The 115,343-nt window shown below is 48.8% G+C and carries 106 protein-coding genes, 1 tRNA gene and 1 CRISPR repeat array (1 of these 108 running past the window's edge); of the genes, 56 read left to right on the top strand and 51 right to left on the bottom strand.

Annotated elements, in window-relative coordinates:
- Nucleotides 1-409: 409 nt before the first annotated feature.
- The gene (locus H6G00_RS07525; RefSeq protein WP_190679903.1) at nucleotides 410-616 is read right to left on the bottom strand and encodes a hypothetical protein; all 207 of its coding nucleotides are present in this window, start codon (nucleotides 614-616) and stop codon (nucleotides 410-412) included.
- 199 nt (nucleotides 617-815) lie between these two features.
- On the opposite strand from H6G00_RS07525, the gene H6G00_RS07530 reads away from it, so the two are divergent.
- The gene (locus H6G00_RS07530) at nucleotides 816-1,202 is read left to right on the top strand and encodes a hypothetical protein (protein WP_190796279.1); all 387 of its coding nucleotides are present in this window, start codon (nucleotides 816-818) and stop codon (nucleotides 1,200-1,202) included.
- A 51-nt stretch (nucleotides 1,203-1,253) separates the two neighbouring features.
- On the top strand, nucleotides 1,254-1,433 hold the full coding sequence (locus tag H6G00_RS07535; protein WP_190644327.1) for a hypothetical protein: 180 nt from the start codon (nucleotides 1,254-1,256) through the stop codon (nucleotides 1,431-1,433).
- A 29-nt stretch (nucleotides 1,434-1,462) separates the two neighbouring features.
- On the opposite strand, the gene H6G00_RS07540 is transcribed toward H6G00_RS07535, so the two are convergent.
- The gene (locus H6G00_RS07540) at nucleotides 1,463-1,711 is read right to left on the bottom strand and encodes a DUF2584 family protein (protein WP_190644367.1); all 249 of its coding nucleotides are present in this window, start codon (nucleotides 1,709-1,711) and stop codon (nucleotides 1,463-1,465) included.
- Nucleotides 1,712-2,031: 320 nt separating this feature from the next.
- On the opposite strand from H6G00_RS07540, the gene H6G00_RS07545 reads away from it, so the two are divergent.
- The 3 genes from H6G00_RS07545 to cas12k all read left to right on the top strand — a co-directional run bounded on the left by H6G00_RS07545 (nucleotide 2,032) and on the right by cas12k (nucleotide 6,942).
- The gene (locus H6G00_RS07545; protein WP_190644328.1) at nucleotides 2,032-3,735 is read left to right on the top strand and encodes an NAD(P)H-quinone oxidoreductase subunit 4; all 1,704 of its coding nucleotides are present in this window, start codon (nucleotides 2,032-2,034) and stop codon (nucleotides 3,733-3,735) included.
- 460 nt (nucleotides 3,736-4,195) lie between these two features.
- Entirely contained in the window at nucleotides 4,196-4,732 is a 537-nt protein-coding gene (locus H6G00_RS36565) for a TniQ family protein (RefSeq protein ID WP_190796280.1), read from the top strand.
- A 98-nt stretch (nucleotides 4,733-4,830) separates the two neighbouring features.
- Nucleotides 4,831-6,942: a type V CRISPR-associated protein Cas12k gene (gene cas12k, locus H6G00_RS07555; protein ID WP_190796281.1), complete on the top strand. Its 2,112-nt coding sequence runs from the start codon at nucleotides 4,831-4,833 to the stop codon at nucleotides 6,940-6,942.
- Between the two features lie 469 nt (nucleotides 6,943-7,411).
- Nucleotides 7,412-7,744: direct repeats of the CRISPR family, unit length 37 nt; unit sequence GTCGCCACGGTTTTTTCCGCTTGAGAGGGTTTGAAAG.
- A 363-nt stretch (nucleotides 7,745-8,107) separates the two neighbouring features.
- On the opposite strand, the gene H6G00_RS07560 is transcribed toward cas12k, so the two are convergent.
- The 3 genes from H6G00_RS07560 to H6G00_RS07570 all read right to left on the bottom strand — a co-directional run bounded on the left by H6G00_RS07560 (nucleotide 8,108) and on the right by H6G00_RS07570 (nucleotide 11,238).
- Nucleotides 8,108-8,178, bottom strand: a tRNA-Gly gene (locus H6G00_RS07560).
- 99 nt (nucleotides 8,179-8,277) lie between these two features.
- Nucleotides 8,278-9,369: an energy transducer TonB gene (locus H6G00_RS07565; RefSeq protein WP_190796282.1), complete on the bottom strand. Its 1,092-nt coding sequence runs from the start codon at nucleotides 9,367-9,369 to the stop codon at nucleotides 8,278-8,280.
- A gap of 84 nt (nucleotides 9,370-9,453) precedes the next feature.
- Entirely contained in the window at nucleotides 9,454-11,238 is a 1,785-nt protein-coding gene (locus H6G00_RS07570) for a serine/threonine-protein kinase (protein ID WP_199318372.1), read from the bottom strand.
- A gap of 717 nt (nucleotides 11,239-11,955) precedes the next feature.
- Here H6G00_RS07570 and H6G00_RS07575 point away from each other — a divergent pair.
- The 3 genes from H6G00_RS07575 (at nucleotide 11,956) to H6G00_RS07585 (ending at nucleotide 14,299) form a co-directional block, all read left to right on the top strand.
- On the top strand, nucleotides 11,956-13,386 hold the full coding sequence (locus H6G00_RS07575) for a form I ribulose bisphosphate carboxylase large subunit (RefSeq protein WP_190644352.1): 1,431 nt from the start codon (nucleotides 11,956-11,958) through the stop codon (nucleotides 13,384-13,386).
- A gap of 97 nt (nucleotides 13,387-13,483) precedes the next feature.
- Nucleotides 13,484-13,900 (top strand): chaperonin family protein RbcX, encoded by a 417-nt coding sequence (locus tag H6G00_RS07580; RefSeq protein ID WP_190644353.1) that lies wholly within the window; start codon nucleotides 13,484-13,486, stop codon nucleotides 13,898-13,900.
- A gap of 54 nt (nucleotides 13,901-13,954) precedes the next feature.
- Nucleotides 13,955-14,299, top strand: coding sequence for a ribulose bisphosphate carboxylase small subunit (locus H6G00_RS07585; RefSeq protein ID WP_190644354.1), 345 nt, complete (start codon nucleotides 13,955-13,957; stop codon nucleotides 14,297-14,299).
- A 114-nt stretch (nucleotides 14,300-14,413) separates the two neighbouring features.
- Here the strand turns inward: H6G00_RS07585 and H6G00_RS07590 are convergent, their stop codons facing one another.
- Complete coding sequence (locus H6G00_RS07590; RefSeq protein ID WP_199318373.1) at nucleotides 14,414-15,811, bottom strand: serine/threonine-protein kinase; 1,398 nt, start codon at nucleotides 15,809-15,811, stop codon at nucleotides 14,414-14,416.
- A gap of 15 nt (nucleotides 15,812-15,826) precedes the next feature.
- Nucleotides 15,827-17,116 (bottom strand): serine/threonine-protein kinase, encoded by a 1,290-nt coding sequence (locus H6G00_RS07595; RefSeq protein ID WP_190796284.1) that lies wholly within the window; start codon nucleotides 17,114-17,116, stop codon nucleotides 15,827-15,829.
- A gap of 412 nt (nucleotides 17,117-17,528) precedes the next feature.
- Here H6G00_RS07595 and H6G00_RS07600 point away from each other — a divergent pair, with 412 nt between their 5' ends.
- From H6G00_RS07600 to H6G00_RS07615, 4 genes are all read left to right on the top strand, one after another.
- Nucleotides 17,529-18,938 (top strand): ribulose bisphosphate carboxylase small subunit, encoded by a 1,410-nt coding sequence (locus tag H6G00_RS07600; RefSeq protein WP_190796285.1) that lies wholly within the window; start codon nucleotides 17,529-17,531, stop codon nucleotides 18,936-18,938.
- A gap of 88 nt (nucleotides 18,939-19,026) precedes the next feature.
- Nucleotides 19,027-20,262, top strand: a complete 1,236-nt coding sequence (locus tag H6G00_RS07605; protein WP_347278159.1) for an MFS transporter — start codon at nucleotides 19,027-19,029, stop codon at nucleotides 20,260-20,262.
- Between the two features lie 57 nt (nucleotides 20,263-20,319).
- A complete protein-coding gene (locus tag H6G00_RS07610; RefSeq protein WP_190796287.1) occupies nucleotides 20,320-20,547 on the top strand; it encodes a hypothetical protein in 228 nt (75 codons plus the stop codon).
- On the top strand, nucleotides 20,537-20,926 hold the full coding sequence (locus H6G00_RS07615; RefSeq protein ID WP_190796288.1) for a PIN domain-containing protein: 390 nt from the start codon (nucleotides 20,537-20,539) through the stop codon (nucleotides 20,924-20,926). The genes H6G00_RS07610 and H6G00_RS07615 overlap by 11 nt, the downstream gene beginning before the upstream one ends.
- 17 nt (nucleotides 20,927-20,943) lie before the next feature.
- On the opposite strand, the gene H6G00_RS07620 is transcribed toward H6G00_RS07615, so the two are convergent.
- Nucleotides 20,944-21,870: a LysR family transcriptional regulator gene (locus tag H6G00_RS07620; RefSeq protein WP_190796289.1), complete on the bottom strand. Its 927-nt coding sequence runs from the start codon at nucleotides 21,868-21,870 to the stop codon at nucleotides 20,944-20,946.
- A gap of 89 nt (nucleotides 21,871-21,959) precedes the next feature.
- On the opposite strand from H6G00_RS07620, the gene H6G00_RS07625 reads away from it, so the two are divergent.
- From H6G00_RS07625 to H6G00_RS07640, 4 genes are all read left to right on the top strand, one after another.
- Nucleotides 21,960-22,703, top strand: coding sequence for an SDR family oxidoreductase (locus H6G00_RS07625; RefSeq protein ID WP_190796290.1), 744 nt, complete (start codon nucleotides 21,960-21,962; stop codon nucleotides 22,701-22,703).
- Nucleotides 22,704-22,752: 49 nt separating this feature from the next.
- The gene (locus H6G00_RS07630) at nucleotides 22,753-23,229 is read left to right on the top strand and encodes an ester cyclase (protein WP_190796291.1); all 477 of its coding nucleotides are present in this window, start codon (nucleotides 22,753-22,755) and stop codon (nucleotides 23,227-23,229) included.
- A 118-nt stretch (nucleotides 23,230-23,347) separates the two neighbouring features.
- Complete coding sequence (locus tag H6G00_RS07635) at nucleotides 23,348-24,244, top strand: hypothetical protein (protein WP_190796292.1); 897 nt, start codon at nucleotides 23,348-23,350, stop codon at nucleotides 24,242-24,244.
- A gap of 58 nt (nucleotides 24,245-24,302) precedes the next feature.
- Nucleotides 24,303-24,923 carry an NAD(P)-binding domain-containing protein gene (locus tag H6G00_RS07640; RefSeq protein WP_190796293.1) on the top strand — a complete coding sequence of 207 codons (621 nt, stop codon included), beginning with the start codon at nucleotides 24,303-24,305 and terminating at the stop codon, nucleotides 24,921-24,923.
- A 9-nt stretch (nucleotides 24,924-24,932) separates the two neighbouring features.
- Here H6G00_RS07640 and H6G00_RS07645 read toward each other — a convergent pair whose 3' ends face one another.
- From H6G00_RS07645 to pgl, 4 genes are all read right to left on the bottom strand, one after another.
- Nucleotides 24,933-25,640, bottom strand: a complete 708-nt coding sequence (locus H6G00_RS07645; RefSeq protein ID WP_190796294.1) for a lecithin retinol acyltransferase family protein — start codon at nucleotides 25,638-25,640, stop codon at nucleotides 24,933-24,935.
- Between the two features lie 98 nt (nucleotides 25,641-25,738).
- On the bottom strand, nucleotides 25,739-27,217 hold the full coding sequence (locus tag H6G00_RS36570) for an FHA domain-containing protein (protein WP_190796295.1): 1,479 nt from the start codon (nucleotides 27,215-27,217) through the stop codon (nucleotides 25,739-25,741).
- Nucleotides 27,218-27,397: 180 nt separating this feature from the next.
- The gene (locus H6G00_RS07655; protein WP_190796296.1) at nucleotides 27,398-28,168 is read right to left on the bottom strand and encodes an FHA domain-containing protein; all 771 of its coding nucleotides are present in this window, start codon (nucleotides 28,166-28,168) and stop codon (nucleotides 27,398-27,400) included.
- Nucleotides 28,169-28,365: 197 nt separating this feature from the next.
- Entirely contained in the window at nucleotides 28,366-29,106 is a 741-nt protein-coding gene (pgl, locus tag H6G00_RS07660; protein ID WP_190796297.1) for a 6-phosphogluconolactonase, read from the bottom strand.
- Nucleotides 29,107-29,450: 344 nt separating this feature from the next.
- Between pgl and H6G00_RS07665 the strand changes: the two genes are divergently transcribed.
- The 3 genes from H6G00_RS07665 (at nucleotide 29,451) to H6G00_RS07675 (ending at nucleotide 32,864) form a co-directional block, all read left to right on the top strand.
- Complete coding sequence (locus H6G00_RS07665; RefSeq protein WP_190796298.1) at nucleotides 29,451-30,527, top strand: adenylate/guanylate cyclase domain-containing protein; 1,077 nt, start codon at nucleotides 29,451-29,453, stop codon at nucleotides 30,525-30,527.
- Between the two features lie 522 nt (nucleotides 30,528-31,049).
- Entirely contained in the window at nucleotides 31,050-31,853 is an 804-nt protein-coding gene (locus H6G00_RS07670; RefSeq protein WP_190644646.1) for an HpsJ family protein, read from the top strand.
- Nucleotides 31,854-31,943: 90 nt separating this feature from the next.
- Nucleotides 31,944-32,864 carry a glycosyltransferase family 2 protein gene (locus H6G00_RS07675; protein WP_190644645.1) on the top strand — a complete coding sequence of 307 codons (921 nt, stop codon included), beginning with the start codon at nucleotides 31,944-31,946 and terminating at the stop codon, nucleotides 32,862-32,864.
- Between the two features lie 13 nt (nucleotides 32,865-32,877).
- On the opposite strand, the gene H6G00_RS07680 is transcribed toward H6G00_RS07675, so the two are convergent.
- From H6G00_RS07680 to H6G00_RS07690, 3 genes are all read right to left on the bottom strand, one after another.
- Entirely contained in the window at nucleotides 32,878-34,008 is a 1,131-nt protein-coding gene (locus H6G00_RS07680; protein ID WP_190796299.1) for a CO2 hydration protein, read from the bottom strand.
- Nucleotides 34,009-34,115: 107 nt separating this feature from the next.
- On the bottom strand, nucleotides 34,116-35,702 hold the full coding sequence (locus tag H6G00_RS07685) for an NADH-quinone oxidoreductase subunit M (protein ID WP_190796300.1): 1,587 nt from the start codon (nucleotides 35,700-35,702) through the stop codon (nucleotides 34,116-34,118).
- Between the two features lie 92 nt (nucleotides 35,703-35,794).
- Nucleotides 35,795-37,663, bottom strand: a complete 1,869-nt coding sequence (locus tag H6G00_RS07690) for an NAD(P)H-quinone oxidoreductase subunit F (protein WP_190796301.1) — start codon at nucleotides 37,661-37,663, stop codon at nucleotides 35,795-35,797.
- 746 nt (nucleotides 37,664-38,409) lie between these two features.
- Here H6G00_RS07690 and H6G00_RS07695 point away from each other — a divergent pair.
- The 6 genes from H6G00_RS07695 to H6G00_RS07720 all read left to right on the top strand — a co-directional run bounded on the left by H6G00_RS07695 (nucleotide 38,410) and on the right by H6G00_RS07720 (nucleotide 42,964).
- Complete coding sequence (locus H6G00_RS07695; RefSeq protein WP_190644641.1) at nucleotides 38,410-38,718, top strand: carbon dioxide-concentrating mechanism protein CcmK; 309 nt, start codon at nucleotides 38,410-38,412, stop codon at nucleotides 38,716-38,718.
- A gap of 133 nt (nucleotides 38,719-38,851) precedes the next feature.
- The gene (locus H6G00_RS07700) at nucleotides 38,852-39,193 is read left to right on the top strand and encodes a carbon dioxide-concentrating mechanism protein CcmK (protein WP_190644640.1); all 342 of its coding nucleotides are present in this window, start codon (nucleotides 38,852-38,854) and stop codon (nucleotides 39,191-39,193) included.
- Between the two features lie 7 nt (nucleotides 39,194-39,200).
- On the top strand, nucleotides 39,201-39,503 hold the full coding sequence (locus H6G00_RS07705) for a EutN/CcmL family microcompartment protein (RefSeq protein ID WP_190644639.1): 303 nt from the start codon (nucleotides 39,201-39,203) through the stop codon (nucleotides 39,501-39,503).
- Nucleotides 39,504-39,764: 261 nt separating this feature from the next.
- Nucleotides 39,765-41,501, top strand: a complete 1,737-nt coding sequence (locus H6G00_RS07710; protein ID WP_190796302.1) for a ribulose bisphosphate carboxylase small subunit — start codon at nucleotides 39,765-39,767, stop codon at nucleotides 41,499-41,501.
- A gap of 44 nt (nucleotides 41,502-41,545) precedes the next feature.
- Entirely contained in the window at nucleotides 41,546-42,154 is a 609-nt protein-coding gene (locus H6G00_RS07715) for a transferase (RefSeq protein ID WP_190796303.1), read from the top strand.
- A 33-nt stretch (nucleotides 42,155-42,187) separates the two neighbouring features.
- The gene (locus H6G00_RS07720; protein WP_190796304.1) at nucleotides 42,188-42,964 is read left to right on the top strand and encodes a BMC domain-containing protein; all 777 of its coding nucleotides are present in this window, start codon (nucleotides 42,188-42,190) and stop codon (nucleotides 42,962-42,964) included.
- 34 nt (nucleotides 42,965-42,998) lie between these two features.
- Here the strand turns inward: H6G00_RS07720 and H6G00_RS07725 are convergent, their stop codons facing one another.
- Nucleotides 42,999-44,966: a serine/threonine-protein kinase gene (locus tag H6G00_RS07725; RefSeq protein ID WP_190796305.1), complete on the bottom strand. Its 1,968-nt coding sequence runs from the start codon at nucleotides 44,964-44,966 to the stop codon at nucleotides 42,999-43,001.
- 597 nt (nucleotides 44,967-45,563) lie between these two features.
- Here H6G00_RS07725 and clpB point away from each other — a divergent pair.
- Nucleotides 45,564-48,239: an ATP-dependent chaperone ClpB gene (clpB, locus tag H6G00_RS07730; protein WP_190644634.1), complete on the top strand. Its 2,676-nt coding sequence runs from the start codon at nucleotides 45,564-45,566 to the stop codon at nucleotides 48,237-48,239.
- Nucleotides 48,240-48,333: 94 nt separating this feature from the next.
- Here the strand turns inward: clpB and H6G00_RS07735 are convergent, their stop codons facing one another.
- Complete coding sequence (locus H6G00_RS07735) at nucleotides 48,334-48,774, bottom strand: hypothetical protein (protein ID WP_190644633.1); 441 nt, start codon at nucleotides 48,772-48,774, stop codon at nucleotides 48,334-48,336.
- 316 nt (nucleotides 48,775-49,090) lie between these two features.
- On the opposite strand from H6G00_RS07735, the gene H6G00_RS07740 reads away from it, so the two are divergent.
- The 3 genes from H6G00_RS07740 to H6G00_RS07750 all read left to right on the top strand — a co-directional run bounded on the left by H6G00_RS07740 (nucleotide 49,091) and on the right by H6G00_RS07750 (nucleotide 52,537).
- Nucleotides 49,091-50,284 carry an FtsW/RodA/SpoVE family cell cycle protein gene (locus tag H6G00_RS07740; RefSeq protein ID WP_190644632.1) on the top strand — a complete coding sequence of 398 codons (1,194 nt, stop codon included), beginning with the start codon at nucleotides 49,091-49,093 and terminating at the stop codon, nucleotides 50,282-50,284.
- Between the two features lie 97 nt (nucleotides 50,285-50,381).
- On the top strand, nucleotides 50,382-51,122 hold the full coding sequence (locus tag H6G00_RS07745; RefSeq protein WP_190796306.1) for a cytochrome c biogenesis protein CcdA: 741 nt from the start codon (nucleotides 50,382-50,384) through the stop codon (nucleotides 51,120-51,122).
- Between the two features lie 11 nt (nucleotides 51,123-51,133).
- Entirely contained in the window at nucleotides 51,134-52,537 is a 1,404-nt protein-coding gene (locus H6G00_RS07750) for a cytochrome c biogenesis protein (RefSeq protein WP_190796307.1), read from the top strand.
- A gap of 138 nt (nucleotides 52,538-52,675) precedes the next feature.
- Here H6G00_RS07750 and H6G00_RS07755 read toward each other — a convergent pair whose 3' ends face one another.
- Nucleotides 52,676-54,634 carry a lipoxygenase family protein gene (locus H6G00_RS07755; protein WP_190796308.1) on the bottom strand — a complete coding sequence of 653 codons (1,959 nt, stop codon included), beginning with the start codon at nucleotides 54,632-54,634 and terminating at the stop codon, nucleotides 52,676-52,678.
- 246 nt (nucleotides 54,635-54,880) lie between these two features.
- On the opposite strand from H6G00_RS07755, the gene H6G00_RS07760 reads away from it, so the two are divergent.
- Nucleotides 54,881-55,849, top strand: a complete 969-nt coding sequence (locus tag H6G00_RS07760) for a putative 2-dehydropantoate 2-reductase (RefSeq protein ID WP_190796309.1) — start codon at nucleotides 54,881-54,883, stop codon at nucleotides 55,847-55,849.
- A 61-nt stretch (nucleotides 55,850-55,910) separates the two neighbouring features.
- On the opposite strand, the gene psb29 is transcribed toward H6G00_RS07760, so the two are convergent.
- The 4 genes from psb29 to H6G00_RS07780 all read right to left on the bottom strand — a co-directional run bounded on the left by psb29 (nucleotide 55,911) and on the right by H6G00_RS07780 (nucleotide 60,778).
- Entirely contained in the window at nucleotides 55,911-56,624 is a 714-nt protein-coding gene (psb29, locus tag H6G00_RS07765) for a photosystem II biogenesis protein Psp29 (protein WP_190796310.1), read from the bottom strand.
- A gap of 107 nt (nucleotides 56,625-56,731) precedes the next feature.
- On the bottom strand, nucleotides 56,732-57,100 hold the full coding sequence (locus tag H6G00_RS07770) for an anti-sigma factor antagonist (protein ID WP_190644663.1): 369 nt from the start codon (nucleotides 57,098-57,100) through the stop codon (nucleotides 56,732-56,734).
- 419 nt (nucleotides 57,101-57,519) lie between these two features.
- Nucleotides 57,520-58,557, bottom strand: coding sequence for an oxygen-dependent coproporphyrinogen oxidase (gene hemF, locus H6G00_RS07775; RefSeq protein WP_190796311.1), 1,038 nt, complete (start codon nucleotides 58,555-58,557; stop codon nucleotides 57,520-57,522).
- A 337-nt stretch (nucleotides 58,558-58,894) separates the two neighbouring features.
- The gene (locus tag H6G00_RS07780; RefSeq protein ID WP_199318376.1) at nucleotides 58,895-60,778 is read right to left on the bottom strand and encodes an ArsA family ATPase; all 1,884 of its coding nucleotides are present in this window, start codon (nucleotides 60,776-60,778) and stop codon (nucleotides 58,895-58,897) included.
- Between the two features lie 90 nt (nucleotides 60,779-60,868).
- Here H6G00_RS07780 and H6G00_RS07785 point away from each other — a divergent pair, with 90 nt between their 5' ends.
- On the top strand, nucleotides 60,869-62,695 hold the full coding sequence (locus tag H6G00_RS07785) for an AAA family ATPase (protein ID WP_190796312.1): 1,827 nt from the start codon (nucleotides 60,869-60,871) through the stop codon (nucleotides 62,693-62,695).
- A 17-nt stretch (nucleotides 62,696-62,712) separates the two neighbouring features.
- Here the strand turns inward: H6G00_RS07785 and H6G00_RS07790 are convergent, their stop codons facing one another.
- Both H6G00_RS07790 and H6G00_RS07795 read right to left on the bottom strand, forming a co-directional pair.
- Complete coding sequence (locus H6G00_RS07790) at nucleotides 62,713-64,017, bottom strand: MlaD family protein (RefSeq protein ID WP_190796313.1); 1,305 nt, start codon at nucleotides 64,015-64,017, stop codon at nucleotides 62,713-62,715.
- Between the two features lie 163 nt (nucleotides 64,018-64,180).
- Complete coding sequence (locus H6G00_RS07795; RefSeq protein ID WP_190644623.1) at nucleotides 64,181-64,963, bottom strand: ABC transporter ATP-binding protein; 783 nt, start codon at nucleotides 64,961-64,963, stop codon at nucleotides 64,181-64,183.
- A gap of 401 nt (nucleotides 64,964-65,364) precedes the next feature.
- Here H6G00_RS07795 and H6G00_RS07800 point away from each other — a divergent pair, with 401 nt between their 5' ends.
- Nucleotides 65,365-66,732, top strand: a complete 1,368-nt coding sequence (locus H6G00_RS07800) for a gluconeogenesis factor YvcK family protein (protein ID WP_190796314.1) — start codon at nucleotides 65,365-65,367, stop codon at nucleotides 66,730-66,732.
- 36 nt (nucleotides 66,733-66,768) lie between these two features.
- Here H6G00_RS07800 and H6G00_RS07805 read toward each other — a convergent pair whose 3' ends face one another.
- The 9 genes from H6G00_RS07805 to H6G00_RS07845 all read right to left on the bottom strand — a co-directional run bounded on the left by H6G00_RS07805 (nucleotide 66,769) and on the right by H6G00_RS07845 (nucleotide 74,910).
- A complete protein-coding gene (locus H6G00_RS07805) occupies nucleotides 66,769-67,869 on the bottom strand; it encodes a HAMP domain-containing protein (protein WP_190796315.1) in 1,101 nt (366 codons plus the stop codon).
- Between the two features lie 34 nt (nucleotides 67,870-67,903).
- Entirely contained in the window at nucleotides 67,904-69,214 is a 1,311-nt protein-coding gene (locus H6G00_RS07810; RefSeq protein ID WP_190796316.1) for a hypothetical protein, read from the bottom strand.
- Complete coding sequence (gene argF, locus H6G00_RS07815; RefSeq protein ID WP_190796317.1) at nucleotides 69,211-70,152, bottom strand: ornithine carbamoyltransferase; 942 nt, start codon at nucleotides 70,150-70,152, stop codon at nucleotides 69,211-69,213. The genes H6G00_RS07810 and argF overlap by 4 nt, the downstream gene beginning before the upstream one ends.
- A 152-nt stretch (nucleotides 70,153-70,304) precedes the next feature.
- Nucleotides 70,305-70,577 (bottom strand): helix-turn-helix domain-containing protein, encoded by a 273-nt coding sequence (locus H6G00_RS07820; protein ID WP_190796318.1) that lies wholly within the window; start codon nucleotides 70,575-70,577, stop codon nucleotides 70,305-70,307.
- Nucleotides 70,570-71,436: a MinD/ParA family protein gene (locus tag H6G00_RS07825; protein WP_190796319.1), complete on the bottom strand. Its 867-nt coding sequence runs from the start codon at nucleotides 71,434-71,436 to the stop codon at nucleotides 70,570-70,572. The genes H6G00_RS07820 and H6G00_RS07825 overlap by 8 nt, the downstream gene beginning before the upstream one ends.
- 149 nt (nucleotides 71,437-71,585) lie before the next feature.
- The gene (locus H6G00_RS07830; RefSeq protein WP_190796320.1) at nucleotides 71,586-72,770 is read right to left on the bottom strand and encodes a M23 family metallopeptidase; all 1,185 of its coding nucleotides are present in this window, start codon (nucleotides 72,768-72,770) and stop codon (nucleotides 71,586-71,588) included.
- A 17-nt stretch (nucleotides 72,771-72,787) separates the two neighbouring features.
- Complete coding sequence (locus tag H6G00_RS07835; protein WP_190796321.1) at nucleotides 72,788-73,402, bottom strand: LysE family transporter; 615 nt, start codon at nucleotides 73,400-73,402, stop codon at nucleotides 72,788-72,790.
- Between the two features lie 149 nt (nucleotides 73,403-73,551).
- A complete protein-coding gene (locus H6G00_RS36575; protein WP_347278160.1) occupies nucleotides 73,552-74,034 on the bottom strand; it encodes an Lrp/AsnC family transcriptional regulator in 483 nt (160 codons plus the stop codon).
- Between the two features lie 183 nt (nucleotides 74,035-74,217).
- Complete coding sequence (locus tag H6G00_RS07845) at nucleotides 74,218-74,910, bottom strand: hypothetical protein (protein WP_190796322.1); 693 nt, start codon at nucleotides 74,908-74,910, stop codon at nucleotides 74,218-74,220.
- 226 nt (nucleotides 74,911-75,136) lie between these two features.
- On the opposite strand from H6G00_RS07845, the gene H6G00_RS07850 reads away from it, so the two are divergent.
- The 3 genes from H6G00_RS07850 to H6G00_RS07860 all read left to right on the top strand — a co-directional run bounded on the left by H6G00_RS07850 (nucleotide 75,137) and on the right by H6G00_RS07860 (nucleotide 78,511).
- Nucleotides 75,137-76,309, top strand: a complete 1,173-nt coding sequence (locus tag H6G00_RS07850) for a BMP family ABC transporter substrate-binding protein (protein WP_190796323.1) — start codon at nucleotides 75,137-75,139, stop codon at nucleotides 76,307-76,309.
- Between the two features lie 120 nt (nucleotides 76,310-76,429).
- The gene (locus H6G00_RS07855; protein ID WP_190796372.1) at nucleotides 76,430-77,512 is read left to right on the top strand and encodes an ABC transporter permease; all 1,083 of its coding nucleotides are present in this window, start codon (nucleotides 76,430-76,432) and stop codon (nucleotides 77,510-77,512) included.
- A gap of 72 nt (nucleotides 77,513-77,584) precedes the next feature.
- Complete coding sequence (locus H6G00_RS07860; RefSeq protein ID WP_190796324.1) at nucleotides 77,585-78,511, top strand: ABC transporter permease; 927 nt, start codon at nucleotides 77,585-77,587, stop codon at nucleotides 78,509-78,511.
- A gap of 220 nt (nucleotides 78,512-78,731) precedes the next feature.
- Here the strand turns inward: H6G00_RS07860 and H6G00_RS07865 are convergent, their stop codons facing one another.
- Nucleotides 78,732-79,061 (bottom strand): hypothetical protein, encoded by a 330-nt coding sequence (locus H6G00_RS07865; RefSeq protein ID WP_190796325.1) that lies wholly within the window; start codon nucleotides 79,059-79,061, stop codon nucleotides 78,732-78,734.
- Nucleotides 79,062-79,145: 84 nt separating this feature from the next.
- Here H6G00_RS07865 and H6G00_RS07870 point away from each other — a divergent pair, with 84 nt between their 5' ends.
- The 5 genes from H6G00_RS07870 (at nucleotide 79,146) to H6G00_RS07890 (ending at nucleotide 83,774) form a co-directional block, all read left to right on the top strand.
- A complete protein-coding gene (locus H6G00_RS07870) occupies nucleotides 79,146-80,165 on the top strand; it encodes a formamidase (RefSeq protein ID WP_190796326.1) in 1,020 nt (339 codons plus the stop codon).
- Nucleotides 80,166-80,276: 111 nt separating this feature from the next.
- Entirely contained in the window at nucleotides 80,277-80,963 is a 687-nt protein-coding gene (locus H6G00_RS07875) for an isochorismatase family cysteine hydrolase (RefSeq protein WP_190796327.1), read from the top strand.
- Nucleotides 80,964-81,092: 129 nt separating this feature from the next.
- A complete protein-coding gene (locus tag H6G00_RS07880; protein WP_190796328.1) occupies nucleotides 81,093-82,640 on the top strand; it encodes an ABC transporter ATP-binding protein in 1,548 nt (515 codons plus the stop codon).
- A gap of 9 nt (nucleotides 82,641-82,649) precedes the next feature.
- Nucleotides 82,650-83,369 (top strand): isochorismatase family cysteine hydrolase, encoded by a 720-nt coding sequence (locus tag H6G00_RS07885; RefSeq protein WP_190796329.1) that lies wholly within the window; start codon nucleotides 82,650-82,652, stop codon nucleotides 83,367-83,369.
- Between the two features lie 6 nt (nucleotides 83,370-83,375).
- Nucleotides 83,376-83,774, top strand: coding sequence for a glutamyl-tRNA amidotransferase (locus H6G00_RS07890; RefSeq protein WP_190796330.1), 399 nt, complete (start codon nucleotides 83,376-83,378; stop codon nucleotides 83,772-83,774).
- A gap of 63 nt (nucleotides 83,775-83,837) precedes the next feature.
- On the opposite strand, the gene H6G00_RS07895 is transcribed toward H6G00_RS07890, so the two are convergent.
- Nucleotides 83,838-84,617, bottom strand: a complete 780-nt coding sequence (locus tag H6G00_RS07895; RefSeq protein ID WP_190796331.1) for an exosortase-dependent surface protein XDP2 — start codon at nucleotides 84,615-84,617, stop codon at nucleotides 83,838-83,840.
- A gap of 487 nt (nucleotides 84,618-85,104) precedes the next feature.
- Here H6G00_RS07895 and H6G00_RS07900 point away from each other — a divergent pair, with 487 nt between their 5' ends.
- Nucleotides 85,105-85,716 carry a glutathione S-transferase N-terminal domain-containing protein gene (locus tag H6G00_RS07900; RefSeq protein WP_190679968.1) on the top strand — a complete coding sequence of 204 codons (612 nt, stop codon included), beginning with the start codon at nucleotides 85,105-85,107 and terminating at the stop codon, nucleotides 85,714-85,716.
- A 9-nt stretch (nucleotides 85,717-85,725) separates the two neighbouring features.
- On the opposite strand, the gene H6G00_RS07905 is transcribed toward H6G00_RS07900, so the two are convergent.
- From H6G00_RS07905 to H6G00_RS07920, 4 genes are all read right to left on the bottom strand, one after another.
- On the bottom strand, nucleotides 85,726-86,700 hold the full coding sequence (locus H6G00_RS07905) for a J domain-containing protein (protein WP_190644602.1): 975 nt from the start codon (nucleotides 86,698-86,700) through the stop codon (nucleotides 85,726-85,728).
- A gap of 177 nt (nucleotides 86,701-86,877) precedes the next feature.
- A complete protein-coding gene (dnaK, locus tag H6G00_RS07910) occupies nucleotides 86,878-89,031 on the bottom strand; it encodes a molecular chaperone DnaK (RefSeq protein WP_190796332.1) in 2,154 nt (717 codons plus the stop codon).
- A 138-nt stretch (nucleotides 89,032-89,169) separates the two neighbouring features.
- Nucleotides 89,170-90,183 (bottom strand): homogentisate phytyltransferase, encoded by a 1,014-nt coding sequence (locus tag H6G00_RS07915; RefSeq protein WP_190796333.1) that lies wholly within the window; start codon nucleotides 90,181-90,183, stop codon nucleotides 89,170-89,172.
- A gap of 68 nt (nucleotides 90,184-90,251) precedes the next feature.
- Nucleotides 90,252-91,094 (bottom strand): methyltransferase domain-containing protein, encoded by an 843-nt coding sequence (locus H6G00_RS07920; RefSeq protein WP_190796334.1) that lies wholly within the window; start codon nucleotides 91,092-91,094, stop codon nucleotides 90,252-90,254.
- Nucleotides 91,095-91,180: 86 nt separating this feature from the next.
- On the opposite strand from H6G00_RS07920, the gene H6G00_RS07925 reads away from it, so the two are divergent.
- From H6G00_RS07925 to H6G00_RS07940, 4 genes are all read left to right on the top strand, one after another.
- Nucleotides 91,181-92,515 (top strand): TrkH family potassium uptake protein, encoded by a 1,335-nt coding sequence (locus H6G00_RS07925; protein WP_190796335.1) that lies wholly within the window; start codon nucleotides 91,181-91,183, stop codon nucleotides 92,513-92,515.
- 96 nt (nucleotides 92,516-92,611) lie between these two features.
- Nucleotides 92,612-93,307, top strand: a complete 696-nt coding sequence (locus H6G00_RS07930) for an NAD-binding protein (protein WP_190796336.1) — start codon at nucleotides 92,612-92,614, stop codon at nucleotides 93,305-93,307.
- Nucleotides 93,308-93,384: 77 nt separating this feature from the next.
- Nucleotides 93,385-94,545 carry an anhydro-N-acetylmuramic acid kinase gene (locus H6G00_RS07935; RefSeq protein ID WP_190796337.1) on the top strand — a complete coding sequence of 387 codons (1,161 nt, stop codon included), beginning with the start codon at nucleotides 93,385-93,387 and terminating at the stop codon, nucleotides 94,543-94,545.
- Between the two features lie 85 nt (nucleotides 94,546-94,630).
- A complete protein-coding gene (locus tag H6G00_RS07940) occupies nucleotides 94,631-95,080 on the top strand; it encodes a hypothetical protein (RefSeq protein WP_190796338.1) in 450 nt (149 codons plus the stop codon).
- 13 nt (nucleotides 95,081-95,093) lie between these two features.
- Here H6G00_RS07940 and H6G00_RS07945 read toward each other — a convergent pair whose 3' ends face one another.
- Nucleotides 95,094-95,675, bottom strand: a complete 582-nt coding sequence (locus H6G00_RS07945) for a hypothetical protein (protein ID WP_190796339.1) — start codon at nucleotides 95,673-95,675, stop codon at nucleotides 95,094-95,096.
- Between the two features lie 279 nt (nucleotides 95,676-95,954).
- On the opposite strand from H6G00_RS07945, the gene H6G00_RS07950 reads away from it, so the two are divergent.
- The 3 genes from H6G00_RS07950 to H6G00_RS07960 all read left to right on the top strand — a co-directional run bounded on the left by H6G00_RS07950 (nucleotide 95,955) and on the right by H6G00_RS07960 (nucleotide 98,313).
- Entirely contained in the window at nucleotides 95,955-96,155 is a 201-nt protein-coding gene (locus H6G00_RS07950) for a DUF4089 domain-containing protein (RefSeq protein WP_190796340.1), read from the top strand.
- Nucleotides 96,152-97,555, top strand: coding sequence for an AtzE family amidohydrolase (locus H6G00_RS07955; protein WP_190796341.1), 1,404 nt, complete (start codon nucleotides 96,152-96,154; stop codon nucleotides 97,553-97,555). Before H6G00_RS07950 ends, H6G00_RS07955 begins: the two co-directional genes overlap by 4 nt.
- 488 nt (nucleotides 97,556-98,043) lie before the next feature.
- Nucleotides 98,044-98,313 (top strand): GlsB/YeaQ/YmgE family stress response membrane protein, encoded by a 270-nt coding sequence (locus tag H6G00_RS07960; protein WP_190796342.1) that lies wholly within the window; start codon nucleotides 98,044-98,046, stop codon nucleotides 98,311-98,313.
- A gap of 182 nt (nucleotides 98,314-98,495) precedes the next feature.
- On the opposite strand, the gene H6G00_RS07965 is transcribed toward H6G00_RS07960, so the two are convergent.
- Nucleotides 98,496-98,738, bottom strand: a complete 243-nt coding sequence (locus H6G00_RS07965) for a hypothetical protein (RefSeq protein ID WP_190644591.1) — start codon at nucleotides 98,736-98,738, stop codon at nucleotides 98,496-98,498.
- Between the two features lie 172 nt (nucleotides 98,739-98,910).
- Here H6G00_RS07965 and H6G00_RS07970 point away from each other — a divergent pair, with 172 nt between their 5' ends.
- The gene (locus H6G00_RS07970) at nucleotides 98,911-99,306 is read left to right on the top strand and encodes a RidA family protein (protein WP_190796343.1); all 396 of its coding nucleotides are present in this window, start codon (nucleotides 98,911-98,913) and stop codon (nucleotides 99,304-99,306) included.
- A gap of 5 nt (nucleotides 99,307-99,311) precedes the next feature.
- Nucleotides 99,312-100,481, top strand: a complete 1,170-nt coding sequence (locus H6G00_RS07975) for an FAD-binding oxidoreductase (RefSeq protein WP_190796344.1) — start codon at nucleotides 99,312-99,314, stop codon at nucleotides 100,479-100,481.
- Here the strand turns inward: H6G00_RS07975 and H6G00_RS07980 are convergent.
- On the bottom strand, nucleotides 100,478-101,668 hold the full coding sequence (locus H6G00_RS07980; protein ID WP_190796345.1) for a glycosyltransferase family 4 protein: 1,191 nt from the start codon (nucleotides 101,666-101,668) through the stop codon (nucleotides 100,478-100,480). The two genes, H6G00_RS07975 and H6G00_RS07980, sit on opposite strands and share 4 nt — an antisense overlap.
- 348 nt (nucleotides 101,669-102,016) lie before the next feature.
- Here H6G00_RS07980 and H6G00_RS07985 point away from each other — a divergent pair, with 348 nt between their 5' ends.
- Nucleotides 102,017-103,210, top strand: coding sequence for a histidine kinase (locus H6G00_RS07985; protein WP_190644659.1), 1,194 nt, complete (start codon nucleotides 102,017-102,019; stop codon nucleotides 103,208-103,210).
- Between the two features lie 162 nt (nucleotides 103,211-103,372).
- Nucleotides 103,373-104,917, top strand: a complete 1,545-nt coding sequence (locus H6G00_RS07990; RefSeq protein ID WP_190796346.1) for a DEAD/DEAH box helicase family protein — start codon at nucleotides 103,373-103,375, stop codon at nucleotides 104,915-104,917.
- Here the strand turns inward: H6G00_RS07990 and H6G00_RS07995 are convergent.
- The 5 genes from H6G00_RS07995 to ebsA all read right to left on the bottom strand — a co-directional run bounded on the left by H6G00_RS07995 (nucleotide 104,876) and on the right by ebsA (nucleotide 108,746).
- Nucleotides 104,876-105,376 (bottom strand): CGLD27 family protein, encoded by a 501-nt coding sequence (locus tag H6G00_RS07995; RefSeq protein WP_190796373.1) that lies wholly within the window; start codon nucleotides 105,374-105,376, stop codon nucleotides 104,876-104,878. The genes H6G00_RS07990 and H6G00_RS07995 overlap by 42 nt on opposite strands.
- Nucleotides 105,377-105,479: 103 nt before the next feature.
- Nucleotides 105,480-105,935 carry a ribosome silencing factor gene (gene rsfS / locus H6G00_RS08000; protein WP_190796347.1) on the bottom strand — a complete coding sequence of 152 codons (456 nt, stop codon included), beginning with the start codon at nucleotides 105,933-105,935 and terminating at the stop codon, nucleotides 105,480-105,482.
- A gap of 276 nt (nucleotides 105,936-106,211) precedes the next feature.
- A complete protein-coding gene (yqeK, locus tag H6G00_RS08005; RefSeq protein ID WP_190796348.1) occupies nucleotides 106,212-106,859 on the bottom strand; it encodes a bis(5'-nucleosyl)-tetraphosphatase (symmetrical) YqeK in 648 nt (215 codons plus the stop codon).
- A 164-nt stretch (nucleotides 106,860-107,023) separates the two neighbouring features.
- Nucleotides 107,024-108,133 carry a DRTGG domain-containing protein gene (locus tag H6G00_RS08010; protein WP_190796349.1) on the bottom strand — a complete coding sequence of 370 codons (1,110 nt, stop codon included), beginning with the start codon at nucleotides 108,131-108,133 and terminating at the stop codon, nucleotides 107,024-107,026.
- 238 nt (nucleotides 108,134-108,371) lie between these two features.
- The gene (gene ebsA, locus H6G00_RS08015; protein ID WP_190644584.1) at nucleotides 108,372-108,746 is read right to left on the bottom strand and encodes a type IV pilus biogenesis protein EbsA; all 375 of its coding nucleotides are present in this window, start codon (nucleotides 108,744-108,746) and stop codon (nucleotides 108,372-108,374) included.
- 337 nt (nucleotides 108,747-109,083) lie between these two features.
- Here ebsA and mscL point away from each other — a divergent pair, with 337 nt between their 5' ends.
- From mscL to H6G00_RS08035, 4 genes are all read left to right on the top strand, one after another.
- A complete protein-coding gene (gene mscL / locus H6G00_RS08020) occupies nucleotides 109,084-109,545 on the top strand; it encodes a large conductance mechanosensitive channel protein MscL (protein ID WP_190796350.1) in 462 nt (153 codons plus the stop codon).
- 18 nt (nucleotides 109,546-109,563) lie between these two features.
- The gene (locus H6G00_RS08025; RefSeq protein ID WP_190796351.1) at nucleotides 109,564-110,808 is read left to right on the top strand and encodes an NAD(P)/FAD-dependent oxidoreductase; all 1,245 of its coding nucleotides are present in this window, start codon (nucleotides 109,564-109,566) and stop codon (nucleotides 110,806-110,808) included.
- 107 nt (nucleotides 110,809-110,915) lie between these two features.
- Complete coding sequence (locus H6G00_RS08030; protein ID WP_190644581.1) at nucleotides 110,916-111,134, top strand: hypothetical protein; 219 nt, start codon at nucleotides 110,916-110,918, stop codon at nucleotides 111,132-111,134.
- Between the two features lie 105 nt (nucleotides 111,135-111,239).
- Nucleotides 111,240-112,040, top strand: a complete 801-nt coding sequence (locus tag H6G00_RS08035; protein WP_190796352.1) for an RMD1 family protein — start codon at nucleotides 111,240-111,242, stop codon at nucleotides 112,038-112,040.
- Nucleotides 112,041-112,052: 12 nt separating this feature from the next.
- Here H6G00_RS08035 and H6G00_RS08040 read toward each other — a convergent pair whose 3' ends face one another.
- The 4 genes from H6G00_RS08040 to H6G00_RS08055 form a co-directional block, all read right to left on the bottom strand.
- Nucleotides 112,053-112,511: an MgtC/SapB family protein gene (locus H6G00_RS08040; protein WP_190796353.1), complete on the bottom strand. Its 459-nt coding sequence runs from the start codon at nucleotides 112,509-112,511 to the stop codon at nucleotides 112,053-112,055.
- 73 nt (nucleotides 112,512-112,584) lie between these two features.
- Complete coding sequence (locus H6G00_RS08045) at nucleotides 112,585-113,193, bottom strand: hypothetical protein (protein ID WP_190796354.1); 609 nt, start codon at nucleotides 113,191-113,193, stop codon at nucleotides 112,585-112,587.
- A gap of 71 nt (nucleotides 113,194-113,264) precedes the next feature.
- A complete protein-coding gene (locus tag H6G00_RS08050) occupies nucleotides 113,265-113,609 on the bottom strand; it encodes a DUF1815 family protein (protein WP_190644577.1) in 345 nt (114 codons plus the stop codon).
- A 557-nt stretch (nucleotides 113,610-114,166) separates the two neighbouring features.
- Nucleotides 114,167-115,343, bottom strand: partial view of a right-handed parallel beta-helix repeat-containing protein gene (locus H6G00_RS08055; RefSeq protein ID WP_190796355.1) — the end only. Its footprint extends 1,355 nt past the window's final position; only the last 1,177 of its 2,532 coding nucleotides appear in the window; its start codon lies beyond the right edge, outside the window; the stop codon is at nucleotides 114,167-114,169.

The raw sequence follows: 115,343 nt of genomic DNA on the forward strand, positions 1-115,343 counted from the left end.
TGAGCTCTTCCTCACTCTCTTTAATCTCTAGCTTGTAAACTCCTGCCATATTCTACCGTTGAACCCTCTACAAGCTTTATACCATCTGTCGCCTTACTTTGGAGAATTGGTATAAATGTCATTTTCTACTAATTCTGAATAAACAATCGGCAGCCTGTAGCTCCCCTAATCTGTCAAGTAACGGCAGGACTTTCAGAAATATTTAGAATCTATAGGGTCTACAGACTGCCTAGCTGGTCTTTAAACTGTTTGTTTTCTGCTTGCAGAGCTTATCACGCTGCTCCAGTTCTTTAATTCGATCGGTTTGCTGCTTCACGGTTTGCTCTAGCTCTGCTTGTGATAGATATAAAGAGGGATCGCTTGTTGACCATTGCGCCAAAACATCATGTAGATCAGCCCCTCATACTCGTCAGTGCCATTCTGGAAGTCGCGAAGAACTTTGTATGACTTCCTGAATGACGAGGGCTTCCATTTGCTGAGAACGACGCAGAATTAGCCGCTGGTTCTGACCAAATGGGGCTGTTTTCACAGCTTGTCCAGAGGTCTTAAATAAAGGAACCCCAGACTCTAAAATTAGATGATCGGAGCAAAACTCATCCCAGAGGGTAGTTCCCATACGTCTTCTTAATCTCTGCTCTTGCAAGATTAGAGTGCCCAAGCTTAGCTAGTGCTGTTTAATCTTTCAGCAAATCGAAATCTCAAAATTGCTGAAGGGCGATCGCTCTCACCTTGAAGATGACAGCATTGGAAGAAAGAGCAGCCATGCCGCAATTGCTAGAATCCTAAAGTAATTAATCATCATTGACGATCTCACTTTGAAGCAGAAACGCTCAAAATCTTTGCTGTTAGCCTTACTCAACTCGCTGTCTGATTTTGATGGGGAGCTATCTGAGGACGCTATAAAACTGTTGGATGAGCTGAAAACTCGATCGCACGCTCTCCCTCCCTTATATGCCGATGTGTTTGCCCTGCCTGATTCAGCGACCTGTGCAGATCTGGTCGATCGCATTACTTCCCTTTCTCAAGAGCGGATTGCGATCGCCAGTTATGCGTTTCAAATCTTTCGCTACTATGAGCAAATTTTGGGAGCAAATCTCGGTGATGGGTCGTTGCAACAGAAGGCAGCTTATGAGTCACAGGTGGAGCGGATTCGCCTTTCGGTGGCTCGAACCAAAGCAGCGTTGGCAGAATCTCATGGGTAATGGGTAGAAGAAACACTACAATGAACGGCTAGCAATCATCAGGAACTACCAATGACTATGTCTGCCCTTAACCGTCAGCAATCCGATCGCCTGATTCAACACGTTAGCGGAGTTGAGCAACTGTTAACCGAGCTGGATGAGGAAGGAGCGGAGGAAGTTCTGGATGAACTTTATATGCTGATTACCAAGCTCTTTGACCAGTTTCCGCAGCTTGATAAGGACGAGGATTAACAATACTACCCTCATTGCTGCTCCTTACCCTACTCTTTGACAGGAAATGGTGAATGATAAATTCTGTCAATCTTAAACTCTAGACTCGTTACGCCTTGTTCCCAGGTGAGTTTAGTAATGATGGCATCTGCGTAAGCAATCCATTGATCGTTTACTAGGGAAATTGGTACATCGATCGGGAAAATTCTGTAGCTTTCTTTTTGAGCTTGGTAGGTTTTACCCTTCTCTAATTGATCTGGATAGCCCTGAGTAGGCAAGAGTTTAACAACAGTTCTCATTATGGTCTTCAAATTAGAGGTTCCGCGCCCAGTGGTCGGGCTTTCTTTCAAAATTAGAATTGCTACATAGCAACAGTTCTAATTTTGGTTTTTAAGCCAGAGAGTCTTGCCAGGGGAAAGCCTGGCGTTGGCGAACTTTTCTCTAAAATTCTGGGTTGTGCTGGGTCTGCAATCTCAACAGCGCATGAAATCATTCAGATAGATTTATCCCTATGCATAGATCGATTTGCATAGACTCATAGCCAAAGTCCTATAACTAATCTGCCGCAAAGTCTAGTAGGATTCTCTCATCAGAGGTTAAGTATTTATTCCTACTTGCTATGGTGACCGTTCAATTCCCCTGGCTAACCACGCTCGTTCTGCTCCCGCTGGTTGCCGCTCTACTCATTCCATTGCTGCCCGATAAAAGCGGCAAGCTGGTGCGCAGCTATGCCCTCGGTGTCGGGATTATAGATTTTGTGCTAATGTGCTACGCCTTCTGGACACATTACGATGCCAGCAGCGCTGCGTTCCAGATGGTAGAAAAATTCACCTGGATTCCGCAGCTGGGGTTGAACTGGTCCGTTTCAGTAGATGGACTGTCTGCTCCTCTGGTGCTGCTGGCCGGATTGGTGACCACTCTCTCCATGTTTTCGGCTTGGCGAGTCGATCGCAGGCCCAAGCTGTTCTATAGCTTAATGCTGGTGCTGTATGCCGCTCAAGTGGGCGTCTTTGTTGCCCAAGATCTGCTGCTGTTCTTCGTCATGTGGGAGGTCGAGCTGGCTCCAGTCTATCTGCTGGTCTGTATTTGGGGTGGACAAAATCGTCGTTATGCCGCTACAAAATTTTTGATGTACACCGCTGCCGCCTCTATCTTCATCCTGGTTGCGGCTCTGGCGATGGCTTTCTACGGCGACACAATTACCTTTGACCTGGCAGACCTGCAGCTGAAAAGTTTCCCTCTGGCCCTGGAACTGCTGCTGTATGCCGGACTGCTAATCGCCTTCGGCGTCAAGCTGGCTATTTTCCCCTTCCACACCTGGTTGCCTGATGCACATGGCGAAGCTTCCTCTCCGGTATCAATGGTGCTGGCAGGCGTGCTGTTGAAGATGGGCGGATATGGGCTGATTCGTCTCAACCTCGAACTTTTGCCCCATGCTCACATCTACTTTGCGCCGGTTTTAGCCATTTTAGGAGTCGTTAACATCATCTACGGTGCTTTGAACTCCTTTGCTCAGGTCAACATGAAGCGCCGCTTGGCCTACTCGTCGATCTCACATATGGGATTCGTCCTGCTGGGCATTGCCTCCTTCAGCGATATCGGCATGAGCGGTGCCCTGCTGCAAATGGTCTCGCATGGCTTGATCGCCTCAGCGCTGTTCTTCCTGGCAGGTGTGACCTACGATCGGACTCACACGATGATGATGAATCAAATGGGCGGCATCGGTCAGGCTTTACCAAAGGTCTTTGCTTTGTTCACGGCTACTGCAATGGCTTCACTGGCGCTGCCGGGCATGAGCGGCTTTGTTAGCGAGATCGCCGTTTTCGTAGGGTTGGCCACCACTGACATCTACAGCTCAACCTTCCGCATCGTCACCGTTTTGCTCTCTGCAGTGGGATTAATCCTGACGCCAATCTATCTCCTCTCCATGCTGCGGCAGGTGTTCTACGGCTCCGGTGCAGAGCTGGCGTGCGACATTATGCCCTCTTGCGACTTAAGCGATGTTGACTTGAAGAACCAGGGGAATGAGGAAGCCGCCTGCTTTGGCACCAACTGCGAGCTGCCTGTGAACGCTAAATTTGAGGATGCCAGTCCCCGAGAACTATTTATCGCGATCTGCTTCTTAGCGTTGATTATCGCGATCGGGGTCTATCCTAAGTTGGCGACGCAGATGTATGACGTGAAGACTGTCGCGGTCAACGCTCAGATGCGTCAGTCCTATCAGCAGATTGCTCAGGAGCATCCTCAGATCTATGCCAAGAGCTTCTGGAATTCGACTCTCTCAGAATCCCAGACGGCTCCAGTATTAGGCATTGTCAAGTAGAGTGCTCCAGCCAGAAATTCTCATTTCAGGTTTTGCTAACAAAATCAAAGGGTTTCGCGCCCAACGAGCGCAGAAACCCTTGGTTCGATTCCAAAATTAGAATTGCTGAGAGTTTGAGGATGCTATTGACTTGACACGGCATTCCCATATTTTCAGGCTCTTGGTTCGTTAAACAGTTAGAACTTGCTTTGCTGCGACTTCCATCAGGGTAGCGCTGCTGTCTCGTGCAAACCAATGGCTTGATGAATTTCTGCAATGGCAGCAGGAATCAGACCTACTCTATGAGGACGTGTTGAAAAGGTTATATGACAAAACGTCTGGTCTGACTGGTCCACTGTATGAAGTGCTTCGACAGATTGCCATTTGCGCTTTGAAGAAGGGCTTGTCCACGCTTGATGAGCAAACAACGCTTGAGGTTTTGCAAGGGCAGTTCAAAGCATACGTGGGGTAGAGATGCCTTATGCATGATGGAACCTCATCAGAGACAGCATCCGAAGATTCTTGGGTTTGGATTGCACAGATTGAACCCTACGAGGGTGAAAGCATTAGCCATTATTTTGGTCGATTCCGACATCATGAACTAAACAGTGTTTCTGCTCCAACGCCTCTTAGTGATGCAGCAGGAATCGGATTTGCTCTATCCCGTTGGGAAAAGTTCCGCTTCAACCCATTTCCTAGTCGAAGGGAACTTGCAGCAATGGCAAAGCTGGTAGGGCTGGACGCTGAAAGGTTGCTTGCCATGTTCCCGCCGAAAGCTATACCAACCGTCAACCGTTCTACTCGCTTGTGTGGAGCCTGTTATGCCGAAGCGCCTTATCACCGGATGGAATGGCAGTTTGAAACAACTAAGGGATGCGATCGCCATCAACTTCGTCTCATTTCTAGATGCCCTGCTTGTTGTGAGAAAATCTCACTGCCCTCAGAGTGGGACAACGGGCAGTGCTCAAAATGCGGAATGAAGTTTAGAACAATGGCAAAGAAGCAGAAAAGGTACTGATTTTAAGGACGCTGTTCATTAAATCTTGAAACGGAAGATGTCTTGCACTTTTCTCGCTCAACTAGTACATTTGCACTATTAAATATTTGAGGTTTGTCGTGAGCATCAAAACTATCCGTTGCTCATTGTGTACTGATGAGGCAACCCGCAAATTCTTTTGGGAGGAAATGGTTGCATATACGCTTTTGGTCAATGCTCTCTTTAGAGCGGTTGCAGAGGATGACAAATTCAAAGAGTGGCAAACCAAAGGATTTGTTCCTGACGAATCGCTTAAGAAGATGATCGAATCTTTCAAGAAACACTCTAATTCTAAAAAGCTACCTGGTCGCTTCTATAATTCGGCAGCTCGGATGACTCAATATGTCTACAAATCCTGGTTTAGTTTGCAAAGACAACGCTACTTCCGAATGCTTGGCAAAAAGCGATGGTTAGACATCGTAAAACAAGATTATGACTTAGAGAAAACAACAGACTTCAGCTCAGAAAACATTTGTGCTAGAGCACAGGAGATTTTGGAGGAATCCGGCTCACAACCTGTGGAGTCAAACAATAGAAAGCCAAGGCGTAAATCAGCAAAATCAAGTAATTCTTTGCTGGGTGAGTTACTTACTCAATTCGAGTCTACAAGTGACACTCTCGTCCAACGGGCAATTATTCACCTACTCAAGAATAATCTACAAGTGAGTAATGAGCCTGAAGATCCAGAAAAGTTGAAATTACAGCTTGAGAGCAAACAAATAGAAATAGAACGGCTTGAGGAGCAGCTTAAAAGCTGTTTTCCAAAAGGAAGAGATCCAACAGGTGAAAGGTTTGCTGCAATCCTGTTGGATGCTGTCTCTCTTCCAAATGGTGATGATGCAGATTCTATTGCTGAAGCACTGAGTGAGTGGCGACAGCAGAAGCCTATTAATTTTTTTAATACTCTCCCCTATCCAGTTTTGTGGGGTAGTGCAGACGAATTTATCTGGTCAACCGAACCTAGAAGTAGTTCAACAAACCCAGAACCTTCTGTAGAAACTTCTTCAAAGAAGCGTAAATCCAAAAAGAAAAAGAAGTCTGTATCGGACAAAATTTGTTTTCGGTTTAGTCGGCTTAGAAGTTTTGTCTTTAAAGTTCAATGCGATCGCCGTCAACTTCCAGTATTTCGCCAGTTTCTAGCAGATTATCAAGCTAATGCTTCGGCTCCCAAAGAAGAACATTTTTCTTCTTCGTTGTTTACCTTGCGATCTGCTCAGCTTATTTGGCAGAAAGACACAAATAAACGTAAAGAGAAGAAATCGGATAAGTCTCAATCCCACACGCCTGATCAACCCTGGGCAACGCATCGTCTTTATCTGCACTGCACGATTGATACTCACTTCTTGACTGCCGAAGGAACAGAAGCTGTTAGAGAGCAGATCAAGCACAAAGTTGCTAACAGTTTAAAGGAACAAGATAAGGTATCTGACCAGGAGGTTGAACCGTTAGAGTTGACTGAAGGACAGAAGGGGCGTTTGAAAGCTAAGCAGACCCAACTAACTCGTCTGGAAAATCCTCACCCACCACGCCCCAGCAAACCTAACTATCAAGGTGATCCCCTGATTACCGTTGGAGTTAGTCTAAGCCGTCAGGTGCCTCTTACCGTTTGCGTAATCGATCTTAGAACTGGAAATGTCTTAGAGAACCAGACCACCAAACGGCTGCTGACCATTCATGGAATTAAGGCAAAAAGAGGTAAACGCAGCGCTCTACAACTGAGACTGGAGCATTGGCGGCTGGTAAACAAGCTAAACCTGCGAAGGCAGCGGAATTTACTTCAGCGCAAGGAGGAACAAAAGCATGACCAATATCGAGAGAACAACGATGAATCAAACTTAGGCATTTATATGGAAAGACTGCTGGCAAACAGGTTAGTGCGCCTCGCCATAAAGTCGAATGCTGGTAGCATTGCTGTACCCAACTTAAAGCATATTCGCGAAATTATCGAAAGTGATATTCGAGCCAAAGCGAAGCATAAATTCCCGCAAAAGAAGGAACTTCAAGATCAGTACGCTAAACAACTCCGAGCAAGCTTTCATCGCTGGAGCTATAGCCGATTGGTGCAGTTCATTCAAGAGTGTGCAACTAGTCAAGGTATCCCAGTAGTTAGTGGGCAACAACTTAAACAGGGATCGCTACAGCAGAAAGCAGTAGAGGTTGCAATGTCTGCTCACCGGCTCCCAGCGTTGTGAACTTGACAGAATCTTGAACCTTGACAATGTAATATTTTCCCAATAGCGCGCCGGTCTTTCGAGGACAGGTGTAAAGTATGGAGCAGTTTAATTGCTTTCCGCTCCAGGTAGTTGTCCGTTTCTTTTGTAGAGTTTCTCTACAAATAGGGTGCAGGGTCGCGCCTAGCATCAAGAAGCAATGTTTTCATAGCAGTGGTTGTGAGCCATTAGTTATGAGGATACAGTCATACGTGTCGTGGCAGCTACTAAATCGCCTCCGAGCAAGGAGGAATCCTCTAATATTTTTGGCAAACCGAAGTGAGGACAAAATCCCCAATACCTTTGCCAAAAGTGAAATCCCTGCTGTTGAAGACTTTTGAACCTTCAGGTCTAAAATTTGTATTTTCCTTGAAAAAAGGAATTTTAGATTGAAGACCTTTGCCAAAACAGCTTTGGAACAGTCGGCTGCGTAGGGGATTTAGCGGTTAGAGTCGCCACGGTTTTTTCCGCTTGAGAGGGTTTGGAAGAAAAATGGAAACCCTAGCCCTGATGCCTCATGGTTCGTCGCCACGGTTTTTTCCGCTTGAGAGGGTTTGAAAGCCTGAACTGTTAGTGGATGACGTGAAAGCTGATGTTGTCGCCACGGTTTTTCCGCTTGAGAGGGTTTGAAAGACTTCCCAAATGGCTTTTACTGATAGGTCTTTTTCATCGTCGCCACGGTTTTTTCCGCTTGAGAGGGTTTGAAAGGCGGCAGAGTTGGCACAAAACCAGCGGGAAGGGCTTGTGGTCGCCACGGTTTTTTCCGCTTGAGAGGGTTTGAAAGCATGGCGAACAAAACCCTGCTGAGCAACCACTATGGCTCTTTCAGCTTCAACTGGTTGATATGTGAAATGCTGACTTAAATCTCTTAATCCCTTACAGTAGTAGGCTTAATTTTTAGAGGATTGAAAGAAACCTTAGCCTTCCAAGGTTTTCACAATATTTTGTCACTCCAAACACGTAATTTGGACTGCCTGAATGTTTCCGTTGAAGGGATTTGGACATTAATTGTTTAAAACCGTTTGGAACGCACAGAATTAGTGACGATAAACGCCTTTGACCTTGAGAAGTACGCATCTTCGTTGGACTTGGACACTAATCTTTTAAAAGCGGACAAATAATCGTTTAAAGGACAAAAGGACATTTAAGCGGGTGGGGGGAATCGAACCCCCATCATTAGCTTGGAAGGCTAAGGTTTTACCACTAAACTACACCCGCGCGATTACTAACAGATTGAATGTGAGGAACGATCGCTCTATCTCATTCCGTCTTTGATTCTACGCCTAGACTAGGGTATCACACATTGATTCAAGTTTGCTATTGAATTGAACTGATAGTAATTGTGACTTGCTGGTTGTCACTTGCCCAGGGCTCTCCATCTCGTAAGGCAGGGTTAAACTCCAGCCAGTTTTGGACCAGGCACACTGCAAGCTGGTCGTAGGCATAGCTGCCGCTGCTCGCGTTGCCCACCTGGGCATCGGAAACCTGCCCGTTCGCCTCTACTGTGACATGAACCTCAACCGGAGTGCCTAAGTAGGGATTTGCTTCTGCTAGATACTGAGCGTACTGCTCCTGTGGGGTCAGGGCTGTTTCCATTCCCGGTTCAACTGGGCAGCCGAAGCTAGTTGGGTCAGGCAGGCGATCGCGCCCCGGCTTTACTGTAGCGATCTGAGTCGGGACATCAAAGGGTCTATCGGGTCTTTGGTTGACAATAGCACTTGTGACCCAGCCCGTAGGGTTAGCATTGGAATCTACCGTCACTCCGGGTAGTCCAGGATCACTCGTCGGTGAAGTGAGGTTTGCGTTTCCTCCCCCTTCAGCGACAGCAGAATCATCAACAGAAGCAGGATCAGTCGTCGCATTGTCAGGAGTGTCCGGATCTGGATCAGCCTCGGTTGAGCCAAGATTTTCTGGTGGAGTGGAATCTGCAGGTTGCTCTGGCTCGGTTAGAGGGGACGGCACCGGATCGGGAGAGGCTTCAACTCGCGGTTCAACGGGTGGCTCTGGGATGGGTTCTGGTGACGGTTCAGGAATGGGTTCCGGTGACGGCTCAGGGATGGGTTGCGGGTCAGGAGGTGGAGCTGAAAACGCTTCAATCGGCGGAGTAGTCGAGGAAGGTTGAGGCTCAGGCTGCTGAGCAATGGCATTAGATTGAGGAGCGTTGGGGGCGATCGCCACGGGATTTGTAGCTGCTGGGTCAATTTCGACTAGATCGATTGCCACGGGGTCAAGCTGAGGTTCTTCCCCAGCACGCCGACCTTGTAGAGGCAAAATAACTACTGCCAACAGCAAGTGAAACAGAACTGACCCAGTTGCCACCGCCAGCCACAAATTAGGCGGATCTGTGTGTCGCCGTCTTTTGTCCGTTATTAGCAATTTGGGTTTAGGGGCTTTAGTCAATCGTGCCATGCGGGGGGTGTAACCGTTGATGCTCCCAAAGTGATCATAGCGAAGGGATCTAAGCAGATAGAGCAGATAGAAACTTAAAACTCCTCATCGCCAACCAAGCCGACGCAGGCAGGGGACAAAAACATAGTGGCTAATCCCTAGACAGCTTCCCAAAGCAAGGCTAAGGAGACAAAAAAACAGCAGACATGCCCAAAAGCTCATGCCGTTTGAGTATGCAAAAGGCGGAAAGGCGACTGAGAAGACTTGCCACAGGTCGTTGATGAATGGAGGGTTGAGCCACACCAAACTAGTAATAAATGGAGTCAAGCTGACGGCTGTAATAAGGGCATAGAGCAGGTGATGGCTAGGCAAACCCAGCCCTAGAGTTAGCAATGTAGGAGCGATCGCCACAAATACTGCTAACCCCGTCCCCGTTCCTTGGGTGCTAGCAAACTGCAAACCCACCCAACCGAGTAAATAGCTCAAAATTCCAGTGAATCCTGAGACAATTCCTCGTCGCCGCTGTCTAAAGCCGCCAGCTGCGGTCAAGCCGAGGGCAGTTCCCAGTCCAGCTAAGCCAAACATGAGAAACCCCGGCTCAACCTCTAGTGCGAGATCAGGAATCCAGCGAACCAATTGTTTAGATAGCAGTTCAGCTAAATTAGTTCCAACAGGCGAACCATAAGCCAGAAAAAAACCAACTGCCGTGCCAATGCCAGCCCCAGCTGTCGCTAAAGTGGTGCTCCAGCACGTGTCAAGGACTGCCCTGAATGTCCAAACGGTGGCTTGAAGGATGGCAGTGGCGATCGCCACAATTCCCCGCTTTCCCGCTTTAATTCTCTTCTGCAAAGCTGCAACAACTGGATTTTTTGGGGTCGTCAACCCCATTGCTGCCCTTCCGTGAGCCGCAACAAACGGCGCAATTTTGTGTAACTGCAGTCGAACTTCCTCAGTTGACTCAGGACGACGCTGCGGATTTGCCCGCACCAACCGATCGAGCAAATCCGCGAAGTCAGGGTTTACCTGTACCAGATTGCGCCAGCGCAGTTCTCCCGTAATTGGGTCTTCCAGTTGCACCGGATAGCGTCCCGTCAGTAGGTGAATCAGGGTTCTACCCAGCGCATAGAAATCAGCTGACGGTTGAATGTCGCCTCCTTCAACTTGCTCTGGGGGACTGTAGCCCGGAGAAACCAGACGGGTAGAGCTAATTGAGCGATGGACTGGCTGCGTGTGCATTTGTTTTGCCCCACCAAAGTCGATCGCCACCAGTTGCCCTGTTTCTAACCGCACCATGAGGTTTGCAGGTTTTAAATCACGATGCACAATTTGATGCGCGTGCAGTTCTTGCAGTATGTCGAGGGCTTGATAGAACCAGTTCACTACCCAGGTTTCTGGGCAGCCATGCGGATGCTCCTCCAGAATGCTCTGCAAGGTTTGCCCGTTAATTTTTTCCATCACCAGGCAAGGAATCGTTGTGCTGATGGTACGCGGGGAGGCGTTTTGAGAAAAGCCTGAAGAGTTTGCCTCACCTTGGCTTGTAGCGATCGCCCGTCGCTCTACCGCCACTTCAAAATAGTTTCCTGGCTCCACCTTGGGTATGCCCGGATGGTTTAACCTCGCCAACACTGCCGCTTCCTGCTCAAACAATTCCCGTGCTTTGGGTGCCTGCTCAACTAAAACTTTGAGAACTTTCTCTGTGCGTGACTGCGAGTCGTAAACCGCATAAGTAACCGCGAACCCACCTGACCCCAAAATTTGCAGCGGCAAATAGCGCCCTCGCAATTGCAACATCGACCCGCAGCGCTGGCAGAACCGATTGCCCCAAACCTGACAAGGCTGGGAGCAATCTGGATTGATGCAATAAATCGACACCGGAGCAGGCTGGGACACGGGCGATCGCTAGGGAAAAGACACAAATATCAGCATCTAACTTCAAACTGTAGCGCTCAACCCCTGTCAACTGACAAATCTCCCACAATGCATCGAGGTATTCATGAGCAGCACTGTAGGGTGGGTGAAGCATCGCGGAATCTAATGAAATTCACGTCAGAGTTGAGTTTCACATCGTCCCACCCAACCCACGTTAGAAGATTTGGCAACTGAAGCCGCAGCTAGAAAAACGAAACCTGGTAACGACGGTATCCTTTTCTTCTCGTCTAATTTCTATTAAGAAATCTTTACCTTGCTAAAAGGGCATACACCAAGATATGCGCATAAAACATTGCGATTGGTAAACAAAAGCCTGGATATTCTTTATCAAGTTAATAATTTTTGATTATCTGTTAGAAACATAAATGGTCGTTATAGATAAGCAAAGAAGTTCGGAAGTTTACCTTATGAAATTCCTGATATATTTTTTAAGAACCCAATCGGTCGCGGTAGTCGGAAGAAGAGGAGTTGATTATCAGTTTTGATCTAAGCCCTGCATTACGGCCGACTTAAGACGACCGACCAAGATTGTTATTTGCATGTTATTTGCAAGGTTACTGTTTGCATTGCTGTCTGCTAGTGCTTCTTGACGTAGTTTGTGTCGCTTAACTGAGATGATGTTAAGCAGCAACGGGTTCTTAGTTGTCTAGAGCTAATTGATTCACAGGAAGGGAAACGATGTCTTATTCTCAAACACGAACTCAGACGAAATCTGGGTATAAGGCTGGGGTTCAAGATTACAAACTGACTTATTACACCCCAGACTACACACCTAAAGATACAGATATTTTGGCGGCTTTCCGGGTTACGCCTCAGCCTGGTGTTCCTCCCGAAGAAGCTGGCGCGGCGGTTGCTGCTGAGTCTTCTACAGGTACCTGGACAACTGTATGGACTGACCTGTTGACCGACCTCGATCGCTATAAAGGTCGTTGCTATGACATCGAGCCAGTTCGGGGCGAAGACAATCAGTTCATCGCTTACATCGCCTATCCACTAGATTTGTTTGAGGAAGGCTCTGTTACCAACATGTTGACCTCGATTGTAGGTAACGTGTTCGGTTTCAAAGCGTTGAAGGCACTGCGTTTGGAAGACCTGCGGATTCCCATTGCTTACCTCAAGACTTTCCAAGGACCTCCTCACGGTATTCAGGTTGAGCGCGACAAGATCAACAAATATGGTCGTCCCCTATTGGGCTGCACGATTAAGCCTAAGTTGGGTCTGTCTGCTAAGAACTACGGTCGGGCAGTTTATGAGTGCCTGCGTGGTGGTCTAGACTTCACCAAAGATGACGAGAACATTAACTCTCAGCCATTCCAGCGTTGGCGCGATCGCTTCCTCTTCGTTGCAGAAGCCATCCACAAAGCTCAAGCTGAAACCGGTGAAATCAAAGGTCACTACCTCAACGTCACCGCTGCAACCTGCGAAGACATGCTAGAGCGGGCAGAGTTCGCCAAAGAGCTGAAAATGCCCATCATCATGCATGACTTCTTGACCGCAGGCTTCACCGCCAACACCACCCTGGCTAAGTGGTGCCGTGCGAATGGCATTTTGCTCCACATCCACCGGGCAATGCACGCCGTAATTGACCGTCAAAAGAACCACGGAATTCACTTCCGGGTACTTGCTAAGACCCTGCGGATGTCTGGTGGTGACCACATTCACACCGGAACCGTCGTCGGTAAGCTAGAAGGCGAGCGCGGCATCACCATGGGCTTCGTTGACCTACTGCGTGAAAACTATGTTGAGAAAGATCCCTCTCGTGGTATCTACTTCACTCAAGACTGGGCTTCTATGCCTGGTGTAATGGCAGTAGCTTCCGGTGGTATTCACGTTTGGCACATGCCTGCACTGGTTGAAATCTTCGGTGATGACTCCGTACTTCAGTTCGGTGGTGGTACTCTCGGACACCCTTGGGGCAACGCACCAGGTGCAACTGCAAACCGGGTTGCTCTAGAAGCTTGCATCCAGGCACGGAACGAAGGCCGCTCCCTGGCTCGTGAAGGCAACGATGTCATCCGTGAAGCCTGCAAGTGGTCGCCTGAACTGGCTGCGGCTTGCGAACTGTGGAAGGAAATCAAGTTTGAATTCGAGGCAGTTGATACCGTCTGATCAGTTTTGAATGATGAGTTTTGAGTTTTGAGTAGGGCCGTTGCAACTCAAAACTCAAAGCTTAAAACTCAAAGCTCCCTTACAGGCTGGTGTCAAGATGGATCTCAAACAAGTTGCGAAGGACACAGCCAAGACAATCACAAGCTACCTGACTTATCAGGCTGTGCGGACGGTTGTGGCTCAGCTTCGAGAGACGAATCCTCCACTTAGTGTTTGGTTGCATGGATTTTCTTCAACTGGAAAAATTCAGGATGGAGAAGCCTACCTTCAAGAACTGTTGGATGCAAACCAGCAGCTTGCCTTTCGCGTGATGACGGTAAGGGCACACCTGGCAGAAGAAATCGCAGATTTTTTGCCAGAGATGATTCGTACCGGCATTCAACAGGCAAATATGGAGCATCGTCGCCAATATCTGGAGCGAGTCACGCAACTGAGTCCATCGGAACCGCTATCGATCGCCGAACCGCCCATTGATTCAGAATTAGAACCTGATGATGCGGATGAGGCTGTTTAATGGCTGGCGATTGGTAAATATTTAGCACTCAATCCAAAACCTACCGAAACAACCATGCAAACTCTACGCAAAGAACGTCGTTACGAAACTCTTTCTTACTTGCCTCCTCTGAGCGATCAGCAAATTGCTAAGCAAGTTCAGTACATCCTCGATCAGGGCTACTTCCCAGCGATCGAATTCAACGAAACTTCTGAACCAACTGACTACTACTGGACCATGTGGAAGCTACCCCTGTTCAACGCAGGTAGCGTTCAAGAAGTTCTACAAGAAGTAAACGAGTGCCGCAACGCTTACCGTGACTCTTATGTCCGGGTTGTTGGATTCGACAACATCAAGCAGTGCCAGGTTCTCAGCTTCATCATCCACAAGCCAGGTGGCGGCAATAACTACCGCTACTAGGATTCGGATGTTCTGATGCTTTGTTCCCAGGTTAGGTTTGGGAACGAGATGAATTAAATCATTTTTGTCTTATCTAAACGGGCAGAGAATGCATAACTGTATTCTTTGCCCGCTTTACTGTTTGTCTGGTTCTACTTTCAACCATGTCCTGAGTTCGCGGATTAGCCACCTAGCCTCGTATTCGGTTAACAGCCCAGAGAGAAGCAGATGCTTTTCATTATTTACCCAAATTTTTAGACAAGGTTTTTTGCTTAACTCTGTTTCTGGGTAGGAATAGAAGAAGGACGAAGTAGAGACTAGGTCAAACTCAACGTTTGTTTTATGTTTCCCCGCTCCTAAATGTCTACGCCGCTTCCATCCGAACAGTTCATGGGTGATAAAAATAGATTCTTTGCTAACGCGCAGGCGAGTCTTTTTGAATGAAGCGCGAATCAGGGCGATCGCCAAAAGTCCTGATAATGCGATCGATATAAACTGCACAAGAAGAGTAAATTCTCCTGGGTAAGTTTGGTGCTGAGGAAGCCAAAACCACCACAGAGGAGTATTCAGCGCTAGCAACGAGAGCTCTTTCAAGCCTACCCCTTCAGGTGGAATCAAAATTTCTAGAAAATCAGGAGTTTTCGTGACAACGATGTCACTTCCAGGTAAGTAGCTCGTTGTTTCTGATCGAAAGGTCAGATCAGAACGGTCTGGGATTTGAGGCTTGAGATAGGCAGTCTCTAATGCGAGTAAAGCTTCTTCAGCAGAAGCTAGACGGCGATCAAGGCTGGGTTCTGTGAGGCGCTCTAGCCAGTCTGCAAACGTGGAATCGAGCGTTACTGCCTGACGAAAGTGAATTCGAAAATCGTCTTGGGATAGCTCTGTTGGGTGCTGACCTGTCACTAAAAAAATTAACGTTGCTCCCAAACTATAGAGATCTGACGCTGGTACCGCTCGTCCGCCAAATTGCTCTGGAGGCATGTATCCATAGGTTCCAACAACAGTAATAGTGCTTCCCTCTTTTGCAGCCAGGGTTTGCACGGACCCAAAATCAACTAAATATGCCTCTCCGGTGGAATGTCCAGAACGATTGGTCAGCAAAATATTGCTGGGTTTGATGTCTCGATGAACTACAGGCGGAGACTGCTGATGTAGATAGATCAAAACCTCAAGTAAAGCCTTAGCTAACTGTTTCACGTCGGCCTCGCTAAACGTTCGCCCAGCTTTTAAGTGCTCCTCTAAAGACTTTGCCTCCACGTAGCTCTGCACTAGGGCAAATCCTTTGTAAGCAGGTGAATCAATATCTAAATAGTCAAGATAGCGAGGAATAGCTGGGTGAGAAAGCGTTTGCAGAATGCTTGCTTCTCGTTCAAATAGTTTTAGGTCTTGCCACTGAAACTCCTTTCCGAGCGTCAGCAGTTTGATGACGACTTGCGCTTGAGTTTGTAGATCGCGTGCTAAAAAGGTTTGTCGCCCAGCCCGTTTGCCAAGCGGCTTTTGGATTTCGTAGCGTCCATGCAGTATCTCGTTCAAGTTACTCACTCCTTGTCATAGACTCTCTCGCTGATACCATCGGGCAAAATCTCGACTGGCTAATCCTGCTGCCAGTCCTGCAATCACAGGGACAGCTACTATGGTCAGGAAAAGCGTGTAAGCCTCAAGAGCAGCAGGTGTCAGTCCCCAAATAAGAGCAAGTGTGCTAACTGCGATCGCCAGCGTACTGGTATTTCTGACAAATCGCTGATAGCGACGGGCACGCTTAAGTGGATAGAAATAGAGGCGAGTCAAGAGCCCAAGCAACAGTCCATTCAGCATTCCTAGCCCTAACCCGACAAACCCACCTATTACAAAACCTACAAACGTTCCAACGAGTGGAAGGATGCCAGTGCCAAAGTATGCGCCTAGCAAGGAACCTGCAACAAGCCCTGTTTTACTGTTTTGTAGAAGCGCATTTACGATCAATTTAGAAGTCCCAATCACCCTCCCGTCTAAAACTGGAACATCATAATGATGTTTCGATTGCTTCAGAGCAGCTAAAGCGACCTGAGCAGAGGCAAACCGCCCCTTGAGTGTTGGTTCAGTCATCTGTTTTAGCCAGACCGCAAAAGCAGGACTGAGTTGGGCAAAAGGCTCAAACTGAATGCGTAAGTTTTTTTGAGGCAAGTCAGCAGGGTGTTTTCGAGTTGCCAGAGCGATCGCCGTTGCGCCTACTCCATACAAATCAGAAGCCGGAAGCGCCCGCCCACCAAACTGCTCTGGTGGCATATAGCCATACGTTCCAACCACTGTGACGGTTCGCCCTTCTTGAGTCGCTAGCGTTTGTACAGAACCGAAATCTACCAGGTAAACTTGTTTGATTCTGTTGTTGGAACTGTTGCCAGTGCGATCGCCCAAAATGATATTGCTCGGTTTAATGTCCCGATGAATCACGGGTGGGTTGCGTCCGTGTAAATATTTGAGAATTTCTAATAGGGACTTCACCAGCTGTTTGACTTCAGCCTCACTAAAAGTGTGTCCTGCCTTGAGGAAGTGGTCGAGCGATCGCCCCTTCACATAGCTCTGGATTAATGCAAACTGTTTGGCATCTGGTAAATCAATCTCAAAAAAGTCAAGATAACGCGGAATGCTGGAATGAGACAGCGCCTTCAGCGTTTCCGCTTCTCGCTCAAATAGCTTCAAATCATCCCACTCAAAATCCTGGTCAAAGGTCAATAGTTTGATGACAACCTGTTGGTTTTCTTGGCGGTCATAAGCCAGCAACGTTTGCCTCCCAGCATTCTTTCCAAGCTGCCGCTGAATCTCGTAGCGTTGTTGAAGCAAACCAGAAGTGTTGTCCATGCTTTACCTCTTGCAGCAAGCTCCCCCTTCATTTTCCAGCTTCATCTCAAACTCTTGAATGCTTCCGCCTTTGTCAGTAATCAACCTTAATCTATCTGCCAATGTATGAGGGTTGGACGTGATGAACACACCAATGGAATTGCAATCCTGCTAGGTGAAGAGGTAATCATTTGACTTAATTGCGATGGCGATATAACTATCTCGTGACAAAATCCAATTTTTGAAGCGATGACCGTAGTAGTTGCCTGTGCTTTCCAACCAATCCTTGATAGCCAAATCTGATGTGACCAATGAGAAAAATTTTGGGTTGTGTCGAAGCATTTGATCTAGGCTATTGATGGAGCGTTCAGTTAGTCCTGCTGTATCCCTGCGAACAAAATGGGGGATACGTTGGGAAGGGTTAAACAGATTTATGTCAAAGTACTACATTTCACCCCGCTTTCTTGACAAGTTAGCGGTGCATATCACTAAGAATTTTCTGAATTTGCCCGGTGTTCGGGTGCCGCTGATTCTAGGAATTCACGGGCGCAAGGGCGAGGGAAAGTCATTTCAATGTGAACTGGTTTACGAGCGCATGGGTATCGAGGTGGTACACATGTCAGCAGGCGAACTGGAAAGCCCTGATGCGGGCGATTCGGCGCGTTTAATTCGCTTGCGCTATCGAGAGGCAGCGGAATTGATTCGGGTGCGGGGCAAAATGGTCGCCCTGATGATCAACGACTTGGATGCTGGGGCGGGTCGATTTGACGCGACGACGCAGTATACCGTCAACACACAGTTGGTTAACGGTACGTTGATGAACATTGCCGATAATCCTACAAACGTGCAGCTTCCGGGCAGCTATGACTCTACGCCGCTGCATCGAGTGCCAATTATTGTCACAGGAAATGACTTTTCGACGCTCTATGCGCCGTTAGTGCGGGATGGGCGAATGGAGAAGTTTTACTGGGAACCTGATCGCCCCGATCGCGTTGGTATTGTTGGTGGCATTTTTGCTGAAGATGGATTGCCTCAGTCTGATATAGAGCAGCTAGTTGATACATTTCCAAATCAGGCGATCGACTTTTTTGGTGCATTGCGATCGCGCCTCTACGATGAACAGGTCAGAAAATTCATTCACGAAGTCGGGTTCGATCAAGTCTCACTGCGTGTCGTCAACAGCAACGATCGCCCCCCCGAGTTCCAAAAACCCGACTTCAGCCTGTCACACCTGAAAGAGTTGGGCAACGAGATGGTGATAGAGCAGCAGCGCGTTCAGCAAATGCGTTTGGGGCGGGAATATTTGGGCAGAGAGTACAACGAAACTCGTCGCGATGACCAGACGCAGCTATCAGAGACTTCTGCAAACGCCACCCGGCAAAACTGGTCATCCTCTGATCGCCCAGAATCAAGTCGCTCAACCCCCGCTTCCTCGAACGGTCACAGCGGCAATGGTAGTTCCGGTTCTCCCAGTTCTTCCAATTCCTCTAATTCCTCTAGCATTCACTTTGACCCTCACACTTCGACTCGACTCCCTCGTGCAGCTTCCTACGAAGGGTCAAGTTCTGGTTCCAGGCTGGGTCTAGAGATGGTGCAGCAGGTGCGCGACATTTTGAGGAGCGGGCAAAAGCTAGGAATTGAGTTTGTTAGCGATCGCCGTTTTCGCACGAACTCCTGGCAAAGCTATGCCACAGTTCAAGGGAACGAAGCAGAGGCGATCGCCGCCCTCGAAGCTTGCCTCAACGAACACGATCGCGACTACATTCGCCTGGTGGGAATCGACCCCAATGCCAAGCAGCGCGTGCTAGAAACGATCATTCAACGACCCAACGGCAGGAACTAGTGATGACCCGATAGCAGGAAGTAGCGATCGCTCCACCCCTGGGATGATTTTTGTCCATACAATCTTCACTCCCAGGGACGCTTCAACCGTGAATCAGGCAAAGAAAAACGTATCGCTGCTGGTCGCCTGTCAAGCATTGGCGATGACAGGCAGCATTATTCTGTTCACTATAGCGGCCCTGGTCGGTGTTTCTCTAGCGGCAGACAAGTCTCTTGCCACGCTACCTCTAGCACTGTTACAGCTTGCAACGATGTGTGCAACTATTCCAGCGGCACTACTGATGCGGCAGGTTGGGCGACGTTTAGGGTTTATGGTCGGAGTGCTGATTGGGACATTGGGGGCGGGACTGGGCGTTTTGGCGATTTTCCAGTCTAGTTTTAGCCTGTTTTGTTTAGCAACGCTGATATTTGGCTGTTTCAACGGATTTGTGGGCTACTACCGATTTGCGGCAGCAGATGCGGCAACTGAGGCATTTCGCAGTCAGGCTATTTCTTTTGTGGTATCGGGTGGAATTATTGCTGCGATCGCTGGCCCAGGATTAGCCATTTGGTCAAAAGATTGGTTTGTTGAACCATCTCTCGCAAATGAGCCACTGCTTAATCAAGCTGCTTCGGCTGAATATGCGGGCTGCTTGGTGATGATTGTGATTCTGCAAATCGCGGCACTGGTTTTGCTCAGCGGGATTGATATTCCGCCTTTATCTGAGCAAGAGCAGCAAAAGAGCGGGCGTAGTTTGGGGGCGATCGCCCAGCAACCTGTTTTCATCGTCGCTGTCTTTGGCAGCATGTTGGGCTATGGGCTGATGGCGATGGTGATGACGGCTACCCCTTTGGCAATGGTTGCCTTCTCTCACTCCTTCGAAACGGCAGCATCAGTGATTCAGTGGCACGTACTGGGGATGTTTGTACCGTCACTGTTTACCGGATTTCTAATCGCCCGGTTTGGCACCTTGAGAATTATTCTTGCCGGAGCCATTCTCAGCAGTTTATGCATTGCCATCAACCTAATGGGAACAGGGGCACTCCACTTTGGCGTTGCCCTCTTGCTGCTGGGAGTCGGCTGGAACTTTATGTTTGTTGGCTCCAGCACCCTGCTCACCCAGGCATACACACCAGTAGAACGGGCAAAAACTCAGGCAATGCATGATTTTTTGATGTTTGCCTTCGTCGCCTTCGCCACCTTCCTCTCTGGCAGACTTTTGGAGAGTTTTAGCTGGGCAGTCGTCAACTACATAGGGCTAGTGATGATTTTGATTGTGCTGGTGGCGTTGGGGTGGTTTCGGCAGCAGCGGGGGGCGATCGCCAAAAGTCATAGCACGCTCTAACTCACTGCTTCCCATTCATCTGGTGCAGCAATGTAGGATGGTGGAAAGGAGGACAACATGAACATCGCTATCATCAACGAGGTAGTTGAGCAGTTGAAAATCATGCCACAGCATTTGCAATGGCAGGTGCTTGAATTTGCCCGGTCGCTAGTCAAGGTTGAAATGCAAGGTACGCCAGGACAACAGCTACTGCGTTTTGCAGGTTCAATTCCTCCCGACGATCTGCGGTTGATGCAAGAAGCAATTGAGCAAGATTGTGAACAAATAGATACTAGTGAATGGTAAGTATTTGCTTGATACCAACATCATCATTGCTCTCTTTGCAAATGAAGCGATTGTCAGGGACAATCTTGCTCAAGCAAACGAAGTTTTCATTCCCAGTTTTGTGATTGGTGAGTTATGCTACGGTGCAAGAAAATCAGGACGAGTCCAAGCAAATTTAGCCAGAGTAGATGAATTTGTTTCTAGCAGCACAATATTGGGGTGTGATGCTGAAACTGCTCGGCAATACGGGGAAGTCAAAAACAAGTTGAGGCTCAGAGGTCGTCCGCTACCTGAAAATGATGTTTGGATCGCGGCCCTTGCACTACGACATGACCTGATTCTGGTAACACGCGATGCCCATTTCCAGGAGGTAGACAACTTGCAAGTAATTGCATGGTGAGTACTGCCTCCGCATTGTTATTCATGATCAAAAGTTTTGCACACCGTTCTAACGGCATCGCGTAACCAACAGACTGCCTCATCCCGATCGCTCAATTTGCTCCACACCATTGAAACTGTCCAGGGCTTTGTTTTGACTGGAAGTTCAAATAGCTTCAATTGGTAAGTATCTGCCATCCGCAGAGCAAGGCGATGGGGGACTGCGGCAACTAAATCACCGGCTGCGATCGCACACGGCAAAATCAACATGTGAGGGGTCGTCAAAGCAATCCGACGCGCTAAGTTCTGCCCATTCAGCGCTTGATCAATTGCACCGATGCTGTCTCGCCGCAGCGTGGTCAGCGCATGAGATAGAGACGCAAAGGTTTCCAAATCCATTGTTCCATGCTTTAGAGCGGGGTGCCCCAGACGGGCAATTCCGACAAATCGTTCTGTAAAAATAGGCTCCCAGTCGGTTTGGCGAGGCGGGTTTGGAAAAACCCCTAACGCAACTTCGATCGCCCCTTGTTCTAACAACTCACCTACGTCGTCTTTCTCATAACCAATCATGTGAAAGTTGATGGACGGTGCAGTTCGACGACTAAACTCCAGTAGCGGCGGCACCAAAACCAAACTGCTGTAATCTGAACTGCCGATGGCAAAGGTGCGATCGCTAGAAACTGGCTCAAATGACTGGCTCGAAGTTACGGTTTGGCGAATCTGTTGCAGCGCTGCCAAAATGCCGGGAGCGATCGCCTGTGCTTTGAGCGTTGGCTGCATCTGTCTTCCCAACCGCACAAACAACTCATCTTCAAACAAGATCCGCAAGCGATTCAGCGATGCACTCATGGCAGGTTGCCCAATCTGAAGCTGTTCGGCAGCTTTGGTCACATTGCGCTGCTCCATTAGAGCTTCAAAGGCAACCAGCAGGTTTAGATCAATCGCTGCCAGATTTATTGATTTCATTGATACTATTCATCTCAAAAATCATCTTGCTCACTAGTTTAGAGGTTGATACGGTGGCGGTGGAGCAAATTCACCCGCATTAACGACCTATGACCCAGAGAGTTGCAGTAGTTACGGGTAGCCATAAAGGACTGGGATATGCGATCGCCCGCCAATTGACACAAAAAGAAATTCAGGTCATCGTGACCAGTCGCAAAGAGCAAGACGGTCGCGCAGCTCAACAGCGACTATCGCAGGAAAACATTCAGGTAGACTTTCACCCTCTGGATGTGACAAGCGACGTAAGTGTGCAGCAGTTCACCACCTGGTTACAGCAAACTTACGGCAGAGCTGACATTCTGGTTAACAATGCCGGAATTAATCCAACGGCACAGCCAGAAGAAGCCAGTCTGCTCACCGTTCAGCTAGAAACGATGCGGTCAACCTTTGAAACAAATGTGCTGGCAGTTTTTCGTATCACCCAAGCCCTGCTGCCATTCATGAAAGCCCAAAATTACGGGCGGATCGTTAACGTCTCAACTGAGATGGCTTCTCTCACGTCAATAGGTGACGATTTCTTCTATCCGTTAGCTCCTTCATACCGCCTCTCAAAAGTTGGAGTGAATGGACTGACGGCAATCCTGGCAAAGGAGCTTCAAGGTACAAATATTCTGGTTAATGTTTATTCTCCTGGCTGGATGCAAACCGATATGGGCGGTTCCAGCGCACCATTTACTGCTGCTGAAGGAGCCGAAACTGCCGTGTATCTGGCAACCCTGCCAGAAGGTGGCCCACAGGGTAAGTTTTTTGCGGAAATGCGGAAGTTTGGAGGAGCGATCGCGCTTCCCTGGTAATTCACCTTGGAATCAAAACACGACACAACGACAGCAAGAAAAATTAATCATGACTCTAACGGAAGAACAGAACCTGGCAACTGCCCGTATCTTTGTCGAACAATTTTTGGGCAAAGGCAACATGACCATAGCGGCAGATGTCCTTGATGAAAACGTACAAGCAATCACCGGACTAAAGCCAGATGGACCAATTGACGGACGTGAGCAGTACAAGCAGATTTTTAGTAGCTTTTTTGATGCATTTCCGCCTGTTCCGGGTTCGGAGATGATTGTCGAAGATATGTTTGCGGTGGGCGACCCCTTGCGGGTATCTCTTCGAGATCGCGTCGTCGTTCGATTTCGCTCAATGCAAACCCACGCCAAAAGCTTCTTTGGTGTAGCCGCAACCAATCGAGACATCACATTCATTGAAACTCATGTGATGCGTCTTCGGGACAGCAAAATTGTTGAAAACGTTGTGAGTGCGACCAACCTGGAATTTGAGATGTTGATGGCTCCTGTTCTGACCCCATTGATTCTCAAGTAACGGGAGTGTGAATGCTATGGGCGCAAGATCTCGGTATCCAAAAGGTTACGCAAGCCTATAACCTTTAGAGATCAAATAGGATTTCTGTAGTTGTATTTTGCTTGAGAAGAGATCTCATATGGTTAGTCAGATCCTGCTACAGACAACGATTCAAACTCACCCTGACGATTGGGCAATTGAGCGATTCTCCCTATTGCAGGACTACCTTGCCTCTCTCACTGATGTGAATGGAAAACCTCTCTTTGAGGTAACAGCGCGAGATCGACAGCCTGATCAGCAGGGCAACGACCCGGTATTAAGTAACCTCGATCAGTCAGACTTTAGTCAGCTTTGGCTGTTCGCCGTGGATGTGGGGGATGGCTTAAGCACAGCAGATTGTGAAGGCATTCAGCGGTTTCGGCAACGAGGCGGGGCGGTCCTGACCACCCGCGATCACCAGGATTTAGGCTCTTCATTAGGCAAACTCAGTGGAGCTTGCCAGCCCCTCGCTTCTGCTCATTTCTTTCACAGCCAGAATCCGGAGCCGGAGCTAGAGCGGCAGCAGCGGGACGACCAGGAGACGCAAGCAATCAGTTGGCCGAATTATCACTCTGGGCAAAACGGAGATTATCAGGTGATCCAGCCAACGGAACCGCTGCATGAGCTTTTGCTGCGTCCTACAGGAGAAGCCCTTCAATATTTACCCGCTCATCCCCATGAGGGTGCTGTGGGTGTCCCGCTGAATGGAGATTCTAGTATTAGGGCGATCGCTACGGGCACCAGCAAAATCAGCAGTCGTCCATTCACTCTGGCAGTGATCTTTGAGCAGGCAGTGGATTCTTCAGGTCACAAATTGGGGCGAGCGGTGGCTGAGTCTACCTTTCATCACTTCTGTGACTACAACTGGAATCCGAATTTTGGATGTCCTAGTTTTGTGTCTGAGCCCGTCGGAGACGGCATTGCTCAAAACCCTCAAGCCCTCGAAGACATTCACACTTATATGCGAAATCTGGCTCTGTGGTTGAACGCTGCTTGAGAATACACATCTCTAGAGCTACAAGAGTGGGTAAACAAAACAACGATTGGAGTATGTTATGAACATTGGCATCATTGGTGCAGGAAACATTGGCGCGACCTTAGCTGAACTGCTGACTCGTGCGGGTCATGCGATCGCCATCAGCAATTCCAGAGGTCCAGAATCTTTGCAAGAGCTAGTCACCCAGCTTGGTCCGAACGCTCACGCGGCAACAGTGACAGAAGCCGCCACATTTGGAGAAATTGTGATTGAGGCAATTCCGTTTGGTCGTTACGCTGACTTGCCAGCAGAAACGCTCAAAAGCAAGATCCTGGTCAATGCAGGCAACTATTACCCCGATCGCGATGGCGTAATCGACCTGCAAGGGCTAACTCACAGCGAATTTATTGCCAGTCACTTGCCCGCTGTGAAAGTGATCAAAGCATTCAATACGATTTATTGGGTTCATCTACGAGAGCAAGGAGATCTGACCAAGCCTCTAGAAGAACGACGAGCTATCTTTATTGCTGGAGACGATGCTGAAGCAAAACAGACTGTCTCTAAGCTAATCGAAGCGATCGGTTTTGCTCCAGTAGACACAGGTTCGTTACATAACAGCCGCATTCAAGAACCGGGTGCAGATATTTACAACAAAACCCTGACCGCACGAGAGGCAAATTCGCTCATCCCTAATTCGTAGAACTGAAAATTACACTGAAGGAGCAACCATTCTCTGCTGCAAAACTAATTGATTTCGCAGCAAGTCTGCTTCCATTGTGCTCAGTTGATCAATCTGTACTTTAAAGTCTGCGGCTCGTCGTTTTGCGGCAACCTTTCGCTCTAGAGCCGCTCGGACGATTCGTTCTTCCTTGCCTTGCTTCAGGGCAAGTTGGGCAACCCGATGCCAGGTTTCTGCATCCGCTTGAGTTCGGTCATATTGCGGCTGAAGCTGAGCCTTGGCGATCGCAATATTTTGCAGCGCATGATCCGAAAGGTGAATTGATTGAATCGGATCAGACTCCGTTGCAGCCTCTTGAATCAACCCCCGTGCTGCTGCTGCACCTACACCGCCAATGCCCAAGCCAAAGTTGTTAAGTTGCTGGCTTTCATTCACTCCAGTCTTGCACCAGTTGGCAAAATGCTCACAGTTGTTTGAAACCAGGTTATATTGCTGCTCCCCCAGACGACTTTCAGCCCGCTGCATGACAATATCGGGAATATAAGCTTTTGGCTGGTGCTTCACAAAAATTGGATTGCCCGCCGCAAAAGACTCTATAGAAGTCCGGCTAATAGTTGCTTCCCCAGCCTTGCGATAGTGAATCACCGTCCCGTCGCCACAGTCAATGCCATGATGCTCGTAGATCCCGTCTTGCCCAAGAAACGGACGCATCACGTAGATTTGATCTCCTCGCGCCATAGTTCTGCCTCTACTGCTCCCCTATTTTTCGCTCTGGCTCAGAGGTAATTTAGCGCAATCGGGTTCAAGGACAGTTCAGCAATTCGATGGAATTAGTTCTATTGCTGAATGTGTTGAACCGCTTGCCGCAGCGCATCGGCTAATAAATTTGCTGATGCAAAGCGTTGTTCAGGATCAGGATCAGTGACTTTCTGCATTACGGCTTGAATTGCAGGAGGTACATTGGGCACCGACTCTGCATAAAATCGATATCCTTCCCCGCGATCGCCATAGAAAGAAATTGGATTTTGACCCGTGAGCAAAAATGCCAGCATGGGCCCCAAAGCGTACAGGTCAACCGCAGGAGTCGCATTGATGTCTAGCTGCTCAGGGGCAGAATAACCTGTAGAGCCAGCTGGGGTTTCTTGTCCCAAAACGACGGCTTTGGTTGCCCCAAAATCAACCAGGGCCATTTCCCCTGCGGCAAACGGGGCGCTCTGGTAAATCAAGCTTGTCGGTCGAATTCCGCGATGTAAAATCGGTGGCGTAAAGGTGTGCAAATAATCTAACAGTCCACAGATTTCTAAAATCCAGTCGATTGCCTGATGGAACTGAATTGGTCCTTCTGCCATCACCTGTTGGGCGACTGTATTGCCAGTCATCATCTCCATTACCAGGCAGGGGCGCTGGGCGATCGCAAAAAAATCAACCAACCGGGGAATCTGGGGATGGTTGATCTGCCGTAAGATCTCTGCTTCGCACTCCAGCGCAGCTTGCGCCTTGGGGTTACCAATCCAGTCTGGGTTCAGCGTCTTTAGCGCCAGATTTTGACCATTTCGCCAGACGAGGTAGGTAATGCCAATTTCACCCTCACCCAATACTTTGACAAGCTGATAGTCTCCAAGGGTTTGCAGCACTTGTAGCGGTTGTCCGCAGTCAACGCAAAACAGACCGCCCCCCCGCTGGTGAGTACAGTCTGACTCAGACGTGTCCATGCTATCCAATTCGCTAGGCGCATTGCTGGCGATGACTCTTCCAAAGGAATTTGGGGGTTTAGGAAGCGCTCCCGGAATATCGCTGGTAGGTTCCGATGAAATTTGTAGATGGGGCGGTACCGGAATCATCCCCACGGACGACACGGTTTTCTTTGGCGTTTCGATGCCGCTTTCGGTATCTCCAAACTCTGATGGAGGCTCGCTGCTGCGTCCTGTAATTTCGGTATCTGAAAAGGCGTAGTCTGTGCGCTGGCTGATTGTGCGATCGCCAGTCATGGTGTTAGGCAAATCCTTGTTTGCCTCAGTTCCAATCCGAATCTGAATATTGGGTCCTGACCGCGCCAGACGCATCACTGCTCCATCCAGAATTGGTACTTGGGTGATGCGTTTGCCGTCTAAGTAGGTGCCGTTTGTGCCCAAGTTTAGGATTTCCCAGTTTGCCCCAACCCTACGCAACTCGACATGATGGCGAGACACCACTGCACTATAGAGGATCACATGATTGTCGGTCGAGCGACCAATACGAATCACAGACTCATTCTCAAAAGTCCAAACCTGAACTGGGATTTGCTTAAGTGGATGTAAAAGAGAAAGAGTAATCACACTGGCAACTTTGAGTCTGAGAAGGACTGGAATAAACGGGGGAACGCTAAGCTTCCAATTCGAAACTTTCTATTATGCTACGCTGCTTTGCTCAAAACCAAAGCAAAGAGTTTTTGACTAAGAGTTGCCTTTATCAATGACAAATTATTCGACTATTCATAACCAATATTTCGGTTTGAATCAAGCAAGCTGAAACAAAAAGGTAACGCGATCGCCCTTTCCTAGAGCAATGCGATCGCCCGAACGCAATCGATGGCGATTGCCAATAGGCAGGGGCGCATTATTAATGTAGGTTCCGTTTGAACTACCCACATCTTCAATGTAGTAAATCCCTCCTTCAACCCGGATATCTGCATGAATTCTAGAAACAATTTCAGAATTTGGAAATCCGGAAACATCCACATCGGGGGGAATCCGATCATTCGGTTTACCCAAATGAATCACCGATAAATTTTGAGGCAGCTCAATCGTTGCATTTGTCTGCACATGTAGCAAACGCGCCGACTGAATTTGAAGCTGGGTCTTGGAGTCAGCCGAGGGATCTGGCAGTGGCAGTGGCGGCGGCGGTGGCGGTGCTGAATGGGCAACATTCTGCCCCTCAGAGACAGGGGCAGGAGGGACTGGATCAGGAGAATGAACGCCTGAACCTGCTTCTGGCTCAGCATGGGATACACTTGCCATCAATGGCTCTGGCTCCACTAGTGGCTCTGCGGGCAGCAAATCAGGAATTTCAAAACTAGGGGCTACGGTCGGGGGTGGCTCTACAGCTCCAGCCTCTTTGACTCCAGCCGTTCGAAGATTAAAGCCACACTGTCCACAAAAGCTGGCATCTGCCTGTACGGTCGAACTGCAATTAGGGCAATTCATCATCATTGGCAGAGGCGTATAGCAGGCCTCACACTGAACAGCCCCGTCCGGGTTTTGGTGATTGCAATTAGGACAGACAATCATGCCATTTCTCGCTCTATTGACATTATTAAAGGAGTGCCAGCTTCTAAACAGGGAATTTTCAACTTTACTCTACAAGTTCATCGATAAATTTAACTGAACTGATAGGAGCAATTAAGTTTGCCTACGCTACCCCAGATTCCCATTTTGTCGCTTTCTGAGTCGCTTTGGCAAAAACCTACTGATCAAATCAAAAAGTTCTATTTCGAGGCAAACAGGGATGGGTCAAGATTCTCGCCTGCTGCCTGATCAAGTAGCCACCAAAGTTGCCCTTGTGGTTGAATCAGCCGAGCCGGATAGGTTGTTTCGTCTCCAGTTTCAGCCAAAATATGCGTTAGCGCATTCTGCTTGTTAGCACCTGTTACTAGAAAAATGATGGTACGCGCTTGATTAATCAGAGGGGAGGTAAAAGTGATGCGCGGTTGTCCGTCCTTATTCCCAACGGTGATCAGGCGATCGCGCACAGTTAATGCTTCAGTATGAGGAAACAAAGAAGCGGTATGCCCGTCGTCTCCAATTCCTAACAGCACCACATCCAGTGCCGGAAACTCTCCTGCTCCGAGTTGAAAAAATTCCTGAAGCTGGCGTTCGTGCTTTTGGGCAGCGATCGCAGGGTCAGCTTCATCGGTTGGGATGGGATGAATATTGGCAGGAGGAATTGCCACCAGATCTAACCAAGCATGACGAGCCATGCCCTCATTGCTGTCGGGATGGTCAGCAGGAACATACCGTTCGTCACCCCAAAACACATGAATTTTCTCCCAGGGCAGGTCTTGGCTGGCGATCGCCTCATATAGAGGTTTTGGCGTACTGCCTCCTGCCAGGGCAATCGTGAACTGACCTCGCTCTGCTAAAGCGTTTTGCAGACTAGCTAGAACGAGCTCAAGCGATCGCTGCACAATTGCGCTTCGGTCAGGCAGAACTTCTACCTTTCTACTCATCAGAATTCAACCCTTTCAATCAGTTTTAGAATGCGCCCTAACCGGCTTGCTAGGCGAAACAAGTTTTTCTTTCCAAAAATTACAGCTAAACTAGCACAGCCTACTCGTGTTACAGATGTAAGTTTGAGATTACCTACACTTCCAATAGCCATAGCCCTAACCTAACAGGAGTTTATCTACTGAGAGCCGCTCTGTCTCAACCTGTCACAAAGCGCTACTCGCTCATTTCACCAACCCGCAGTGCCCAGTAGAATAAAAAGCATCTCAGTATTTCTCTAAGCATCTTCACGGAGTTCGATCAGGGCGCACTACCAAAATCCCTTCCAACGGAGATTAAATGGGCAGTGCTAAAGCTTCACAAAGTACGCAAACAAGTTATTGCTAAAGCGGTTGCAGTTCTGGATAGCTACGCCGTTGATCCGGCAATTCAAGAGAAATTGGCTCATCTCCTGGATGAGCAGCCTGGACGCGAGCTGTATCGAGCAAATCCTCGCCTGTTGGCAACCCATCTGCGACTCCCTGAACGGGAAATGCTGCAGATCTTGGTCATTGCCCTCAAGGAAGGAATCGTTACACTCAACTGGGAAATTGAATGCCCTGCCTGTCATGGACTCGATTTTCGCCCCAAGCATCTCAGTGATTTGCGATCGCTTCATACCTGCCCTGCGTGCAACCACGTTCACAAGACTGATGCTGATGAGCAGGTTCGTGTCACCTTTAGCATCGACGAACGGCTCCGCAAACTGGAACCCGAAGCCGATGATCCAGAATTTCGAACTCGGATGGATCGTCGCTATGGAGTTGTTTCTGGGCACCGAATGTTGACCTTACAGGCGTTTCGCGATTTGTTTCCCCGCGAAACCATCCCGCCCAACGAAAGTTTGCTGATTCGACGGGTAGCAATTCTGTTTACAGATTTAGCAGGTTCAACGGCGCTCTATTCTCGTCGGGGTGACTCTAGAGCCTATGATCTGGTGCGGAAACACTTTGATCTGCTATTTCAGCTTGTAAACGAGCACAATGGGGTTGTTGTAAAAACTATCGGTGATGCGGTCATGGGGGCGTTCACTACGCCTGTTGATGCATTAAGGGCAGCGATCGCTATGCACCAACAAATTGTCCTCCTCAACCAGCAACTCTCTTTACCCTCAGAAGATCAGCTCATCCTTAAAATCGGTATCGATGTTGGACCCTGCATTAGCGTCACTCTCAACGATCGCCCAGATTACTTCGGTATTACAGTCAATACGGCGGCTAGAGTTCAAGCAACTAGTCAGGGCAACAACATTGCCGTTACAGAAGCTCTGATGCAAGACACGAGCGTTGAAAAGGTTTTACAAAGCTGCACCTGGCAGCGTCGAGACCAACTGTTAAAGGGACTCGCAACTCCAGTTGTTGTTCACTACCTTTTCCCAAACTAGTTTCGTACCCGACCTGCGCCAGATTTTGCTCAAGCTGTCACATCCGAAAATGTATTTTTTCCGTATATTTTGTATCGGAGTGGTGCAAAATGCCAATTTTTTTGCCAGGATCTTTACTATTCACCTGCTTTTGTAGTGATTTCTGCAACCTATTAGGCAAACAGCGTGAAGGCTAAAGGCAGTGTGTTGTGCCCCTACCAAGCCTTTGTCACATCTCTAGCAGGAGCTAATTGGGAATTGGTCATCCTTGCTGAAAGATATTGCATTTACCTCTCCGGTTTTCAGGTGTCAACTGAGGAACATGATGTTTAAGGCAGGATTTTCTGGGGGCATATTAGAAGTTAGATACCTTTCAAGTTGAAGGACTTTGTCCGGCTACGACAGGTCTGGTGAACTCGTAAGCATTCCTTGCCCAACTCCCTGCCTTCAAGATTAGCGTGGTCTGTAGTGCCCCTTTGGTTGGTATCCTAAGCTGGGTACTATCCCGCTTAAATTTGAAACGGACAGCAACGTAAATTTATTATGAGTTCACCCAAAGCGATTAATCGCCGCCAACTCTCGCCACTCGTTTCTTTAGCACTGAAAACCGTCGGTGTAGTCATGATTCTAGCTTCCCTGCTAGACATGATCATTCTGCCAATGCCCTACAACTTCAGCGGAGATGGCAGTACTCAGTGGCTTCTGAGTTTCACGACGCAAGTAGTAGATCGGGGAATCATTCCCATGATTGGCATCGCGCTGCTATTGACTGGCTCTTGGGTCGGCAGTGATCTGGGTACCGCTCCTCAAAAACAAAAAAGCTGGCAATCGCTTCAATTTTGGGCACTGGTGCTGTCTTGCCTTCTAGGGCTACTGTATCTACTCATCTTTCCTCTGCACCTTAACAATGTTCGCATTGACAGTCAGCAATCGCTCGCACAGATCGCTCAGGAAGCTGACCAAGCGCAGACTGAACTGGGCACTCGGCTCAATGCTGAGGTGCAGCAGCAGCGTCAGCAGATTGTTCAGCTTCTAGAGAATGAAGATTTGCTGGAGCAGGCGATCGCCTCTGGGCAGGTTCCTGAGCAGCAGGCGGAGCTATTGCGGCAGTTTAGGGATGATCCAGCAGCTTTAGACCAGTACATCGAGCAGCGAGTTGGTGAACTGCGAACTCAATTTGAGACTGAGATTGGTACTCGCCGAGAAGATGCCCTTCGCACCGCTAGGACTGAAGCCCTTAAGTCAGGATTGCGAATTGGCATCAGCAGTTTGCTGTTGGCGATTGGCTACATCATTATTGGCTGGTCAGGCTTAAGGGCATTAGGGCAACCTAATCGAGCAGGCTGAATTTGACTCTCTGCCAATTTTCTACCCAATTTTGCCAGAAGTGGGGTGTGTTCTGCCTGACGTCCGTTTCAGCTTGAACCGTTAGACACTATGTTTACGATCTACATCCTCACTCACAACGAAGAGATTGATATTGCTGACTGTATTGAGTCGGCTCTACTTTCGGACGACGTAATTGTTGTTGATTCTTACAGTAGCGATCGCACCGTTGAAATCGCTAACCGCTACCCCGTAAGAGTCGTACAGCACACCTTTGAAAGTCATGGCAAACAGCGAACCTGGATGCTGGAATCGCTTCCCCCCAAGCACGATTGGGTATACATTCTGGAAGCCGATGAACGAATGACTCCGGGACTGTTTCAGGAATGTTTGCAGGTAATCCAGAGTGACAAACACGTTGGCTATTACGTGGCTGAACGAGTTATCTTCCTGGGCAAGTGGATTCGTCGCAGCACTCAATATCCGCGCTATCAGCTTCGGCTACTGCGACACGGCAAAGTGTGGTTTGCTGACTATGGGCACACCGAGCGTGAAGTTTCTGAAGGTTCTACAGGATTCTTACGAGAAACCTACCCTCACTATACGTGTAGCAAAGGCTTGAGCCGCTGGATTGACAAGCACAACCGCTACTCCACCGATGAAGCAGCTGAGACGCTGCATCAGCTTGAGCAGGGAAAAGTTGATTGGCAGAAGCTATTATTTGGAGCTTCAGAAGTCGAGCGTCGTCGAGCACTAAAAGATTTGTCTTTGCGTGTTCCGTTCCGTCCGCTGGTTCGCTTTGTGTACATGTATATTTTTTTGGGTGGCTTCCTGGATGGGCGATCAGGTCTTGCTTGGTGTACACTCCAAGCGTTTTATGAATATCTAATTTTGCTGAAAGCCTGGGAGATGAAACACATGCCCGTGCCGATGGTGAAGTCCATTCCAGAACAGCCCTCAATATCTGCTTTAGCAGCATCAGGGCAAATGGAACCATCCCCAGAAGCTATATCGGCTCGCTCTGCTCAGTAGCGCTTGCCCAACTTTATTCGCTCTGGACATCAGCTAAGCGAGAGGTTAGAAGGCGATCCATCCAATTCTCTAGATGAGTTCGGTTTTCCTGACGCTGCACTGGGTCAGTTGTGTCAAGCGGGTGTGGCATCAACCCTAAAACGGTTGCAGTGGTGACACAAAACATCGATTTTTGGAAGCTGATGCAAATTTTGACTCGCAGGTCATCTTCCCCGCGCAACCCCTGCATGTAAAAATCATGCAGATAGCCAGGCAAATAGTGCCGCATGTCTTGCATCAGCAGGGTTGGTGGAATGCCAGCGCTACCTATGGGTAAAGGGTCAGCAAATAGTGCTCCATAGCTGAAGTCACCTGGCTTTTCTGAAATTTGGTGGGCTTGGGCATTGTAGGAGACAGTGCCAAAGAAGGGAAATGATCGGAAAAAGACAGCCTCGACGTAGGGGAGAGCTGTATCCGCCAGAAAAGTTAGCCCGACCGATTTGGGAATGATCTCGTAAGTTTGCCCCCTGATTGTGACACCGTAGGTGATGGGCAGTGCGGCTGCCTCGACTAAAGCATCACGAATGTGAGCTACCACATCGGCGATCGTCTGAACTTCTCCCTGGTCATAGAGATCAGACAGGTCTATGAACATGTCGCTCATCACTCGCCAAAACTGTCCCAGACCGCTGTAATAAGCCAGTTGCCGCACTTGCTCTGGCAAAAAGTTAGAAAATAGCTTATGTAGCAACTGCATTGGAGTGCCACCAACTTTAGCCTGAATCGCTGCCTCAGTTCGTTGACTAAACTCAGCAGAATCCAGGTAGTCATCCAATCCGCCGCCACCGTGCCACAGCATCCCTTTCATGCAGTATTCTGCATATTCGTAGTTGATCCGATCGTGCCACCAGTGTCGCAGCAGCTTTTTGAGCGAAACTTCGCCATCGAAATACTTAAAGGCAGGAAATAAAACGAGAAACTGTTGCTCGGCGATGTAGATTAAATTACGCGAATAAGCGTCCAACACAACTCCGTAGCTTTTCAACACGCCGACTACCTCTAAGACATTGTCGGGGGAGTCAGGTAATAGAGCACCTCCTGATTCCAGATAATGAATCATGTCCGCTAGGGGGTGGGTAGAAGGTTGCTGAGTCAGACTTACCATTAGGTTTCTCTTAAAAAGCTATTCTCTTAAAAAGCTGTTGGGCGATCGCAGTTTAAGTGCCAATCTTCGATTCAACTGGGGGCAGGAAAGATCGGTGAGGTTTATTTCTACTCTAAGGATAGAGCTGAATGCTGAAAGTTTTCAAAGGCAGGTGTGGAGACTAGTTCAATTTCAGGTGGGTTGACAGCTACAGTTTCAATCAGGGGTGATGGAGCCAAGTGACTGATGGTGGGGCTTGGCGTTAGCCTACCCAGAGCTGCAGAGGTTCCTTCACTCCAGCGATATAACCAGCTCGGCTGCAACCCCAAGAAGATGATTAATACTGTCATCACAACTGACGGTAAGCGATCGCGCCAGTAAACACGAGGTAAGTTTGCTAAATTCTCAGGCAGTCTACCAAAAAAGGCTCGGTTTACCAGATTCAAGAAGTAAACCGCTGTTAGTCCTGTTCCTAGCACGCAAAGCAAAGTCTGTACTGGGAAGACCGAAAAACTGCTGCGATAAACAACAAATTCGGCGACAAACCCAACCATCCCGGGAATCCCCCCACTTGCCATTACGCCTGCAATCATCAGGCTACCGATTAGAGGCAAACCGCGCTCTGGGTTTAATAGTCCCCGCAAAACAGTGACATCACGAGTTCCAGTTTTGGAATAAACCACACCGACCAGCAGAAATAAAAGGGCTGAAATTAACCCGTGGCTAACCATTTGCCCGACTGCCGCCAAAATGCTCAAAGGCGTGGCAGCGGCACTGGCTAGAATCACGAATCCCATGTGACCCACCGAGCTATAGGCCACAATTTTCTTCATATCGGTTTGAGCGATCGCGACAAAAGAGCCGTAGAGAACGTTGACGACAGCGATCGCTGCTAACCAGGGAGCCAAAACTCGCCAAGCCTCAGGAAACAGCCCTAAGCCAAAACGCAGCAACCCATAGGTGCCCAATTTCAGCAGCATACCTGCCAAAAGAACTGATGTTGGGGTAGAAGCTTCAACGTGAGCATCGGGCAGCCAAGTGTGCAGTGGCACTAGCGGAATCTTAATGCCAAAACCGATCAGCAGCGTCACTAACAGAATGATTTGCGTTCCTAGCGGCAAAGCTTGGGATTGTAAAGCCGCATAGTCAAACGTGGATACGCCTGTGAGCAGAGTCAGCCCAAAGAACGCAGCCAAAATCAAAATGCCAGAGGTCGCGGTGTAAATTAAAAACTTAGTCGCTGCATATCCCCGTCTTGCACCACCCCAGATGGCGATGAGCAGATACAGAGGAATCAACTCCAGCTCATAAAACAGGAAAAATAGCAGCAAATTTTGAGCTAGAAATGCACCTGCTACGGCGGACCCTAGCAATAGGAAGAGGGCATAGTAAAGTCGGGGACGGTTAATTTTTGGATCGCTACTATAAACAGCTATCACGACCAGGAAGCTATTCATCACGACCAGCGGAAGGGACAGCCCGTCCACTCCCAATCGGTAAGTTAACCCTAACGGCTCAACCCAGGGGAGCGTCTCCTGAAGCTGCAAGCCTGCATTGCTGATATCAAATTGAGTAATGAGAAAAACAGTCCATCCTAAAGTAAAGATGGCGATCGCCAGAGCAGCCTGACGGGCCCGCTCAGAATTGGAAAACTGAGGTAAAAAGGCAATTACAGTAGCTCCCAAAACGGGTGCCCAAATCAAGGTACTCAACATCGTACAAGCTACTCCTTAAACCCCTGCATTTAGCTCAACCTAGACAATTCAACGCCAAGATGACCAGCCTCTCGTCAATTAACTCTCCTAACCTAATGTCCAAATAAACTTTGGGCAATGGAATAAGGAAAGTGAAAAGACCAAACCAGCGCCATGAAGGTGAGTATCACTCCCACAAAAACGGTTAGCAGATAGTTACGCGACTGCCCAGAGATGGTGTACTTCAAGCTTTCGCCCGTAAACAAAGAAACCACCCCAACCAGGTTAACCATGCCATCTACTACATAGCGGTCAAGCCAAGCAGTCAGTCTTGACCCCTGAACAACTCCCAAAACAACGCTTAAGCGATAAGCTTTTTCTATCCAAAAGTCGTAAGCCAGGGTATCTCTGATCGGCTTTCCAACCAGATTGACAGGCTTTGCCCAACCCGAATTGAGATAAATGAATCCTCCTAACCCACAGCCCACGATACCCGATGAAATTAAGAGAAGCACCAGCAGAAAATTGATGTTTTCCAGAGCAGGCAGCAAATGCCACTGAAGCAGCATCACAGGTACCAACAGCGCGATGATGACTAACGACACCATGGGTACAGCCATTGTCCAAGGCACTTCAGGTGTCCGTCGCGTTTTAATTTGCGGTTCACCCCAGAATGCCAGACCAAACATGCGGGTCAGGTTAAAGGCTGTTAATCCATTGACCAGCAGCAGTACCCCAACTAACCAGGGAGAACTCCAAAAGCTATCCCCCCATTCCAGCATTGACCAAAAGCTACCTAGAGGCAGTAACCCAATGGAGGCGAACGTTCCCACCACAAAGCTGCTCGTGGTAGCAGGCATTCGACCAGCAAGCCCTCCCATCTCAGTTAAATCTTGAGTGTTGGTGGTCAAAATCACAGAGCCGATGCTCATGAACAGTAGTGCTTTGCCGATCGCGTGGGTAAACAAAAACAGCAGCGCTAGATCAGTCTGCTGCATTCCCACCGCCAAAAACACTAGCCCCAGGTAAGCACTCGTCGTATGAGATAGAGCCCGCTTGATGTCAATCTGGGCGATCGCTACCAGAGAAGCTCCTATTGCCGTCATCGTGCCTAAAATCATTAGCGCAGTCAGGGCGATCGGAGAGATTGCCAGAATAGGCTGAAGTTTGATCAGCACAAAGGCCCCGCAGGCAACGACGACTGAATTCCGCAGAATCGATGCCGGATTAGGTCCTTCCATTGCCTCATCGAGCCACAGATTTAATGGAAATTGGGCACATTTACCAGTCGGACCGGCAATCAAAGCCAAACCAAGCAGGGTTGCAGTCAAGGGTGCTAAATTCGCGGTTTGAGCCCACGTTTCTAAATCCGAAAAGTTCAAGCTTCCGGCAAGTGTAAACACGACCAACACACCCATGAGCAGCAGCAAGTCTCCCACTCGTTTAGTCAAGAACGCATCGCGAGCAGCTGTCACAACCAGGGGTTGAGCGTACCAGAAACCAACCAATAAGTAGGTCGATAACGTTAACATCTCCAGCAGCGCGTAACTGAGAAACAGCGAGTCGCTCAATACGATGCCGCTCATAGCTGCCTCAAAAAAACCCATCAGCGCATAAAAGCGACCTAAAGCCCAATCTTTCTCCAAATACCCCAGAGCAAAAAACTGTGCTAAGAAGCTCAACGCTGTGATGATGATAGCAGCACCAACGCTGATCACAGAGATCTCTAAAGTGAAAGACAAATCCAGATCCAGGATTTTGAGCCAGGGAATCAGGAGACGCTGAGGCGGCTGATTCCAAACGGCTTGAAGTAACGCCCCGCTGTGGATCAGGGCCAACGCCGTCATTAACAGGTTGAAATAGGCTGCAGGGCGAGGACCTGTACGATGAACCAGTCCTGCTGACCAGGGCAATGTCAACAGGGCACCGATAAGACCGTACCCAGGTACCCACCAGCTCGTCTGGATCAGGAACTGAGACATCACGATCGTCCTTAAATTAAAGCGCTAGGGTCTAAATGAGCTAAGTAAATTTTAGAGCTTGTGCCCGAAGCTAAGTTCGATCGCTCCAGACTGCAAATCTAAAAGACTCGTTTAAGTCAGAATAATAATTGTGACAAAACTGCAACAAAGGATTTTTGTAAGTAGTTTTCACCAAATGTTCGGTCGTAAAGGAAAAACAAAGCTTTCCTCAACCCACATGTATCTAGGCTCAACGTCTACAGACCTTGCTCCTAGTAAAGAGCGTAGCACCTTTGGGACTCAACCGAAATATGACAAAAAACTCACAACATTGCAATTCTATAAGTGGTTTGAATTAGTGTTGAGCTTTTCAACCTAATGTTGAGGAGTGAAATCCATCTAAATAAGCCTGTACTTATCGGTGGTATTATAAAATCTCATAAATAAGCCTTTTAATTCAGTCTAAAACCTTGCTGCTTGATACTTTCACTTGAAGAATACAAGAGGTGGAGTTCAGCTATTCTCTGACTCCCTTGAATTAGATTCCTTGCAATTGTTCAACAATTGTGCTTGCAAGATAAGTCGGGATTATATTTTTTATTAAAGATAATCATTCTGCTTTATATTGTCAAAGTAAAGACATCCCCTGTATTCTTAAGCTTGGGAACTCTAAAGGTGCTTTTCTGAAAATTAAATCGGGCTCTCCGTCCAAATTTTCAGTTAAGAGCTGTATTTATTAACAAATTCTTCTTTGCGGGAGATGACTAATGCCAATTGCTGTTGGAATGATTGAGACGAAGGGCTTTCCTGCTGTGGTAGAAGCAGCAGATGCGATGGTGAAAGCTGCTAGGGTTACGTTAGTTGGGTACGAAAAGATTGGCAGTGGTCGCGTCACTGTAATTGTGCGAGGCGACGTTTCCGAAGTGCAAGCCTCTGTTGCGGCTGGCGTGGAATCTGTTAAGCGGGTAAATGGGGGAGAGGTTCTCTCTACTCATATTATTGCCCGTCCACATGAAAACCTTGAATATGTTCTGCCAATTCGATATACAGAGGCTGTAGAGCAATTTCGAAGTTAATTAAGAGTCAAAGGTAAGCGGTTCAATTAAACATAATTGAACTTCTAAATTAAGCTTCTGAAGGATTGTTTCAGACCGCTTAAATTGTAAAAGGTTTGTTTTTCAAAAACTAAAACTTGGAAGGGAGAATACGATGGCGATCGCAGTTGGAATGGTAGAAACTTTGGGCTTCCCCGCTGTAGTAGAAGCAGCAGACGCGATGGTGAAAGCAGCCAGAGTTACATTAGTTGGGTACGAAAAAATTGGCAGTGGTCGCGTCACTGTAATTGTGCGAGGCGACGTTTCTGAAGTGCAGGCTTCAGTGGCAGCCGGGGTTGACAACGTTAAGCGAGTGAACGGTGGACAAGTCCTCTCCACTCACATCATTGCCCGTCCCCATGAAAACCTGGAATATGTCCTCCCCATCCGCTACACCGAAGCAGTTGAGGCATTCCGGGAAAGCGTCAGCGGTATCCGTCCTCTCAACCGTCCATAACTTCATAATGCAGATTGCTAAAGTTTGTGGCACTGTTGTCAGTAATCAAAAAGAACCTAGCCTCAGAGGAGTCAAATTCTTACTATTGCAGTTCCTAGACGAGGAAGGGCAACCCTTGCCGGAGTATGAGGTAGCTGCTGATAGTGTTGGGGCAGGCATTGATGAATGGGTTTTGGTGAGTCGTGGAAGTGCTGCGCGCCAGGCTCCTGGCAGCGAAACCCGTCCTCTAGATGCTTTAGTAGTTGGAATTATTGATACGGTCAGCGTTGACAATCGGCTCCTTTATAGCAAACGCGATCAAGATCGTTAAATTCTCAATTCTGCTTTAGAGTCCAGGCTGAGCGATGCCCAACAAGCTTTTCTAGGGTCGGTTGCTGTCTTGCAAAAGCTTTAGGAGGTCGAGATAAGCCAGGGGTGAGTCATTTACAGATTTTGCCAACGGTCAAGTCTTTTGAGTGCCAACTCCCTCTGCTGTTACGGCTTGAATCTCAGATCAATCTTTTTTCTTTGCTAAGCAAGCTGATTTTAGTTGACTTGCGGTATCGCTCTTTTCAGTCAGGAGAAATTCATCATGGTCGTTCATGGTTCTGCTGCTCCTCCCACTCCCTGGTCAAAGAGCCTGGCTCAGCCCAGGATTCATGAGACAGCATACGTTCATTCCTTCTCCAACATTATTGGAGATGTGTCTATTGGTGCCGATGTGCTGATCGCTCCAGGAACTTCTATTCGAGCGGATGAGGGCAGCCCTTTCTATGTAGGCGAAGGAACCAATGTTCAGGATGGCGTGGTCATTCATGGTCTAGAGCAGGGGCGAGTTATTGGAGATGACCAAAAACACTACTCTGTTTGGATTGGGAAAGACACTTCTATCACCCACATGGCGCTGATTCATGGACCAGCTTATGTAGGAGATGACTGCTTCATTGGGTTTCGCTCTACAATCTTTAATTCTCGTATTGGCGATGGTTGCATCGTGATGATGCACGCGCTGATTCAAGATGTAGAGATTCCACCTGGCCGATATGTTCCTTCTGGATCAATCATCACGACACAACAGCAGGCAGACCGGTTGCCCGAAGTGGAGTCGGTTGATGTTAAATTCGCCCACCATGTTGTTGGGATTAATGATGCTCTTCGGTCGGGTTATCGGTGTGCTGAGAATATTGCCTGTATTGCTTCAATTCGCACTGAGTTGGAGCAGACTTATGAATCTAGCAACGCTAACGGAAACGGATCGAGTAAAAACCATAGTAATAGCCATAATCAAAGTCAAATGCAAAGCGATCGCCTAAGTTCTGAAGTCGTGCAGCAGGTGGGTCAACTCTTGGCTCAGGGTTACCGCATCGGTATGGAACACGCCGATGCCCGCCGCTTCCAGACGAGTTCCTGGAAAAGCTGTGCTCCCATCCAGTCCAACCGTCAAGCTGATGTGCTTGCTGGTCTAGAAGCCTGTATATCTGAGCATCGCGGTGAATATGTCCGACTATTCGGGATTGATACTCAATCTAAGCGCCGAGTTTCGGAGATGATTGTTCAAAGACCCGGAGATAAGGTAGCAACTGCCCCATCCAGTAGCAGTAGCAGTAACTATTACACCCCCAGTAGCTCCAGCAGCAGCTCTAGCAGCCAAAGCTATGGCACTCAGAACTATTCGTCAGCTAAAAGCAATCGCTTAAGTTCTGAGGTTGTACAGCGGGTGAGTCAGCTTTTGGCTCAGGGCTATCGCATTGGCACCGAACATGCAGATGCGCGTCGGTTCCAAACGAGTTCCTGGCAAACTTGTTCGCCGATTCAAGCAAGTCGTGAATCGGATGCGATCGCTGCTTTGGAAGGATGCTTGGCTGAACATAGTGGTGAATATGTGCGTATGTTTGGCATTGACACCCGTGCTAAGCGTCGGGTGTCAGAATTGATTGTTCAAAGACCTGGCGATAACGGTAATTCTGTTGGTTCTGCCCCAAGTCGATCCTACACACCGCCTGCTGCATCGACAAACGGTTATAGCAGTGTAAATGGTGGAGCGTTCGCCCCATCAGGAGGGAGCCTTGCCTCAGACATAGTGCAACAAGTCAATCAGCTGCTGTCTCAGGGATATCGGGTTGGCGTTGAATATGCAGATGCGCGTCGCTTCCAGACGAGTTCTTGGAAGAGCTGTTCGGCTATTTCAACAATTCATGCGTTAGATGTGATCGCCGCTTTAGAAATCTGCTTAGCTGAACACAGCGGTGAATATGTCCGTCTGTATGGCATCGATACGGCTTCCAAACGACGAGTTTCAGAAACTATCATCCAAAGACCTGGCAAATAGCTTTGCTTTAGACCTTGCATATTTGTTAGAGGTTCTTGTTTCCAATGCGTTTGCCGCCCCTGCGACTCATCAGCGATGTCCACTTTTGTGTAAGTGGCAACGTTACGATACATCCCAGTGCGGTGATTGCTCCTGGTGTGTTGCTTCAAGCTGACGCGGACAGTCAGATTGTTATCGCAGCAGGAGTTTGCATTGGGGCGGGAACGGTCCTACACGTTAATCAGGGAAACTTAGAGATTGAGGAGGGCGCTAGCTTGGGGGCAAGCGTCCTCCTATTTGGCAGTGGTAGGATAGGAGCAAATGCCTGTATCGGTTCTAAGGTTACTATTTTCAATAGTTCCATTGAGCCTGAGCAGGTCGTTCAGGCTGGTTCTTTAATTGGAGATCCTAGCCGTTCTATAACCCAGACGGAATCGGTACCAGCTGAGGCTTCACCTCCTCACGCAGAGACAGCATCAACTCAGGTTTCACCTCCTCAGCCTGCTGAAACTGCTCCGGTTCACTCACCATCGGCTCTCGCTACTGCTGCAAGTGTACCCATCTATGGAAAAACCGCATTGACTCAGTTGATCATTGCGCTTTTCCCTAGTAGGCATTCCTTAGATGATTTACCCCCTGAAAACCAGTCTTCCAATGGCAAAACCCCAGAATGATAGCGCACGATATGCCCTGAATGGAGGTCACAAATGAATGTGCAGGATGGGGGGTCAGTCCTGGCGAGATCAATAGGACAGCCAAAGGACTTCAAAAACAGAGCTTTGGGGTTGGTTTCAACTCGTAGCTTTCCCGCTATTGTCGGTACGGCAGACATGATGCTAAAGTCGTCTGGCGTAACACTGGTGGGTTACGAAAAGATTGGCAGCGGCTACTGCACGGCTGTCGTTCGAGGCGGCATTTCAGATGTGCGAATCGCGGTTGAGATTGGTGCAGAAACTGCTCAACAGTTCGGTCAACTCATTTCTAAGGCAATCATTCCGCGCCCTATGCCTAATCTGGATGCGGTGCTGCCAATTGGTAGTCGTTTGGCAAAAATTGTAGAAAATCGGGGACACAATCGCCTGAGCAATCAGGCAATCGGTTTGCTGGAAACGCGAGGCTTTCCGGCAATGGTTGGTGCTGCCGATATGATGCTTAAATCTGCGGATGTGCAGTTTGCGGCCTATGAAATCGTTGGCGAAGGGCTATGTACTGCAATTATTCGCGGTCGAGTTGCAGATGTGGCGATCGCCGTAGAAGCCGGAATGCACGAAGCTGAGCGAATTGGAGAACTCCACGCGGTGATGGTAATTCCTAGACCGTTGGATGACCTGGAGCAAACCTTGCCCGTATCGAGCTGCTGGCTAGATAAACCTCAGCCCCTATCGCTACCTGTAGAATTCAAAGAAACCCAGAAAGAACTGCTGGAATTGCCAGATCTAACTCAACTCCAAGCACCTGCTCGAAAATCAGAAGAATCAGAATAGTTTTCTGCAACAGGATGCAACAGGAGTAGTTGCTTTAGGTTTGCCCCCAAAAGCCATTGTTGCCGTTAGGGGAGGTCAGAGCTGGAGTAAAGCTGAATCGGTTAGGCTCATCGAAAGATTCGCTGGCGATCGCCCCCCACTGCACTCCACTGGTTTCGGGGTATCCCGTTATGGGAGGTAGCTGGGAGGGCTGCCATTGGTTTACCTGCTCCAGCTCTGATTGATCCAACTGTTGCTTGACTTGCCCCTGACCCAGCAGTCGTTTACGTCCCTCCAAGGCGGACTGAAGATCGGGTTTAATCTGCAAAGCTTTGTCGTAGGAGGCGATCGCTTCCTCATGGCAGCGCATCGTTTCCAAAATTTTGCCTCGCTCGTGCCAGGCCCAATAGTTATCGGGCTGAAGCTGCACCACACGATCAAAGGAGATCACTGCCTGCTGATTCTGCTGAAGGTATTCCAGAACTGTGCCCCGCTTAAACCAGGCAACATGATCATCAGGCTGGATTTGCACCACGCGATCATAGGACATGATTGCTTCTTCGTAGCGATGCAGATTTTCTAGCGCCATCCCTCGCATTAGCCAAACGAGGGAATCGTCTGGCTGGTCACGAATAGAGCGATCGCAAGAAGCAACTGCTTCCTCGTAGTGCTGCAAATGATAAAGCTGATCAACCCGCTTAAGCTGGCTCAAAACCCGTTTTCGGCTCTCAACCGCAAGCTGAAAGTCAGGCTTCAGTTGAACAGCGCGATCGTAAGCAGTCACAGCGTCTTCATGCTGTTCTGAATCCTCCAAAACCCTACCCCGATCGTGCCAGGCCCAGTAGTTGTCAGGCTGAATCTTGATTACTCTGTCATAAGCTGCTAGAGCTTCTTCATAGCGCTGCAAGTGTTCTAGCGCTTTGGCTCGCTTGAACCAGGCAAGATAATCTCCAGGTTGCAGTTTCGTGACCTGCTCGTAGGATGTTGCAGCTTCTTCATACTGATGCAAATGTTCTAGTGCCATACCCCGCTTAAACCACACCAGGTATTCGTCGGGTACTGCTTGAATGAATTTGTCGTAACTGGCAACCGCTTCGGTATATCGCTGCTGCTGAAATAGTTCATCTCCCCGCTCAAACCAGAGCAGATATCCATCCAAACTTACCGACCGGACGGTCGGCAAGATTACTGTGGTGTGATGGGGAGTCACCAAATCTTTGAGAACGTCTAGTGCCTCTGCCGCCGACTGATAGCGCTGGCGAAAGTCATAGCGCACCATTACATCCAAGATGTCTGCCAACTCTGGGCTGACCTGTGCTTTCTCGCGCCAAATAACTTCACCTGTGCGGGGATCTTCCCTAAAGTGAGCCGGAGAGCAACCTGTAAGTGCTTGAATCCCCACCATTCCAACTGCATAAACATCGCTGCTAAAGCGAGGCTTGCCAGCCATCTGTTCGTTAGGCATATAGCCTGATGAGCCGATCGCAATCGTCACAGTAGAGAGATCTGCGCCCAACTCCTGAAAGCTAATTTGTTTGACCGAACCAAAGTCGATCATGACGATTTTGCGATCGCTGCTCCGTCGAATCAAATTAGAAGGCTTGATGTCGCGGTGAATAACCTGCTGCTGGTGAACAAACTCTAGCGTTGTGAGAATATCTTGCAGTAAAGCAACGACCTCAGGTTCTTCCACAGCCCGACCTGCCCTCAACTCTCGACTCAGCACCACTCCTTCAATCAGTTCTTGAACCAGGTAAAACTCTTGATTTTCCTCAAAGTGAGCAAAAAGCCTGGGAATCTGGTCGTGGCTACCCAATTCATCCAGTACCTTTGCCTCTTGATCGAACAAGCGTCTGGCAGACTGCAATGCCTCGTCGCTGGTCACTTTGGGTTTGAGTTGCTTGACGACGCACTCAGGATTTCCAGGCAAGTGTAAATCCTCAGCGAGATAGGTTTGTCCAAATCCTCCCCCACCTAGATGGCGTTTGATTTGGTATCGCCCACCAAGTGTTTGTCCCAGCATAAGTAAGTATGTTTTGCAGAAAGTGATTTTCAATTAATGCCCTGAAAGAACCGCGCAGCATTCGCCCGGAGGCAAATTGAATCGAGTGCAGCAATTCTTTCTGAAGTTGTCAGGCGTAGATGTACGGGTTAGCGCACGATAAACCAGAAGCAAAACTGATCAACAGGGCATTGAAAGGGGTGAGCGAGAAGGCACAAAGCAAGTTGAGGAAACAGAGAACTCGCCATTTCACCTCCCAGTATTCCCCACACTCTGATAAAGCTGCTTGTAGAATCAGTCAAGATTGAATGAAATTTTCCACCTACTCCCTTCCTGGTCAAAGATTAGGGACTAAAAGATCAGGGATGTACGCCGCGCCCGAGGGTGCATCCCTAATTTTTTAGTGGGAAAGAAGTAATTTCACAGCTGCTCGTAGATTCACTAATTCCTAAAAGGAACGGGCTGACTTGCTGCACAAATTCACGCCAAATCAGCAACACCTGAAACAATTGAAGTAAAGCGATGGATTCTGGTAGAGCGGCTTACAGGATTAAGCCACCCAGATTGTTATACTAAAGTCGCTGAGAATATGGTTTTTCGACGGAATTTCTTTAGAACATGCAGCCCACTGACCCTAGCAAATTCACTGAGAAAGCCTGGGAAGCAATTGTGAAATCCCAGGATGTTACTCGTCGCTTCAAGCACCAACAGCTAGAGGTTGAACATCTGGCGATCGCCCTTCTAGAGCAAGAAGGGTTAGCCCACACAATTTTGCAGCGGGCAAATCTTGACCCGAATGCGCTCAAGCAACAGCTAGAAACCTTTGCCCAACGTCAACCTAAGGTTTCAGAAAACGCGCAGCTTTATTTAGGGCGCAGCCTGGATTTGATGTTAGACCGGGCTGAAGCAGCGCGGCAAACCTGGCAGGATGAGTTTATCTCAGTTGAGCATTTGCTGCTGGGGATGGCGGAATATGAGCGGGTCAATCGTCGCTTTCCCAGAAACATTAACCTAGATCCAAAACAGCTTGAAGCTGCTGCCAAAGTTGTTCGCGGTAGCCAGCGAGTGACGGATCAAAGCCCGGAAGGGCGCTACGATGCATTGGAAAGATATGGACGGGATCTGACTGAGCAGGCAAAGGAAGATAGGCTTGATCCGGTAATTGGTCGGGACGAGGAAATTCGTCGCGTGGTGCAGGTTCTGTCTCGTCGCACCAAAAATAACCCAGTGCTGATTGGGGAGCCGGGAGTCGGAAAGACGGCGATCGCCGAAGGGTTAGCCCAGCGCATCATTAAAGGAGACGTGCCTGAATCGCTCAAAAACCGTCGCCTGATTACCTTAGACATGGGTTCGCTGATTGCTGGAGCGAAGTATCGCGGAGAATTTGAAGATCGGCTGCGGGCAGTTTTGCGCGAAGTGACGAACTCGGATGGACAGATCGTTCTATTCATCGACGAACTGCATAGTGTTGTGGGGGCAGGGGCAAGCCAGGGCACGATGGACGCAGGTAACTTACTCAAGCCGATGTTGGCACGGGGTGAACTGCGCTGCATTGGGGCGACGACTTTAGATGAATACCGCAAGCACATTGAGAAAGATGCGGCTCTGGAGCGACGTTTTCAGCAGGTTTATGTCGGTCAGCCCAGCGTGGAAGACACAATCTCCATTCTGCGAGGCTTGAAAGAACGGTATGAAAAGCACCATGAAGTGAGTATTTCTGACAGTGCTCTAGTGGCTGCGGCAACGCTGTCTGACCGTTATATCAGCGATCGATTCCTACCCGATAAGGCGATCGATTTGGTAGATGAAGCTGCTGCCAAGCTCAAGATGGAAAGCACCTCAAAACCAGAGGAGTTAGAAACCATTGATCGGCGCATCATGCAGCTTGAGATGGAACAGTTTTCTTTGCAGAAGGAAGGACAATCTCCGGGCATCGTGGTTGCTTATCGTGCTGCCAAAGATCGCTTAGAGCGAATTGAGAGCGAGATCAGTGAACTGAAGCAGGTGCAGCAAAAACTGAATTCTCAGTGGGAATCTGAGAAGCAGATGAAAGATGAAATCAATGCCCTGCGCGAAGAAGAGGAAAAGCTGCGACGGCAGATTGAGAAGGCGGAGCGAGACTACGACCTGAATACAGCAGCTCAGTTGAAATATGGGCGACTGGAAGTCGTGCATCGCGAGCTAGAGGCAAAAGAAGCAACGCTGATTGAAATTCAAGAACGTGGTTCTTCTTTGCTTAAGCAGCAGGTGACTGAAGCTGACATTGCTGAGATTGTGGCAAAGTGGACCAGTATTCCTGTGAACCGCCTGATGGAGTCTGAGCGGCAAAAGCTGTTGCAGCTTGAAACTTACCTGCATGAGCGGGTAGTGGGCCAGCAAGAAGCGGTTGAGGCAGTAGCAGCGGCAATTCGGCGGGCGCGGGCTGGGATGAAAGATCCGGGTCGTCCGATTGGTTCTTTCCTATTTATGGGTCCAACGGGAGTTGGTAAAACTGAACTGGCGCGGGCGTTAGCAGAATCTCTGTTTGACACTGGCGATTCGCTGGTGCGGCTTGATATGTCGGAATACATGGAGAAGCATTCTGTTTCACGCTTAGTGGGTGCGCCTCCGGGTTATGTGGGTTATGAGGAAGGAGGGCAGCTTTCAGAGGCGATTCGCCGTCACCCTTACTCTGTGCTGCTGCTGGATGAAGTGGAGAAAGCACACCCAGACGTGTTCAACATTTTGCTACAGGTGTTAGATGACGGGCGAATTACTGACTCTCAAGGGAGAGCGGTTGATTTCAGAAATACGGTGATTGTGATGACGAGTAACATCGGCAGCGATCACATTCTGGATGTGTCAGGAGATGATTCGCAGTATGAACTGATGCGAAAGCGGGTGACCGATGCACTGCGATCGCACTTTCGTCCTGAATTTCTGAACCGTGTTGATGACATCATTCTCTTCCACCCGCTGCGGTTAGAAGAGCTGCGGCAGATTGTTGGCATTCAGCTTCAGCGGATTCACCGTCTGCTAGCAGACCAGAAAATCACGCTAGAACTAACGCCAACTGCCCAAAATTACATCGCTGAAGTGGGCTTTGATCCGGTTTATGGAGCACGCCCGTTGAAGCGAGCGATCCAAAAAGAGTTGGAAAATCCGATCGCCACCAAAATTCTAGAGAACACGTTTATTGAAGGTGACACAATCCTCATTGACCTGGTAGACCACAAGCTGACTTTTAATAAAAGAAAGCTGGTAATCGATGAGCAGACGGCGATCGTGCCCCAAGTCTTGGCAGCGGAGAGCTGAGGTATGCCGGTTAGTTGAGCAACAAATTAATTCATTAGGAATGTGAATCAATTAGTGAATCAACTAATTGCGGGGCGAAACACTCGCCCCACAATCAGGAACTAACCAGCTTCTCGGTTGGATTGGAGTTCGTCCAGTTCAACTCATTGGAGTTGCTGTAGTACTCCTCCAGTAAAAGTTTGTCTGCCTCGCTCATACCCGGATCACTGTCTTGGTCAATTTCTAGAAGGGTTTCTTGAACAAGATTCATTTGCTCTTCTGCTTCTGCTAATACAGCCTGAGTTTCGGGCTGAAGCAAAACTTCAAACGACTTTAATTCTTTGTATTGAGCTGTAACAGATTGCAGCTTTTGTTCCAATTCCAGCTTTTCTTGCGTTAACTGCTCAATCGTTTGTTTGCAAGCCTTTATTGTCTTGAGGATAGGAATCATTTTGCTTTTCAGCGTCATGTGTTCTACATCAAGCTTCTGAAATTTGTCTGCAAGTTCGATGTAGCAACGGCACAGGTAGATGTAACGCTCGGCAATGTTGCTCATGTTCTTACCCAAAAAATTGCTAACTAACTCACAAAGGGAAAGAGTTCAATCGGCAATATCGTAAAGAACCTGTTGCCTAAATGGTGTAGTCAACACTACTTCACAAGCAAAAAAAATCCCCAGCATGAAGCCAGGGATTAATTCAGGGTGCATCTACCATTCCTTTATTCCTAATTGGGGTACCTCATCAGGAATTTTTTAGAATTTGTGCAAGTTTATATTTTGCGATCGCCCCTAGCACCTGCTCCCCTATGTTCCTTGAAACGCTCTTGCGTTACTGTTATAGGCAAATTGTTTAAATGACTCGTTGAGCTGCGTGAATCTTCGATATCTAATTCCGCTATTGGACTCTTCTGTAAAAGAATGGGCTTTAGAAGCTCGGCTACTGCGATGGCTGACCTTTCTGTGGCTGTTGGTCGGGTTAGTGATGCTGTTTTCTGCATCCTATGCGGTTGCGGATGCAGATTTTGGTGACGGGCTGTATTACTTCAAACGCCAAATCATTTGGGTCATGGTTGGGTTGGTTGGCTTTGGCGTGTTGGTGCATTCGCCTCTGCGCTACGTCTTGGCAGCCGCCGACTGGATTTTAATAGCGCTATTGGGACTAATCTTGCTCACCATCATTCCAGGCTTGGGTACCAGCATTAATGGAGCTAATCGCTGGATCTCGCTGGGATCATATGCACTACTTCAACCTTCTGAAATTATCAAACCATTCTTGGTGCTTCAAAGTGCCCGCGTGTTTGGGCAGTGGGAACGACTATCTAATTCCACTCGCTTGGTGTGGCTAGGTATTTTTGCAGCGGTTGTGGCTGGTATTTTGCTTCAGCCCAACCTGAGTACAGCAGCGCTCTGCGGTATGGTGTTGTGGCTGGTGGCGCTAGCAGCAGGGTTACCCTACCTTTATCTAGGAGCAACAGCGATCGCCGGACTCGCAGCGGCAATTGTCAGTGTCAGCATCAAGGAATATCAACGAGAGCGAATTATGTCGTTTCTCAATCCCTGGGCTGACCCGATGGGAAACGGCTATCAGCTTACCCAAAGTTTGATGGCGATCGGGTCGGGTGGCTTTGGTGGAGCTGGGTTTGGGCTATCTCAGCAGAAGCTATTTTACTTGCCGATTCAATATACTGACTTTATTTTTGCTGTGTACGCTGAGGAATTTGGCTTCATCGGCAGTATGTTACTGCTGCTGCTGCTAGCAGCCTATGCCACGCTGGGTTTAAAGGTGGCGCTAAAAGCAATTAACCCGGTTCACCGACTGGTGGCGATCGGAACTGTAATTCTGCTTATTGGGCAATCGCTGCTCAATATTGGCGTGGCGACGGGCGCACTGCCTACGACAGGTTTACCGTTTCCGTTTTTTAGCTATGGCGGAAATTCGATGATTGCTAGTTTGCTGCTGGCAGGGCTGCTCATTCGCATTGCCCGTGAAGGCAGTGAGGCTAAGGTGGTTTCGCTTGACCATCGGCGTCATCGACGGCAGCGAGGTAGTTTGCCCGGTGCTTGAGCGATGTTTGGAGGGCGATCGCCATTTCTACAGTCAGCCTCCGATAAGATGAAGATACGTCTAACAGTAGATTCGCTCGCTCCGCCATCTTCAAACTATGCTGGAAACCCTACAGACTCGACTATACGAGTTAGGAAACTTTGCTGACACCCTGGTAGCAAATCAGTTGTCGCACCTAACTGTGACGAGCGTTGGAATCATCTTTCTAGCAGGCCTGTTAACAAGTTTGACTCCCTGTATGCTGTCAATGCTGCCCATTACAATTGGCTATATCGGCGGCTATGAAGCCAGAAGTCGAATTCAGGCAGCAACGCAGTCTACCTGGTTTGCGCTAGGTTTGGCGACGACACTAGCAGGACTGGGAATTGCAGCAGCGGGTTTGGGTAGTGTGTATGGTCAGGTTGGGGCAGGGCTGCCGATTGTGGTAAGTGCGATCGCCATTCTTATGGGGCTAAACCTGCTGGAGGCTTTACCGCTGCAATTGCCGAATTGGGGCGGTATGGATTGGATCTCCAAGGATTTGCCTGAGGGCGTTCGTTCTTACCTAATTGGTCTAACGTTTGGATTAGTGGCGTCTCCCTGTAGCACCCCTGTTTTGATTACGCTGCTGGCTTGGGTAACTGAGACAAAAGATCCTGTTTTGGGCGGTGTGTTGCTGTTGTCCTACACTGTGGGCTACGTCACTCCACTGGTTTTAGCAGGCACCTTCACTGCTTCAATCAAAAAGTTGTTAGAACTGCGTCGCTGGTCAAGCTGGATTACTCCGGCAAGCGGTGCATTGCTAGTTGGGTTTGGTGTCTTCTCCCTGCTGTTCCGGTTTTTTCCAGCCGGAATTTAAGAGCTTAATTCATGACTTCAGAAAATCTTTCGAAAAACAATTGGATTGCGATCCCACAGCGTTATCTCAAGCGAGAATTGTTTCCGCTGTTGGCAGATTTGCGGCTGGCGATCGCCCTGCTATTGGCAATCGCCGTCTTTAGCATCACTGGCACCGTCATCGAGCAGGGACGCTCCCTAGAGTTTTACCAGGCTAACTACCCAGAGGATCCGGCTCTGTTTGGCTTCCTAACTTGGAAGGTTTTACTGACTCTGGGGCTAGACCACGTTTACCGCACCTGGTGGTTTTTGGCGCTGCTCATTCTGTTTGGCTCCAGCCTCATTACCTGCACCTTTCAGCGGCAAATTCCTGCACTGCGCTGGTTTTCCCGCACCTGGAATTTTTACACCAAACCCCGTCAGTTTGAAAAATTTGCCCTGAGTGCAGAACTCGATCACGCTTCGATCGAGCAACTGAGTCCGTTACTTGAAAAACGCCGCTACCGAGTTTTTCGACGAGACAACACGCTCTACGCGGACAGGGGCATTGTTGGACGGATTGGACCCATTATCGTTCACGCCAGCATGATCCTGATTTTGCTGGGGGCGATCGTGGGCGCAATGACAGGCTTTTTTGCTCAGGAAATGGTGCCGAGCGGCGAAACGTTTCGGGTTCAAAATATTTTTGACGCTGGACCCTGGGCAAGAGCGCAAATTCCTCAGGATTGGTCAGTACGGGTCAACCGCTTTTGGATCGATTACACCCCAGAGGGCAAGATTGACCAGTTTTACTCTGATCTCTCTGTTCTGAACGATCAAGACGAAGAGATTCAGCGTAAAACGATTCATGTCAATGAACCAATGCGTCATGAAGGTGTGACGCTTTACCAGGCAGACTGGGGAATCGCCGCAGTTCGCATTCGGCTTAACGAGAGTCCGATCCTGCAACTGCCAATGGTAGAAATTGGTGCAGATGGCGGTGGTCGTGTCTGGGGCACCTGGATTCCGACAAAGCCTGACCTGAGTGAAGGCGTGTCCGTTCTGGCAAAAGATCTTCAAGGCATACTGCTGCTTTACGACACGGAGGGCAAGCTGCTCTCAACCGTGCGTCAGGGAATGTCTACCGAAGTGAATGGTGTGACGTTGGCGATCGCCGAAATTGTGGGTAGCACAGGCTTACAGATCAAAGCCGATCCTGGTATTCCAATTGTTTACACAGGTTTCGGTTTACTCATGATCAGTGTGTTGATGAGCTACATTTCCCATTCCCAAATCTGGGCATTAGAAGAAGCCGGAAAATTCTACATTGGCGGTAGAACCAATCGCGCCCAGGTTGCTTTTGAGCGGGAGATGCTAGAAATTTTGGACAGCTTGGAACCCTCAACCTCCGACACTGAAGCAGTTAGCGACCAGAAATCCCTCGTCCCTAACCCTTAAAGAGATTTGAATGGCGAGTCCCGTGTAGGGCGTAGCATTCGGTAAGTAAACTCTGAAACAAACCGAGGATTTCTGCCACAATGCTACGCCCCCACAGGTTTTGGGGCTACAGATTACGTTCTTCCAACGCGCAATTCCCTAGATGTTGATGCTATTGGGAATCCTCGACGGCAGCAGATAGGGATAGTCCACCCCGTCCCGATTCAGTCGCTGCTGGTTGCGTTGCTGAATTTCTCGCTCAACACTTTTCAGCTTGAGTTGAAACTGGTGCAGGATTTGGCGATCGCCTTCTTCCTCGTACTGAATCAGTTTTGAATCGCCCAATTGTCCCCAAATAATGCCGCTGAGGGCAAAGGTCAACTCCATCTGATTTAAGTCCTGGTCTACAGGAGGTAAAACTTCTTCTAGCTTCACCGCTGCATCGGGGCGAGCATAGGTCGCCAGTGGTGCATTAGGCATATACCCCGCGTAGTCAAACTGAGAAAAATTCACCGCCGCGTGCTGGGGCCCACAGGTAAAAATGATCTGCGTAGCAATCTCAATGAGCTGCTGAAGCCCTTGAATTTCTCCTGGACGCTGATTAGCACTGGTCGCTGCTGGAAAGTTAGGCACGCGAGGATAATCGGGCAACGTATCAACCTGAATTCCTGTCTTAGCAGCAAATTCAGCCGGTATCCAGTCTGGCAGTTCAGGAAATTCGGAAAGGGGGCGCTCGCTCAAAGGCTGTCCCAATTCCGCTGCCCAAGCTTGCAGGTAGGGATCAAGCAAAACAGCAGTATCATCGCGGTAATAGCGCTGTAAGTAGCTGCTGATATAAGTAGCGATCGCATCCCACAAAAGCTGAGCATCATCGCGGTAAGCAAAGTCAGGCAAAAACTCTGGCTCTAGCCCTCGTCTGGCAATGTCATAAGGAAGTGCCCCGTCGGTAAACGAGCGCTGCCGATAAGACTGATTGATCAGGCTGACTGAGGCTTCTCGCGTTGGAGCTAGCAGGTCTTCGATCGCAGCGTCTTCGGCTAGCAGCAGCGTATTGCCGCGTGTGTTGATCGCTAGTAAAAAGCGAAAATGCGGCTGCAGAAGCTGATACAGCGGATGACCAACTGGAAGCTGGCGGGAGGTGGCGATCGCAAACGCCTCCATTGACAAATGCGTGTTACACAAGTGGTCAATTAGCTCGTGATGCGTCATGTCTGCCGCTTGGGTATAGAGCTTTGCCCGCATCCAATCATCTGCCGCAGCAGTTGGAGTTACCCATTTGCTGCCCGACTCTAATTGAATTAAGACTGGGTAAAGTCCTTGCTCGGTGCGGTAAAACAAAGCCTGTGGATTTCCTACATAGCGCCCCAACTGAAGATCGGTTGAAGTGAGATCTTTAAATAAGGGATAATCTGCCAAAAACAGGCGATTTTGGGCAGCCGCATCCAGCAAATTCACATTTTTCTCGGTTGCTACTGAGTAGTCTTGGGTTGCCCAGGCTTGCAGTCGCTCCCGGTCTGCTTCTTGAATACGATGTAAAATCATCGGATTTGTCCCTGCCAAACGCTGACGGGCGAACTCGCGATCGCTTAATTCCCCATCCCTAGCGTGAATGAAACTGACCTTTGGGCGTTCTCGCTGCCACCGTTGTTCTAGTTCTGTATAGAACCGTAACCGCTGCCGTTCGCTACCAGGCACCACATCTTTTGAAGGGGAAGCATCTTGTAGGCGATCGGTGATCGCGGCTTTGCTGGCAGCTTTTAACGCCTGACCCATTTCGAGGCGTTTGCGCACATAGTTGCTGTTAAACGTTTCTCCAGGTGGCAATGTCCAGTTGAGCCAATCAGAATGTAGAAACTCTACATCCGCCAGCAATGTACTCAACCTATCCACCTGCTGACCAGTTTTTTGAACCGTTGATTCAAGCCACTGCATTAGCAGGTTCAACGGTGGTGAAACACGTCCTTGCTCAATTAAATTCTGGTAAATTCGAGTTAATCCGTAACCCAGTGCCCCATCTTCACCGATGTGGGCAAACAATCGTGCAGGGCCACGCTGTTTCAACCCCATTGGACTGTAGCGATAGAATCCCTGCTGCTGTTCTGGAGGAAGATGGAGCATGATATGTCCTGAATGAGTTTAGCTAAGACGCAACTGTCGAACGGTCGTGAATCAGTTCTATATAAATCGGTCTAGATAGCTGGAACGAAACTCAATAAAGCTGAAGTAGCATTTTTCAGAAGCGAAGTGTTGAGTCTAATCATCTGCACCCACTTATTGAAAACTAAACAAACAAATCAAAGTCCTTTCCTGAAATTTCTAAAAATTTTTCAAATCAAACAGGATTTCTTCTAACAGAATGTCACGATGGTTCTTCTAAACACCTCTAAATCCAATCGCAGCTACGCCATCTTGGGGACAGGAGCGTTAGGCGGGTTTTATGGCGCACGGCTACAACAATCGGGGACAGAAGTGCACTTTTTGCTGCGAAGTGACTACCAGCATGTTCGCCACCATGGACTGACCATCGATTCAGTGCAAGGTGACTTTAAGCTGCCCCAGGTGAACGCCTATGCCAGTGTTGAGCAAATGCCGCCTTGTGATGTAGTTGTGATTGCTTTAAAGACAACTCAAAATCACCTGTTGCCTCAGCTTTTGCCGCCTTTAGTCGGCGAAAATAGTACGGTGCTAGTGTTGCAAAACGGGTTAGGGGTTGAAGCCGAGGTCGCTCAAATTGTGGGCCCGGAGAAGGTCATGGGTGGGCTATGTTTCATCTGCTCCAACAAAGTTGGTCCCGGTCACATTCACCATTTGGACTATGGAGCAATTGTGCTGGGGCAGTATTCAGCCAACTATCAGCCATGCAGCATCACACAGCGCATGGCTGACATTGCAGAAGATTTTCGACAAGCCAACATTCCGATTGAGCTAACGGAAGACCTGTTTCTAGCACGCTGGCAGAAGCTCGTGTGGAATATTCCTTTTAACGGGCTTTCGGTTGTACTGGATGCCACGACTGAGGAAATGATGGCAAACCCAGCCGTTCAGAGTTTGGCAGAGCAGCTAATGCGAGAAGTGCAGATAGCTGCTGGGGCATGTGGGCGATCGCTCCCTGACAGCTACGTTCAAAAAATGCTGGATCACACGGCAAAAATGAAACCCTACCGCACCAGCATGAAAATTGACTATGACGAGCACCGTCCATTAGAAATCAAAGCCATCTTCGGGAATCCACTCGATAGCGCCCAACAAGCCGGAGCAAAAATTCCTCAAGTCGAAATGCTGTATCAGCAGCTTCAGTTCCTGGATGCTCGGAATCGCTCCGTAGGAGTCTGAAAATAGGCAACGAAAAAGGCACCCTTCTGGAGTGCCCTTCACATTTATCTATCAAGATGCCTTACGTCGGTTCCTGGGAGTTGCTAGGAGGAGTGGCAACTGCATCCTTTGCTTTGGCTCGCTCTTCCTTCTTCTTTCGGTCTGCCTTGAGCATATCTTCCATGACGATCTGGGCTTGAGCAATTTTTTCTAGATTGCTGCGATAAAGTTCCAGATCTTTTTGCACTTTCTCTTCAGGCAAGTTTAGTGCATCACAAACCTGCTTAAGCGCTTCATTTCGCCGCTTTTCATCTTTAACGAGGTCAAAATCTACACGTTCTAGCAGGGTATATAAGCCGATCGCAAATAGACGACTATATTTGAACTTGGGGTTTTGGGAGATCGCCCGAAATTGTCCCGTCAGACTACCTGCCTCGGAGTTTTCAGACTGCTTAAGCTGACCCATCAGGTTATCCAAGGACAGACCAGATGCTTCTGACTGCAACCGCTCAAAATCTTGCCGATAGGTTTGAGGGTCGCTGCCGATGGATTGGCAGAGCGCGTTAAAAATAGAAACTTTGTCGTTTTCCGGCCGGTAGCCCTGCATAAATCGCTCAAATGCATTAACTACACCTAGTGCGTAAATGGGATCATAATGAAAATCCGCATTGACGGAAAGCAAATGCATTTCTACCATCAACTCCTCTACAACTCGGCGGTAGATGGAGTTAATTGGGCGAGTGTGAGTATTGTAGAAAGCTCGCTTGGTATCGGAGACAGTGCGGACGTTGTTCACAAGAAATTTTAAAGATAACTTGATCCTATTGTCTCGTGTAGCGGCTAGTTTGCCAAGCAATGCTCAGGCTAATACTCAGGCAAAAACTGGCTAAAAATGCTGCTAATTTAGCTGGCAATGCCGCGAGGAACCCCTTCCAAGGCTTCTGCTTCTGTATCAAAAATTTCAAAAACTGAATCCATCATCGTCACCTCAAAGACAAGCTTGGCTTCGGGATGAACGTTACAAATGCGGAAGCTGCCTTTCACTTTGTCGGCATCGCGCATTCCTGCTACAAGAGAAGTTAAGCCCGAACTGTCAATAAAATTAACGTGTCCTAAATTTACAACCACGTGTGGACTCAATCTAGAAATGCACTCCTGTAGCTTGAGTCGAAACTGCCACGCCGTTGTGATATCTAACCGTCCTGTTGGGGTCAGAAGGATGATCGTTTTACCGTCTTGGGTGGTGTGTGTTGTCTGCTCCACGTGAATTATTGCCCTCTTTTTAGGAATTGCAGTATTAGGTTCTCGGGTGTTCTAAGCCTCAAGAAACCCCAAAGCAAGATTTAGAGATATGCACTACTCATGCGATCGCCCTCAGAATACCAGTTCCGGAACCATATCCAGAGAGGGTAGACACACCTAGTCTCTTCCGTCGCAGAACTGTGTCCATTCTAGTCGGGTCTGATTAAGCAGCTATGTATCAGTGCTTCGCTAAATCCAGGATGCTTAAGCCGCAATTGGCTGCACCACAACCCCTAGATTACCCACCCCTACGAGTTACTATCCCTCCTGTAGCAGGTTAACTCGTTTGGGAATTAGGAGAATAAGGAAATAAGGGAGTGCTGGATACCCCTCACTCCCTTACTCCTTCACACTCAAAAACGTGAAGTTTTATTATCCTTGGTGGAACGTTAGTGGTTATCAGGCGACCAGCTAGCCCAATCTTGAGGCTTTAGAAATCTTTCGTAAAGCTCTGCTTCGGGCGTGTTGGGCTCTGGCTGAAAGCTGTATTCCCAGCGCACCATCGGCGGTAGAGACATGAGAATAGATTCGGTGCGTCCATTGGTCTGTAGCCCAAAGATCGTGCCCCGGTCGTAAATCAGGTTGAACTCGACATAGCGACCCCGCCGATAAAGCTGGAACTGACGCTGGCGATCGCCATACTCCATTCCCTGCCGCCGCTCCACGATGGGAATGTAGGCAGGTAAGAAAGAGTGTCCACAATCCTGCACAAAGCTGAACAACTGCTCCCAGTTGCGCGGCGCTATTTCTTCCAATGCATCGCTGTAGACTGCTGCTGGTCCGCTGGCATTGGGACCGTGATAAAGCTTACCCCGCCCATCCTGGTAATCAAAAAAGATACCGCCGACTCCCCGCGTTTCCTGACGGTGCTTCAGGTAAAAATATTCGTCACACCAACGCTTGAAAGTTGGGTAGTACTCTGGATGATGCTGATCGCAAGCCTGCTTCATCGTTTGGTGGAAATGAGCTGCGTCTTCTGCAAACGGGTAGTAGGGAGTCAAGTCGATTCCACCACCAAACCACCAAACCGGTCCTGCCTCAAAGTAGCGGTAGTTGAGGTGAACTGTAGGAATGTAAGGACTACGGGGATGCAGCACCATTGAGGTGCCCATCGCATGAAATCCGTGCCCTGCTGCTTCTGGGCGCTGCACTAAAATTGAGGGCGGCAGATCCTTCCCCCAAACTTCTGAAAAACCGACACCACCTTGCTCAAATACTTTGCCTGCTTTCATCACGCGAGAACGCCCGCCGCCACCTTCCTCGCGCGTCCAAGCGTCTTCCTGAAAAGTTCCTTCGCCGTCTATTTCTTCTAATCTTTGGCAAATCTGATCTTGCAGATCTCGCAGAAATTGACCGACCCGCTGTCTTGAGTCAGAGGGGGGTGCAAAGCTGGAGGTCTTGATCTCAGTGGTGTAAGAATTTGTCATAGCCCTACTTCAAATCGTCTGTGCCCGCTTAAATGGTTGGATGAGGCGTAAAGAATAGATTTTAAACCAGGCAACGGGTTGAAGTTGCCACAGTTTGATCTAGAGTATCTTGAATCGAGCCGAATCAAGCGCCTAACTTTATGAACATAAGTAAACTGTGAAGCAGTGAGTTTGGAGAGTACAAAACTTGTTCCGAAGCTTTGCGTGAGGAGGTAGAGTTGGTAGCTCTACCTCCTGAAAACGAGTAGCAGAGTCACTTTAAAGGCATTCCCAAATAGAACCTGGGAACGAGTAAAAACGGGTAAGGAGAGAGGAAAACCAGCAGATTTTGGAGATTCTAGAACAGCAGGTTTGAGGCAAGTTTGATTTGTTCAAGGGCAGTAATAGAACGGGGTAGCAGGGGCAGCTTAACAAAAGTTAGGCGATCGCCCCTCCCTTCAAATCCTTCAACCGCAATTTCTTCCCCGGTTTGATAACAGTTATGCACGACATAGCGCTGCTGAACGCCCAGATTATCTAAAGCCTGCGTGAGTCGTTGAGTTTCGGCAGCGATCGCTGACTGTGCCTGGAGTACCCCAATAAATTCAGTGTATTTAGGATCTTTCAGCCGTCTTTGCGCCTGCATCACCCGTTGACGGAGCGATCGCAACCTTCCCATTAGTTCTGTGCGCCCTACTACGTCCTGATATTTGAGCCAGAGACGAAAGATCCAGGCAAGCCAGTCTGCCATTGCTGTCGGCATTTCTAGAAATCGCAGCAGATGACCCGTTGGCGCGGTGTCCAGAATAATCAAGTCTTGTGCCTTTTGTTCCAGCAGTTCCATTACTGTCACCAGCGACAGCATTTCATCGATTCCAGGCAATGCTTGAGACACGATCTGTCGCCATGCTTGAGGTCCATACGCAATTTTTAGGTCGTCGTCACCTGTCTCGCCGCTCATCATTTCTGCCAGTTCCCACAGGTAATCTGCTCGAAACTGGTCTAGAACTTCCTCTGCATCGACTTCCTGCCCACTGAGATTAGTGCTCAAGGCAACGGGCCGATGTCCTAACTGCACACCTAGTGCATCTCCCAAGGAGTGGGCAGGATCAATCGAAACAACTCGAATATTTCGGTCAGGGTGGCGTTCAGCCATTGCCCACGCGATCGCCGCTGCTACCGTTGTTTTTCCTACCCCACCCTTGCCGCCTACCAGAATTAGCTGCCGTCCTTCTGCCAAAAAGTCACTGAAACCAGGCGGAGTTTTTTGGGGTAATGGTGCAGGTTTCGCTTCACCCGTGTGCTTAATGTCCTGCTGATGGAATTCCTGAATCTGGGCTATCAGTTGATCTAGAGCAACCGTACCAACGGGTTCTTTAGCTTGCTGAGGTGCTGTAAAAATAGGGAGCTGTTGGGTTGCTTGAAATTTATTAAGAATTAATTGCTGTTCGTCATAGCGATCGCACTCGTCGGCATCCAGCAGAATGTGGTTTACAAATAGCCCACCAACCGGAATTTGCAGCTTTTCTAAGGCTGTGAGAAATCGCTGAGTTTCCAGGTAACTCATCGGTTGGGCGATCGCCACCACCAGGCAAGCTGTTTGCTGCTGATCTTGCAAAAGCTGCCGCCCTGCTGCCAAGTCTGCCTTGATGTCTACTAAAAATGCATCTGCCTGATCGGGCACATGCTGCCCTGCAAATGTTTGGCTGATGACGCGATGCTTCTCCTGAAACAAATCCATTGCTTCTAAGAAACCATCTAAAAAGTCCATTAGCTCAAACAGGTTCAGCGTATGTCCGCTGGGAGCCATATCTACCACGATGCGATCGGCAACTCGTTCCCGCAGTAGCCGTTGAATCTCCAAAATGCCCATCAGCTCATCTAGTCCAGGCCAGCTTAGATCCCAAACCGGGCTAAGGTCTTCACCTTGAACAAAACTGCCCCGTTCTACCAAAAGCTCCAGAACCTTGCCGTAGTCCGCTTTGAACTGTTGAAGCAAGGACTGAGAATCTAGCGCTCTCACCTGAAGGTTCGGCAAATCTGGAAGCGATCGCGGCACATCTCCAACTGGCGATAACAAAACATCTGCCAGCGAATGAGCTGGATCAGTCGAAACCAACAAAATTTGCTCATCGGGAAACTGCTGCGCCCAGCGACGAGCAAACCCGCAGGAAAGCGTCGTTTTCCCCACTCCGCCCTTACCGCTAAACATTGCCAACCGTAGTCTGTCGTACTGGTGCATTCCTTTTACCCAAAGCCTGCATCGTTAAAATGCCCATCCATCTGGGATGACTAAACCATTGGGATCAGTTGGGAAAACAGAGAGGAACTGATGAGTGACTTCTTTAAGGGATTTGAGCAGCTTTTAGAACTAGCTAAAGCTTTAGAAGAAAAGATGGAGAAAGGCGAACTAAAAGCTGACGTGCAAATCAACTCCCGCACCCTCAGCAGCATTCCGCGTCAGGGCAATATTCCCAGAAGTGGAATTGGCGTAAATCCATCTGCCAGTAGAACTCCTTCCACCCAGACCGATGAAGGCGGCGTTACGCCGCCTGCTGATCCTCAATCTCCTGCTGCTACAGCCTCGCTGCGAGAAGTCGGTGGACTCTCTGAAGTTTTGCAAGAACTGCGAGAGCTAGTTGAACTTCCCTTGAAGCGCCCCGAATTGTTGGCAAAGCTAGGATTAGAACCAACCCGAGGCGTATTGCTAGTTGGACCTCCGGGTACTGGCAAAACCTTGGCAGCCCGTGCCCTGGCAGAAGATTTGGGCGTAAACTACATTGCTATCGTCGGTCCAGAAGTAATTGGGAAATACTACGGAGAAGCCGAAGCTCGGCTCAGAGGTATTTTTGAGAAAGCCGCCCGCTCTGCTCCCTGCCTGGTTTTCATTGACGAAATCGATAGCCTTGCGCCCGATCGCAGCAAGGTTGAAGGGGAAGTAGAAAAGCGTTTGGTTGCCCAGCTTTTAGGGCTAATGGACGGATTTGCCCAAACTAAAGGAGTCATTGTCCTCGCTGCTACGAATCGCCCTGACTACCTTGACCCGGCATTACGTCGTCCAGGGCGACTTGATCGAGAAGTGCAGTTTCGGGTGCCCAACCGAGAAGGACGCTTAGAAATTCTCACAATTCTGACTCGGTCGATGCCATTGGACGAGTCGGTGGAATTGGGGGCGATCGCCGATCTCTCAGTCGGTTTAGTCGGTGCTGACCTCAAAGCCGTTTGTCAAAAAGCTGCTTACACTGCCCTACGTCGTCAGGTTCCGTCTCTCGAAGCCCCAATTCCAGAGACAATGACTGTGAATCAGCAGGATTTGCTTCAGGCGATCAAGCAGGTGAAACCGTCAGTTTTGCGCTCCGTCGAGGTCGAGTCTCCCGAAGTTTCTTGGGAACAAATTGGCGGGCTGGAGACCATTAAACAGACGTTGCAAGAGTCTGTTGAAGGGGCGCTGCTCTATCCCGAACTTTATCAGCAGACAGGTGCAAAAGCCCCGCGCGGAATTTTGTTATGGGGACCTCCAGGCACGGGCAAAACCCTTCTTGCTAAAGCCGTTGCCTCTCAAGCCAGAGCTAACTTTATTGCAGTTAATGGGCCAGAACTGCTGAGTCGCTGGGTCGGTGCAGCAGAGCAGGCAGTGCGCGAACTATTTACCAAAGCAAGACAAGCCGCACCTTGTGTCGTGTTTGTGGATGAAATTGATACATTAGCTCCAGCACGCGGCAGCTATGCCGGAGATTCGGGGGTGAGCGATCGCGTTGTGGGGCAACTCCTCACTGAACTCGATGGCTTACAGGGCTGCCCCAATGTGTTGCTCGTTGGCGCAACTAACCGCCCTGAAGCCCTTGATCCAGCTCTTCTGCGAGCTGGACGGTTAGATTTGCAGCTTAAAGTAGACTTACCCAATTTAGAAAATCGACTCGACATTCTCCGGGTTCACAATAGCGATCGCCCCCTAACCAATGTAACCCTCACCGATTGGGCCAGCCAAACTGAAGGTTGGAACGGAGCAGATCTTGCTTTGCTGAGCAATCAAGCTGCCCTAGAAGCAATTCGCCGCTACCGCGCTCAAGGATTTAGTGATCCCAGCCAAATTCAAATCATCGCTGAAGACTTTACTGCCGCCTATCAATTACTCTCCAGCCAGCGCCAATCAGAATGAGATGTTATCCAAATGACCTACTCCACCGGAGCCGAAGCCGGGACTTCTGGTGTCACCTCCGTTGAGTGGGTGGCTGAATTGGTGACAGTATAGGGGCGCATTCTAGCCTGTTGGGAATTGAGCAAGGTCAGACGAACTGATTCTGGCATCGTTACAGCTAGACGGTCAGTTGGGGCAAGGTCTTCAGACTCAACAGCGATCGCAGCAGGTTCTAAAACTTGAGCCACAGCGGTCTGCTGTTGCAACTGCTGAGTTGAGGAAACCAAACCGCTCAACCCATCAACCAGGTCACGAATGTTTTGGCGAAATTCTGGATCACCCGTCAATTCATCCAAGTCAGCAGTAATCTTTTGAGTATTCTGGAACGTAGCACGGGCAGAATCTAGCGTTTGCTGCAAGAGCAAAATGTTATCAGCATCACCTACTGCACCAGTCAGATCGCGCAAATTAGCCGAAGCCTCGGCTGCATTAGCAGAGAGAACTTCCAGATTTTGAAGCAGCTCTCCCTCTTCAATCGCAGGAGCAAGCCGACTGACTGTAAGCTGAAGTTGGCTGCTGGCCTGGTTCAAGTTACCCAGAGTGCTAACTAAAATGGAGCGGTTGTCTGTCAGCAAAACGCTAACTTGAGCAGCCGTTAAGCCAATTTGGTTAGCAGCTTGCCCGACCGAGTTAGCTGAAGTCGCAGCCGAAGTGGTTAGCCTGTTTAAATCCCGCTCGACCGAGCGGGTTAGCCCCGAAACTTGCCGTGTTAATCCCGCAACCCCCGCCGCCGCTTCTGAGGTGTTGCGAGTCAGGGTGCGAATTTCGCCAAAAAACACCGGGTCAGTGATCAAATTGGTCAACTCGACCGTAGAGCGAATCAGTGCCTCAAAGCTAACGCCGACGTTGCCTTGAAGGCGATCGCCATTACAAATAATGACTGTGTTATCACAATCAGCATCCAGCGGAGTGGTTGCAATCACGGCAGCAGAAGGTTCTTCAAGCGGAGTCATGTCAACGGAGGTTTCGCCAATTAAGCCTGACTGGTTTGCCTCAATCAGCACATCACTGGGAATCAACAGGTTGGCAGATGTAATCTCAATCGTTACCGCAACTGCATTTGGACCAGGCTGAATCGACAGAATTTTGCCAACTACCACACCCCGATACCGGACAGGCGCACCTGCCTGCATTCCAACCACATTGGGGAATTCTACTATCGCCTGATAGCTACGACTTCCCGGATTTAAACCGCGAATCCACAGTGCCAACAGCCCAAATAGCCCTAACCCCACCAGGATTAATAATCCGACGGAGCCTTCTCGTATCGTTCGCGATCGCATGACTTCTCCTCAAAACGATTTGCGGCATTGCTCAATTTGACATGAATTTGCAGGTAAGGATTCCATCGACCTGGTCAAATTCATCCTATCTATACAGCAATACCCAATTTGCAGTACACGGCAAACGCCAGAATGAATGCTCATAACAGATTAACCGACTTCTTTAACCCACCACCTGAATCGGACCATGTATGCTGCCACTAAAGAATTGCCGCACCAAAGGGTCTTTGGTGGAATCAATTTCACTAACAGCTCCCGCCCACTGCACTTTGCCCTTGTAGAGGAATATAATCCGGTCAGCCGTCCGCCGAATTGTGCTGTCCTGGTGTGTCACCATTACATAGGTAGTGCACCCACCTGACTTGGATTGGAGATCGCGAATCAGGTCTTCAATCACGGTCGAGGCGATGGGGTCAAGTCCGGCAGTCGGTTCGTCATAGAGCAATACTTCAGGTGTATCGGAAGGTCTCTCTGGGTTTGCCATGATTGCTCGGGCAAAGCTGACGCGCTTTCGCATTCCGCCAGAAAGTTCTGCTGGGTAGCGATCGCCAATTCCAGGTAAACCCACCATCTCTAGTTTTTGGTTGACCAATTCTCGAATATGGCGGGGTGGTAGTCTGGAATGTTGATATAGCAAGAAGCCGACATTCTCATCTACACTTAGCGAGTCAAACAAGGCTGCCTGCTGAAACACCATGCCAATCCCAATGGGATCTTGAGCATCATCAACTAGCCCTTTCCGCCGCTGTCCTTGAACAAATACTTCACCCGAATCAGGGGCTAACAGTCCAGCAATAATTCGTAAAATCGTAGACTTGCCTGTGCCAGAGGGTCCAATCACCGCCAGAGCTTCACCCCGGTAGATAGTTAGGTCAACCTGATCGAGGACTACGTTATTACCGAAAGACTTGCTAACTCCCTTCAGTTCAATTAACGGCTCAGCCATAGCGTAATGAGAGGCAGATCAAGGGAACTAAAAAATATTAAACTCTAGACCTTAGACTCTGAACTCTAGTTCATTCAAAGTCTAGGGTTTAGCGTCCAGATTGCATAAGTGGCACACATTTCAAAACCAGATTGAGCAAACCAATGTAACCTAGTCAACTTTGAACTGTAATTCAGCTTTGAATTCAGCCTTGATGCCTTTTTACTGGCGGCTTAACCCTCAAAATATAGCTTTGTTGGAAGCATTACAGTTTTGCAACTTTCATTCTGAGAATGGTGTATCTAATTTAACGTAAAGGACTTGATATCTGCCTTGACTCTAGTAGATGAGCTATACCAGCATAGGGGCAGCAATCGATAGAAGTTTTTGGTCGACTTTCCTAACCTTGCCCGTGATCAGCAATGTCATTTGGTTTACTGAAACAAGCTTTAAAGGCGATCAGATATGAATCGCGCCACCGTGCTCCGGTGCGATTCAGCCGATGGTTTTTGTGGCTAGCACCAGGGTTGTTTGTCAAACGATGGTTGTTGGTCAGTGCTAGCGGTGTTCTGCTGACGGGATTAGGTTTAGCCATTTGGACGAACCGAACTCCGGTATTCTACATTGGGCGATTCATTTCAGATTTTTTAGAAACTGTCACCACATTCTTTCCCAGCTATGTCAGTGGACCGATCGCCATAGCAATTGGCATTCTGTTTATCTTTTGGGGACAAACGCGCAGCCTGGGATCAATTACCCAGGTGTTGATGCCAGAAGGGGATGAGGAACTGATTGATGTACTAATGACCCACCGGCGGTTAAACCGTGGTCCCAGAATTGTCGTGTTAGGCGGCGGCACTGGGCTATCTAACTTACTGCGAGGGCTAAAGATCTACAGTGCCAACATTACAGCGATCGTGACTGTTGCAGATGATGGGGGATCGTCGGGACGCCTGCGACGAGAAATCGGCGTGCTGCCACCGGGAGATATCCGCAATTGTCTAGCAGCCCTGGCAGATGAAGAAAAGCTGTTGACTGAGCTATTTCAATATCGGTTTAGGGCTGGAGATGGGCTGGTGGGTCATAGCTTTGGCAATCTGTTTTTGACGGTCATGAGTGAGGTGACGGGCGATTTAGAAAGGGCGATCGCCGCCAGTTCTAAAGTGCTAGCAGTACGGGGGCAGGTGCTTCCGGCAACCCTGAGCGACGTGCGGCTCTGGGCGGAGCTATCCGACGGTCGGCGAATTGAAGGCGAATCTCACATCACCGAAGCTCAAGGCAAGATTGTTAAAATTGGCTGCACTCCTTCCAATCCGCCTGCTTTACCTAAAGCGCTTCAAGCGATTCGGGAAGCAGACTATATCATCATGGGTCCGGGGAGCCTTTACACCAGCATCATCCCCAATTTGCTGGTGCCTGAAATTGTTGAGGCGATCGCCCAACGTGAGGTTCCGCGCGTATATGTCTGCAACATCATGACGGAAGTTGGAGAAACCCAGGGCTACACCGTTTCTGACCATATTCGCACCATTGATGCAGCAGCCGGACATCATCTTTTCGATGCAGTCGTCGTACAAAAGAAAACACCCTCTGCCCAAGCGTTGATTCGCTATGCCCAAGAAGGCTCCCATCCCGTTTTCCTAGACCGGGAAGCTGTAATGCAGTTAGGTCGGCGCGTTGTAATCGCTAATGTAATGCTTGAAGACGAACACACTGGACAAGTCCGCCACGACTCCGATCGCTTAGCAAAAATCTTGCTGCGTTGGTATAGCCGCGTTCACGAGCTATAGAGGAAAAGCTCAATGCTCTTACGCTATGCTCTCCCATCATTGAACTGTTGGATCTGAATCTGAGGGGGCATCTGAAGTAGGGTCTAAACCTGAATTTGAGGTTACGCCGGGGCCAGAATCTTGATTGCGCCTACGAAGGGACTGGGCTTTGACTCGCAAATCTTGAAAAAAGTCTGTGTCTACAATTTCTTTGACTCGCTTCTGGCGTTTTGTCTGATCAATTTCGATGCGGAGTTCTGCAACCTGTCGTTTCAAAATTTCTTCACGCTGACGAACTTTGCCAACCATGATTTCAAATACTTCAGCCAGCGTTGTGATTTCATCGCGAACTTGCCTTTCTCCTGAAAGATAAGACAAACTCTGGCTGTAGTCTCCTTCCCCAATTCGTTCCACGGATTGAGTGAGGTTGACAATGGGTCGGGTCAGAACACGAGACACAACCCAAACCAGGATAAACAGCGTTCCATAGGTCGTCGTGAAAGCAATCAAAACACTCCCGCGAATTTGCTGCTGCACCTGTAAGACATAATCCGCCCGAAAATCAACGCCCAACGCCCCAACCTGTTTCCCTTCTCTGTTGGTCAAAGGAATTGCACCAGACACCCAGGTACCCCATTCATCTGTAAATGGCTCAGCATCAAAAATTTCAGCCGTTAGCCCTTGCAGTAGAATGCCTCCTTCCGGTTCATCATAGGATTCCAGAAATTTTGCGCCGTCGATTCTTCGGTTAATTGCACTGCCGCTGCCCACAAATACAATTTGGTTGGGGGTAGAAGAAGCGGTATAGGTGTAAATGTAGGCACGAGGTTCGATGCTTTCTAGCTGAGCTAGCCAGTTGACGTGTTCCCAGTAGCGCGGATCATCGCTGTAGCCGTCGGCTCTAGGTGTGCCCTGGTCAATCAGAGCAGCAAAATCTTCGGTACTTGTGCCGCTTGCAGCAGCTTCCATCGTGGTTTCTAGATCTTCTCGAATTTGTTCAAGTGCAAAATTAGTTGCAAATCGATAAAACCAGTAATAGGCACCTGCAAAGACAAGACTAAAGACTAGTGTGAAACCTGTTAAAACTTTAAGCTGAAGGCTAATGAAATGAGGTTTTTGAGGTTTTTGTTTTGCTGTTTTTACGTTCCCTAATTTCACGGTAGATTCCCCAACCTTTTCTGAGCTCCCTGCTTTAAAGATTCAGCTTATCTAAGATGATTTTGCCTCGCTGCCGTCGTTTTAGTCTCCAGTTAAATAAGCTTTCTTCGTATACCGATCGCATTTTAATAATAGCGGCGATCGCCCCTCCACAAGCAATCAATCCAATGCATAAATAAGCATAAAAATAAGTCGAAATATTAAATTGAATTCCAAGTAATACAATCACGCCTATGGCTAGACAACCAATAACAGTACCTATTGCAAATAGATAGCTATCCATAAACATACTGACTCTGCCTCGACGTTCTTCAGGGACAAATGCTTGAAAAGACTTTCGAGCAGATTCATCAATAGTAAATTGAGTTAGCTTAGACAAAGAAAAGCCACTGACACCACCCACAATTCCTGGAAAAAGCATCATGGAAAAAGTGCCGATTAGTTGAGCTAACGGTAGTGCAAAAAACGCGTTTTTTAAGCCTGTTATCTTGATTAGGAAACTCGTGAAAAACCCTTGAATAACAAATGACGTAAGAGTGAGTCCTAAGCGATACAAACTGTAGAAGCGCTGATAGCTATCAGCAGTACTAAAAACGTGATTAGAGACAACTAAAAAGTGAAATTCAAATACGGTCAGGCAGACGTTAATTGCCAGAATTGCAACCGTCAAATAGCGAAAGGAAGATACCTCTCGGACAAAGCTCCAGGCTTCTGTTAAAGTGGCGATCGCTGACTCTTGCTTTTGAGTAGTTTGTCTAAATTTGATGTCCTTTAATCTCGACTGAATTAATAAAAAAGCAGCCAAATAAACCAGCGCATTCAAACTGAGCAATTCTTCCGGTTTTAGCTGAAGTTGAGTGAGGAGAGTGGGAGCGATCGCCGCTAACCCCAACCCCAGGATTTGTCCGACAAAGCTACCTGTGGCAATCAGCGGAAACAACCGTTTGGTTTGCGCCATGTCAAACAGATCGTTTGCCAGAATCCAAAACACCAGCGGAAAGAAAAGCAACTGCTGCTCAGCAAGCAGATAGAGGAGCGAATAGTTGAGCCAACGGGGTGCTTGAAGGCTAAATAATAGCCTCAAAACAACCAGCATCAGCACATAGGCACAGCTCATCCAGCCCATCAAACTGACCCGGTTAAACCGATCGACGACCAGGGATTGCAGTCCCGTAATCAGAATTGTGAGCAGCATATCTACCAGCCAAACCAGCAGAATTTGGTTGACTCCAACGCTGCTCAAAAAACCGCTTACGGCCACCACATCAGAGACCTGACAGGCTAAAGCATTACTCAACAGCAGCAGCCAAAGCGTTACGACAAGGTATGTCTCTTCTTTCCTCACGCAGCAGTACAGCCTACTAAATGCAGGAGAATTGCCTTCTGGACATGCACTCGATTTTGGGCTTGCTGCAACAGTCTGGACTGTGCCCCATCTGCGGCTGCATCAGAAATTTCTTGTCCCCGATTGGCAGGCATACAATGCATGACTAGGGCTTGAGGCGCATGAGTCATGAGGCTATCATTCACTTGGTAAGGACTAAACAGAGCCAAACGTCGGGTTGCTTCTGCTTCGCTTACCTTTTCCCACATGCCCATGCCTTCCCAAGAATCTGTGTAGATTACGTCTACTCCTCGGACTGCCTCAACAGGGTTTGAAATGCACTGAACGACTTGATCACCCGCGATCGCCCGCGCCATTTCGATTGTTTCTGCTTCCATCCAAAAATCTTCAGGACTGCTGAGAATGAGCTGAAAGCCAAACTTAACGGCTGCAAATAGTAAGGAGCGGGCAGTATCTTGATTGCTAGAACCTAAGTAGACTACCTTCAACCCGGCCAATTGCCCTAACTCTTCCTGGATAGTCAGTGCATCAGCCATTGCCTGACAGGGGTGGTTGTATTTAGTCAGTGCGTTGATCACGGGAACAGGTGACCAGGCAGCCATTTCTAACAAATTTTCATGGTCGCTGACTCGCGCTGCAATGCCGTGAACGTATTCACCTAAAACTCGTACTACATCGGCAATGGATTCGCGATCGCCCATGTCCACATCATCCTTGCAGAGATAGAGCGCATGTCCGCCTAACTGCTGAACTGCGAGTTCAAAACTGACACGGGTTCGCAGAGACGGTTTTTGAAAAACCAATGCCAGCGTTTTACCGCGCATTACGGTTTGGTGTCCTGTACTGAAGTATTCCTGCTTGAGAAAAGCTGCTTTGTCTAGCAATTCCTCTAAATCTGCGGTAGACCAGTCCATCAAACTCAGAAAGTGTTGTGCCATTGCGAACCTTCTCCAGGTCAAGACTAAGCTGCCACCCTCGACCTTTCTGCAAAGGTAGTCCGGGATTTGGGAATTTCATTTCTAGAGCGAAAAATTCGCTGCTGAACGAGATTCGGAAAGCCAGGTTAGCTTTTTGGGATAGTTCGAGGGAGCTACTCAGGGGTGTTGTCTTTTAAGACTTCCCAAATCTGGTTGGGCAGTAACCGTTGTTTTTCTGAGGCAAGTCGAGCTTGGTAGTATCCGTCATCCGCAACCCGGCTGAATTGTAGTAGTCCTTGCTTTACCAGTTTTTCTAGGATGGTCTCGACAAGTGCTTCAGGCTTTCCGGTATGGTTCACGCAGTCTAATAAAGTTGCTTTGCCCTGCCGAATGATCCAGTTCATAAGCTGATGTTCAGCGTCGGGCAACAGCAGCAAATCAAACATTAGAAACGCCAGGGTCAGACACTCTATCAGTCGGGTTCGCTTTGGTTAACCAGGCTTTTAGGAGATGTGCACGTTTGGTTTCGCCAATGTTGGTAATTTGTTGGGCGATCGCTCTGACATCTTTACTCAAGGAATGATCGGGGTAGCGCAGACAAAAGATGTCGCTGCTGGCTAAAGTCAGCAACTCTTGGGAGAAGGGTAAAACGGCTGCGACGGGATGACCGTAGGTTCTTTCAAGCTGTTGCCTAACGTCTTGCTGGAGATACTTAGATGAAACCTGATTGGCAACCAACAGAATTTTGGGAACTCCTAACTTCTTAGCGACATCCAGCGTGAGCGCAACGTCCTGAAAGTTTCGCTGGTCTAAACACAGCACTAGCACCAAAATGTCAGAAAGGGCGATCGCCAGCAGCGTGTCTTCGCTCGATTCAGGATTTGTATCAATCAACAAATAGTCGAGCTTGAGACGGTGACTCAGTTCAAATAGTCCCTGGCTCAATATACTGGTGTCGTAACCCTCCTGTAGCAGTTGAGCCATCTCGTTAATCTTGATGTTGGAAGGAGTGAGGTAAATGCCTCCTCCCATTACTGCTATTTCTCCGTGGTTAATCTTGAGGAGGGGACTGAGTGACTGGGTCGCCTCCTGAATTCCTACGTTGCTCCAGAGGTAGTAGTTGAGGGCATGATCAGTTTGATCTTCGTCAAGCCCGAACAGAGTGTGAATTCCAGAAGCCTGCACATCGATGTCGATGATGCCCACTCGCTGTCCGTGCTCTGCAATGCTAACGGCTAGATTAGCAGCCAGGTTAGATTTGCCTGTGCCATGACGGAGGGAGTGAACAGAGACAATTTTGGGCATTGCAGACCTTGAAAACTAGGCAAGCCACGGAGTCTTAAGCAGGAGCAACACAGGTCTAAGCTGTAGCTAAATTATTCCCCAGTCTAACGTGACAGATCAACGTGTTTTGTGCAGTGTACTGCTTTGGTGATTTTTCGCAGATGAAATTTTTAGAGAAACCCTAGGGGATTGACCGGTTCGCCGTTTTGCCGGACTTCAAAGTGCAAATGAGGTCCAGTCGAAAATCCAGTGGAGCCAATAGCTGCGATCGCCTGTCCTTGCTGCACGGTTTGTCCTTCGCTGACGTAAAGTTCACTGGCGTGCCCGTAAAGCGTGGTTAAGTCGCCCCCGTGACTGATAACGACAGCATTGCCGTAGCCGCCGTACCAGCCTGAAAAAATCACCACGCCTGCATCAGCAGCTTGAATTGTGCTGCCGTGACTTGCGCCAAAGTCAATTCCAGCGTGAAAGCGACGATAGCCTAGGATGGGATGAACGCGCCAGCCAAAGTTGCTCGTCACAATGCCGATCGAGGGATAAGTGAATTGCCCCGTACCTCGAACCACTGGACCCGGAATTGAAAGGCGCTGCCGAATCAAAACGGCGATTGTAGCGGAGTCTCTTTCTAGCTGGGCTTCTGCTTCTTCTAGGGCATTGCGGTTTTGGCGCAGGCGAGCAATCAGGTCTTGTTGAATTTTTGACTGGGCTTCAAGTTGAGATTTTTGGGCAAGAAGCTGTTGGGTCAATAAGGCAATATCATTCTTTTGGCGCTCAATGGTGCGTTTGCGCTGATTCAGGTTGTCAAATTGAGCTTTTAAGTTAGCCAAAATTTGGCGATCGGCTTGATAGACCAGTTTGAGTTGACGGCGGCGATCGAGAAATTCGTTGAGATTATTGCTTTGCAGCAAGACAGCCCAGCCCTGACCACCCTGCTGTCGCTGCAAGAAACGGAGTCGAGCGACAGTGCCAAGCTGTTTATCTTGGAAGCCTTTTTCGGCGATCGCCAATTCTGCCTGTAGTTTCTTCAGGTTCTCTGTTGCGGCTTTAATCTGTGCCTCATTCTGCTGAATCTGAGCAGCAGTGGTGCGAATGTTGTTTTGCAAACCGCCCAACCTCTCTTGGGCAGACTGTTCCAGATTTTGCAGGCGATCGCGCTCTCGCTGTAGATCGTCCCGCTCTTGCTCAATCTGCTGTCGCTGCTGCTGCAAGTTTTCCACTGACCCAGACTGCGCTAACGGCAGGGCTGGCAGCGCATGAGTTAAGGAGGTTGAGCCAAGTGCCAGAAACAGACATAGCCCAAGCACTATTTTTAGAATGATTTGACGCAACTTGAGTTGACTCAGCAGTTTAACCATGTCCTGAAACTGTTAGCTTACCCTCTCAAGCTGAGGGCGATCGCACCAAAGGCCAGCAAAATTGCACCCGAAATTCTGTTTAACCACTGCAACCCATTTGAGTTAAACCGTCGTCGAAACAAACTGACTCCTCCACTCAGCAGCAACCACCATAGCGCCGATCCTAAAAACACCCCTAAAACCAAAACTCCAGCCGCTGCGTAGCTGCCGCCAGCGCTAGCCAGACCCAAACCTGCAAACACTGCTGCAAACGAAAGAATAGTAGCAGGATTGGTCAGCGTCAATACAACTGTTGAAGCATAGGCTGTGAAAAGACTGCGTGATTTGCCAGAAACAGTTGATGCAGCAGGCTTAGACACAATTGTCTTGACTCCCAAATAGCAAAGAAACAAACCACCAATCAGCCGAACCCAAAGCGCTTGTCCAACTAGCAGGTCAGCTACAAACGTTAGACTAAACCCAGCAACACACCCATACATTGCATCCGCCGTTGCAGCCCCCAAACCTGACAAGAAGCCGGAGGCAATTCCCTCAGTTAAGGTGCGGCGTATGCATAGTACACCAATTGGCCCCACTGGTGCAGCGATGGAAAATCCAAGGATCAGTCCTCGCCCTAAAAATCCAATGTCCATGCTTTAAAGTCTCCTCGATAGATGCAATGTGCAATTTCTTCTAAGTTTTTTGTGGGATGGGCTTGCCCGCCTAGATTGAGCAGCCATTTCGTTGCTCCATAGGGAACCTAGGTTTCAAGGACTTTACCTGTCCCTCACGTTGTTGATACCTACCCTTGAACCGTTTCTGAATCGGCTGGGAATTGGAGCGGCAAAACAGGAGTTTCCTTAGTTGTGGAAAGCACGATGGTGGTTCGAGTTCGCAAAATTCCGGGTAACCCTTTTAAGTTTTCGCTGACTAGTTGCTCCAAAGCTCGCGTGTTGCGGCATCGCACTTTGAGCAAGTAATCATCGTCACCCGTGACATGATGGCATTCCTGAATCTCTGCCAATTCCTGTACTCGCTGCAAGAAAGTAGCTCGATGTGGATGCTCCAGTGTTACTGCGATGAACGCAGCTAGTTCACAGCCGGCGGCTTCAGGGTTGATTAGAGCGGTATATCCCTTAATGATTTTGCGTTCCTCTAAGCGACGAACGCGTTCAGCAGTTGCAGGAGCAGAGAGTTCTAAAATTCCAGCTAACTCTGACCAGGTGATGCGCCCCTGATCCATTAGATTTCGCACTACCTTATAATCTGTCGAATCTAGACTCACAAAGTTGTTTTTATTAGGTCCGCTAGATATTTATAATTATTTTATAAGGCTGAGTCAAGCGTATTGGTCAACAAACGGAACTCAGACATCTCTGTGTAGATGCCTGAAGAAGGTTAGGGAGGTTTGCTAGAGAGGCGTAAGGATTTGCTCTGTTATAGGGAAAATTGGGTTTGGTAGCGTTGGTTATTTTTTGGGATTGAAGGGAAGAGCGTCTGACCACGGCACTTTCTTGATCAGAAAAGTGGCAGGCAAGACATAGGAGCGATCGCCCCTTCCCTCGCCCGACAGGTCAATCATCTTCACCACCAGTCGTAGCGAAAAGGTAATGTCTGCTTTGCGCTCCATAAAGTCAGCGTAGAGTTTCTTCATCTTGTCTGACTTCTTGCCAGCTTTCTCAATTCCGAATAGATCAATGATTGGAGAGGCTGTTTCCAAGCTGCCATCGATGTTCATCTTGAGAATATCCTCAGCCGTAAACTCTTCCTTTAAGGTTTTGCCAGGGGGCACAACGCTAGGGACTTGCTGCTCAGAAAGGTTGAAGCGCTTGTCAGGGGTGAGGCGGATGACTCGGCGCGATCGCCCCTCGTGATCGGTCAAGGAACTGTGATCCCAATTCACCTCAAAAGACGTGTCAGTTGATTTGTTTTCCAACGACATCGACAGCTTTTTAGGTTGCTCCTCAAATTTGTAGCGATCGTCAAATTTGAAATTGAGATTAATCAAATCCCTTAGCTCTTTCTCCTCCAAAGTTTGATCGAGTGTGGTGCGATCAAAGTGAAAGGTAGTCTGGTCATCTAACGTGTTGATCGCCTGATACAGCACATACACAACCGTGATGATGTAGACCGTCAGAATGAGCAAATCTAGTTCAGTCATGGCTTAGCAAAAGAGCAAGTTAGGCAAACGTTGGACGAACAAAAGTGACGACTGAAAAACGAGGTTTCTCCAGTATCAGGGATTTGAGTACGTTTAGGCTTCTTCCCGATTCCTTCCCGATTTTCTCCCTAATTCTTTACCTCAGTGATGTAGCTTAGCACCCATCACCGATACGCACGTTTAAGCCTGTCGTTAGCATAGCCGTCCCTTTTTAAGAGAGGAAACCGTGAGTAATAGAAAGCTTCTAAACCTATCTCGCCGCCAGGTCATTCGGGGCTTGCTTGCCACGACGGCTTTTGGCATCACTGCTCGCTTTGGAACCGGGTGCAGTTTGGCTGAAGGGGGAGACGGTGCCTCAGACCAAATTACAATGGGCTTTATTTATGTCGGGCCCAAAGATGACTACGGCTATAACCAGGCCCATGCGGAAGGGGCCGCCGGAGTTGCTAATAGTTTTGATTGGGTCAAGATTGTCGAAGAAGCCAGCGTTCCAGAAACTACGGCGGTTGAGGAATCGATGCGAAGCATGATCGACATCGACGGTGCAACTGTCCTTTTCCCCACATCCTTTGGCTACTTTGACCCTCACATTCTCAAGGTGGCAGAAGAATACCCTGACGTGCAGTTCTTCCACTGCGGTGGACTTTATCAAGAAGGAACTCATCCGGTTAATGTAGCTAGCTACTTTGGCTATATCGACGAGGCGCAGTACATTGCTGGAATTGTTGCCGCCCACACGTCCAAAACTGGAAAGCTAGGATTTATCGGCGCAAAGCCAATTCCTCAAGTTCTCCGCAATATCAACAGCTTCACGCTGGGTGCTCGCAGTGTCAAACCCGAAGTAACGACTCAAGCAGTTTTTACGGGTGATTGGGCACTGCCAGTCAAGGAGGCGGAAGCGGCAAACAGCATGGCTGATCAGGGAATTGACGTTCTCACCTGTCACGTTGATAGTCCCAAAGTGGTGATGGAAACGGCAGAAAAGCGAGGCATTTTTTCCTCCGGCTACCACGCTGACCAAACTGCCCTGGCTCCCAAAGGCTATCTCACGGGCGCTGAGTGGGATTGGACAAGCGTTTACTCCAAAATTGTCGAAGACATTCACGCTGGCAAAACCCTAATGGATGGCAGCATTCCCCATATCCTTCGGGGCGGTTTAGCAGAGGGCTTTTGGAAGCTTTCGGACTACGGCCCAGCGGTGGGTGAGCAGGCAAAGCAAGCTGCCGAAGCTGCTAAAGCTGGCTTTATGGACGGCAGTTTGGTGATTTACAACGGTGAAATTAAAGACAACACGGGTGCAGTTGTGGTTGAGGCGGGTCAATCGCTGAAGCAGCAAGACCCTGTGCTAGAGCAGATGAATTATCTGGTCGAAGGTGTGATTGGCAGCGTTGCGAGCTGATCTAACTTCAGGATTTTTATTGCAGGTGGGTAGTAGGTGGTCGGTAGGGATGTTTTAGCCCCGCAGGTCATGTATTACCTCATCCTTCACCCCTCATCCTTCACCCTTTATCCTTTTCCCATGCTGACTCACCGTAAAACCCTGGAATCTATTTGCATTCCGATTGGGGCTTTAGTCTTTTCGTTGATTTTGTTTGGCGCATTTTGTGCGGCAGTGGGGGCGAATCCGTTTGGCGTGTATGCCTCGATTTGGAAGGCAGCATTCGGAAGTTGGAGTACATTTCAAAATACGCTAATTCGAGCTTCACCGCTGATGTTAAGTGCCCTGTGTACGGCGCTTCCTGCTCGTCTAGGGTTGGTGATTATTGGCAATGAGGGCGCGTTAGTTGTGGGTGGCTTGGGTGCAGTCGCGGCTGGATTGGCACTGTCTACCGCTCCACCTACGGTTGTACAAATCGGTATGGCACTGGCAGGAATGTTAGCGGGCGGTTTGTGGATTGGTGCGGTTGGTGCATTGCGGCACTACCGCGCTGTGAATGAGACGATCAGCAGTTTGCTGATGAACTATATTGCGATCGCCCTGCTCAACCACTTAGTCGGTGGTCCCATGCGCGACCCCAGTTCGCTCAACAAGCCTTCCACCTATCCGATCGCCGAAATTAATATGTTGGGTTCTATTCCTGGCACTCGAATTCACTATGGACTGATTTATGGACTGATTGCCTGTGCGATCGCCTACTTCCTGATTCAGCGCACCACCTTTGGCTTTGCTGCTCGAACTGCGGGAGGAAACATTCGCGCCGCCCGCATCGCCGGACTGCCCGTCGGCAAACTAACGATGGCAATTTGCTTCCTGGCAGGCTCCTGTGCAGGTTTGGCGGGCATGGTTGAAGTTGCAGCCGTTCATGGTCGCGCCAACGAATCGCTAAATGCTAACTACGGGTATGGCGGCATTCTGGTTGCCTTCATTGCTCGACATAATCCGCTAGCGGCGGCACTCGTGTCTATCATGCTAGGCGGAATTCTTGCGAGTGGTGGCATTTTGCAGCGATCGCACAACCTCCCAGACGCAACCGTTCTCGTCTTCCAAGGACTTGTCTTCCTGGTCGTTCTATTTAGCGAATCGCTCTACGGCAAGTTTGCCATCTTCAAAGAGCCAATTGTAAAGGCCCCACCGACACCCGCAGTTACGGCGGTGGTGTGAGGAATTTGGAGTTTGTAGAGACGCGATTAATCGCGTCTCTACAAACTCCACACCTATAAGGAGATTCTACTAATGGCAACAGAAGCACTCGGTTGGTGGGGCGTACCGTTGGCGATCGCCGCTGGTATGATGCGCGGGGGAACGCCCTTCCTATTTGTCAGCTTAGGTGAATGTCTGACCGAAAAGAGCGGCAAAATCAATCTGGGTTTAGAAGGAACGTTGCTGATGGGTGCGATGAGCGCCTACGCCATTTCCTATCTCACCGGGTCGCCCTGGTTAGGCGTGATTGCCGCTGGACTCGCGGGCGTGGTATTCGGTTTAATTCACGGTTGGCTTTCTCAGCAGCCCAGGGTGAATGACGTTGCGGTGGGCATTGCCATGATCATTTTTGGCAGCGGCATCGCCTTTTTCTTGGGAAAGCCATTCATTCAGCCGTCTGCTCCACAACTAGCAACGATTAATTTAGGAGCCTGGAGCAGTTTGCCGCCTGTGCAGTCGGCATTACAGATTAGCCCCTTGTTTTTGTTGGGTGTGGCGATCGCCCCCCTAATGCACTGGTTCTTTCAATCAACTCGCTGGGGTTTGTTTATCCGGGCAGTGGGCGACAGCCCTGAAGCTGCTAGAGCAATGGGCGTTTCCATCTTCAAGGTGCGAATGCTCAGCGTCGTAGCAGGCAGCTTTTTAGCCGGAATTGGCGGAGCTTCCTTATCGCTCTACTATCCCGGGCTCTGGAGCGAACGGGTTTCTAGCGGTCAAGGCTTGATGGCTGTCGCTCTCGTAATTTTTGCTCACTGGAACCCGATTCAATGTCTCTGGGCTTCTCTCTTGTTTGGGGGTGCTCAGGCACTGGGACCGGCACTTCAGTCGGTCGGCATTGAGCAGGGCTATTACTTGTTCAACGCTGCCCCTTATGTGTTGACCTTGCTGATTATGATCATCACCTGTTCACCAAAACGCACGCTGTCCGGTGCGCCAGGTGCCTTGGGCACAGATACTTAGGAGGGACAAGGGAACGCAATGTGTAACTTTTTCTAGCCTCTTGTGGGATGGGCATCTTGCCCGTCCAAATCAATCAGGCAAGATGCCTGCTCCACAGGAAACCAAGGTTTCCAGGAATCTAGTTGCACATCGTGTAGGGCGATCGCACCTTATAAATGGTCTACAAAGTTCCGCTGTTTAAGCTCAAGGTTGCAGCATTTCAGGTCAAAGTCTCACCGTTCTAGTTCAAACCCCTACCATTCCTATTTAGAACAGCATCGTTCTTGTTCAAAACAGCATCGTTCTTACTTAGAACAGCATTGTTCTTGTTTAGAACAGCATTATTCTCACTCAGAACAGCATTGTTCTTGTTTGAAGCGACATCGTTCCTGTTTAAGACTGCATCATTCTTGTTTAGAACAGCATCGCTCCAGTTCAGGACTCCATTCTCCGGGTTCAAACCCTCATTTGCCGAACTCAAACTCTCATCTCTAATCAACCTCGTTCCAAGGCTCTGCCTTGGAATGCAGAACTGGAGGCTTTGCCTCCTGATATCAAGTGGCAGAGCCACTTTAAATGCATTCCCAGGTAGAACCTGGGAACAAGTAATGAACAAGTTTTACCTTTCATCTCTTATCCTTCATCCCTCATCCCTATGAATGGTCTTGGCGGCTTAAACAAATCTCCTAATGGCGTAGTTCTCGGCATGGTGCAACTGCAACTGCCCACTGTGGTTACGCCCGATGACCTGGCAGCGCAAACCGATCGCGTTTGCGACATGGTTGGCAAAGCTCGGCGCAATATGCCCACGATGGACTTGGTGGTGTTCCCAGAATATGCTCTGCACGGGCTATCAATGGACACCAATCCAGAGATTATGTGTCGGTTGGATGGTCCAGAAGTTGAGGCGTTCCAGACTGCCTGTCGGGACAACCGCATCTGGGGTTGCTTTTCCATCATGGAATACAACCCATACGGCAACCCCTACAACAGCGGCATCATTCTGGACGACAAAGGTGAATTGCGGCTCTACTATCGCAAGCTGCATCCCTGGGTACCTGTAGAACCCTGGGAGCCGGGAAATATCGGCATTCCAGTCTGTGAAGGTCCAAATGGCAGTGCGATCGCCCTAATCATCTGCCACGACGGTATGTTCCCGGAGATGGCACGAGAATGTGCCTACAAAGGAGCCGAAATCATGATTCGCACAGCGGGCTACACCGCTCCGATTCGGCATTCCTGGCGCATCACTAATCAGGCAAATGCCTTTTGCAATCTGATGTACACCGCTTCGGTTTGTATGTGCGGCACCGACGGCACCTTTGACTCAATGGGCGAAGGCATGTTCGTCAACTTCGATGGCACTCCATTGGCAATGGGTAGCCACCGCCCCAACGAGATTATCACCGCCGAGTTGCGCCCCGACTTAGTGCGTGAAGCTCGAAATCATTGGTCGGTTGAGAATAACATCTACCAGTTTGGGCATCGCGGCTACACCGCCGTCAAAGGCGGAGCGCAAGACTGCCCCTATACCTATATGCAGGATTTGGTGAACGGCAACTACCGCCTCCCTTGGGAAGAACAAGTCGTTCACACAGACGGTACTTCCTGCGGTTTCCCGGCCCCAACCCGCACTTACCGGGGCGAAGAAGTTCCAGCCGACGTGTTGGGTTAGTCAGCCCTGTAGGTTGGGTTGAAGCATGAAACCCAACAAGCTCAAACTTTTGCAAACGTTGGGTTTCGCTTTGCTCCACCCAACCTACCCGGCTTTAGGAGGTCATGAATCATGGGTCTTTACGTCAACTCAGAACCCTACCCCTATCCTTACAACGGTGAGCTACGTCCAGGCAACACCGTGCTGCTGATCATCGACATGCAGACCGACTTTTGTGGCATCGGCGGCTATGTAGACAAGATGGGCTATGACCTTTCCCTCACCCGTGCCCCAATTGAACCAATCAAGCAGCTACTAAGCGTGATGCGTAAAAAGGGATTTCACATCATGCATACCCGCGAAGGACATCGCCCTGATTTGTCAGATTTGCCTGAGAACAAACAGTGGCGATCGCGCCAAATCGGTGCAGGCATCGGCGACCCCGGACCCTGTGGCAAAATTCTCGTGCGCGGCGAACCGGGCTGGGAAATCATTCCCGAACTAGCTCCCCTTCCTGGCGAGACGATTATCGACAAACCCGGCAAAGGTTCCTTTTACGCCACCGATTTAGACCTGTTGCTTCAGCGCAAAGGCATTCAAAACATCATTCTGGCAGGCGTAACAACCGATGTTTGCGTCCATACCACCATGCGCGATGCCAACGATCGCGGCTACGAATGCCTGCTGCTCTCCGACTGCACCGGAGCTAGCGACTACGGCAACCACCTTGCCGCCCTAAAAATGGTGACCATGCAAGGCGGCGTGTTTGGTGCGATCGCCCCCTCCACTGCCCTAATCGAAGCCCTCCAAACCCCGTAGGGGCGCAGCATTCGGTAGGCATCCTTGCAACCCCAATCCAAACTCTGCCCGAATGCTAAGCCCTAATTCCCGGCTTAGTTCCACCGTTCGTGAAGCAGGCAACCCCATGCTGTTGAGGAAAACAAACCCATGACAACCGCAACCGAAAAACTTTCCACCGTTGAGATCGAAAAGCCGCCAGAGCTAGAAGTCGTCAGCATGACCAAACGCTTTGGCAGCCTGGTTGCTCTAGATAACGTCTCCCTGCATCTCAAACCGGGAACCTTTCACGCGCTGTTGGGCGAAAACGGAGCCGGTAAAAGCACCCTGGTCAAGTGCGTCATGGGATTTTACACACCCACATCGGGTGAAGTATTGATCAATCAGCAGAGTCGGGCGATCGCCAGCCCCCGCGATGCCCACAAATACGGAATTGGCATGGTCTACCAGCATTTCACCTCCGTCCCCGCCATGACGGTAGCTGAGAACCTGGTGCTGTCTCGCTTTGATAGCACGAACTTGATCAACTGGAAAGCTGAATACGAGCAGCTTAATGCCTTCATGAAAACGGCACCCTTTCAAGTGCCACTGGATGTTCCCATTGCTCAGCTTGCCGCCGGACAAAAGCAAAAATTAGAAATCCTCAAACAGCTCTATCTCAAGAGCAAAATTCTCATCCTCGACGAACCGACCTCCGTCTTGACTCCTGATGAGGCAGACGAGGTACTGGGCTTGCTGCGCGAACAGGTGACTGCCGGAAAGCTCAGCGTCCTGATGATTTCTCACAAATTTCGAGAAGTCATGGCCTTTGTTGATGAAGTCACCATTTTGCGAAAAGGCAAATTTGCGGGTCATGGCATGGTGCGCGACCTGACCGTCTCCGATATGTCTGAAATGATGATGGGCGATCGCCGCGAACCCACCCCCGTCGAGAAAACAGACCATCCCGATCGAGTTCCCGTTTTAGAAATCAGAGATATCTGTGCCAATAAAGACAACGGCTTAGAAGCAGTCTTAGGTGTTAACCTGACCGTTTACAGTGGCGAGATCGTTGGCATTGCAGGAATCTCAGGCAACGGGCAGCGAGAACTGGTAGAAGTGCTAGCTGGACAGCGCTCCGCCACCAGCGGCGAAGTTTGGGTAAACGGCGAACCCTACAACGCCACTCGGCGGGAGATGTATAAACACAAAGTCTTTGCTCTGCCAGAAGAACCGCTCCGCAACGCCTGCGTGCCTCACATGAGCGTGGCAGAAAATATGGCACTACGAACCTTTGACCGTCCACCCCAAGCAAAAGGCTTTTTGCTCATCTTGAAAGCCATGCGCCAAGCCGCTCAAGGTTTAATCCAGCAGTTTTCAGTCAAAACCCCCTCACCTGAAACGCCCGTCGGCAATCTTTCAGGGGGAAATGTGCAGCGGACCGTTTTGGCAAGGGAATTGTCTGCTGATCACATCAAACTACTGATTGCTGCCAACCCCTGTTTTGGCTTAGATTTTGCCGCTGTCGAATTCATTCACGGTCAAATTGTCGAAGCCCGCAACCGAGGAGTCGCCGTCCTTCTGGTTAGCGAAGACCTGGACGAGTTGCTGAAGCTATCCGATCGCATTCTCGTGATCAGCGGCGGCAAATTTGTCTATGAAAGTGCGATCGCCCAAGCCGACTTTGCCACCATCGGACGCAGCATGGCAGGACATTAGAGGAAACCTATGATCACCATTCCCGCTAAACCCTACGATTACGAACTGCCTCTGACTGGCGTAGCACTGATCATCATTGACATGCAGCGAGATTTCCTGGAGCCAGGCGGTTTCGGAGATGCTTTAGGAAATGATGTCAGCCGATTGCAGGCGATCGTACCAACGCTAAAACAGTTACTTGAGGCATTTCGGCAGCATCACTTACCCGTCTTTCACACAGTTGAGTGTCATCAGCCTGGCCTAGCAGACTGTCCGCCCGCCAAACTCAATCGGGGTAAAGCTGCGCTCAAAATTGGCGACCCCGGACCGATGGGACGAATCCTGATCAAAGGCGAACCTGGAAACGGCATCATTTCAGAACTAGCACCCGTTTCAGGAGAAACCATCATTTACAAGCCAGGAAAGGGCGCTTTCTACAACACGGATCTAGCAACCCACTTGCAGGAACGAGGCATCACTCATCTGTTGATTACTGGCGTAACCACCGAAGTCTGCGTTCAAACCACGATGCGAGAAGCCAACGATCGCGGCTATGAGTGCCTGCTGGTAGAGGACTGCACTGAAAGCTACTTCCCTGAGTTTAAGCAAGCCACGCTAGAAATGGTTCGCGCTCAGGGCGGCATTGTTGGCTGGACTGCTCCCGCCGCTGCGGTCTTACAAGGACTAGCAGGAACGGGCTGGGATACTCCCAAGGCTGCTTTGGATTTAGTCAATACTCCGGTTGGTTAGGTGCAGATGAAGAAAATTTACCTGGCAGTCAACGGCACCCTGATGCGCGGACTGGAATTAAACCAAAATCTACAAAAAGCGGGCGCTGAGTTTGTGCGAGAAACCATTACAGAACCCGCTTATCGGCTCTGGTCAATTGCCGACCGCCATCCCGCCATGATGAAAGTCACAGAAGGAGGAGCAGCGATCGCCGTCGAAATCTGGGCAGTTCCTCCCGCAGGCGTTTGCCAGATTTTGCTACAAGAACCCCCCGGGCTTTGCATTGGCAAGGTTCGTTTGAACAATGGCGAAGTGGTTCTAGGTGTTCTTGGAGAAGCCTTTCTCTGCACAGACCAACTTGAAATTACTCAATGGGGCGGCTGGCGTGCCTACACCACAAGCTGTAAGCCAAAACTCTTGAGATAGATAAAAAGGGGTGGGACTTTGTCCCACCCCCTTCTCAGGCACTTAACTTCTAGAAGAACCGAGTTAAGCAGGATTGCCTGCTTTGCGGCGGCGAGAGGTGGCGAGCGCACCTGCCACCAAGCCCAAACCTGCTAAAGTAGCGGGTTCAGGAACAGAAGTAGCTGAACCTGCTACTTTCCAATCCGGACCGTTGTATGCAGCACCTCGGCTAGCTACACGGACTCCAAAGATTGGGTTGGCTACTCCCAGGTCTGCCAAACTGATGCCCAAAGAGCCAACTCGCTGAGTGCCGCTAATTTCCTTCGTATCGATGCCATATCCAGCGTATTGCCATTGTCCAGAATAGGAAGTTAGCAGATTGCCAATCACCCTTCCGCTGGCATCAAGCGCCTGAATGTCTAGCTTACTGTTCATGCCTCTCTCCCAGAAGAACAAGTTGTCTACTGCGGAGGAGAAGAAAACATCAATGACCGAGCGTCCTGAATCTTCAGTATCGATAATGCTGTTCAGGTTCAGGTTGCCCAGAGCCGCGACTGCACTGTTGTTGTCAAGCCGTTCTTGCTGAGTGCCAATCGTTGCCTGATCACCCATATCAGCGCTGGCAGCGCCAGTATTTCCGCCTGTCCATAGATCGTTGCTGATGATGTTAGCTCGATTAACCAGGGCAAAATCGTCAATCACGCTTCCATCGGTGAGTTTAACTGAGTTTAGAAGAATGTTGCCTTTGGGATTGTTGCCCGAAAAATTGGTCGTGAACGAAAAAGCTTGAGCTGGAGCATTAGAGAAGGCTAGAACGCTGCTCGCTATCAGCCCAGCACAAGTTGCAATGTATTTTAGTTTCATCGTTTTGCTTGTTTAGTACTTACGCAGTTAAAGCTTGAATTGCTTTAGATCCATCAATTTGGACTTGTAAATCTAAAGAAGGTCTAGCCAATTGATAGGGAATAACAACACAGAAAATGTTGCATGATTCAAGGTTATTGATGAAACATTGAAGCGGCAATGAGTAAAACACTAATTTCACTCAAATTTCTTAAAAGCTTTTCTGTCAGATGATTCCACGTAGAAGAGAAGGTATTCTGCGCGTAAAACGTGAGTACAATTCTGCAATAGAGAATAACTAATACCGTCAAATTACTAGCTTTTTCTTTTCTCTATTCCTATCTGAGGCAAATGTTTATGCCAAGAAGTTAGGCGACTCGTGTTATCACCTAATATTCCCCTGAAGTTTTCTCCTGATAGTTTTACTGACGTGAGGGTAAAACTTCTACAATGCAGCCTTAATCTATTCGCATTACAGTGGATTTATTGTTTCGTTAAACCTGACTTTATGATTGATTTGTACACATTCACTACTCCAAATGGACGCAAGGCTTCTGTAATGCTGGAAGAGGTTGGTTTACCTTACAGCGTTCATGTCATTGACATTCGTAAGAATGATCAATTCACGCCAGAGTACGTGGCGGTCAACCCGAATAGCAAGATTCCGGCAATCGTCGATCAAGATACGGGTATGAAGATCTTTGAGTCAGGTGCGATTTTGATTTACCTGGCAGAAAAGACGGGGAAGCTGATGCCGACTGAGCCAAAGAGCCGCTACGAGGTGCTGCAATGGCTGATGTTTCAAATGGGGGGTGTGGGTCCGATGTTCGGGCAACTCAACCACTTTCGTAAGTTTGCGCCAGAGCAAATTCCCTATGCGATCGCACGCTACGAAAAAGAAACGCTGCGGATCTATGGTGTACTGGACAAGCAGCTTCAAGATCGCGAATTCATCTGTGGTGACTATTCCATTGCCGATGTTGCAACCTATCCCTGGGTTGCAATCTACGAGTTTCAAGGCTTAACCCTTGATGATCACCCTAATCTAAAGCGATGGGTTGAAGCGGTAGGGCAAAGACCCGCTGTGCAGCGCGGTATGGCAGTTCCGACGTTGACTTGAGCGCAATTGCTACAGAGATAGCCCGACGCGTGGGTTAAAGGTTTCAAGCTGGCGCAGCTTTTCGTAGAGATCTCGTTCCTGAGGGCTGACTTCCTTGGGAACGATGATCTGGATCTCAACGATTTGATCGCCGCGCCGTCCGTCAAGCGGATAGCCTTTGCCACTCAGCCGCAGTTTTTGCCCTGACCGCACGCCCGAGGGAATCATCATCTTCACTAAACCGTCTAGCGTGGGCACCTCGATTGCCCCACCTAAGACAGCTTCAACTGGGGTGACGGGAAGCTGGCAGAAGATGTCTGAGCCTTCTACCTTAAAGAAAGAGTGAGGCGCTACGTCAATTTTGAGATACAGGTCACCTCCAGATACACCCTGACCTTTGAGCCGGATGCGTTGCCCTGTGACCATTCCAGGCGGCATATTGACCTCTAGCGATCGCCCATCTTCCAGGCGAATTCGCTCTCTGCCGCCCTGATAGGCTTTGTCTAACGGTACGCTCAGGCGTGCTTCAGCATCTCGGCGACCAGGACGAGATGAGGTGACAGTATAAGCGGTTTTAGTGTTTCCTGGACGATAGGGATCGCGGGCTGTGGTGCTGCGGGTCGTTCCACCAGAAGCATCTGCGCGACGGTTGAGAAGCTGGTCTACGAAGCTATTAAAGTCAGGAAAATCGCTGAAATCGACTTCTTGGGTGGCAGTGCGATCGCCCCCTCGGTTGTTCCAGCTTTTTGAGCGGGGTGTATTGCCCTGAAAGCCTCCCTGCTTCCAGAAACGGCTGAACTGATCGTATTGCGCCCGTTTGCTGGTATCAGACAGGACTTCATAGGCTTCCCCTACGTCCTTAAACTTTTCCTCAGCAGCCTTATCCCCTGGATTTAAGTCTGGGTGATACTGCCGTGCGAGTCGGCGGTATACCTTTTTAATTTCTTCAACCGTTGCATCTCTGGGAACGCCCAGAATCTCATAGTAGTTCCGAAAGTTTTGCATAGGTGAATTGGCGATCGCTATGACGTTCCATAAAGGTTGAAAGAAGGGAGGGGGTAGATGGCAAACAGAAAACCTGCTGCAACGGTTTAATCGATTCAGCTTAGAGAATCAGGCTATATGAATTAGATAGGGTCACTAATCATACATCTTCTCTCAACTCCTGGCTGATCGCCACATCTACCAGCCATCATCATCATCCCAATCATCATCAACGGGGGCATTGTAGCGACCACCGCCAGTGCCATACCCACTGTTGTCATAGGAGGGACGATTATTGTCGGGGGGGCGACGAGGCGAGCGAGACGGCGCATCCCAATCGTCTTGATCCCAACTATCTCGGTTATAGGAATTATTGTCCCTACTATAAGAGTCACGAGCGTAGGGGTCACGAGCGTAAGGATCACGGTCGTAGGGATCGCGGGCGTAAGGATCACGGTCGTAGGGATCGCGATCCCGTTCGCCTGTAAAGGTGCGCTTGATGGAGCCGAAAAAGTCATCCTCCTCATCCAGCTCTTTGGCGTACTGATAAACTTCTCGCCGCAGTTCATACAGAGCGTCTTGCAGCTCAGCTTGAGCAATGTCGATACCCCGATCATCTTCTTCAGCTAGGCTTTCTCGCAGTTCCTGGATCAGGTTTTCGATGCGACGGCGATGGTTGCTGGCGTACTGCATGCCAAAATCCAGGGCAACTTCGCGAAGCTGACGTTCTGCCTGAAAGGTGAGTGCTTCTGCTTTGGTCCGTTTTTCCACCCGCTCTCGTCTTTCCCGGTCGGAGGCAGAAAACCGCTCTGCTTCCTGAATCATCCGGTTGACTTCGGATTCACTCAGTGTGGAAGCGCCTTGAACGGTGATGCCTTGCTCTCGTCCAGTGGTTCTATCCAGGGCGGTCACTTGAAGGATGCCGTTTGCATCAATGTCAAAGGAGACTGAAATTTGCGGTACGCCTCTAGGAGCTGGAGGAATGCCCATCAGCTTAAAGCGTCCGAGGGATTTGTTATCGGATGCCATTTCACGTTCACCCTGGAGAACGTGAACTTCTACTAGAGTTTGATTGTTCTCAGCAGTGGAGAAAACATCCGATCGCCGAACCGGAATTGTGGTGTTGCGTGGAATCAGTTTTTTCATCACGCCGCCAATCGTTTCTAAACCCAACGACAGCGGAGTAACGTCTAGCAGCAGAATATCTCTCACTTCCTGGGTGAGAATACCTGCCTGAATTGCCGCACCAACAGCGACTACTTCGTCAGGATTGACGTTTTGGTTGGGTTCTTTATCGACGAGCGATCGCACCAACTGTTGCACCAGCGGAATGCGCGTAGATCCGCCCACCAATACCACTTCATCAATCTGTACTGGACTTAGCCCTGCATCAGTTAGAGCTTGCTTGACGGGCAACCGCAAGCGGCTAATCAAATCACCACATAGCCCTTCAAACTGAGAGCGAGTTAAGCGGGCTTCTAAATGCTTCGGACCATCCTCGGTAGCAGCGATAAAAGGCAAGTTAATGTCAGTGACACTGACCCCAGAAAGCTCAATTTTGGCTTTTTCGGCTGCTTCCATGAGCCGTTGCAGGGATTGGCGTTCTCGCCGCAGGTCAATTCCCTCGGTTTCTAAGAACTGTTCTGCCAACCAATCCACAATCTTTTTATCGAAGTCATTGCCGCCAAGCTGAGTGTCGCCGCTAGTTGCCTTTACTTCAAATACGCCATCCCCAACTTCAAGGATAGAAACGTCGAAGGTGCCACCACCCAAATCGAATATCAGGATAGTTTGGCTCTCTTGGTTGTCTAAGCCATAAGCCAGGGAGGCGGCAGTCGGCTCATTCAGGATGCGTTTTACATCAAGTCCGGCAATTCGCCCTGCATCTCGCGTTGCCTGTCGCTGAGAGTCATTGAAATAAGCTGGAACGGTGATTACTGCACCCGTAACCGGTTCACCTAGATAACGGCTGGCTTCTTCTGCCAGTTTTCGCAGCACCATTGCCGAAATTTCTTCGGGAGCAAATTCTTTTTGGAGGCGAGGGCACTTGATTTTGACGTTGCCATACTCGTCTTTGCGAATGGTGTAGGGAACTCGCCGGGATTCTGGAGTCAGTTCGGTGTACTTGCGTCCGATATAGCGCTTTACGCCATAGAAGGTGTTTTGTGGATTTAGCACGGTTTGCCTGCGGGCCATCTGCCCGACTAGACGTTCGCCCTCTTTGCTAAAGCCAACCACAGAGGGGGTAGTTCGCATTCCTTCTGCATTGGCTATGACAACAGGCTTGCCGCCCTCCATAACGGCTACAACTGAATTGGTTGTGCCTAAGTCAATGCCGACTACTTTACCCATGCGTTGGGACTCTCCTCTCGTGATCTACGTGATCTAGTTGTTGAAGCTGTTGAACTAGCGTGATGAAATTTTATACTTTGACACTAATATTTGCTTGTCAAATCCACTTCGATTCTATCTTGCTGGGATGGCTACCTTTCAAACTAGCAGGCAAGCGATCGGAAAGATGAAATATTCCAGAAAAAACAGTTTCCAGATGAACTGGTAAAAAGCGGTGTAGGAGAGTGTGCCTGCTACATTTTTGCCCTGCTTGTCGGTCAAATCTACCTTAAAGCTCTGCCACCAGAGGGCGAACAACATCAGGAGGTGTGTACCAATCAGGAATACAGCATTTGTGGAAGGCAGAAATGCACCTACGAGGATGATGGCTATATAAGAGACGGTTAGTACCCAGCGGGCCAGGTTGAACACGGTTTGCTGTCCTAGCCGCAGGGTGAAGGTCGAAATGTTGTAGAGGCGATCGCCTTCCAGATCAGGAATATCTTTGAAAATGGCGATCGCAAACGTAAACACTAGAATAAACAGCGTCAGTGCCCAAACATCCAGCGGAACACCTTCAAGTCCTTCAAATTGTTGGCTGAAGTGCAGAAACAGCCCCAGATTAACAATTGCCCCTCGTACCGTAAAAATGCACAGTGAAGCCCAAAAAGGAAATCGCTTTAGGCGAATTGGCGGTAGGGAATAGGCAGTTCCGATCGCCAAACTCGACCACACCATCGTTGCCAAAAAACGACCTTGCCAGAGCGACAACGCTAGTGCTGCCACTCCAGTTGTCAGCACAATTGCCCAAGCTTCCCGTCGAGAAAATTCCCCTGATGCCAACGGCAGGTGAGGTTTATTCACCCGATCGATCGCCACATCTTCAAGCTGGTTTAGCCCAACGATATAGATATTGCCGCAGAGACAGGCGATCCAGGCAAAGAGAATGGGGAATAGGCGATCGCTAATCGACTCTCCCGTTTCCCATTCCCCGTTTGCCAGCGCCCAACTTACGGCATACAACCCGAAAACACTGAGGCTTGTGCCAATGACTGTATGCGGGCGGGAAAATTTCCAGAAGGCATAAAGCCAGGGGGCATGTTTTTGAACCAGGTTTGACTTTGCAGCACGATGGGAAGAAATGGAGGATTCTTGCGGAGAAATCTGGCTCATGGATGCCCAAGTGATATTCAGGCTTTATCTTAAGCAATTCGGGGATCGTTTCAAAGACCGAACCTAGCCTAGCGAGTGCCACAGAGCAAGCCAAACTTGATTAAGCCCTGCTGGTAGCCCCGCTGCATCAGTCCTAGTGAGAGCGCTGCCTGAATCGTTGTCCAACCTGAGAAAAGCAAGCCAAATAGGGCAGCAGGCGTAAAAGCAGAATCGATCACGATGTCCCAAAATGGAGCTACAGCGGTAGACCAGTCTGCTGTACGGACGTTTTGAAAGTTGAGCTGGTGGGCGATCGCCTCATATTCCGGGAGCGAAATCACATGAGGCAGGCAATACACCCGATAAATTTCTGCCAGATGCTTTTGCTCATCTTGACTCAGGGGTGAATGAGGCGGCTGAGCCGGACGGTGGCACCAGGTCGCCATTAAAAATAGTCCGCCTGGCTTTAGTACCCGATAGCATTCCTGCAAAAACTTGGTCTTGTCGGGCATGTGTTCGCCGCTTTCCAACGACCAGACTAGGTCAAACGACTCGTCAGCAAAAGGCATATTTAGCGCATCGGCAACCTGAAAGCTGGCGTTGATGCCAGCGGCGGTGGCGCGTTCGGTAGCGCGACTTGCCTGGACGGGACTGAGCGTGATGCCAGTGGCGATCGCCCCAAACTTCTCAGCCAAGTACAACGAACTGCCGCCAATGCCGCATCCCACATCCAGAATCTGCTCTGCCTGACAAACTTCCCCCCATCTCAGCAATTCCTCAATCAGGTCAATTTGCGCTTGCCGTCTCTCTTTGCGCTCATTACCCGCTGCGCCATAATAGCCGTGATGCATATGCTCACCCCAGATCTGCTCCCACAGACCCGAAGAAGCGTCATAAAATTGCTGGATTTGCTGTTGCAGAGTTGAGGTCATTAGTTGAGAGTAATCTTTATACAAGTCCTTCAACTATCTTGAACGAACTTGAACGAATTTAGCCTTTGTCAGTTACAAACTAGCCCATGACAGTTTCTAGAACAATTTGCTTGGGATTTATTACGGTTATCGCCATTGGCACTCTGCTTTTGCTCATGCCCTTCTCTACAAGTGAAGGAACGTGGAATGACCCTGTTGTTGCTCTATTTACAAGCACTTCAGCCGTTTGCGTCACTGGGCATATCGTCGTTGATACCGCAACCTATTTCTCTCCCATTGGACAATTCTTTATTCTTGCCCTAATTCAAATCGGTGGGCTGGGATATATGACCGCAACAACTTTCCTGCTTCTACTAGTGGGGCGTAGGTTTGCACTACGAGACAAAATTGCAATTCAGCAAGCTTTAGACCGACCCGGTATTCAAGGTAGTGCTCAAGTTGTCCGCTCGGTTATTGCGCTTACAGTAATCTTTGAGATTACTGGAATGCTTCTTCTTCTAATCGCTTTCTCGCGCGATTATGATTTTGGTCGTGCTTTATGGCTGTCTATTTTTCACAGTATTAGTGCTTGGAATAATGCTGGTTTTAGCTTATTTAGCGATAATTTGATTGGCTATCAATCATCACTGATAGTAAATCTGGTAATTCCAGGATTAATTATTTTTGGTGGGATTGGCTACGAGGCAATTTTTGAGATGTATCTCTGGCTACGTGACCGCTTGTTGAGGCGACCTGAAAAAATTATCATCTCTCTCAACTTCAAAGTTGCTGTTAGTACAACTATTGTACTTTTGCTGGTTGGGACAGTCGCAATTTTCTTTGCCGAGTTAAATAATCCTGAGACTCTTGGCTCTATGGATTTTGCCACCAAAATTATGGCAGCCTGGTTTCAGGCCGTAGTTCCCAGAACAGCCGGATTTAACTCGATTAATATTGGTGAAATGACGACTGCTGCGCTGTTCATCACAATTGCTTTAATGTTTATAGGAGGTAGCCCTGGCGGTACTGCTGGCGGCATGAAAACAACGACTTTACGTATTCTCACTAGCTCTACAAAAACAATTTTGCAGGGAAAGGAAGAGGTTGTTTTGTATGACCGTCAAGTGCCAATCAATCTAATTCTAAAGGCAATTGGAGTGTTGGTCGGCTCGGCTGCCACTGTGATATTAATGACAGTTTTAATTACATTTACTGATCCAGATGTAGATTTTATTCTAGTTCTATATGAAGTCGTATCAGGCTTTGCAACTGTCGGGCTTTCAACTGGAATTACGGCTGGTCTTTCGATTTTTGCTAAGCTGGTTTTAGTCGCCACAATGTACATCGGACGAGTTGGAGTTTTGCTCTTGATGTCAGCAATTTTAGGAGATCCAAACCCCACTGCGATTCGGTATCCAGAGGAAAACTTGTTGGTTGGTTAATGTTGGCGCATCTGAATCTTGATACCCTAGAAGGGTATATCTCTTGCTTGTATTAATAAACATGGGGCTTAGGATAAGTAACCCTGGAGTCAATCTGTGAATTTATCTTCTCTGAGTTTCTTTCGTAGCCTGCGTACTGTAAACAAACAGTTTGCAGTAGTTGGATTAGGGCGGTTTGGGCGAGCTGTTTGTTCTTCTCTACATCACTTAGGCTACGAGGTTTTGGGAGTTGACTTTGATGAGAAACGGGTTTCTCAAGTTTTGACTGATCAGTGGGCTGCTCATGCCATACAGTTAGATTCGACATCTCCTTCTGCCCTTAAAGAAGCTGGCATTTTTGAGTTTGATACGGTGATTGTGGCGATTGGCAATTATGTCGAGGAAAGCGTAATCACGACGATGAATTTGAAGGAAAATGGTGTACCTCATGTGGTCGCCAAGGCTTCTTCAGAAATTCATGAGAAGCTGCTGCGAAAGGTTGGAGCTGATCACGTAATTTTTCCGGAGCATGAGATGGGTTGTGCGTTGGCGCGATCGCTCACCAGACCCAGTATTCTAGATCGGTTTGAGCTTGACCCAGACCATAGCATCGTCGAGGTTGTCGTTCCCGCAGAGTTTGATGGTAGAACGATCGCTGAGTTAGAACTGCGATCGCGCTACGGGCTAAACCTGCTAGCCGTCAGTCAGGGTGAGAAGTTTGAAATCAATCCCAGTCCAGTAATGCGCCTGTATAAAGGCTCGGTCATGGTGGTGATCGGTTCCAATCGCTGTATCGATCGCTTACCCGTTTAGGGAACGCTTTACTGATAGATAACTCAGGATTGTGCGAGTATGCTAACGCTCACACCCAAAATCCTGATTCGTCTCCTATGACACGAGTAATTGGCTTAATCAGCGGCACTTCGGTTGATGGTATTGATGCAGCACTGGTAGATATCTCTGGTACAGATCTCGATTTGCAGGCAACACTAATTGCCGGAGCAACGTACCCCTACCCTGATGAGTTGCGATCGCAGATTCTCTCAGTCTGTAGCGGCAAGGCTATCTCAATGGCGGAGCTAGCAGAATTGGATGATGCGATCGCCGCTCAATTTGCCCAAGCTGCTCTCTCAATTCAGGTGAACCAACCCCAAGCAGAACTGATTGGTTCACACGGTCAGACGGTTTACCATCGCCCTGTCGATTTGGGGGCAAAAAACTCCATCTCCCTGGGCCACAGTCTGCAACTGGGAAGAGGATGCGTAATTGCCCACCTCACGGGTATCCCTACCGTGAGTAATCTTCGGGCTGCTGATATTGCGGCAGGTGGGGAAGGCGCGCCTCTAGTTTCTCGAATTGATGCCTGTTTGTTGAGCCATCCCACTGATAGTCGGTGTGTTCAAAACATCGGCGGCATTGGCAACCTGACGTATCTTCCTGCTACGCAGAAGCAAGCCGTTCTATTTGAAGGCATTCAGGGGTGGGATACAGGCCCCGGTAACACACTGTTAGATTTAGCAGTGCAGCACCTTTCAGACGGGCAGCAAACCTACGATCAGGATGGAGTATGGGCGGCAATGGGTAAACCTTGCGAGGCGCTAGTCAACCAATGGCTAGAACATCCCTATTTCCAGCAGTCGCCCCCCAAATCAACAGGACGAGAACTGTTTGGTTGGGACTATTTCAACCAATGCCTCCTGGATGCGGAACCCTATGGGCTCGGCCCTGCCGATCTGCTGGCGACTCTGACGGAATTGACCGTAGCAACGATCGCCCACAGCTACCAGACTTTTTTGCCAGAAATGCCCGACCAAGTGCTGCTTTGTGGTGGCGGCAGCCGCAATCTGTATTTGAAGCAACGGCTGCAAGCTCTACTAGGCAAAATTCCGGTCTTGACTACGGATGAAGCAGGGCTAAATGCAGATTTCAAGGAAGCGATCGCCTTTGCAGTGCTAGCATACTGGCGTAATCTTGGCATTCCTGGCAATCTACCCGGTGTAACAGGTGCAAGACATGCAACACCTTTAGGAGAACTTCACCTTGTGGCTTAAGGTTTGCGTGATAACATAAAATGCCGTTAGAGTGCCACGTAAGCGGCATTTATGCTGCACAAGGTAGGAGATAGGAATTAGATCTGTGGCTCATACCTTTTTAATGGAGGCAGGACGCTGGACCTTGCAGGGAAACTGGCTCGACCGAGATGGGTTGCCCGTTTCTGTCAAAGGAAGGATTCTAGTCGCCTGGAGCCGTGACAACTGGTACACGATGGTGACCAAGCTGATGTTTCCAGGGACCGAGCGCGAAGAAATTGCCTTTCAGTATCGCGGGCGGCTAAATGTAGGTGAGCGTCAGTACACATTTGTACTTCAGCACAGCCTTTTAGGACGAGTAGAAGGGGAAGGCTGGATTGCACCAGAGTCAATTGTGCAACGCTATTGGGTACTAGGCGATCGCCAGCGCCGTACCGGATTTGAAGCGCTTCATCAGCTTGACGACAACAAATACCGCCTCTCTAGCAGCGTCATGGCAGGTCATTACCTTACCAGCACGATGGAGGCTTCTGTCGAACGGCAGCTAGACGAGTAACTTAACGAGAACCTCAAACATCATGAACTTCCTGATGGCTTAGCATCTCGTCAGAGTAGAGAACCGTAAGCCGATAGGAGAGAGAGTGATTCCACAGATCGATAAAGTCACTCACGTAATAGGGCAGTGATTTGTCAGTAATCGAAAAGTTTGCATCATCTAAATCATAGAAGTGGAATCTTTCGATCGGTTCAAATCCTTGTGGTTCTAAAATATTGGCTCTGTAATTGCCTTTCTCATCCAAATCAGAAAAGCAATAGACCTGATAGTAATTGCCGCCTAAAATCTCACGGTATTGAACCATTACGTAGATATCGACTGGACGCAGGGGCAAACCCAGGGCGATCGCCAGTCTCTTTTGAAAGGGCAGCATGGGGCAGCGAATGCTACTGCGAATCCCGTAATAGCCAACTTTGTCAGCCTGAAGCGGATACTTTCGGTAACGTGGCTGCACATAGTTTCTCAAAAAAGTAGCAATGTCAACCCCTTCTTCTGTATAAGCTCCAATGGCGCTGATATGCAGGTCATAAGCAGGAACATTGCCAACATTATAAATTTCTAGCTTCACGCCATTCTCATGAATATCACACTGCATGTCGCAGTAAAGATGAGGAAAAGCAGAAAATTTTAGTTGTTTCTCAATTGCGTTTTTATAAAAGTTATTTTCCTGTCGAAGTTCGCGCAGAATTCTATAAGTAAACCAGGCGTAAAAACCTGTTATGACTAACAGTATTGCAATACCCGTTAAAACAAAAGGCTCCATTATTAAGTACTAGTTAAACTCCGAGAGTGTAATAAAAACGTCAGGCGTAGTCCAATCTTAAGATATATGCTTAAAGGCTGAGTGTGTGAATTTTACATCAGAACAGAAGCAATGCTCGATTCGGCAGAATTTGACCCAGCAGCCTATGTTGACCAAATGGCAATTGCCCTAGAATTGCCAATCGCTCCCGAATATCGCCCCGGAGTCATTGATAATTTCAGCAGAATTGCCGCGATCGCCCAGCTCGTTTTGGAATTTCCCTTATCTGAAGACACCGTTGCCGCGTCCACATTCCAGCCTTTTCAACCATGACATCAGATCTCGAAACGTTGGATCTCGAACAGGCGGATGCGATCGCCATTTCAACTGCGGTGCGATCGGGTGAAGTAACTGCCAAAGCAGTGGTCTCCGCAGCGCTAGAGCGAATTGCAGCTAAAGATCCACTCAATTGCTTCACGACCGTAATGGCAGATCAGGCGATCGCCAGTGCAATTCAGGTAGACGAGGCGATCGCGGCTGGTCAAGCTCCGGGCGTACTGGCAGGAGTCCCCTTTGCGGTCAAAGACCTATTTGATATTGAGGGGCTGACGACTCTGGCAGGTTCAAAGATTAACCGAGAAAATTCACCTGCGACCCGAGATGCGACTCTTGTTGCCAGACTTAAGCAAGCCGGGGCAATCCTGGTCGGCGCGCTCAACATGGATGAGTATGCCTATGGTTTTGTCACCGAAAACAGCCATTACGGGGCAACTCACAACCCTCATGATTGGAACCGGATTGCCGGTGGGTCATCAGGAGGGTCAGCCGCCGCAGTTGCAGGTGGATTGGTGCCAATCAGCCTTGGTTCTGACACCAATGGGTCGATTCGTGTGCCTGCTTCACTGTGCGGCATTTTGGGGTTAAAACCAACCTACGGTCGGTTATCACGAGCTGGAGCGTTTTTGTTTTGCAACAGCTTTGACCATGTCGGACCTTTTGCCCGGTCGGTGCGCGATATTGCGGCTGTGTTTGACTTGCTTCAAGGTGCAGATGCCCGTGACCCGGTTTGCACTACCCGCCCACCAGAATCTTGTTTGCCTCAAATCAACCAAGGTATTGATGGATTGCGAATTGCCATTGCAGATGGATACTTTGCCAAAGGTGCTGAGCCAGAAACTTTAGCCGCAGTTGAACAGGTCGCTCAGGCGCTTGGGGTCAGCCAGCAAGTCACCATTCCTGAAGCACATCGGGCCAGAGCTGCCGCTTACGTAATCACAGCTTGTGAGGGCAGCAATCTGCATTTTGCTAACCTCAAATCTCGTCCTCAAGATTTTGATCCGGCAACTCGCGATCGCTTTCTGGCAGGCACAATGATTCCTGGCAGTTGGTACGTACAGGCACAGCGATTTCGCAAGTGGTATAGCGATCGCCTTCAGGAGATCTTTCAAACCGTAGATCTAATTGTGGCTCCAACAACGCCCTGTGTTGCGCCTTTAATCGGTCAAGAGAAAATGGTTATAGATGGGGCGGAAGTTTTAACTCGTCCTAATCTAGGGTTATATACTCAGCCACTATCTTTCGTCGGTTTACCAGTCTTGTCTGTGCCCATTCAGCAAGCTAACGGCTTGCCATTAGGTGTGCAAATCATTGCTGCCCCTTACCAGGAAGCTTCAATCTTACGTGCCGCTGCCTTATTAGAAGCACAAGGAACTATAGCTGCTGTTGTTAAATAGTTGCTCAAGTATGCAGAATACACCTGAGAGTGCTTAGCTTTATATCACAACAGTGGTAATCAAATGAAGTATGAATTTGAATAGAGAAATTTACATCTCTTTGCTCCAAATCAATATTTCGAATTTGTAATATAGCAATATAGCTTTGGTTGCTTAAGCTCAGGCAAAAAATGGAAGCAGTCTTTAGGACTGCCTCCATTTTTTGCTCTAACCTGCATTGCTACAGCGATATCTCTGTTTCTATTTGCATTTCTGAGGAGTTTTGTTTACTCCCAAAGGGTCAAAAGTTTCCGTTTCACCTAGCTATCTTTATGAGATACCGACCTCTCTCAACCTATATGAATACGCAGCATAAAAGTAGCCTGGAAATTTTATATCTACTTAATTATTTCCTGCGGTAGAAGCAGGAACTTTTAGTTTGTCGATAGGATAGGCACGTTAGGTCAAGAAAAGCTTATCAACACAAAGGTTATTAAGGAGAGAATCACATGGGAATCTTAGCTTGGATTGTTTTAGGTCTGATTGCTGGAGCGTTAGCTAAATTAATTTATCCTGGACATCAAGGTGGCGGCATTTTTGCAACCATTGGTCTAGGAATCTTGGGTGCTATATTAGGCGGCTGGCTCGGTCACGCACTGTTAGGAACGGGCGGAGGCGCAGCAGCTGGAGCCTTGTCTATCCCCAGCATCGCTTTCGCGGTTGTTGGAGCAATCATCCTGATCTTCCTGTGGGGCTTGCTCACTCGCCGAACTGCGTAGTTCAGCGTACTGGAAGCTCTAAACTGCAAAGCTCAAAATATCAGTTCCAGTTTGAAACCATCCATTTAAAACTGAATAGTCTGTGAATTGCAACACGCTGCGAGGGTCAAGAATCCTCGCAGCTTTGTCTTTAAGGCCATCTCACAGATGTCCATGCAGCTCAGCTAGTTTACCGCTACAGTTTAAGTATCCTTGCGCCACTGTTGCCAAGTCGCACCAACAGCCGCTCCTGCTCCTGCAACTAACCCTACACCCATGCCTTCAATCGTCTCAGTGATAGGATCTTGGGTTAGGCAACTGTTAGTAGGCACTTCAGCGGTCAGACACTGGTTGAGTTCTGCTCGGCTAGCAGTTCCTCCCAAAATGACTCCCAGGATGCCACAAAGTGCAATTACTAGATAAGCGCGATTGATTTTTATACCCATAGATGGATGCATAGAGCGAGTGGTTGGACATTACTTGCTAATCTTGCCCATTCTAACTGTGAATTCAGCAAAGTCATCCTCAAATTCAGATAGTTTTGGCCAAGACTTGATTCAACTTTGTAGATCAGTCATGCTGCTAGTACCCTACTTGATGGCTGAAGGCGGCTAGCAGATGACGCGCAGACACATATCGACAGGAACACCTTGGGAAGCGATCGCAGGCTATTCTCGTGCTGTCCAAGTTGGTTCTCTCATCTACGTTTCGGGCACAACTGCTGTTGATACAACAGGGCAAATTCTTCACGTCGACGACGCCTATGAGCAGATGGTGTACGTCCTCAAAAAGATTGAGGCTGCCCTGAAGCAGTTAGATAGCAGCCTCCAGGATGTCGTTCGTACAAGAGTTTACGTTACTAACATGGACGACATTGAGCAGGTGACCAAAGCTCATTGCGAATTTTTTGGAAAGATTCGTCCTGCCAACACCCTGGTTGAGGTGAGCCGTCTAGCCACACCCGAAATGTTAGTTGAGGTCGAAGTAGACGCGGTTGTTCAAGAGCAAGGCTGAATTTGATGAAAACCTATGATTGGGTTGTGGTTGGGGGTGGACTCGTTGGAGCAGCGCTTAGCTATGAGCTAGCTAGCAAAAAATTCTCGGTGTTGCTGCTAGAACAGCATAGTACCCCAGAGAACGCAACTCGCTATAGCTATGGCGGTATCGCTTACTGGTCAGGTACGACACCGCTAACTCGTCAACTGTGCCAGGAGGGCATTGAAATTCACCGAAATTTATCTGCTGAGTTGGACAGTGAAACTCAGTTCAGAGAATTGGATTTGCTCTTGCCGATCGCCCAAGGAAGTGATCCCCAGAAGGTGACCGCATCGTATCGTGGTTTTGCGATTCCACCTAGCTTACTGGATGCGGAAGCGGCTTGTGACTTAGAGCCGTTGCTCAATCGGGAGGCGATCGCCGCTGCGCTTACAGTTCGGCATGGCAATGTTGCGCCTGATTTGCTAGTCAAAGCCTACACCCAAGCATTCACCAGAGTTGGAGGAACGCTAGAAATTGCTCAAGTGACTGCTCTAAAGGAGTCTCAGGGGCAAGCCACTGTAACCACCCCTGTGGAAAACTATATAGCCGCTAATGTGGCTGTTTGCACGGGTGGAATGAGTCGGAATCTGCTCAAAACTGCCCATGTTACCGTACCCTGCTATTTCACCCATGCGGAACTGATTGAAACCCCATCTGTTGATGTTAAGTTACAGGCACTGGTCATGCCTGCCGAAACCCAACGGTTTCAGATGGAGGCTGAGGCTGGCAAGTTAGAAAAGGCTCCGCTGTGGGAGCAACAAACCCAGGAGGTTGCTCCCCCGATTCTTGATCCCGGTGCGATTCAGTTTGTGGATGGCAGAATTAGGATCGGGCAAATCAGCCGCACGTTGACGGATCCTCAGGCGCAGGTTGACGCAGCTCAGAGTGAAGCGGATATTCGGGCTGCAGTTGGTCAATTTTTGCCAGCGTTAAAAGATTTACCAGGTAACTGGCATCGCTGTTTGGTTGCCTTTAGTGGCGATCGCCTGCCACTGATTGGTCCCGTTCCTGAACACAATCATTTGCATATCTTTGCTGGCTTCAGCAATCCTTTCGCAATTCTGCCACCCCTGGCAAAGCGGTTTGCTAACTGTATAACCGGGCAGCAAGATGAACTCATTGCTCAGCTTTCTCCAGGTCGATTTGCTTAAGCCCAAGTGACTTGCGATCGCTCATGTAAGACCCTGCCATAAACAGCTTCAGTTTGTTTTGCCAACTTTGCCCAGTTAAACCGCTGTGCTAAATCTTTGTAGGCATTATCAACTAGCCACTGAGCATAGTCTGGATTTTTCAGGACTGTCAGAATGCCCCAAGCCAAAGAAGCAGGATTGTTTGTCCAAGTGACGATTCCCGTTCTGGTGTGGCGAACGACTTCTGGCAGCCCACCTGTATCAGAGACGACTACCGGAACACGAGCAGCAAAACTCTCTAACGCGACAATTCCAAATGGCTCGTAGAGGCTAGGAAAAACTGCGCAGTCAGCAACTGTTTGAAACTTGTTCAGGTCATCCTCTGACATGAAGCCCGTGAAGTAGCATTTGTTTGAGATGCCCAGGTTCCAGGCTTGCTGCTTGAGGTTGTCTGTATTGCCGCCGCCAACAATCACAATTTTGACGCCACCTCCCATTGCGTGAATGACTTCAGGGGCAGCATTAAGCAGCACACTGATGCCCTTTTCATAGGTCATGCGACCCACGTAGTAGACAATTTTTTCGTCATCTCGGGCAAAGCGGCGGCGAAACTGCCAAAAATCAAAATCGGGATGTCGATGCTTCTTCTCTGGATAAATGCCGTTGTAGACAACATCGATTTTGTCCCAGGGGGTTTCTAATGCCCGTTCGACCTCACGCCGCATGTAGTCCGTGCAAACAATGACTCTCCAAGCGTTGTAGGCAAGTAGCTTTTCCTTGGTGCTGATGTAGCGCTGGATATCGTTGTGGATGCCATTGTGACGACCAAACTCTGTCGCGTGAATCGTGGCAACCAAAGGAACTTTGAAGCAGTGTTTGAGGGCGATCGCTGCATCCCCCACCAACCAGTCGTGGGCATGAATAATCTCAAACTTTCCTTCTTCTAAAAGCAATTTTCCACCCTGTTGCCCCATGCTCTGATTCATGTTGGCAACCCAATGAAAAAAGTCGTTGCTTTGGGCTACCGGAACGCGATGTACTTTAATTCCATCGACTACTTCATAATGGGGAGCCTGACCAAACTCTACGGTCAGTAAATGAATATCATGTCCTAGCTTGACCAGTTCGGGATATAGTTCAGCAACGTGGCGAGCAATGCCTCCAACGATTCGGGGCGGAAATTCCCACGCCAAAACCAAGATTCTCATCGCCCTTGCCCCCTCAGAGCCGTTACATAAGTTCTAATAGTTTTACTTACCTTATTCTCTGCGTCAGTACGGAAGACCCAGTACGGAAGACCTGGTTGAACTCTGCTAGATTCAGGAGGGGCTATCTAAGGCGGTTCAAAGTCCCTATTTGCCTGCACATTTACTGCAATACAGCCCGATCGCCTAAATCCTTGGTCTTGAGCAGCGCTGAGAAAGAGATAATCTGTAAATATAGTAAAGATAGCTACTTTGGAGAAGTACAGGGTAGAAATACACCTGGTTTCTACCGATTTGGCATTTTTGGCCCCGACTGACTGTTCTATTGTCCTGACTGTTGAGCAAGACTGCATGGAGGCATTGCCAAAACAGCCTATTAGCCCTGAAACGTCTTTGCAGCTTTTGCTGTTTGTAGACAAACGTCCTAGCTCTCATCAGAAGATCCGCCAGATCCGCCACTATCTCAAGGATTTACGAGCTAATTACGCGTTTGATTTGCAAATCATAGACGTTGGAGAGCAACCCCACATGGCTGAGCATTTCAAGCTCGTTGCGACCCCAGCGCTAATCAAGATTCATCCTGAACCCCGTCAAACTTTAGCGGGAACAAATCTTGTAGCCCAGTTAGAGCATTGGTGGATGCGATGGCAACGATCGGTAGAAGAAGCTGCAGATTTCCAATCAATTCCTGAGCAGAGCGAATCAGATGATCTAAATCCAACCAATGCATCCGAAACTTTGGACTCGGTGGCTTACTCAGCAGAGTTTATTCAGCTTTCGGATGAGATTTTTCGACTAAAGCAAGAAAAAGAAGAACTGCGGGATCAACTTCAGTTCAAAGATCGACTCATTGCGATGTTGGCCCACGATCTGCGAAATCCGCTAACCGCCGCTTCGATTGCCCTGGAAACGCTGGAGCTAGGTAATGAAGCGAAGGAGAACGGTCATGCTTCACCCCGACTAACCCCTGCCCTTACGGCTCAACTGATCAGACACGCCCGTACTCAAACGAAGGCGATCGATCGGATGATTACAGATGTGCTTCAGGCAGCAAAAGGGACAGGTGGCGAGTTTCAGATTCAGCCTCAGCAGCTAGATCTAGGGGCGCTTTGCCTGGAGGTCTTGAATTATTTGAAGGGACAGTTTCAAGCTAAATCTCAGCAGCTTACGACGGATATTCCCAGTGATTTGCCTAAAGTCTATGCTGATCGCGATCGCATTCAACAGGTATTAATCAACCTGCTAGACAATGCCAGCAAATATACGCCAACTGGCGGCTCAATCGAGCTTTCGATCTTGCATCGAACCACCCAAAAAATCCAAGTCAGCGTGTGTGATACGGGTCTAGGCATTCCGAATGAAAACTGCGAACGAATTTTTGAAGACCGGTTTCGTCTAGAGCGAGACGAGGCAAAGGATGGATATGGGATTGGTCTATCACTTTGTCAGCGAGTGATTCGAGCGCACTACGGGCAAATTTGGGTAGACTCTGTACCCAATCAGGGCAGCTGTTTTCACTTCACGTTGCCCGTTTACCGCTTTTGATTTTGTTATATCTTCAAGACTGCATATTTTGAAGTGTGTCCCGCGTACGCGGGACACACTTCAAAATATGCAGCTTATATAGAAACGGTATAGCCCTGGTAGCGGCAGTTATACCGTAGCAACGGCTATACAATAGCGAGGAATGGTGCAGACAGAGGTGCAATGGCTCGTACCCCTACGCTTAAGTTTGACCGGGGAACCCTGATTTTACATCCCCCACCCAAGGGCAAAGCCTGGGTAGATTTCGCAACGTGGGATGACCGGATTGAGCGGTTTCGCCTCCCGGCAATTCAATATCGTGATTTGATAGAAACTTTACAGGCAGAGGGTACGCCATTTACTGACCAGGCAAAGGAATTTGCGGCGATCGCCCTCACCCCCAGCCTGGAAATGGAGCCCTACCCCCACCAGCAAGAAGCTTTAGATGCCTGGGTTGCCGCAGGACGGCGGGGTGTGGTAGTTTTGCCCACGGCGGCTGGAAAAACCTACCTGGCTCAGATGGTAATGCAGGCAACGCCTCGCACAACCTTAATTACGGTGCCAACGTTAGATTTAATGCACCAGTGGTATGCTCACCTAGTTGCGGCTTTCCCAGATGCCGAGGTCGGGCTGTTAGGGGGCGGTTCTCGCGATCGCACTCCCATTCTTGTTGCCACTTATGACAGTGCCGCTATCCATGCCGAAAGCCTGGGCAATCGCTATGCCTTGCTGATTTGTGATGAGTGCCATCACCTGCCGAGCGACTTTAATCGGGTGATTGCTGAATATGCGATCGCCCCCTATCGCCTAGGTTTAACGGCGACTCCCGACCGCGCCGATGGCAGACACGCTGACCTGGATACACTGCTGGGATCAGTCATTTACTATCGCACTGCCGAAGATCTGGCAGGGAAAGCACTGGCGGATCACGAAATTATTCAGGTTAAGGTGAAACTGTCGCAGCAAGAGCGCGATCGATATGAGCATTTAATTCAAACCCGCAACACCTTTTTGCAGGACTCGAATATTTGGCTGGGCAGCGTTCAGGGTTGGCAGCGGTTTGTTCGGGCAAGCGCCCAATCGCAGGCAGGACGAAGGGCGATGCTGGCACATCGAGAAGCAAAGGCGATCGCTCTGGGTACGGAAGGCAAACTGCGAATTCTGGCAGACCTGCTGGCAGAACACCATCCCGCCCAAACGCTAATTTTTACTAACGACAACGCTACAGTTTATCGGATTTCCCAAGAGTTTCTAATTCCGGCGCTGACCCACCAAACACCCGTGAAGGAGCGCCACGAGATTTTGCAGCAGTTTCGCGAAGGCAAATATAAGACTCTGGTCGCATCTCATGTCCTAAACGAAGGGGTAGACGTGCCAGAAGCTAGCGTCGCTATTTTGCTATCGGGTACTGGATCAGCCCGCGAATACATTCAGCGCTTGGGACGAGTGCTGCGAAAGGGAAAATCGCAAAAATTTGCAAGACTTTATGAAGTGGTGGCAGAGGAAACCAGCGAAGAGAACGTTTCGCGCCGCCGTCGCTCTCAGCGTCGCCCTCCATCTCACCAACTAGAATTAGTTCCTGATGAGCCTCGTCCCGTTTACGAAATCAGTACTCGTCCCGTACCACGAGCAGCCGAAACGGCCTCAGGTTGGGGAAACTTCGCAGAGGAAGAGGATGTAATTGATTTACAGGAAGTTCCAAACGAAACTGCCGCTGAGGAAGACTAGCGCCAATAAGCCAAAGGTACGCTTGAGCCGTTGCAGAATAGGTTGGATCTGGTAGGTCACAATCAGGCGATCGCGCTTTAGCACTTCTTCTGGTTTTGTCCAGGTTTGCCCGTCGTACCAGCCCGATTCCTCATAAAAGATCGTTTCTTTTATGAGGCGATCGCGCACATAAATCCAGCCTAAGTAAAGGCGCAGCAAAGCTAGCGCTGGAAGAACGCTAGCCCCTGCTGCACCGCTCAGCCCAAATTGGAGCGGATACTTTGCCAGCGGAAAGCTGACTGCTGCAACGGGAGCCGAGAACAGCCAGCTCAAACCCCACAAAATGGCGATCGGAAGGAGATAGCTCCGCAGGTCGAGTGTTGCCCACCGAAAGAACCAGGACTCTTTGAGATCCTGGTACTCGTTAATCGGCTGCTGTTCAAAAGGAACCGGACAGACTGGAGCAGAAGACTTCATGATGATGGGCAGTCAAAACTGAAAAGCAGTTGTGCTTTTAATCTACCTGAGTCAGTGGACAGACGCACGAATGAATTAAGTTTTGCTGAAAAGTTTTAACTCGTGCTCAGCTCTCTACTTGATCGGTCATCGCTCCATTGGGTGCAAAATCGATTCGCTCTGCATGTCCCCAAAACGCCTCCAGGTTATAAAATTCGCGCTCGTCAGGCATGAAGATGTGAGCAATAACGTCACCGTAGTCCAACAACACCCAGGAACCTTCTGTCTGTCCCTCTGTTTGGGTGGGGTAGCGGTGCCACTTTTCTGAGACTTCATCCTCAATCGAACGAGCGATCGCCCTTACTTGTGCGCTAGAAAAACCTGTAGCCACTACAAAATAATCTGCCAGATAAGAAACCTCTGAAACCTTCAGCAGTACGATATCGCCTCCTTTGCGATCATCGGCAGCTTGAGCGATTGTCAGGGCTAGCTCTCGGCTAGAATCGTCAGTGACAGGCTGGTAGACGGCACCGAGATTTGCCACAGCGGGCGAAACTGGACGGGCGTTAGAGTAATTTGTCATTAAAAATTAGGTTCCTCAACTCGTTAAAACGTGAGTGGTGTTACATCAAAGGAAGTCAATAAACCGTTGCGTTTGGCTCCATAGCACTTCATCTCTGTTGACTGATTCACTGGATCGACTCCGTAAAAATGGTTGAACAGGTAAATTGTTTAAGGTTCGTCTCTATTGGGCAAATCATAGTGAAACGAAAAGGGGGATAAATCGGGAATTCTGAGGTCATTCAATCAGCACTATTACATCTATTTTGACTAAGATTCCATCTAAAAGTACAAGGGTTCATTCGATTGAAAGCTGTGGAATAGGCTCTGTGCTTGAGCTCTGTTGCTTAGATTGAGTTGGCTTAACGTTGTATAAAAACCAGTTACGAGTCAGCACTGTACGGGGATGAATTAGGCGATGTTTAGCAACCAAGTCTTGGATAGAAGCATCACAGGTCATCCAAACCGCTTGAGGCAGGTCTTGCTGGCTGATTTGCCTCAAGGCGTTGAGTTCTGATGTGTTTCCTCGCCCAGGTTCTAGACTGTCTGCCAGAAAAACAATGCAGCTCAACGGACTCATGCCTGGTTTGCCGAGCGTGTGGTTGGCGATCGCCTGCAACACTTCCTCATCCTGAATGCCAAATTGATCCCGCGCTACGATCGCCCCCACGTCTGCATGCAGTAAGTGAGGATTTGCCCGATCCACTGGATCTAACGACAAGCCTTCAGTTTGCGCCATCTGTAGCAGCTTTTGTGGCTTGAAATATTTCGCCAGGTCGTGCATCAATCCTGCCTGGGCTGCTTTATTGACATCCAATCCATGCTGTTGAGCTAGAGCGATCGCCGTTTGCTCTACTGCCAAAACGTGAATCAGTCGAGATTCAGGAACGTGGTCTGCCAGCCAATTTAGAACCTGCTGGCGTAACGCTCCAGAAAACTCTCCCATGCCAATACCTCTAGAATCTGCTGCTGAGTCCGTCAAAACCCAAAACCACAGACAACAAGACAAGACAAAACAAGAAAAACTGCCTGGGGATCAAGTTTAGACCGAATATCTCTATTCTAGATCAGGCAAATTGAGTCCTGTTTTTCCTTAACGTTAAGCAAGTTTCAAGAGCTGGAAGCTAAGGGTTGTATGCTTGTAGCCGTTTTCAGCCCTAGCTTTGCAATCAGGCGATCGATATCAAAATGCTCTTCCATCAGGTGCCGAATGCATTGCACTTTGATCGGTTCTTGCAATCTCACCTGCCCAAAAGCGCGATCAATGATTTCTACAGTCGTCAAAGTGTCGAGATCTACAGAGAGAATTGGAATTTCCAGGTCGTCAGCCCGACTAAGAATGGTTGCAGAAGGAGGTAAATGTCCGGTCAAAATTAGGCATTGTGTGGAGGTTTCCAGGGCTGCAAGTTGAATATCTGTGCGATCGCCTCCTGTCACCACTGCCATGTTTCGGGCTTTACGGAAATACTTGAGTGCCGAATTAACATTCATTGCCCCAATCGTCAGGCTCTCCACCATCAAGTCCATGCGGTCAGGACGACACAGCACTTCTGCTTTCAGTTGATGCACCAATTCCCCCACGCTGACGCTTTTTAGCAGAATGTTACGAGGTAGCACCCCTAGAACTGCAATTCCTTGATCTTCTAAAAATGGTTGAATCTTAGTCTGTACAATTTCTAGCTGGTCAGCAGCAACGTCGTTAATCAGGGTACCAATGAGGCGATCGCCCAACCGATCTTTGGCTGCAATCAAAGCATCTACCGCCAGCATCGAGTTAAACCGAACCACCAAAACAACAGCCGCATCCATTGTCTGAGCAATTTGAGGTAACGATAGATCAAATAGCCTGCCTTCTTCGAGAGTTCCTGGTCCCTCCAGCAACACCAAATCTTCTCCCTGACACTGAGAATATCGTTGCAATATCGGCTGGTAGTCGATCGTGTCTTCTGCACAAACTCTTTTAGCAATTGTGACTTCGTCTAGTGTAAGCAGAGTTGAGCAAAGGCGATTTTCCGGCAAATTCAGCGTTTGGCTGATGAACCGGACATCTTCATCCATTGAATCGGTTTGAGATTCACTTAAGCAGGTTCCCAGCGGTTTACCGTAGGCAACATCCAGTCCTTTGCTTTGAAGTCCATAAGCCAGTCCTAAAATTGTGGCTGACTTGCCGCTATAAGCCTCTGTTGAACCAACTAGTAAAAATTTTGTGGACTTTGGCACGCCCTCGCTCCTCTAAAAACCTATTCAAATTCAGACTTTTGTGATCCCATTCTAAGTGGCAGTTTTGTTTGCTCCATTCTATTTGCTCTAAACTAGCTGCCCACAGAAGGGACTTCAAGCTATTACATCACAAGAAGTTAGTGCTTGTTTCATAAGTTCCACAATTTTTGAGGGTGAGAAGTCCGACGATGTCGTGCCTCTCACCCTCAAAATCAAGATTTTACTGAATTTGCGATCGCTAATCGTCTAAGCGCAACAGCTTACGGTAGAAGGACTGTGAAAAGTCTGCTAAGCGAGAACGCTTGAAATTAATGATGACATCAATTAAAAAATCGACAAACTCAAAGTTTGCTAGGGTCAACTCGTAGCTCAACTCTGCATTACCGTCAAACTGCATTCGACAACGTGTTAAATCAGCAGGCAGAGACGAGACATTCCAACTGACTACAAACGGAATACTTTCACCGCCTTCTATTTTGCGTGATCCCTCTAAGCTCCCTCTTTGATAGAGGCTGATCGCTAGAGGCAACGCACCTCGCTTGTTGCCCTGGTAGTAAGGCATATACACATTGACATCACGGGGATTAGCAGGCTGAAGTTGCTCGATAGACATGCTCAAATCTTCCTGAGTTTTCGTTGATTGGGAAGCTCAATCGCTTGGGAAGTCTAACCGTAGCTCTAACGCGAGAGCTGAGAGACTGATCAGAATACAGCATTTTGGACACCACATCCTCACCAGAATTCCCTCAAACATGGGCTTCCTTTCGCCTCAAGGGGTAAAATTCATCGGACTCAAGGGAAATTTATCAAGAATTGAGGAAATTTTATTTCTTGCCGAGATGAGACTGATAGCATGTCCTGTTGTACAGGATCTTCAATTTACTCGTCCAGAAAAGATTGTACGTAGAAGTACGAGAATTTACAAACTTTTAAGTAACTGTGGCGAAACTATGGCAATTAGAAGAGGTAGAAGTGCTGCTGGGGGATTCCTGAGAGATTTTCGGGAATTTGCTCTGAAAGGGAATGTGATGGATTTGGCGATCGCGGTGATCATCGGTGGCGCGTTTGGAAAGATAGTCACATCGTTTGTGCAAGATTTAGTCATGCCAATCGTCAGTCTCTTTATCCCTGGCGGAAACTGGAGAACCGCTAGAATTGTTTTAGTGCCTGGTACTCCTGAAGTAGAAGGATCTGAAAAAGCAATTCTGATTGGCAGTTTTCTAGGCTCGGTTGTTGACTTTGTCATCATTGCTTTTGTGATTTATCTAGTGATTCGCGCTCTAGCACGATTTAAGCGGCAGGAGGAAGTTGCTGAGGCTGAGACGGCTCCGGTTGATCCCATCGTGGTGTCTCAAGAAAGACTAACCACTGCGCTGGATCGGCTCACGCAGACGCTGGACTCTCGCAGCTAGTTTTTAATAGTTGGATGAATGGGTGAGTACGGTTTGGCAGCATCCCTACAGATAGTGGTAGTTGGCGGCGGCGCAGCAGGTTTTTTTGGAGCGATCGCTGCCGCTGAAGCCCACCCCCATGCTCACGTAACGCTGCTAGAGGCCAGTCGTAAAACGCTCACCAAAGTTCGCATTTCTGGAGGTGGGCGGTGTAACGTTACCCATGCCTGCTTTGATCCCGCATTACTAGTGCAGTATTATCCTAGGGGCGGTAAAGCCCTACGGGGTGCGTTTAGCCGCTTTCAGCCACGCCATACCGTAGATTGGTTCGCCAAACGGGGGGTCAAGCTTAAAACTGAATCAGATGGGCGAATGTTTCCAGTAACAGACGATTCTGCTACGGTCGTAGACTGCTTAACTCAAGCGGCTCGCCAGTCTGGGGTAGAAATCTACACAGGCGTCTCTACTGTTGCTGTTACACGCTCTGAGACGGGGTTTGAGCTGGAATTAAAATCAGGTGAAAGATTACACAGCGATCGCCTCCTCCTGACAACAGGCAGCAATCCCCAAGGCTATCAGCTTGCAAAGGCTTTAGGGCATAAAATCGAATCTCCAGTCCCTTCTCTCTTTACCTTCAACATTCCTGATCCCCACCTGCGAGAACTGGCAGGCGTATCCGTCGAGCCTGTCCAGACAAAGCTACTGATCCCAGACAGCAAACCCCTAGAGCAAAGCGGAGCGCTCTTAATCACCCACTGGGGATTGAGCGGTCCCGCCGTACTAAAACTTTCTGCCTGGGGAGCAAGAGCTTTGTACGAACATCAATATCAGGCAACTCTTCAGGTCAACTGGCTACCGCAACACAATCCTGATCAGTTGCGCCAAGAATTATTGAAAGCTAAGGCAGAGCAACCTCGACGGGCGATCGCCTCCAACTGTCCTCTTCCTCTTCCCCGGCGGCTATGGCAGTATCTCACTGCAACTGTAGACATTGCGCCTGATGCTCGATGGACAGACCTGTCAAAAAAATCGCTCAACCAGCTTATTCAAGAACTAACTCAAAATCGCTACCTAATTCGGGGAAAGGGCGTCTTTAAAGAAGAATTTGTCACTTGTGGAGGAATTCGCCTCAAGGACGTAGACTTCAAGACGATGGAAAGCCGCTGTTGCCCGGGGCTTTACTTTGCTGGAGAAATACTAGATATTGACGGTGTCACCGGAGGGTTCAATTTTCAAAGCGCTTGGACAACCGCCTGGATTGCAGGTCAGGCGATCGGAGATTAATAATCGGACATTAACAAATAGATCCCTGAAGCTTGGATTGATTGAAAAGCTGTTGTAAGGTATACAAAACCGTTTAATGTCTCTGAAGTTGACCTAATTCAGCAGCCATGTCTGAAAAAACAGCTCAAGTTTGCCCTGTCTGCGGAGTGAAAATAGTGCCAGCCGTTGGCGGAGACAGAGTGCTATTTTCTTCAGGTTCACCAGGCAGTAGAGCAACTTTATGGGCTAGAGTCTGTCAGTATGCCCGTAAACCTGGCTGTATCAACAAAAATCAGGATACGATCGGGGAAATTAAGCCTGGAGACTACTACCAATCTGAACCTTGATCTGAGGCGAAACGCAGAACAAATGGGCGATCGCTTCTGATTCCCATTCCTTAGAGTGAGTAGTGGCTTGCATTTTTCTATGAACAGCAGGCTTACTATAACTATATGCAAAAAGTACTCTTTACCGATAGAGAATCCGTTCAAGGTCGCGCCATATTTGTAGGCGAACGTTTAGAGCTAAAAGCTTTAGAGAACACCGACTCTCTCGCAACCGTCCCTCTAGTCGTAACTGCCGGGGATCACGGCTGTGCAGCTTTGTTCCGCTACGGAGCGGTTGTGTTATTTGGGCTTGACCCTCTTGAAGAAGCTTTCTTCCTCACGCAGCTTCAACCCTTTATCATTGAGCCCTTCTCCTCTCCCGAAACCGAAGAAGCTACCCTTCAACTAGAGCAGGTTGGAGCCGAACGGGTAGAAAATGGAATGATTTGGCTACAAGAATTTGGGATTGAACGGCTGCAAATTGTCGCTGACATCTTGGCTAAAAGCGTTGTGTTAGCTCAGTATGAAGTCGGCACCGCTAGCGTCTTTGACCAGATTGAACCTTTTGCTGAAAGCCTACAACGTACAACCCGAAACGAACGCTGGGGCAAAGAACTACTCAGGCAACTGGGTAGAACTCTCTCTATTCAACACAAAATTGTTGGTCGCGTCGAAATTATTGATAAGCCAGAACTGCTTTGGGATGCACCAGAGTTAGAGCGCCTCTATCTACGTTTAGAGAATGAATACGAGATTCGAGAACGCCATTTAGCCCTAGAGCGAAAGCTAGAGCTAATTTCTCGAACCGCAGAAACCGTACTAGATTTACTCCAACACAACACTGGACTTCGAGTGGAATGGTATGTCGTAGTCCTGATCGTCGTAGAAATTCTGCTGTCGCTCTATGATTTGTTCTTTCAGATTTAATAGCGTCGCAAATCAGCGCTCAAATTTCTTCACACCCCAAAGAATTAAAAAGGTCATTCCTGCCCCTAACAGCCCAAGCTGCCACAACCCACAGCCCATTACCACTCCTAAAGAAGCTGAAACCCAAATGGCAGCAGCAGAAGTCAACCCTTTAACCCTAATTTGATCTGAGTCAGAGCGAGTCGTTGAGAAAATTTCTCCGGCCCCCAAGAATCCTATTCCAGCAATCACCCCTTGCATTACTCGACTAAGAACGTCAGCACTTTGCTCAACGGCTCCTGTCTGAATGCTTGTCAGCACAAACATAGCAGAGCCAAAGCTCACTAGCATATGAGTCCTTAAACCAGCAGGTTTTTCGGCAGCTTCTCGTTCCCACCCAATTAGAGCACCCGCAAATATGGCTAGACCCAGCCTGAGCACAATTCCTGCTCCATCGGCTGGAAGTAATAAGTTAGTTTCTGAAAGTCCCACAATTTCGTATCAAATTTATCAATGTTCAGTAGATAAATTGTAAGTGAAGCATTAAGCTTTGGTTAAGGGATCACTAACGAATATTTAATAGCCACTTAGGATAGGCGTAGGAGTGATGCAAATCTAGAGTTGGTGCTAGCGGATTGCTAATCTGCTCAACAACAACTTGAAGCTGGTTGAATTGCTGACTGGGATCACCAAATGCCTCAAATGCCAGACTCCACCAAGCTGCATCTTGTACTTTCAATTCTGTTAATTCAACCCTACAGCCTTGCTCAGGCTGTTGCTCAAAGGAAATTGCTTTTGGAGGCTGAGCCGGAAAGGTTTGATATTGCTGTTGCGATCGCACCTTCTCGACGCTAATCCAGGTCGCCTCTGCCTCTACATCGGCTAAATCTAGGTATTCAGAAGAATCTTGCAAGCTCCACTTCTGCCAAACCTCGACCTGACCAGCCCAGCGATCCCCAACCTGTAAAGTTCTAAGTTGCTTGAGTCGAAGTTTTAGCTCCAGGCTCCCATGCCGCAACTTTAAGTTGAGGTATTCACACTTGGGCAGTTGCAAGTATTGATCTTCACGAACCTCAATTGGCGCTATAGCCTGATCCCAGGTGGCTTGGAACCAATTTCTGACCGCTGTGGGTAAAGAACCAGGGTAGAACCAGCGCATCTCCGTTGTTATCATCTACTCGCCATCATCGAAAGTGAGGCGAACTCACAGCTAGGCTAAACCTATCGTAAGTAGGGGGAGCTAGGTTAAGAAGGTTGAGCGATCGCCGGACGGTACTCAGAGGGGGCAATCTGATACTTAACAAGGTTAGCTAGCTCTTGAAGTTGGCTGATCGCTTCAGCACCTTCTAGCTTCATGAGCTCCCGATCATCCCGCATCTCAGTCCAAGTGATCCCATAGTCAGATACTAGGAATCGAATCAAATGATCGTTGCCTAAGCTAACCATGAAAGAAGCACTATTCATTTGCCCACCACAGGTGTAGCAGGAAGCCAAATAACCCCGTCGCTCAAGCACAATCGCAAGAGCTTGAAGATTCATGACCAAATCCTTGACAAATTGTCGATGCTGCTCTGCAAGTCTTAGAAACACGTTGAACCTCCTGTCACCTACACCACACTTAATTTTAAGGCTTTTTAAGATTTTTTTAAGATTTCGATCCTACGGACTCATAGCCAATGATGAATTCCGTACAAGAATTAAAAGAACCGGAATAAACAGATATTGAAAGAATCAGTCTACTCTTACATTTGTGCTATCTTAGCCTACCTAACCCTTTGAACTCATAAAGTATCGGGTAGAACAACGAACCCAACATCTATACAAAGACTTAGGTCGTTTAACCTGATAGCCCTCTTATACACTAGCTTTCATTTCGTGCTCTGCCTACCCCCTTAATCAGGGCTTCAATTTTGAGCACCATTTGAGTCGGTTATCCCTCGTAACAGAAAAGTAAATCTATAATAACGAGCCAGTGTAATAGGAACGGTGTGAGGGACAACTATTCCTATGAGCTGAAACTTGCATAAACTGCAACAGTAATAACTACTTTTTCAGCGCTACTAATTCCAGAATAAAAACATAGCAATTTTGTTTCAGCTAAAGCGGGGTTAAGTACTACTAGTTCTGATTGGCTTAATTTTGAGGCGCTAGTTTCTGAAGCAAGATGGAGCCCCAGCCTTATTGGTAAAGACTGATGAATTAGGTTCCACAAACACTTCTCCAATATTTCTGGATGAAACAGTAGGCAAATCGCCAACCTCAAAAAGTCCAGGAGCACCCAAGCTATTGTTGTCTAAGCGGATGCCAGTTGCACTGGTATTATCGTTGAGGACAACACATACGTCTGTGGTACTTGAGCTAGCAGTAACTTCCACTTCTGGATTGCCGCCAGTTGTGTTGTCTGACAAACTATTTTCTTGAATATCAGTAATTAATGTTGCAGAGTCATTAGTGGTTAGGACAATGCCTTGATCTCCGTTACCCGATATGACGTTGTTGCTGATCCCCAAAGAACTGTTGGCAGCATCAGTAACGTATTCCTGAAAGCTGAGATTATTGGCTACTCCACGAATTCCAGCGCCTCCGTTACCCTGAATCACATTGGCATCAATTGCTAGTTCTTGGGCAGCAACTTCGTTACTTTCAATGGAAATACCGTCTCCACCATTGTTGATGATTTGATTTCTACGAATAAATACTTCTTGAGCTGCTGTAGAAAATCCATTAGGTGTACCCGACTGTGTGCGAATTCCATCTCCTCCATTGCCTCTGACGGTGCTATTTTCTAGGATGAGCTCTTGAGAGCCTATGTTAGTTGCCTGAATCAGCAGCCCCTCTGCACCGCTGTTCAAGATATTGCCATCTCTAAATGAAATTTGCTGATTCCCCGAATTGCTAGCTGTCGCAAGCAGTGCTTGTTCTCCGCTATTACGCAAATTCGTGTCCGTAATGTTAACGATTTGCTGTGGATCAAATCCTTGAGTTAAATTTCCCAGTGCTGAAGTTTCAATAGCAACCCGATTATCTACAATTTGATGGCTTTGGATGGTGGCTTCCACATCACCATCAGTTGAGTTCCGAATCAGAATTCCTTGTCCTGAACCAGCGCCTCCCCGTGATCCGGTAATGCTGTTATTAAACAAGACAACACTTCCTGTCACCTCATTTAGGAAAATGCCTCGCTCTCCTGCGTTCGTTATTGCATTGTCCCGAATTTCAATATTCTCGGCTTGGTTGCTGATAACAGCATTGCCTCTGGCGTTCGCAATTCTAAAACCTGATAGTACGGTGCGATCGCTCATCGCAACTAAATCGGTTGCTCCA

The organism is Leptolyngbya sp. FACHB-541 (assembly GCF_014695875.1).
Classification (GTDB): domain Bacteria; phylum Cyanobacteriota; class Cyanobacteriia; order Elainellales; family Elainellaceae; genus JAAUTN01.

Coding starts and splice junctions, on each gene's coding strand:
- H6G00_RS07525 (WP_190679903.1), bottom strand. CDS start 616: ATGGGAACTACCCTCTGGGATGAGTTTTGCTCCGATCATCTAATTTTA.
- H6G00_RS07535 (WP_190644327.1), top strand. CDS start 1,254: ATGACTATGTCTGCCCTTAACCGTCAGCAATCCGATCGCCTGATTCAA.
- H6G00_RS07540 (WP_190644367.1), bottom strand. CDS start 1,711: ATGAGAACTGTTGTTAAACTCTTGCCTACTCAGGGCTATCCAGATCAA.
- H6G00_RS07545 (WP_190644328.1), top strand. CDS start 2,032: ATGGTGACCGTTCAATTCCCCTGGCTAACCACGCTCGTTCTGCTCCCG.
- H6G00_RS36565 (WP_190796280.1), top strand. CDS start 4,196: ATGCATGATGGAACCTCATCAGAGACAGCATCCGAAGATTCTTGGGTT.
- H6G00_RS07565 (WP_190796282.1), bottom strand. CDS start 9,369: ATGGCACGATTGACTAAAGCCCCTAAACCCAAATTGCTAATAACGGAC.
- H6G00_RS07575 (WP_190644352.1), top strand. CDS start 11,956: ATGTCTTATTCTCAAACACGAACTCAGACGAAATCTGGGTATAAGGCT.
- H6G00_RS07580 (WP_190644353.1), top strand. CDS start 13,484: ATGGATCTCAAACAAGTTGCGAAGGACACAGCCAAGACAATCACAAGC.
- H6G00_RS07585 (WP_190644354.1), top strand. CDS start 13,955: ATGCAAACTCTACGCAAAGAACGTCGTTACGAAACTCTTTCTTACTTG.
- H6G00_RS07595 (WP_190796284.1), bottom strand. CDS start 17,116: ATGGACAACACTTCTGGTTTGCTTCAACAACGCTACGAGATTCAGCGG.
- H6G00_RS07600 (WP_190796285.1), top strand. CDS start 17,529: ATGTCAAAGTACTACATTTCACCCCGCTTTCTTGACAAGTTAGCGGTG.
- H6G00_RS07610 (WP_190796287.1), top strand. CDS start 20,320: ATGAACATCGCTATCATCAACGAGGTAGTTGAGCAGTTGAAAATCATG.
- H6G00_RS07620 (WP_190796289.1), bottom strand. CDS start 21,870: ATGAAATCAATAAATCTGGCAGCGATTGATCTAAACCTGCTGGTTGCC.
- H6G00_RS07625 (WP_190796290.1), top strand. CDS start 21,960: ATGACCCAGAGAGTTGCAGTAGTTACGGGTAGCCATAAAGGACTGGGA.
- H6G00_RS07630 (WP_190796291.1), top strand. CDS start 22,753: ATGACTCTAACGGAAGAACAGAACCTGGCAACTGCCCGTATCTTTGTC.
- H6G00_RS07635 (WP_190796292.1), top strand. CDS start 23,348: ATGGTTAGTCAGATCCTGCTACAGACAACGATTCAAACTCACCCTGAC.
- H6G00_RS07640 (WP_190796293.1), top strand. CDS start 24,303: ATGAACATTGGCATCATTGGTGCAGGAAACATTGGCGCGACCTTAGCT.
- H6G00_RS07645 (WP_190796294.1), bottom strand. CDS start 25,640: ATGGCGCGAGGAGATCAAATCTACGTGATGCGTCCGTTTCTTGGGCAA.
- H6G00_RS07655 (WP_190796296.1), bottom strand. CDS start 28,168: ATGATTGTCTGTCCTAATTGCAATCACCAAAACCCGGACGGGGCTGTT.
- pgl (WP_190796297.1), bottom strand. CDS start 29,106: ATGAGTAGAAAGGTAGAAGTTCTGCCTGACCGAAGCGCAATTGTGCAG.
- H6G00_RS07670 (WP_190644646.1), top strand. CDS start 31,050: ATGAGTTCACCCAAAGCGATTAATCGCCGCCAACTCTCGCCACTCGTT.
- H6G00_RS07675 (WP_190644645.1), top strand. CDS start 31,944: ATGTTTACGATCTACATCCTCACTCACAACGAAGAGATTGATATTGCT.
- H6G00_RS07680 (WP_190796299.1), bottom strand. CDS start 34,008: ATGGTAAGTCTGACTCAGCAACCTTCTACCCACCCCCTAGCGGACATG.
- H6G00_RS07685 (WP_190796300.1), bottom strand. CDS start 35,702: ATGTTGAGTACCTTGATTTGGGCACCCGTTTTGGGAGCTACTGTAATT.
- H6G00_RS07690 (WP_190796301.1), bottom strand. CDS start 37,663: ATGTCTCAGTTCCTGATCCAGACGAGCTGGTGGGTACCTGGGTACGGT.
- H6G00_RS07695 (WP_190644641.1), top strand. CDS start 38,410: ATGCCAATTGCTGTTGGAATGATTGAGACGAAGGGCTTTCCTGCTGTG.
- H6G00_RS07700 (WP_190644640.1), top strand. CDS start 38,852: ATGGCGATCGCAGTTGGAATGGTAGAAACTTTGGGCTTCCCCGCTGTA.
- H6G00_RS07705 (WP_190644639.1), top strand. CDS start 39,201: ATGCAGATTGCTAAAGTTTGTGGCACTGTTGTCAGTAATCAAAAAGAA.
- H6G00_RS07710 (WP_190796302.1), top strand. CDS start 39,765: ATGGTCGTTCATGGTTCTGCTGCTCCTCCCACTCCCTGGTCAAAGAGC.
- H6G00_RS07715 (WP_190796303.1), top strand. CDS start 41,546: ATGCGTTTGCCGCCCCTGCGACTCATCAGCGATGTCCACTTTTGTGTA.
- H6G00_RS07720 (WP_190796304.1), top strand. CDS start 42,188: ATGAATGTGCAGGATGGGGGGTCAGTCCTGGCGAGATCAATAGGACAG.
- H6G00_RS07725 (WP_190796305.1), bottom strand. CDS start 44,966: ATGCTGGGACAAACACTTGGTGGGCGATACCAAATCAAACGCCATCTA.
- clpB (WP_190644634.1), top strand. CDS start 45,564: ATGCAGCCCACTGACCCTAGCAAATTCACTGAGAAAGCCTGGGAAGCA.
- H6G00_RS07735 (WP_190644633.1), bottom strand. CDS start 48,774: ATGAGCAACATTGCCGAGCGTTACATCTACCTGTGCCGTTGCTACATC.
- H6G00_RS07745 (WP_190796306.1), top strand. CDS start 50,382: ATGCTGGAAACCCTACAGACTCGACTATACGAGTTAGGAAACTTTGCT.
- H6G00_RS07750 (WP_190796307.1), top strand. CDS start 51,134: ATGACTTCAGAAAATCTTTCGAAAAACAATTGGATTGCGATCCCACAG.
- H6G00_RS07755 (WP_190796308.1), bottom strand. CDS start 54,634: ATGCTCCATCTTCCTCCAGAACAGCAGCAGGGATTCTATCGCTACAGT.
- H6G00_RS07760 (WP_190796309.1), top strand. CDS start 54,881: ATGGTTCTTCTAAACACCTCTAAATCCAATCGCAGCTACGCCATCTTG.
- hemF (WP_190796311.1), bottom strand. CDS start 58,557: ATGACAAATTCTTACACCACTGAGATCAAGACCTCCAGCTTTGCACCC.
- H6G00_RS07780 (WP_199318376.1), bottom strand. CDS start 60,778: ATGCACCAGTACGACAGACTACGGTTGGCAATGTTTAGCGGTAAGGGC.
- H6G00_RS07785 (WP_190796312.1), top strand. CDS start 60,869: ATGAGTGACTTCTTTAAGGGATTTGAGCAGCTTTTAGAACTAGCTAAA.
- H6G00_RS07790 (WP_190796313.1), bottom strand. CDS start 64,017: ATGCGATCGCGAACGATACGAGAAGGCTCCGTCGGATTATTAATCCTG.
- H6G00_RS07795 (WP_190644623.1), bottom strand. CDS start 64,963: ATGGCTGAGCCGTTAATTGAACTGAAGGGAGTTAGCAAGTCTTTCGGT.
- H6G00_RS07800 (WP_190796314.1), top strand. CDS start 65,365: ATGTCATTTGGTTTACTGAAACAAGCTTTAAAGGCGATCAGATATGAA.
- argF (WP_190796317.1), bottom strand. CDS start 70,152: ATGGCACAACACTTTCTGAGTTTGATGGACTGGTCTACCGCAGATTTA.
- H6G00_RS07820 (WP_190796318.1), bottom strand. CDS start 70,577: ATGTTTGATTTGCTGCTGTTGCCCGACGCTGAACATCAGCTTATGAAC.
- H6G00_RS07825 (WP_190796319.1), bottom strand. CDS start 71,436: ATGCCCAAAATTGTCTCTGTTCACTCCCTCCGTCATGGCACAGGCAAA.
- H6G00_RS07830 (WP_190796320.1), bottom strand. CDS start 72,770: ATGGTTAAACTGCTGAGTCAACTCAAGTTGCGTCAAATCATTCTAAAA.
- H6G00_RS07835 (WP_190796321.1), bottom strand. CDS start 73,402: ATGGACATTGGATTTTTAGGGCGAGGACTGATCCTTGGATTTTCCATC.
- H6G00_RS07845 (WP_190796322.1), bottom strand. CDS start 74,910: ATGACTGAACTAGATTTGCTCATTCTGACGGTCTACATCATCACGGTT.
- H6G00_RS07855 (WP_190796372.1), top strand. CDS start 76,430: ATGCTGACTCACCGTAAAACCCTGGAATCTATTTGCATTCCGATTGGG.
- H6G00_RS07860 (WP_190796324.1), top strand. CDS start 77,585: ATGGCAACAGAAGCACTCGGTTGGTGGGGCGTACCGTTGGCGATCGCC.
- H6G00_RS07870 (WP_190796326.1), top strand. CDS start 79,146: ATGAATGGTCTTGGCGGCTTAAACAAATCTCCTAATGGCGTAGTTCTC.
- H6G00_RS07875 (WP_190796327.1), top strand. CDS start 80,277: ATGGGTCTTTACGTCAACTCAGAACCCTACCCCTATCCTTACAACGGT.
- H6G00_RS07880 (WP_190796328.1), top strand. CDS start 81,093: ATGACAACCGCAACCGAAAAACTTTCCACCGTTGAGATCGAAAAGCCG.
- H6G00_RS07885 (WP_190796329.1), top strand. CDS start 82,650: ATGATCACCATTCCCGCTAAACCCTACGATTACGAACTGCCTCTGACT.
- H6G00_RS07890 (WP_190796330.1), top strand. CDS start 83,376: ATGAAGAAAATTTACCTGGCAGTCAACGGCACCCTGATGCGCGGACTG.
- H6G00_RS07895 (WP_190796331.1), bottom strand. CDS start 84,617: ATGAAACTAAAATACATTGCAACTTGTGCTGGGCTGATAGCGAGCAGC.
- H6G00_RS07900 (WP_190679968.1), top strand. CDS start 85,105: ATGATTGATTTGTACACATTCACTACTCCAAATGGACGCAAGGCTTCT.
- H6G00_RS07905 (WP_190644602.1), bottom strand. CDS start 86,700: ATGCAAAACTTTCGGAACTACTATGAGATTCTGGGCGTTCCCAGAGAT.
- dnaK (WP_190796332.1), bottom strand. CDS start 89,031: ATGGGTAAAGTAGTCGGCATTGACTTAGGCACAACCAATTCAGTTGTA.
- H6G00_RS07915 (WP_190796333.1), bottom strand. CDS start 90,183: ATGAGCCAGATTTCTCCGCAAGAATCCTCCATTTCTTCCCATCGTGCT.
- H6G00_RS07920 (WP_190796334.1), bottom strand. CDS start 91,094: ATGACCTCAACTCTGCAACAGCAAATCCAGCAATTTTATGACGCTTCT.
- H6G00_RS07925 (WP_190796335.1), top strand. CDS start 91,181: ATGACAGTTTCTAGAACAATTTGCTTGGGATTTATTACGGTTATCGCC.
- H6G00_RS07935 (WP_190796337.1), top strand. CDS start 93,385: ATGACACGAGTAATTGGCTTAATCAGCGGCACTTCGGTTGATGGTATT.
- H6G00_RS07945 (WP_190796339.1), bottom strand. CDS start 95,675: ATGCAGTGTGATATTCATGAGAATGGCGTGAAGCTAGAAATTTATAAT.
- H6G00_RS07950 (WP_190796340.1), top strand. CDS start 95,955: ATGCTCGATTCGGCAGAATTTGACCCAGCAGCCTATGTTGACCAAATG.
- H6G00_RS07955 (WP_190796341.1), top strand. CDS start 96,152: ATGACATCAGATCTCGAAACGTTGGATCTCGAACAGGCGGATGCGATC.
- H6G00_RS07960 (WP_190796342.1), top strand. CDS start 98,044: ATGGGAATCTTAGCTTGGATTGTTTTAGGTCTGATTGCTGGAGCGTTA.
- H6G00_RS07965 (WP_190644591.1), bottom strand. CDS start 98,738: ATGGGTATAAAAATCAATCGCGCTTATCTAGTAATTGCACTTTGTGGC.
- H6G00_RS07970 (WP_190796343.1), top strand. CDS start 98,911: ATGACGCGCAGACACATATCGACAGGAACACCTTGGGAAGCGATCGCA.
- H6G00_RS07975 (WP_190796344.1), top strand. CDS start 99,312: ATGAAAACCTATGATTGGGTTGTGGTTGGGGGTGGACTCGTTGGAGCA.
- H6G00_RS07980 (WP_190796345.1), bottom strand. CDS start 101,668: ATGAGAATCTTGGTTTTGGCGTGGGAATTTCCGCCCCGAATCGTTGGA.
- H6G00_RS07985 (WP_190644659.1), top strand. CDS start 102,017: ATGGAGGCATTGCCAAAACAGCCTATTAGCCCTGAAACGTCTTTGCAG.
- H6G00_RS07990 (WP_190796346.1), top strand. CDS start 103,373: ATGGCTCGTACCCCTACGCTTAAGTTTGACCGGGGAACCCTGATTTTA.
- rsfS (WP_190796347.1), bottom strand. CDS start 105,935: ATGACAAATTACTCTAACGCCCGTCCAGTTTCGCCCGCTGTGGCAAAT.
- yqeK (WP_190796348.1), bottom strand. CDS start 106,859: ATGGGAGAGTTTTCTGGAGCGTTACGCCAGCAGGTTCTAAATTGGCTG.
- ebsA (WP_190644584.1), bottom strand. CDS start 108,746: ATGTCTATCGAGCAACTTCAGCCTGCTAATCCCCGTGATGTCAATGTG.
- mscL (WP_190796350.1), top strand. CDS start 109,084: ATGGCAATTAGAAGAGGTAGAAGTGCTGCTGGGGGATTCCTGAGAGAT.
- H6G00_RS08025 (WP_190796351.1), top strand. CDS start 109,564: ATGGGTGAGTACGGTTTGGCAGCATCCCTACAGATAGTGGTAGTTGGC.
- H6G00_RS08030 (WP_190644581.1), top strand. CDS start 110,916: ATGTCTGAAAAAACAGCTCAAGTTTGCCCTGTCTGCGGAGTGAAAATA.
- H6G00_RS08035 (WP_190796352.1), top strand. CDS start 111,240: ATGCAAAAAGTACTCTTTACCGATAGAGAATCCGTTCAAGGTCGCGCC.
- H6G00_RS08045 (WP_190796354.1), bottom strand. CDS start 113,193: ATGATAACAACGGAGATGCGCTGGTTCTACCCTGGTTCTTTACCCACA.